The organism is Streptomyces sp. NPDC058086, from assembly GCF_042885015.1.
Lineage (GTDB): Bacteria > Actinomycetota > Actinomycetes > Streptomycetales > Streptomycetaceae > Streptomyces.
This window is the reverse complement of record NZ_JBHVST010000010.1, coordinates 44862-157002: the sequence shown is the minus strand read 5'-3', so window position 1 is coordinate 157002 and position 112141 is coordinate 44862. Positions and strand designations below refer to the sequence as shown.

Annotated in this window: 104 protein-coding genes, 1 tRNA gene and 3 pseudogenes (1 of these 108 running past the window's edge); 44 read left to right on the top strand and 64 right to left on the bottom strand. The window is 69.1% G+C overall.

Annotated elements, in window-relative coordinates; genetic code table 11:
* Positions 1-303, bottom strand: partial view of a GNAT family N-acetyltransferase gene (locus tag ACFVWD_RS10930; protein WP_389595135.1) — the 5' portion only. 183 nt of this gene lie to the left of the window's left edge; only the first 303 of its 486 coding nucleotides appear in the window; it begins with the start codon at positions 301-303; its stop codon lies beyond the left edge, outside the window.
* 58 nt (positions 304-361) lie between these two features.
* Here ACFVWD_RS10930 and ACFVWD_RS10925 point away from each other — a divergent pair, with 58 nt between their 5' ends.
* Positions 362-1165: an exodeoxyribonuclease III gene (locus tag ACFVWD_RS10925; RefSeq protein ID WP_389595133.1), complete on the top strand. Its 804-nt coding sequence runs from the start codon at positions 362-364 to the stop codon at positions 1163-1165.
* On the opposite strand, the gene ACFVWD_RS10920 is transcribed toward ACFVWD_RS10925, so the two are convergent.
* Positions 1153-1779 (bottom strand): MerR family transcriptional regulator, encoded by a 627-nt coding sequence (locus ACFVWD_RS10920; protein WP_389595169.1) that lies wholly within the window; start codon positions 1777-1779, stop codon positions 1153-1155. The two genes, ACFVWD_RS10925 and ACFVWD_RS10920, sit on opposite strands and share 13 nt — an antisense overlap.
* A gap of 161 nt (positions 1780-1940) precedes the next feature.
* Here ACFVWD_RS10920 and ACFVWD_RS10915 point away from each other — a divergent pair, with 161 nt between their 5' ends.
* From ACFVWD_RS10915 to ACFVWD_RS10900, 4 genes are all read left to right on the top strand, one after another.
* Positions 1941-3590 (top strand): NAD(P)-binding domain-containing protein, encoded by a 1650-nt coding sequence (locus ACFVWD_RS10915; protein ID WP_389595167.1) that lies wholly within the window; start codon positions 1941-1943, stop codon positions 3588-3590.
* Positions 3587-4516 carry an alpha/beta fold hydrolase gene (locus tag ACFVWD_RS10910; protein WP_389595131.1) on the top strand — a complete coding sequence of 310 codons (930 nt, stop codon included), beginning with the start codon at positions 3587-3589 and terminating at the stop codon, positions 4514-4516. Before ACFVWD_RS10915 ends, ACFVWD_RS10910 begins: the two co-directional genes overlap by 4 nt.
* Entirely contained in the window at positions 4513-5397 is an 885-nt protein-coding gene (locus tag ACFVWD_RS10905; RefSeq protein WP_168492548.1) for an SDR family oxidoreductase, read from the top strand. Before ACFVWD_RS10910 ends, ACFVWD_RS10905 begins: the two co-directional genes overlap by 4 nt.
* An 86-nt stretch (positions 5398-5483) precedes the next feature.
* Positions 5484-5723 carry a hypothetical protein gene (locus tag ACFVWD_RS10900; protein ID WP_389595129.1) on the top strand — a complete coding sequence of 80 codons (240 nt, stop codon included), beginning with the start codon at positions 5484-5486 and terminating at the stop codon, positions 5721-5723.
* Positions 5724-5896: 173 nt separating this feature from the next.
* On the opposite strand, the gene ACFVWD_RS10895 is transcribed toward ACFVWD_RS10900, so the two are convergent.
* Entirely contained in the window at positions 5897-9487 is a 3591-nt protein-coding gene (locus tag ACFVWD_RS10895) for a S41 family peptidase (RefSeq protein ID WP_389595127.1), read from the bottom strand.
* A gap of 165 nt (positions 9488-9652) precedes the next feature.
* Here ACFVWD_RS10895 and ACFVWD_RS10890 point away from each other — a divergent pair, with 165 nt between their 5' ends.
* The 3 genes from ACFVWD_RS10890 to ACFVWD_RS10880 all read left to right on the top strand — a co-directional run bounded on the left by ACFVWD_RS10890 (position 9653) and on the right by ACFVWD_RS10880 (position 13749).
* A complete protein-coding gene (locus ACFVWD_RS10890; RefSeq protein ID WP_389595125.1) occupies positions 9653-10240 on the top strand; it encodes a TetR/AcrR family transcriptional regulator in 588 nt (195 codons plus the stop codon).
* A 112-nt stretch (positions 10241-10352) separates the two neighbouring features.
* Entirely contained in the window at positions 10353-12584 is a 2232-nt protein-coding gene (locus tag ACFVWD_RS10885; RefSeq protein ID WP_389595123.1) for an MMPL family transporter, read from the top strand.
* A gap of 154 nt (positions 12585-12738) precedes the next feature.
* Positions 12739-13749 carry a helix-turn-helix domain-containing protein gene (locus ACFVWD_RS10880; protein ID WP_389595122.1) on the top strand — a complete coding sequence of 337 codons (1011 nt, stop codon included), beginning with the start codon at positions 12739-12741 and terminating at the stop codon, positions 13747-13749.
* A 161-nt stretch (positions 13750-13910) separates the two neighbouring features.
* On the opposite strand, the gene ACFVWD_RS10875 is transcribed toward ACFVWD_RS10880, so the two are convergent.
* The 6 genes from ACFVWD_RS10875 to ACFVWD_RS10850 form a co-directional block, all read right to left on the bottom strand.
* Positions 13911-15080, bottom strand: coding sequence for a serine hydrolase domain-containing protein (locus ACFVWD_RS10875; protein WP_389595120.1), 1170 nt, complete (start codon positions 15078-15080; stop codon positions 13911-13913).
* Between the two features lie 67 nt (positions 15081-15147).
* Positions 15148-15609 carry an organic hydroperoxide resistance protein gene (locus ACFVWD_RS10870; RefSeq protein WP_101404570.1) on the bottom strand — a complete coding sequence of 154 codons (462 nt, stop codon included), beginning with the start codon at positions 15607-15609 and terminating at the stop codon, positions 15148-15150.
* Positions 15610-15779: 170 nt separating this feature from the next.
* Complete coding sequence (locus ACFVWD_RS10865; protein WP_168492528.1) at positions 15780-16259, bottom strand: MarR family winged helix-turn-helix transcriptional regulator; 480 nt, start codon at positions 16257-16259, stop codon at positions 15780-15782.
* Positions 16260-16269: 10 nt separating this feature from the next.
* A complete protein-coding gene (locus ACFVWD_RS10860) occupies positions 16270-17031 on the bottom strand; it encodes an energy-coupling factor ABC transporter ATP-binding protein (RefSeq protein ID WP_389595118.1) in 762 nt (253 codons plus the stop codon).
* Positions 17019-17780, bottom strand: a complete 762-nt coding sequence (gene cbiQ / locus ACFVWD_RS10855) for a cobalt ECF transporter T component CbiQ (RefSeq protein WP_168492523.1) — start codon at positions 17778-17780, stop codon at positions 17019-17021. Before cbiQ ends, ACFVWD_RS10860 begins: the two co-directional genes overlap by 13 nt.
* A 1-nt stretch (position 17781) precedes the next feature.
* The gene (locus tag ACFVWD_RS10850; RefSeq protein ID WP_389595116.1) at positions 17782-18825 is read right to left on the bottom strand and encodes an energy-coupling factor ABC transporter permease; all 1044 of its coding nucleotides are present in this window, start codon (positions 18823-18825) and stop codon (positions 17782-17784) included.
* 204 nt (positions 18826-19029) lie between these two features.
* Here ACFVWD_RS10850 and ACFVWD_RS10845 point away from each other — a divergent pair, with 204 nt between their 5' ends.
* Positions 19030-19386: an SsgA family sporulation/cell division regulator gene (locus ACFVWD_RS10845; protein WP_168492518.1), complete on the top strand. Its 357-nt coding sequence runs from the start codon at positions 19030-19032 to the stop codon at positions 19384-19386.
* A 76-nt stretch (positions 19387-19462) separates the two neighbouring features.
* Here ACFVWD_RS10845 and ACFVWD_RS10840 read toward each other — a convergent pair.
* Both ACFVWD_RS10840 and ACFVWD_RS10835 read right to left on the bottom strand, forming a co-directional pair.
* Positions 19463-19582: pseudogene (locus ACFVWD_RS10840) on the bottom strand (EamA family transporter); the annotation flags it as partial.
* Entirely contained in the window at positions 19582-19944 is a 363-nt protein-coding gene (locus ACFVWD_RS10835; protein ID WP_389595114.1) for a recombinase family protein, read from the bottom strand. The gene ACFVWD_RS10835 and the pseudogene ACFVWD_RS10840, both read right to left, overlap by 1 nt.
* An 11-nt stretch (positions 19945-19955) precedes the next feature.
* Between ACFVWD_RS10835 and ACFVWD_RS10830 the strand changes: the two genes are divergently transcribed.
* A complete protein-coding gene (locus ACFVWD_RS10830) occupies positions 19956-20294 on the top strand; it encodes a hypothetical protein (protein WP_389595113.1) in 339 nt (112 codons plus the stop codon).
* Positions 20291-20545 (top strand): hypothetical protein, encoded by a 255-nt coding sequence (locus ACFVWD_RS10825; protein WP_389595112.1) that lies wholly within the window; start codon positions 20291-20293, stop codon positions 20543-20545. The genes ACFVWD_RS10830 and ACFVWD_RS10825 overlap by 4 nt, the downstream gene beginning before the upstream one ends.
* A gap of 11 nt (positions 20546-20556) precedes the next feature.
* Here the strand turns inward: ACFVWD_RS10825 and ACFVWD_RS10820 are convergent, their stop codons facing one another.
* From ACFVWD_RS10820 to ACFVWD_RS10775, 10 genes and pseudogenes are all read right to left on the bottom strand, one after another.
* Complete coding sequence (locus ACFVWD_RS10820; protein WP_389595165.1) at positions 20557-21054, bottom strand: replication initiator; 498 nt, start codon at positions 21052-21054, stop codon at positions 20557-20559.
* Positions 21055-21436: 382 nt separating this feature from the next.
* Positions 21437-21898: a hypothetical protein gene (locus ACFVWD_RS10815; protein WP_389595110.1), complete on the bottom strand. Its 462-nt coding sequence runs from the start codon at positions 21896-21898 to the stop codon at positions 21437-21439.
* 41 nt (positions 21899-21939) lie between these two features.
* Positions 21940-22590, bottom strand: a complete 651-nt coding sequence (locus ACFVWD_RS10810) for a hypothetical protein (RefSeq protein WP_382140050.1) — start codon at positions 22588-22590, stop codon at positions 21940-21942.
* 153 nt (positions 22591-22743) lie between these two features.
* On the bottom strand, positions 22744-22878 hold the full coding sequence (locus tag ACFVWD_RS10805) for a hypothetical protein (protein WP_389595108.1): 135 nt from the start codon (positions 22876-22878) through the stop codon (positions 22744-22746).
* Positions 22879-23005: 127 nt separating this feature from the next.
* Entirely contained in the window at positions 23006-23902 is an 897-nt protein-coding gene (locus ACFVWD_RS10800) for a hypothetical protein (protein WP_389595107.1), read from the bottom strand.
* Between the two features lie 369 nt (positions 23903-24271).
* Positions 24272-24434 (bottom strand): annotated as a pseudogene (locus ACFVWD_RS10795) (EamA family transporter); the annotation flags it as partial.
* Complete coding sequence (locus ACFVWD_RS10790; protein ID WP_389595106.1) at positions 24431-24976, bottom strand: YbaK/EbsC family protein; 546 nt, start codon at positions 24974-24976, stop codon at positions 24431-24433. The pseudogene ACFVWD_RS10795 and the gene ACFVWD_RS10790, both read right to left, overlap by 4 nt.
* An 80-nt stretch (positions 24977-25056) precedes the next feature.
* Entirely contained in the window at positions 25057-26727 is a 1671-nt protein-coding gene (locus ACFVWD_RS10785; protein WP_389595104.1) for a penicillin-binding transpeptidase domain-containing protein, read from the bottom strand.
* Between the two features lie 97 nt (positions 26728-26824).
* Entirely contained in the window at positions 26825-28465 is a 1641-nt protein-coding gene (locus ACFVWD_RS10780) for a penicillin-binding transpeptidase domain-containing protein (RefSeq protein WP_389595102.1), read from the bottom strand.
* Between the two features lie 147 nt (positions 28466-28612).
* On the bottom strand, positions 28613-29179 hold the full coding sequence (locus ACFVWD_RS10775) for a nucleoside deaminase (RefSeq protein WP_389595101.1): 567 nt from the start codon (positions 29177-29179) through the stop codon (positions 28613-28615).
* Between the two features lie 147 nt (positions 29180-29326).
* Here ACFVWD_RS10775 and ACFVWD_RS10770 point away from each other — a divergent pair, with 147 nt between their 5' ends.
* The 3 genes from ACFVWD_RS10770 to ACFVWD_RS10760 all read left to right on the top strand — a co-directional run bounded on the left by ACFVWD_RS10770 (position 29327) and on the right by ACFVWD_RS10760 (position 32744).
* Positions 29327-30253, top strand: a complete 927-nt coding sequence (locus ACFVWD_RS10770; protein ID WP_389595099.1) for an antibiotic biosynthesis monooxygenase — start codon at positions 29327-29329, stop codon at positions 30251-30253.
* Positions 30254-30350: 97 nt separating this feature from the next.
* Entirely contained in the window at positions 30351-31649 is a 1299-nt protein-coding gene (locus ACFVWD_RS10765; protein WP_389595097.1) for an FAD-binding oxidoreductase, read from the top strand.
* A gap of 525 nt (positions 31650-32174) precedes the next feature.
* Positions 32175-32744: a hypothetical protein gene (locus tag ACFVWD_RS10760; RefSeq protein ID WP_389595096.1), complete on the top strand. Its 570-nt coding sequence runs from the start codon at positions 32175-32177 to the stop codon at positions 32742-32744.
* A 40-nt stretch (positions 32745-32784) separates the two neighbouring features.
* On the opposite strand, the gene ACFVWD_RS10755 is transcribed toward ACFVWD_RS10760, so the two are convergent.
* The 15 genes from ACFVWD_RS10755 to ACFVWD_RS10685 all read right to left on the bottom strand — a co-directional run bounded on the left by ACFVWD_RS10755 (position 32785) and on the right by ACFVWD_RS10685 (position 44202).
* Positions 32785-34005, bottom strand: a complete 1221-nt coding sequence (locus ACFVWD_RS10755) for a tyrosine-type recombinase/integrase (RefSeq protein ID WP_389595094.1) — start codon at positions 34003-34005, stop codon at positions 32785-32787.
* A gap of 88 nt (positions 34006-34093) precedes the next feature.
* Positions 34094-34339 (bottom strand): helix-turn-helix domain-containing protein, encoded by a 246-nt coding sequence (locus ACFVWD_RS10750; protein WP_389595092.1) that lies wholly within the window; start codon positions 34337-34339, stop codon positions 34094-34096.
* Positions 34340-34392: 53 nt separating this feature from the next.
* On the bottom strand, positions 34393-35850 hold the full coding sequence (locus ACFVWD_RS10745) for a phage/plasmid primase, P4 family (RefSeq protein WP_389595090.1): 1458 nt from the start codon (positions 35848-35850) through the stop codon (positions 34393-34395).
* Entirely contained in the window at positions 35847-36275 is a 429-nt protein-coding gene (locus ACFVWD_RS10740) for a hypothetical protein (RefSeq protein WP_389595088.1), read from the bottom strand. Before ACFVWD_RS10740 ends, ACFVWD_RS10745 begins: the two co-directional genes overlap by 4 nt.
* Complete coding sequence (locus tag ACFVWD_RS10735) at positions 36272-37183, bottom strand: bifunctional DNA primase/polymerase (protein ID WP_389595086.1); 912 nt, start codon at positions 37181-37183, stop codon at positions 36272-36274. Before ACFVWD_RS10735 ends, ACFVWD_RS10740 begins: the two co-directional genes overlap by 4 nt.
* 90 nt (positions 37184-37273) lie before the next feature.
* Complete coding sequence (locus ACFVWD_RS10730; protein WP_389595085.1) at positions 37274-37831, bottom strand: hypothetical protein; 558 nt, start codon at positions 37829-37831, stop codon at positions 37274-37276.
* Between the two features lie 19 nt (positions 37832-37850).
* A complete protein-coding gene (locus tag ACFVWD_RS10725) occupies positions 37851-38327 on the bottom strand; it encodes a hypothetical protein (RefSeq protein WP_389595083.1) in 477 nt (158 codons plus the stop codon).
* 204 nt (positions 38328-38531) lie between these two features.
* A complete protein-coding gene (locus ACFVWD_RS10720) occupies positions 38532-40658 on the bottom strand; it encodes an FtsK/SpoIIIE domain-containing protein (RefSeq protein WP_389595081.1) in 2127 nt (708 codons plus the stop codon).
* 107 nt (positions 40659-40765) lie between these two features.
* A complete protein-coding gene (locus ACFVWD_RS10715; protein WP_389595079.1) occupies positions 40766-41083 on the bottom strand; it encodes a hypothetical protein in 318 nt (105 codons plus the stop codon).
* Between the two features lie 2 nt (positions 41084-41085).
* Entirely contained in the window at positions 41086-41271 is a 186-nt protein-coding gene (locus ACFVWD_RS10710; protein WP_389595077.1) for a hypothetical protein, read from the bottom strand.
* A 73-nt stretch (positions 41272-41344) separates the two neighbouring features.
* The gene (locus ACFVWD_RS10705; protein ID WP_389595075.1) at positions 41345-42169 is read right to left on the bottom strand and encodes a phosphoadenosine phosphosulfate reductase; all 825 of its coding nucleotides are present in this window, start codon (positions 42167-42169) and stop codon (positions 41345-41347) included.
* Entirely contained in the window at positions 42166-43038 is an 873-nt protein-coding gene (locus tag ACFVWD_RS10700; protein WP_389595073.1) for a protein spdB, read from the bottom strand. Before ACFVWD_RS10700 ends, ACFVWD_RS10705 begins: the two co-directional genes overlap by 4 nt.
* On the bottom strand, positions 43035-43304 hold the full coding sequence (locus tag ACFVWD_RS10695; RefSeq protein WP_389595072.1) for a DUF6284 family protein: 270 nt from the start codon (positions 43302-43304) through the stop codon (positions 43035-43037). The genes ACFVWD_RS10700 and ACFVWD_RS10695 overlap by 4 nt, the downstream gene beginning before the upstream one ends.
* Positions 43305-43489: 185 nt before the next feature.
* Positions 43490-43705, bottom strand: a complete 216-nt coding sequence (locus tag ACFVWD_RS10690; protein ID WP_389595071.1) for a hypothetical protein — start codon at positions 43703-43705, stop codon at positions 43490-43492.
* Between the two features lie 116 nt (positions 43706-43821).
* Entirely contained in the window at positions 43822-44202 is a 381-nt protein-coding gene (locus ACFVWD_RS10685) for an ATPase (RefSeq protein WP_389595069.1), read from the bottom strand.
* Between the two features lie 528 nt (positions 44203-44730).
* On the opposite strand from ACFVWD_RS10685, the gene ACFVWD_RS10680 reads away from it, so the two are divergent.
* Positions 44731-45525 (top strand): GntR family transcriptional regulator, encoded by a 795-nt coding sequence (locus ACFVWD_RS10680; protein WP_389595067.1) that lies wholly within the window; start codon positions 44731-44733, stop codon positions 45523-45525.
* The gene (locus ACFVWD_RS10675) at positions 45522-46196 is read left to right on the top strand and encodes a YdcF family protein (protein ID WP_389595066.1); all 675 of its coding nucleotides are present in this window, start codon (positions 45522-45524) and stop codon (positions 46194-46196) included. Before ACFVWD_RS10680 ends, ACFVWD_RS10675 begins: the two co-directional genes overlap by 4 nt.
* A gap of 231 nt (positions 46197-46427) precedes the next feature.
* Here the strand turns inward: ACFVWD_RS10675 and ACFVWD_RS10670 are convergent, their stop codons facing one another.
* The 5 genes from ACFVWD_RS10670 to ACFVWD_RS10650 form a co-directional block, all read right to left on the bottom strand.
* Positions 46428-47381: a helix-turn-helix domain-containing protein gene (locus tag ACFVWD_RS10670; RefSeq protein ID WP_389595064.1), complete on the bottom strand. Its 954-nt coding sequence runs from the start codon at positions 47379-47381 to the stop codon at positions 46428-46430.
* 188 nt (positions 47382-47569) lie between these two features.
* On the bottom strand, positions 47570-48736 hold the full coding sequence (locus tag ACFVWD_RS10665; protein ID WP_389595062.1) for a helix-turn-helix domain-containing protein: 1167 nt from the start codon (positions 48734-48736) through the stop codon (positions 47570-47572).
* The gene (locus ACFVWD_RS10660; protein WP_389595060.1) at positions 48733-49536 is read right to left on the bottom strand and encodes a hypothetical protein; all 804 of its coding nucleotides are present in this window, start codon (positions 49534-49536) and stop codon (positions 48733-48735) included. Before ACFVWD_RS10660 ends, ACFVWD_RS10665 begins: the two co-directional genes overlap by 4 nt.
* Before the next feature lie 928 nt (positions 49537-50464).
* Positions 50465-51541 carry an MrcB family domain-containing protein gene (locus ACFVWD_RS10655; protein ID WP_389595059.1) on the bottom strand — a complete coding sequence of 359 codons (1077 nt, stop codon included), beginning with the start codon at positions 51539-51541 and terminating at the stop codon, positions 50465-50467.
* Between the two features lie 516 nt (positions 51542-52057).
* Positions 52058-53242 carry a hypothetical protein gene (locus ACFVWD_RS10650; RefSeq protein WP_389595057.1) on the bottom strand — a complete coding sequence of 395 codons (1185 nt, stop codon included), beginning with the start codon at positions 53240-53242 and terminating at the stop codon, positions 52058-52060.
* 306 nt (positions 53243-53548) lie between these two features.
* Here ACFVWD_RS10650 and ACFVWD_RS10645 point away from each other — a divergent pair, with 306 nt between their 5' ends.
* Both ACFVWD_RS10645 and ACFVWD_RS10640 read left to right on the top strand, forming a co-directional pair.
* Positions 53549-53899: a hypothetical protein gene (locus ACFVWD_RS10645; protein ID WP_389595055.1), complete on the top strand. Its 351-nt coding sequence runs from the start codon at positions 53549-53551 to the stop codon at positions 53897-53899.
* The gene (locus ACFVWD_RS10640) at positions 53892-54080 is read left to right on the top strand and encodes a hypothetical protein (protein WP_389595053.1); all 189 of its coding nucleotides are present in this window, start codon (positions 53892-53894) and stop codon (positions 54078-54080) included. The genes ACFVWD_RS10645 and ACFVWD_RS10640 overlap by 8 nt, the downstream gene beginning before the upstream one ends.
* Before the next feature lie 433 nt (positions 54081-54513).
* Here the strand turns inward: ACFVWD_RS10640 and ACFVWD_RS10635 are convergent, their stop codons facing one another.
* A complete protein-coding gene (locus ACFVWD_RS10635) occupies positions 54514-55935 on the bottom strand; it encodes a DNA sulfur modification protein DndB (RefSeq protein ID WP_389595051.1) in 1422 nt (473 codons plus the stop codon).
* Between the two features lie 575 nt (positions 55936-56510).
* Between ACFVWD_RS10635 and ACFVWD_RS10630 the strand changes: the two genes are divergently transcribed.
* Positions 56511-56753 (top strand): hypothetical protein, encoded by a 243-nt coding sequence (locus ACFVWD_RS10630; protein ID WP_389595049.1) that lies wholly within the window; start codon positions 56511-56513, stop codon positions 56751-56753.
* Positions 56754-56927: 174 nt separating this feature from the next.
* Here ACFVWD_RS10630 and ACFVWD_RS10625 read toward each other — a convergent pair whose 3' ends face one another.
* Complete coding sequence (locus ACFVWD_RS10625; protein ID WP_389595048.1) at positions 56928-58667, bottom strand: dolichyl-phosphate-mannose--protein mannosyltransferase; 1740 nt, start codon at positions 58665-58667, stop codon at positions 56928-56930.
* Between the two features lie 94 nt (positions 58668-58761).
* Here ACFVWD_RS10625 and rsmI point away from each other — a divergent pair, with 94 nt between their 5' ends.
* The 11 genes from rsmI (at position 58762) to ACFVWD_RS10570 (ending at position 73139) form a co-directional block, all read left to right on the top strand.
* On the top strand, positions 58762-59619 hold the full coding sequence (rsmI, locus tag ACFVWD_RS10620; RefSeq protein ID WP_360266374.1) for a 16S rRNA (cytidine(1402)-2'-O)-methyltransferase: 858 nt from the start codon (positions 58762-58764) through the stop codon (positions 59617-59619).
* Positions 59620-59819: 200 nt separating this feature from the next.
* Positions 59820-60254 (top strand): hypothetical protein, encoded by a 435-nt coding sequence (locus tag ACFVWD_RS10615; protein WP_389595047.1) that lies wholly within the window; start codon positions 59820-59822, stop codon positions 60252-60254.
* A 90-nt stretch (positions 60255-60344) separates the two neighbouring features.
* Positions 60345-61217, top strand: a complete 873-nt coding sequence (locus ACFVWD_RS10610; protein WP_168509115.1) for a TatD family hydrolase — start codon at positions 60345-60347, stop codon at positions 61215-61217.
* A gap of 139 nt (positions 61218-61356) precedes the next feature.
* On the top strand, positions 61357-62763 hold the full coding sequence (locus ACFVWD_RS10605) for a ubiquitin-like domain-containing protein (RefSeq protein ID WP_389595045.1): 1407 nt from the start codon (positions 61357-61359) through the stop codon (positions 62761-62763).
* Between the two features lie 151 nt (positions 62764-62914).
* Entirely contained in the window at positions 62915-63820 is a 906-nt protein-coding gene (gene rsmA, locus ACFVWD_RS10600; RefSeq protein WP_389595043.1) for a 16S rRNA (adenine(1518)-N(6)/adenine(1519)-N(6))-dimethyltransferase RsmA, read from the top strand.
* Entirely contained in the window at positions 63817-64752 is a 936-nt protein-coding gene (locus tag ACFVWD_RS10595; RefSeq protein ID WP_389595042.1) for a 4-(cytidine 5'-diphospho)-2-C-methyl-D-erythritol kinase, read from the top strand. The genes rsmA and ACFVWD_RS10595 overlap by 4 nt, the downstream gene beginning before the upstream one ends.
* A 110-nt stretch (positions 64753-64862) precedes the next feature.
* The gene (locus tag ACFVWD_RS10590; protein WP_389595041.1) at positions 64863-66224 is read left to right on the top strand and encodes an acyltransferase; all 1362 of its coding nucleotides are present in this window, start codon (positions 64863-64865) and stop codon (positions 66222-66224) included.
* Positions 66225-66390: 166 nt separating this feature from the next.
* Entirely contained in the window at positions 66391-68199 is a 1809-nt protein-coding gene (locus ACFVWD_RS10585) for an ABC-F family ATP-binding cassette domain-containing protein (protein ID WP_389595039.1), read from the top strand.
* Between the two features lie 238 nt (positions 68200-68437).
* A complete protein-coding gene (locus ACFVWD_RS10580) occupies positions 68438-70315 on the top strand; it encodes a PQQ-binding-like beta-propeller repeat protein (protein ID WP_389595037.1) in 1878 nt (625 codons plus the stop codon).
* Positions 70316-70406: 91 nt separating this feature from the next.
* On the top strand, positions 70407-72209 hold the full coding sequence (locus tag ACFVWD_RS10575; protein WP_389595035.1) for a PQQ-binding-like beta-propeller repeat protein: 1803 nt from the start codon (positions 70407-70409) through the stop codon (positions 72207-72209).
* Between the two features lie 225 nt (positions 72210-72434).
* Positions 72435-73139 carry a response regulator transcription factor gene (locus ACFVWD_RS10570; RefSeq protein ID WP_099922224.1) on the top strand — a complete coding sequence of 235 codons (705 nt, stop codon included), beginning with the start codon at positions 72435-72437 and terminating at the stop codon, positions 73137-73139.
* A 49-nt stretch (positions 73140-73188) separates the two neighbouring features.
* Here ACFVWD_RS10570 and ACFVWD_RS10565 read toward each other — a convergent pair whose 3' ends face one another.
* Positions 73189-74469 carry an ATP-binding protein gene (locus tag ACFVWD_RS10565; protein ID WP_389595164.1) on the bottom strand — a complete coding sequence of 427 codons (1281 nt, stop codon included), beginning with the start codon at positions 74467-74469 and terminating at the stop codon, positions 73189-73191.
* 68 nt (positions 74470-74537) lie between these two features.
* A complete protein-coding gene (locus ACFVWD_RS10560) occupies positions 74538-74756 on the bottom strand; it encodes a DUF397 domain-containing protein (RefSeq protein WP_389595034.1) in 219 nt (72 codons plus the stop codon).
* 33 nt (positions 74757-74789) lie between these two features.
* On the opposite strand from ACFVWD_RS10560, the pseudogene ACFVWD_RS10555 reads away from it, so the two are divergent.
* Positions 74790-75467: pseudogene (locus tag ACFVWD_RS10555) on the top strand (hypothetical protein); the annotation flags it as partial.
* A gap of 82 nt (positions 75468-75549) precedes the next feature.
* On the opposite strand, the gene ACFVWD_RS10550 reads toward ACFVWD_RS10555, so the two are convergent.
* Complete coding sequence (locus tag ACFVWD_RS10550) at positions 75550-75861, bottom strand: hypothetical protein (RefSeq protein ID WP_389595032.1); 312 nt, start codon at positions 75859-75861, stop codon at positions 75550-75552.
* Between the two features lie 20 nt (positions 75862-75881).
* Positions 75882-77561, bottom strand: a complete 1680-nt coding sequence (locus tag ACFVWD_RS10545) for a sodium:solute symporter family protein (RefSeq protein WP_389595031.1) — start codon at positions 77559-77561, stop codon at positions 75882-75884.
* Between the two features lie 153 nt (positions 77562-77714).
* Here ACFVWD_RS10545 and galT point away from each other — a divergent pair, with 153 nt between their 5' ends.
* The 3 genes from galT to galK are packed head-to-tail and all read left to right on the top strand — an operon-like array spanning position 77715 to position 80889.
* The gene (gene galT / locus ACFVWD_RS10540) at positions 77715-78779 is read left to right on the top strand and encodes a galactose-1-phosphate uridylyltransferase (RefSeq protein ID WP_389595029.1); all 1065 of its coding nucleotides are present in this window, start codon (positions 77715-77717) and stop codon (positions 78777-78779) included.
* Positions 78776-79738: a UDP-glucose 4-epimerase GalE gene (galE, locus tag ACFVWD_RS10535; RefSeq protein ID WP_385380873.1), complete on the top strand. Its 963-nt coding sequence runs from the start codon at positions 78776-78778 to the stop codon at positions 79736-79738. The genes galT and galE overlap by 4 nt, the downstream gene beginning before the upstream one ends.
* Before the next feature lie 8 nt (positions 79739-79746).
* Complete coding sequence (gene galK / locus ACFVWD_RS10530) at positions 79747-80889, top strand: galactokinase (RefSeq protein WP_389595027.1); 1143 nt, start codon at positions 79747-79749, stop codon at positions 80887-80889.
* A 106-nt stretch (positions 80890-80995) separates the two neighbouring features.
* Here the strand turns inward: galK and ACFVWD_RS10525 are convergent, their stop codons facing one another.
* The gene (locus ACFVWD_RS10525) at positions 80996-81451 is read right to left on the bottom strand and encodes a GNAT family N-acetyltransferase (protein WP_389595025.1); all 456 of its coding nucleotides are present in this window, start codon (positions 81449-81451) and stop codon (positions 80996-80998) included.
* Between the two features lie 256 nt (positions 81452-81707).
* On the opposite strand from ACFVWD_RS10525, the gene ACFVWD_RS10520 reads away from it, so the two are divergent.
* Positions 81708-82475, top strand: a complete 768-nt coding sequence (locus ACFVWD_RS10520; protein WP_054233027.1) for a response regulator transcription factor — start codon at positions 81708-81710, stop codon at positions 82473-82475.
* Here ACFVWD_RS10520 and tamR read toward each other — a convergent pair.
* Entirely contained in the window at positions 82434-82931 is a 498-nt protein-coding gene (gene tamR / locus ACFVWD_RS10515) for a MarR family transcriptional regulator TamR (RefSeq protein WP_054233026.1), read from the bottom strand. The genes ACFVWD_RS10520 and tamR overlap by 42 nt on opposite strands.
* Before the next feature lie 89 nt (positions 82932-83020).
* Here tamR and ACFVWD_RS10510 point away from each other — a divergent pair, with 89 nt between their 5' ends.
* Together ACFVWD_RS10510 and ACFVWD_RS10505 are read left to right on the top strand one after the other, a co-directional pair.
* Complete coding sequence (locus tag ACFVWD_RS10510; RefSeq protein WP_389595023.1) at positions 83021-83830, top strand: trans-aconitate 2-methyltransferase; 810 nt, start codon at positions 83021-83023, stop codon at positions 83828-83830.
* A 4-nt stretch (positions 83831-83834) separates the two neighbouring features.
* A complete protein-coding gene (locus tag ACFVWD_RS10505) occupies positions 83835-84242 on the top strand; it encodes a glyoxalase (RefSeq protein WP_389595021.1) in 408 nt (135 codons plus the stop codon).
* On the opposite strand, the gene ACFVWD_RS10500 is transcribed toward ACFVWD_RS10505, so the two are convergent.
* Positions 84239-84919, bottom strand: a complete 681-nt coding sequence (locus ACFVWD_RS10500; protein ID WP_054233024.1) for a TetR/AcrR family transcriptional regulator — start codon at positions 84917-84919, stop codon at positions 84239-84241. The two genes, ACFVWD_RS10505 and ACFVWD_RS10500, sit on opposite strands and share 4 nt — an antisense overlap.
* Positions 84916-85926 (bottom strand): acyl-CoA desaturase, encoded by a 1011-nt coding sequence (locus ACFVWD_RS10495; protein WP_389595020.1) that lies wholly within the window; start codon positions 85924-85926, stop codon positions 84916-84918. The genes ACFVWD_RS10500 and ACFVWD_RS10495 overlap by 4 nt, the downstream gene beginning before the upstream one ends.
* Positions 85927-86266: 340 nt before the next feature.
* On the opposite strand from ACFVWD_RS10495, the gene ppc reads away from it, so the two are divergent.
* Positions 86267-88999, top strand: a complete 2733-nt coding sequence (gene ppc / locus ACFVWD_RS10490) for a phosphoenolpyruvate carboxylase (RefSeq protein ID WP_389595018.1) — start codon at positions 86267-86269, stop codon at positions 88997-88999.
* 153 nt (positions 89000-89152) lie between these two features.
* On the opposite strand, the gene ACFVWD_RS10485 is transcribed toward ppc, so the two are convergent.
* From ACFVWD_RS10485 to ACFVWD_RS10455, 7 genes are all read right to left on the bottom strand, one after another.
* Positions 89153-89650 carry a hypothetical protein gene (locus tag ACFVWD_RS10485; RefSeq protein ID WP_389595016.1) on the bottom strand — a complete coding sequence of 166 codons (498 nt, stop codon included), beginning with the start codon at positions 89648-89650 and terminating at the stop codon, positions 89153-89155.
* A gap of 129 nt (positions 89651-89779) precedes the next feature.
* Positions 89780-90391 (bottom strand): aminoacyl-tRNA hydrolase, encoded by a 612-nt coding sequence (gene pth / locus ACFVWD_RS10480; RefSeq protein ID WP_168492438.1) that lies wholly within the window; start codon positions 90389-90391, stop codon positions 89780-89782.
* 81 nt (positions 90392-90472) lie between these two features.
* Complete coding sequence (locus ACFVWD_RS10475) at positions 90473-91063, bottom strand: 50S ribosomal protein L25/general stress protein Ctc (protein WP_358733416.1); 591 nt, start codon at positions 91061-91063, stop codon at positions 90473-90475.
* 161 nt (positions 91064-91224) lie between these two features.
* Positions 91225-92199 carry a ribose-phosphate diphosphokinase gene (locus tag ACFVWD_RS10470; protein WP_389595014.1) on the bottom strand — a complete coding sequence of 325 codons (975 nt, stop codon included), beginning with the start codon at positions 92197-92199 and terminating at the stop codon, positions 91225-91227.
* Positions 92200-92348: 149 nt separating this feature from the next.
* A complete protein-coding gene (gene glmU, locus ACFVWD_RS10465; protein ID WP_389595013.1) occupies positions 92349-93797 on the bottom strand; it encodes a bifunctional UDP-N-acetylglucosamine diphosphorylase/glucosamine-1-phosphate N-acetyltransferase GlmU in 1449 nt (482 codons plus the stop codon).
* A 117-nt stretch (positions 93798-93914) separates the two neighbouring features.
* Positions 93915-93985, bottom strand: a tRNA-Gln gene (locus tag ACFVWD_RS10460).
* 11 nt (positions 93986-93996) lie between these two features.
* Positions 93997-94869 (bottom strand): hypothetical protein, encoded by an 873-nt coding sequence (locus ACFVWD_RS10455; protein ID WP_389595012.1) that lies wholly within the window; start codon positions 94867-94869, stop codon positions 93997-93999.
* Between the two features lie 167 nt (positions 94870-95036).
* Between ACFVWD_RS10455 and ACFVWD_RS10450 the strand changes: the two genes are divergently transcribed.
* The gene (locus tag ACFVWD_RS10450; protein ID WP_389595010.1) at positions 95037-96344 is read left to right on the top strand and encodes a sensor histidine kinase; all 1308 of its coding nucleotides are present in this window, start codon (positions 95037-95039) and stop codon (positions 96342-96344) included.
* Between the two features lie 237 nt (positions 96345-96581).
* Here ACFVWD_RS10450 and ACFVWD_RS10445 read toward each other — a convergent pair whose 3' ends face one another.
* Together ACFVWD_RS10445 and ACFVWD_RS10440 are read right to left on the bottom strand one after the other, a co-directional pair.
* Positions 96582-97115: an SUKH-3 domain-containing protein gene (locus ACFVWD_RS10445; protein ID WP_389595008.1), complete on the bottom strand. Its 534-nt coding sequence runs from the start codon at positions 97113-97115 to the stop codon at positions 96582-96584.
* An 81-nt stretch (positions 97116-97196) separates the two neighbouring features.
* Positions 97197-97706, bottom strand: coding sequence for a YwqJ-related putative deaminase (locus ACFVWD_RS10440; RefSeq protein ID WP_389595006.1), 510 nt, complete (start codon positions 97704-97706; stop codon positions 97197-97199).
* A gap of 228 nt (positions 97707-97934) precedes the next feature.
* Between ACFVWD_RS10440 and ACFVWD_RS10435 the strand changes: the two genes are divergently transcribed.
* From ACFVWD_RS10435 to ACFVWD_RS10425, 3 genes are all read left to right on the top strand, one after another.
* Positions 97935-98921, top strand: coding sequence for an SMI1/KNR4 family protein (locus ACFVWD_RS10435; protein WP_389595005.1), 987 nt, complete (start codon positions 97935-97937; stop codon positions 98919-98921).
* A 7-nt stretch (positions 98922-98928) separates the two neighbouring features.
* Positions 98929-101865, top strand: a complete 2937-nt coding sequence (locus ACFVWD_RS10430) for an SUKH-4 family immunity protein (protein WP_389595003.1) — start codon at positions 98929-98931, stop codon at positions 101863-101865.
* A 187-nt stretch (positions 101866-102052) separates the two neighbouring features.
* The gene (locus ACFVWD_RS10425) at positions 102053-102940 is read left to right on the top strand and encodes a cellulose-binding protein (RefSeq protein ID WP_389595002.1); all 888 of its coding nucleotides are present in this window, start codon (positions 102053-102055) and stop codon (positions 102938-102940) included.
* 114 nt (positions 102941-103054) lie between these two features.
* Here the strand turns inward: ACFVWD_RS10425 and ACFVWD_RS10420 are convergent, their stop codons facing one another.
* The 3 genes from ACFVWD_RS10420 to ACFVWD_RS10410 all read right to left on the bottom strand — a co-directional run bounded on the left by ACFVWD_RS10420 (position 103055) and on the right by ACFVWD_RS10410 (position 106922).
* A complete protein-coding gene (locus tag ACFVWD_RS10420) occupies positions 103055-104665 on the bottom strand; it encodes a cation acetate symporter (protein ID WP_389595162.1) in 1611 nt (536 codons plus the stop codon).
* 32 nt (positions 104666-104697) lie between these two features.
* Positions 104698-105195, bottom strand: coding sequence for a DUF485 domain-containing protein (locus tag ACFVWD_RS10415; protein ID WP_389595000.1), 498 nt, complete (start codon positions 105193-105195; stop codon positions 104698-104700).
* A 212-nt stretch (positions 105196-105407) separates the two neighbouring features.
* On the bottom strand, positions 105408-106922 hold the full coding sequence (locus ACFVWD_RS10410) for an MFS transporter (protein ID WP_389594998.1): 1515 nt from the start codon (positions 106920-106922) through the stop codon (positions 105408-105410).
* A 388-nt stretch (positions 106923-107310) separates the two neighbouring features.
* On the opposite strand from ACFVWD_RS10410, the gene ACFVWD_RS10405 reads away from it, so the two are divergent.
* Positions 107311-108099, top strand: coding sequence for an ABC transporter ATP-binding protein (locus tag ACFVWD_RS10405; RefSeq protein ID WP_067376193.1), 789 nt, complete (start codon positions 107311-107313; stop codon positions 108097-108099).
* On the top strand, positions 108096-110663 hold the full coding sequence (locus tag ACFVWD_RS10400) for an ABC transporter permease (protein ID WP_389594996.1): 2568 nt from the start codon (positions 108096-108098) through the stop codon (positions 110661-110663). The genes ACFVWD_RS10405 and ACFVWD_RS10400 overlap by 4 nt, the downstream gene beginning before the upstream one ends.
* A 109-nt stretch (positions 110664-110772) precedes the next feature.
* Here ACFVWD_RS10400 and ACFVWD_RS10395 read toward each other — a convergent pair whose 3' ends face one another.
* Positions 110773-112089 carry a DUF2079 domain-containing protein gene (locus ACFVWD_RS10395; RefSeq protein WP_389595160.1) on the bottom strand — a complete coding sequence of 439 codons (1317 nt, stop codon included), beginning with the start codon at positions 112087-112089 and terminating at the stop codon, positions 110773-110775.
* Positions 112090-112141: the final 52 nt, after the last annotated feature.

The window sequence follows — 112141 nt, the reverse complement described above, 5'->3', positions numbered from 1 at the left end:
CAGGATGCGGCGGGCGAGGCCGAGACCGCGGGCCTCCGGGGTCACGTACATGCGCTTGAGCTCGGCGTCGCCGTCCGAGTACCCCTCGTCGTTCCTGTCCTGGCTGCGCCAGCCGCCGGACGCGATCGGGCGGTCCCGCTCGTCGTAGGCGAGGAGGTACAGGCCGAGGGGCGGCTTGAACATCGACGCGTCGAGCGGTGTGACATCACCCTCATCGCCGTAGCGCTCGGCGTATTCGGCCTGCACCTGGTCGTTGAGCTTGACGGCGTCGGGGTGGTCGTACGGGACCGGGCGGATACTCATGCAGGGTATCGTACATGTATGCGCCCTCTGGGTGGAATGGATTAAGTATCGTGCCCGGGTGCTGACTGTTACCTCGGTGAATGTGAACGGGCTCAGAGCCGCCGCGAAGAAGGGGTTCGTGGAGTGGCTCGCGGAGACCTCCGCGGACGTGCTGTGCCTTCAGGAGGTGCGGGCCGAGCCCGGGCAGCTGCCCGAGGAGGTGCGGGCGCCGGAGGGGTGGTACGTCGTGCACGCCCCCGCGGCCGCCAAGGGGCGCGCGGGCGTCTCCCTGTACACCCGGCGCGAGCCCGACCGGGTGCGCATCGGGTTCGGGTCCGAGGAGTTCGACTCCAGCGGACGGTACGTCGAAGCCGACCTCCCCGGTGTCACCGTCGCCAGCCTCTATCTGCCCTCCGGCGAGGTCGGAACCGAACGGCAGGACGAGAAGGTCCGGTTCATGGACGAGTTCCTCGCCCATCTGAAGGAGCTGCGCGAGCGCGCCGCCGCCGACGGGCGCGAGGTCGTCGTCTGCGGCGACTGGAACATCGCCCACCAGGAGGCCGACCTCAAGAACTGGCGTGCCAACAAGAAGAACTCCGGCTTCCTGCCCGAGGAGCGCGAGTGGCTGGGGCGGGTCCTGGACGCGGGCGACGGCGGGTACGTCGACGTCGTGCGGGCGCTGCACCCGGATGTCGAGGGGCCGTACTCGTGGTGGTCGTACCGGGGACGGGCCTTCGACAACGACAGCGGATGGCGCATCGACTACCACGTCTCGACGCCGGGGCTCGCGGGCAAGGCCGTGAAGGGGTTCGTGGAGCGGGCGGCGACGCACGCGGAGCGCTGGTCCGACCATGCGCCGGTGACGGTCGTCTACGAGTTGTAGCCCTGCAGCCGCCGGTCCAGAGCCATCGACACTTCCGCCTCCACCACGCTCTTCGCCAGGGGGCGCAGGCGTTTGAGGTCTTCCGCCGTGCGGTTCTCCGTGAGGATGATGCCGACGAAGAGGTCGGCGAGGGCGTCGGCGTGATCGCGGACGCGGCGGGCGGCGGTGAGGACGTCGGCCAGGGGGATGCCCTCGCGGACCAGGGCCGCCGAGACGTCGAGCAGGCGGCGGCTGACGTGGACGATCTCACCCCCGTCGGTGCCGAGATAGCCGAGGTCGAGGGCCGCGGCGAGGTTCTCCGGGGTGGCCTGGCCGGCGAAGACGTCGGCGAGCTCCTCGGGGGAGAGGCGGACGGGGGTCTCCTCGGTGGGCTCGCCCAGACCGAGGAGTTCACCGACGTCACGGCCGTGGTCGAAGGCCTCGGCCAGCTCCGCGATGCCGCTGAGGGTGTGGCCGCGTTCGAGCAGCGCCGAGATCGTGCGCAGACGGGCCAGGTGCGTGTGGTCGTACCAGGCGATACGGCCCTCGCGGCGGGGCGGCGGAATCAGCTTGCGCTCCCGGTAGAAGCGCAGGGTGCGCACGGTGATGCCGGCCTCCTTGGCCAGCTCCTCCATCCGGTACTCACGCTTCTCCGCCACGTGCGAAACCCTACGTCGTACCGTCGGTAACTTTCGTGGTCGCAACCCTACCCATCAGTACGGAGCTGCTCTACTCTCCCATTGCGCCAGTGTTCACTGGCAGAGTCGGGCGGCTAGGGAGGCGTGGGATGGTCGGGATGACCGAGCACGAGCATGTGCGCGTCGCGGTGATCGGGTCCGGGTTCGGCGGTCTGGGGGCCGCGGTGCGGCTGCGCCGCGAAGGGATCACCGACTTCGTCGTCCTGGAACGGGCCGGCAGCGTCGGGGGTACGTGGCGGGACAACAGCTACCCGGGGTGCGCCTGCGATGTGCCCTCGCACCTGTACTCGTTCTCGTTCGCGCCCCACCCCGACTGGCCGCGCACCTTCTCGGGGCAGGAGCACATCCGGGCCTATCTGGAACACGTCACGGACGTCTTCGGGCTGCGCCCGCATCTGCGCTTCGACTCCGAAGTGAAGATGATGACGTGGGACCAGGAGAAGTTCCGGTGGGGGATCGAGACCAGCCGTGGCTTCCTCACCGCCGATGTCGTCGTGTCGGCGACCGGGCCGCTCTCCGATCCCAGGATCCCCGGCATACCGGGGATCGACTCCTTCCCCGGCAAGGTCTTCCACTCGGCCCGCTGGGACCACGACTACGACCTGCGCGGCAAGCGCGTCGCCATGATCGGCACGGGCGCCTCCGCCATCCAGATCGTGCCCGCCATCCAGCCGGACGTGTCCCGGCTGACCCTCTTCCAGCGCACGCCGCCGTGGGTGATGCCCCGGGTCGACCGGGCCATCAGCGGCGCCGAACGGTGGCTGCACAAGCAACTGCCCTTCACCACACAGGCCCGGCGCGGACTGCTGTGGGGGATCAGGGAGCTGCAGGTCCAGGCGTTCACGAAGCGGCCGGGCGAGCTCGGCCTCGTCGAGCGGCTGGCCAGGCGGAACATGACGCGGGCCGTCCAGGATCCGGCGTTGCGGGCCAAGTTGACCCCCGACTACCGGATCGGGTGCAAGCGGATCCTGCTCTCCAACACCTACTATCCGGCGCTCACCCGGTCCAACGTCGACGTCGTGGCCTCCGGACTCGCCAGGATCGACGGCTCCACGCTCGTCGCCGCCGACGGCAGCACCGCCGAGGTCGACGCGATCATCTTCGGTACGGGCTTCCACGTCACCGACATGCCGATCGCGGACCGGGTCGTCGGAGCGGAGGGCAGGACGCTCGCGGAGGCGTGGCGCGGCGGCATGAAGTCGCTGCGCGGGGCCACCGCGGCCGGGTTCCCCAACTGGATGACGATCATCGGCCCGAACACCGGGCTCGGGAACTCCAGCATGATCCTCATGATCGAGTCCCAGCTGAACTACATGGCCGACTACATGCGGCAGCTGGACGTCCTGGGCGGACGCGCGGCTCTCGACGCCCGCCCCGGCGCCGTGGAGGGCTGGAACGACGGGGTCCAGGAGCGGATGCTGCGCACCGTGTGGAACACCGGCGGCTGCACCAGCTGGTACCTGGACGCGAACGGCCGCAACACCACCATCTGGCCCGGCACGACGACCGAGTTCCGTAGCGCCACCCGGCGGGTGGACCTGGGAGAGTACGAGGTGCTGCGCGCCCCCAAGCCGAGCGCAACCGAGCCGAGTACAGCCGAGCCGAGTACAGCCGAGCCGAGCGCAACCGAGCCGAGCGCAACCGAGCCGAGTACAGCCGAGCCGAGTACAGCCGAGCCGCCCACGCCCGAGTCGCGCACCAAGAACTCCGGCGCAAAGGGCGCCAAGAAGGTGGAGGCGGGAGCGTGAGCCGACTGACGCATGTGGAGCACGGGGCGTACGCGCCGCCCGCGCCCGCGCGCGAACTGACCGCCATCTCCGCCGACGGCGCCCGGTTGCACGTGGAGGTGCACGGACCCGAGGACAACCCGGCCGCGCCCATCGTCGTCCTCGCGCACGGCTGGACCTGTTCGACGGCCTTCTGGGCGGCGCAGATACGGGACCTCGCCGTCGACCACCGGGTGATCGCCTACGACCAGCGTGGGCACGGACGCAGTCCCGTGAGCGAGACGTGCACCGCGGACGCGCTCGCCGACGACCTGGAAGCCGTGCTCGGGGCCACGCTCGCGCCCGGCGAGAAGGCCGTGCTCGTCGGGCACTCCATGGGTGGGATGACGCTGATGGCCGCCTCGGCGCGGCCCCGGTTCCGGGAGCACGCGGTGGCGGCCCTGCTGTGCAGCACGGGCAGTTCGCGGCTGGTGGCCGAGGCGCGGGTGGTGCCGATGCCGGCCGGGTGGCTGCGGACCCGGGTGACCAAGAGGATCCTCGGGTCGGCCGCGCCGCTCGGGCCCGTCACACCGGTCGCCCGGCGGATCCTCAAGTACGCGACCATGGGCGCCGGTTCGTCACCGGGCATGGTGGAGGCGTGCGCGCGGATCGTGCACGCCTGTCCGCGCAAGGTGCGGCATGCCTGGTCGAAGGTGCTCGATCTGCTCGATCTCGACCACGGAGTACGGGCGTTGGCGGTGCCGACGGCCGTGGTGGTGGGTACGGCGGACCGGCTGACGCCCGTGGTGCACGCGCGGGCCCTGGTCGCGACCCTGCCGAACTGTGTCGGCATCACCGAGCTGACCGGGCTCGGGCACATGACACCGGTGGAGGCGCCGGAACTGGTCACCGCCCGCATACGTGAACTCGTCTCCACCTACGCAGAGATCAAGGAGGGCAGCGCATGACCAAGGTGAGCCTGGAAGGGCAGGTCGCGGTCGTCACGGGGGCCGCGCGGGGCGTCGGCGAACTCCTCGCCCGCAAGCTCTCCGCGCGCGGTGCCAAGGTCGCGCTGGTCGGCCTGGAGCCGGACGCGCTCAAGCAGGTCTCGGACCGGCTGCACGGCGAAAGCGGCTTCTGGTACGCCGATGTCACCGACCACGAGGCGATGGCCCAGGTCGCGGCCGAGGTGAAGGAACGGTTCGGGAAGGTCGACATCGTCGTCGCCAACGCCGGTGTGGCGAACGGCGGTCCCTTCGTCGAGTCCGATCCCGTCGCCTGGCGGCGGGTCATCGAGGTCAACCTCATCGGATCGGCGGTCACCGCGCGGGCGTTCCTGCCCGTGCTGATGGAGAGCCGGGGATATCTGCTCCAGATCGCCTCGCTCGCGGCCATCACCCCGGCGCCGATGATGACGGCGTACTGCGCGTCCAAGTCGGGCGTGGAGGCGTACGCGCACAGCCTGCGCGCCGAGGTCGGCCACAAGGGCGTACGGGTCGGGGTCGGTTACCTGTCCTGGACCGACACCGACATGGTGCGCGGAGCCGATCAGGACGAGGTGATGCGGGAGTTGAGGCAGCGGCTGCCGTGGCCGTCCAACAAGACGTATCCGCTGGGGCCGGCCGTCGACCGTATCGTCGCGGGGATCGAGCGGAGGTCCAGTCATGTGTACGCACAGTGGTGGCTGCGCGGGATGCAGGGCGTCCGGGGCTACCTCCCCGGGATCATCGGGGCGGTCGGACAGCGGGAGATGCGGCGGTTCGAGCCGCGGCTCAAGGGCGTGGGTACGGGGCTCGTGGGTGCCGGAGGGGCGGCCGACGAACAGCGTCAGCAGGGGATATCACCGTGAGTAACTGATCGAAATGCGTGCGTAGTCGGTGCGTGTCAGTCTGGTCGAGCCCGATCCCCCTCACCCACAAATGGGAGTGAAACCTCATGGGCAAGAAGGACCAGATGCAGAACAAGGCCGAGCAGATGAAGCAGCAGGGCAAGAAGAAGATGGGCCAGGACACGGGCCAGGAGAAGGCCCGTCCCGGCGAGCACTCCCCGCAGCCGGGTGCGCGTACCCCGCAGACGGGCGAGCGCTCCCCGCAGAGGGGCGACCGGTCGATCCCGGAGGCCGAGCGCCTGCAGCGTGAGGCGAAGGACCGGCTCGACCAGGACTACGACGTCTGACGGTTCGCTGCGCCGGCTTAGGCCGAGTTGTGGGGCGCCCCTGTTGGCTGGGGGCGCCCCACGCTTTTGTCTGGGTCGGACAGGTGCGCTTTCTGGTGCCGGTTCTATGTGGCTGGGCGCGCAGTTCCCCGCGCCCCTGCGGGGCGCCTCCCTGACGGGGCGCCTCCCCGCCCCTATCGAGATCTTGGGGGGAGTTTTGGTCTTGATCTGTCGGGGGGGTTTGTGTAGTCGGGTGGGGAGGCTGCGTGGTGGGTGGTCAGGAGGTCGAGGGCCAGTTGGATGGCGGTGTCCATTTCGGTGTGGTGGCCCTCCGCCCAGTCCAGGGGGGTGCGCAGGACCGCCAGGTCCGGGGGGACGCCCTGGTTCTCGACGGACCAGCCGTACGCGTCGAACCAGGCCGCGTTCATCGGCACCGTGATCACCGTGCCGTCGCCGAGGCGGTGGCGGCCGGTCATGCCGACGACTCCGCCCCAGGTGCGCTGGCCGACGACCGGGCCGAGCTTCAGCAGTTTGAACGCGGCGGTGATCATGTCGCCGTCGGAGGCGGTCGCCTCGTCGGCGAGGGCGACGATCGGACCGCGCGGGGCGTTCGAGGCGTACGACACCGGCTGGGCGTTGCGTGTCAGGTCCCAGCCGAGGATCGTGCGGGTGAGCTTCTCCACGACGAGTTCGCTGATGTGGCCGCCCGCGTTGCCGCGTACGTCGACGATCAGCGCGGGACGCGAGACCTCCAGGCGCAGGTCGCGGTTGAACTGGGCCCAGCCCGAGCCGCCCATGTCGGGGATGTGGAGGTAGCCGCACCGGCCCCCGCTCAACTCCCGGACGACCTCGCGGCGTTTGGCCACCCAGTCCTGGTAGCGCAGAGGGCGCTCGTCGATCAGCGGGACGACGGCCACCCGGCGTGAGGGCCCCTCGCCCGCCGCCGGGATGAACGTGAGCTCCACCGTCGTACCGCCCGCGCCCGCGAGCAGGGGGTAGGGGCCGGTGACCGGGTCGACCGGGCGGCCGTCGACGTGGGTGAGGACCGCGCCCTCGCGGATGCCGGTGCCGGCGAGCGGTGAGCGGGCCTTGGAGTCGGAGGAGTCGCCGGGGAGGATCCGCTTCAGCATCCAGCTGCCGTTGCGGCGGACGAAGTTGGCGCCGAGCAGGCCCTGCCAGCGCTGGTAGTGGGCCGGGCCCTCGTTGCGGCGGGCGGCGGCGACGTACGCGTGGGAGGTGCCGAGTTCGCCGAGGACCTCGCGCAGGAGGTCGGCGAAGTCGTCGGGGGAGGCGATTCGTTCGACCAGCGGGCGGTACTGGGCGAGCACACCGTCCCAGTCGATGCCGCACATGTGGGGTTCCCAGAAGTAGGCGCGGGTGAGGCGGCCCGCCTCCGCGTAGGCCTGGCGCCACTCGGCGGGCGGGTCCACCTCGTGGATGATGCGCCGCAGGTCGATCCAGACCGTCGAGTCGGAGTCACCGGTCTCGGTCGAGGGGACCGCTCGCAGGTCGCCCTCGTCCACGACGACCAGCCGGGAGCCGTCGCCGCTGACCGCGAACCAGTCCAGGTGCTGGACGAGTTCGGACTTCTTCGCCTTGCTGATGTTGAAGAACTCCAGCGTCGGCCGCCCGGAGGTGTCGTCGGGGTTGACGAAGGTCTCGCCGAGGGCGCCCGAGATCGGCCAGCGCAGCCAGACCAGGCCGCCGCCCGCGACCGGGTACAGCGCCGAGTACTTGGAGGCGGTGACCGGGAAGGGGGTCACCCGGCTCTCCAGGCCTTCCAGCTCGACGCTCACCGCGCCGTCCGCGCTCTCGTCCTCGATCGGGTCAAGGCCCCCGGCGACCGGCCGCCCGTCGGGGTTGAGCGCGAAGGGGGAGGGGGTGGCGGAGGACAGGGGGACGAGGTAGGGCCGGCAGCCGAGCGGGAAGGAGAGGTCGCCGGTGTGGACGTCGTAGACCGGGTCGAAGCCGCGCCAGGAGAGGAAGGCGAGGTAGCGGCCGTCGCGGGTGAAGACGGGGTTCTCGTCCTCGAAGCGGCCGTTGGTGACGTCGACGATGAGCCGGTCCTTTATGCGCGCGATCTTGATCTGGCGCAGGGAGCGGCCGATCCCCGGGTGCGACCAGGTCAGCCAGGCCCCGTCCGGGGAGAAGGCGAGGTCCCGGACCGGCCCGTTGATCGAGGTGATCAGCTCGGTGACCTCCCCTCCCTCGGCCTCGGTCGGTGAGGCGTCCTCGGACTCCGTCCGCGAGGTGTCGCCGGGCTCCGTCCGGGAGGCTTCCTCGGCCTCGGTCGGTGAGGTGCCGCCGGGCTCCGTCCGGGAGGCTTCCTCGGACCCCGTCGGCGAGGTGCCCTCGGCCCCCGTCGGTGAGGTGTCCTCGGCCTGCGTCCGTGAGGTGTCCTCGGACTCCGGCTCCGAGATGCTGTCGGGCTCTGTCGCGGAGGCTTCCTCAGGCTCCGTCCGGGACGTGGACGTGGCCCCCGACTCCTCCGTCGCGTCGAGGATCAGCAGTCGTCCGTCGTTCGAGGCGATCGCGAGGCGTTCGCCCTGCGGGTCGGAGACCATCTCCAGCACGCGCCCCAGTTCGCCGGAGGCAAGGCGGCGCGGCTCGCGCTGGCCGGAGGCCCGGGGGAGGAAGGCGATCTCGACGGCGTCCTCGCCGTCCGCGTCGGTGACGTAGGCGATCCGGCCGCCGGAGCCGAGCATCTCGGGGAGCCGGACGCGTACGCCGGGAGTGTCGGCGATGGTGCGCGCGGGGCCGTCGCGATGGGTGAGCCAGTGCAGGCTGCCGCGTACGACGACGGCGCTGGCCCGGCCCGTCTCGTCGACCGAGATGCCGTCCACGTGCTGCGCCGCGGGCACCTGGTACGTACGGCGTCCCGCGCGCGGACCGCCGAGGCGGACGTCCAGGCGGCGCGGGACCGAGTCCGGGGACAGGTCGTCGACGATCCACAGGTCCCCGGCGCACTGGTAGACGACCCGGGTGCCGTCGCTGGAGGCGTGCCGGGCGTAGAAGGCGTCGTGGTCGGTGTGGCGGCGCAGGTCGCCACCGTCGTACGCGCACGAGTACAGGTTTCCGATGCCCTCGTGGTCGGAGAGGAAGGCGATACGGCCGCCGACGAACATGGGGGAGTCGAGGTGGCCGTCGAGGTCGGCGAGCAGTCGCCGTCCGTGCAGCCAGAGCCGGCCGGTGGCGCCGCCCCGGTAGCGCTTCCAGGCGGCGGGTTCGTGCGGTGGGGTGCCGGTGAGCAGGAGCGTCTTGTGTTCGCCGTCGAGGTCGGCGACCTGGATGGCGGAGACCGGGCCCCAGGGGAGTGCGCCGCCGGGGTCGCCGTCGGTGGGGACCTTGTAGGCCCAGGTGAAGTACGAGAAGGGCTGGCCGTGGGAGGCGACGGCGAGGATGTCGCTGTGCCCGTCCTTTTCGGGCGGCGACCAGCCGCAGACCTGGGTGTCCGCGCTGCCCCAGTAGGTGAGCCGGCGGGAGGGACCGCCGTCCACCGGGGCCAGATGGATCTCCGGCACGAGGCTGCGCCAGCTCGTGTACGCGATGAGCCGGCCGTCGGGGGAGAAGCGGGGGTGGCCGACCTTGGTCCGGTCGACGGTGAGCCGCCAGGCGCGGCCCGGCCCGTCGAGGGGGGCCATCCACAGGTCGTCCTCGGCGACGAAGCAGAGGCGGTCGCCGCTGAGATGGGGGAAACGGAGATAGCCGGATGCGTTGCCCCTGGTGGTCGCGTTGTCCCCGGGGGGCGCCTGGTCCGTGGTCGCCTTCTCATACGCGTCGCTCACCTACCCATGCTTTTCCTCCCGGAGGCGCCCGGCAACTTGTGAGTAGGTGTCCTTTCGGATATGCGTGACCCAGCACACGTACGAAACGGTTTCGTTTCTTTGGATCTCAGGGTATCTTCATAGGTGTACGAAACCGTGTCGTCCGGAGCAGAGAAGGTGAGTGGGATGGCTGAAGCCGCAACGGTGCGTCGCAGTCGGATCACCCCCGAGCGTGAGGCCGAGCTGTACGCGGCCGTGCTCGAACTGCTCCGGGAGGTCGGCTACGACGCCCTGACCATGGACGCCGTCGCCGCCCGCACCCGGTCCAGCAAGGCCACCCTCTACCGCCAGTGGGGCGGCAAGGCCGAGCTCGTCGTGAAGGCGCTGCGGCACGAGAAGCCGACCACCGGCGACATCGACACCGGATCCCTGCGGGGCGACTTCCACGCGATGGTGAAGCGTGAGGACGACTGCGACATGGAGCAGAACTCCGCGCTGATGCGGGGTCTGGCCACGGCGCTGCACGGGAACCCCGATCTCCTGCGCGCCTTCCGGGAGTGGATCATCGATCCGGAGATCGAGACCCTCCGCAAGGTCCTGCGGCGCGCCGTCGACCGGGGTGAGATCCGGGCGGACAACCCCGCCCAGGACTACGTGCTGCACATGATGTTCGGCGCCTTCGCGGTGCGCGGCGTCCTCGACCAGCTGCCCCCCACCCAGGCCTTCCTCACCTCGTACATCGACGCCGTGATCCTCCCCGCTCTCGGCGCCTGAGCCTGCCCGACCTTCAGTAACGCCTACGTGCACCTGACGCGACCGCTCACGTCGTCGGGCTGATCTCCCCTGCCCAGCTGCCAGCAAACGACCTGACCGGGAGTACGCCCTCGTGGCCACATTCCTCTATAAACTCGGCCGATTCGCCTTCAGGCGACGCCATTTCGTCGCCCTGATATGGGTGGCCCTGCTGACGCTGGCGGGTGTCGGCGCCGCCTCCGCGCCCACCGCGGGAGCGTCCTCTTTCTCGATCCCCGGCACCGAGGCGCAGAAAGCTTTCGACCTGCTCGAACAGCGCTTCCCCGGGATGAGCGCCGACGGCGCGACCGCCCGCATGGTCTTCAAGGCGCCCGCCGGCGAGAAGATGGGCGACAAGGCCAACAAGGCGACCGTCGAGAGGACCGTCAAGGCGCTCGGCGACGGCTCGGAGGTCACCTCCGTGTCCGACCCCTTCAAGTCCCACGCGGTGAGCAAGAACGGGTCGGTCGCCTACACCTCGGTGAAGTACAAGGTGTCCGGCATGGAGTTGAAGGACTCCTCGAAGACCGCCCTGGAGGAGGCCGCGCAGCAGGCGCGGGACGCCGGGCTGAGCGTCGAGGTCGGCGGTGACGCGCTCCAGGCGACGCCGGAGACCGGGTCGACCGAGGTCATCGGTATCGCGGTCGCCGCGGTCGTGCTCGTCATCACCTTCGGTTCGCTGATCGCGGCCGGGCTGCCGCTGCTGACCGCGCTGATCGGCGTCGGTATCGGCGTCTCGACGATCACGGCGCTGGCGAACGCGCTGGACCTGGGCACCACCACCTCCACCCTGGCGATGATGATCGGCCTCGCGGTCGGCATCGACTACGCCCTCTTCATCGTCTCCCGCTACCGCGCCGAACTGGCCGAGGGCCGGGAGCGCGAGGAGGCGGCCGGACGGGCCGTCGGCACGGCGGGTTCGGCGGTCGTCTTCGCCGGTCTGACGGTCGTGATCGCGCTGGTCGGTCTGTCGGTCGTCAACATCCCGATGCTGACGAAGATGGGTGTCGCGGCGGCGGGCACGGTCGCCATCGCCGTACTGATCGCGCTGTCGCTGATTCCGGCCCTGCTGGGCTACGCGGGCCGCAAGGTCCAGCCCGCGGGCAAGAAGAGCAAGCTGCTCGGCGGCAGGCGTGCCGTGAAGAAGGAGGGCAAGCCCAACATGGGCACCCGCTGGGCGAGTTTCGTCGTGCGCCGGCCGCTCGCCGTGCTGGTGCTCGGCGTGATCGGTCTGGGCGCCGCCGCGCTCCCGGCGGCCTCGCTCGAACTGGGTCTGCCCGACGACGGTTCGCAGCCGACATCGACCACGCAGCGCCGGGCGTACGACGCGCTGTCCGACGGCTTCGGTCCCGGCTTCAACGGTCCCCTGATGCTCGTCGTGGACGGCAAGTCCAGCGACGACCCCAAGGCCGCGGCGACCAAGGTCACCGACACGGTCAAGGACATGAAGGACGTCGTGTCGGTCAGCCCGGCGGCGTTCAACAAGGCCGGGGACACCGCGACGATCACGGTCATCCCCGACTCCAAACCGTCCTCCGTCAAGACCGAGGACCTGGTGCACGCCATCCGTGACGCGGGCGGCACCATCTCGACGGAAACCGACGCGAAGGTGCTGGTCACCGGCACCACCGCGATGAACATCGACTTCTCGCAGAAGCTGAACGACGCGCTGATCCCGTATCTCGCGCTGGTCGTCGGCCTCGCCTTCCTCCTCCTGATCGTGGTCTTCCGCTCGGTCCTGGTCCCGCTGAAGGCGGCGCTCGGCTTCCTGCTGAGCGTGATGGCGGCGCTCGGCGCGGTCGTCGCCGTCTTCCAGTGGGGCTGGCTGTCCGGCCTCCTGGGCGTCGAGGAAACCGGCCCGATCATGTCGATGATGCCGATCTTCATGGTGGGTGTCGTCTTCGGTCTCGCGATGGACTACGAGGTGTTCCTCGTGACCCGGATGCGCGAGGCGTACGTCCACGGGGAGAAGCCCCACCAGGCGATCGTGACCGGCTTCAAGCACGGCGCACGGGTCGTCACGGCGGCGGCGGTCATCATGATCGCCGTCTTCTCCGGCTTCATCGGCTCCAGCGAGTCGATGATCAAGATGATCGGCTTCGGCCTCGCGATCGCGGTCTTCTTCGACGCGTTCGTGGTCCGCATGGCGATCGTCCCGGCGGTGCTGGCCCTGCTCGGGAAGAAGGCCTGGTGGCTGCCGAAGTGGCTGGACCGGGCGCTTCCCAACGTGGACGTCGAGGGCGAGGGCCTGCGCACGGCGGAGGAGAAGGGCCGGGGCCCCGGCGACGGGGGCCGGGACGAGGACCGGGAGCTGGTACGGGTCTGAGGCCTGACTGTCTGTCAGGCTGACTGACTGACTGACTGACTGACTGACTGATGGGCTGAGGGGCACCCCGCGTTGCGGCGGGGTGCCCCTCACTCTTGCTCCTGGCTGTGGAATCATCCGGTCCCAGGCTCTCTCACCAGGAGGTCCGCTGATCGTGTTGCACGAGTCGGTCTTCAAAACCGCGGACCTGCCGGTCGGTGACCGGTTCGAGGCGTGGACGCAGCGCATGGGCCGTACGCACGCGCCCATGCAACTGGCCAGCGACCGCACGGCGGACTACCGCGCACACCAGCGCGTGATCGGGCTGGGGGACGTCACGGTCTGGCCGGCGACCTTCGACCATCTGGTCTTCCGGCGGACACCGAAGCTGATCCGCCAGTCCGATCCCGAGGTGTACCACCTCTCCCTCCTGCTGCGGGGAGAAGGAGCGGCCGCCTGGGACAGACAGCAGGCCGCCTACCGGGTCAACGACATCCACACGAACTGTTCCTCGCGGTCGTACGAGATACACACCGGCGCGGACCCGGTCAGCCTCGTGGGAGTCGAGATCCCGCGGTCGCTGGTGGCGTTGCCCGCGAACCGGGCCGACCAGGTGATCGGCGGCCGGATCTCGGGCCGCGAGGGAGTCGGCGCGCTCCTGGCGCAGTTCCTCGTCCAGTTGGCCTCGGACACCGGCTCCTACCAGCCGTCGGACGGACCCCGGCTGGGAACGGTCCTCGCCGATCTGGTCACGGCCGTCTTCGCGGGCGCACTGGACGCCGAGGCCCTGCTGCCACCGGAGACCCGCGGCCGGACGCTGATCCTGCGTATCAAGGCGTTCATCCGTCGGCATCTGGGCGACCAGGAGCTGACCCCCGCCCGGATCGCCGCCGCGCACCACATCTCGCGCAGCCATCTGTACCGCCTCTTCCAGGCCGAGGGCCTCACCGTGGCCTCCTACATCCGCGATCAGCGGCTGGAGAACGCCCGCCGCGACCTCGCCGACCCGGCACTGCGCGCGATGCCGGTCCATGTCGTCGCCGCCCGCTGGGGCTTCCCCCGCGCCGCCGAGTTCACCCGGGCCTTCCGCACCGCCCATGGCGTCCCGCCGAGCGAACTGCGCAGGAGGACGGTGGCCGAGGACCGCGAGGCACACTCGGAAGGCCGTGGACCCTGCGCCAAGTAGGTGGCGACTGTGCGCCAACGACAGAAGGGTGGTCGGCCGCGCATTCTGGTGATCGCCGCGCGGCGAGGGACGGGCGGACCGGAAGGGGCGGGCCAGGATCGCAGGGGTGTCCTGGCACGGCCCCGGCCCGGTCGGCTACGACGCGGCCCCGGCCCGGTCGGCTACGACAGCGCCGCCCGTACCGCCCGTACCAGCGCCTGCGCCCGTGGATCCGCCGTCACCGTCTTGCGGAAGCCGTTCGTGATGTAGCCGAAGGCGATGCCCGACTCGGGGTCCGCGAAGCCCAGTGGGCCGCCGCGGCCCGGGTGACCGAACGAGGCCGGGCCCAGCAGCGGGGAGGCGGTGCCGTGAAGCATGTAGCCGAGGCCGAAACGGGTGCTGATGACCAGGGTGCGGTCCGGTCCCGCGGACGCCTCGGCGCGGGCCAGCTCGACCGTGTCCGGGGTGAACAGGCGGGTGCCGTCCAGCTCGCCGATCAGGGCGGCGTAGAAACGGGCGAGAGCGTCGGCCGTGGCGATGCCATTGGAGGCGGGGAGGGCCGCCGCACGGTAGGCGGGGTCGTTGTCGTCGGGCGGCGGGGTGATCGCGGCGAAGGCGCGGACGGTCGTCGAGTCCGGGTCCTTGTAGGCCTCGGCCACCGACCGCTTCGGGCGGGTGCGCAGGGCGCTCGACGGCTCGGGCGCATCGACTCGGCCCGCGCGGCCCACCCGGTGGGCCTCGGCCTGCGGCAGCCCGACCCAGAGGTCCAGGCCGAGCGGGGCGGAGATCTCCGTCGCGATGAACTCGTTCACGCCCCGGCCGCCGGTGACGCGGCGGACCAGTTCGGAGAGCATCCAGCCGAAGGTGTGGGGGTGGTAGCCGTGGTCCGTGCCCGGTTCCCAGAGGGGGGTCTGCGCCGCGATCGACGCGGCCGTACGGTCCGGGTCCGCGGCCTCGGCCGGGGTCAGCGGCGCGTCGACCACGGGCACGCCCGCCCGGTGCGACAGCACATGCCGGACCAGAAGCCGTTCCTTGCCCCGAGCCTTGAACTCGGGCCAGTACTCCCCGACCGGTGCGTCCAGGTCCAGCTCGCCGCGCTCGTGCAGCATCAGGAGTACGGCGGCCCCGACGCCCTTCGTCGCCGAGTGCATGACGTGGGCGGTGTCGTGCTCCCAGGGCGCCGAATCCGCCGTACCGTCCACGTCCCGCGCGCCGCCCCACAGGTCGACGACCTTGCGCCCGTGCCGGTACACGGAGACCGCCGCCCCCCGCTCCCCGAGCGTCTCGAAGTTGCGTACGAACGCTTCCCTGACCGGCTCGAAGCCCTCGGCCACTTCGCCGTTCACGTTCACGTCCGTACTCCCTGTCGCCCGGCCACCCTCAACATGGGATGCAACACGCACGCGGAAGGCTCGATTCCTAGCCGAGCAGGATCGTGACCTCGATGTTGTTCCGGGTCGCGTTCGAGTACGGGCAGACCTCGTGCGCCGCGTCCACGAGCTTGGTCGCGACGTCCTGGTCGAGGACGGGCAGCGAGACGCTCAGGGCGACCGCGAGGCCGTAGCCGCGCTGCTTGTTGGGTCCGATGCCGACCTTCGCGGCGACGGTGGAGCCGGTCAGGTCCAGTCCGGCGCGGCGGCCCACCAGTACCAGCGCGTTGTGGAAGCAGGCGCTGTACCCGGCCGCGAAGAGCTGCTCGGGGTTGGTGCCGTTGCCGTCACCGCCGAGCGCGGGCGGCATCGCGACCTTCAGCTCGATCTGGCCGTCCAGGCTGGTGACATAGCCGTCCCGGCCGCCGTGCGCGGTGGCCTCGGCGACGTACATGATCTTCGTCGGACGAGTGTCGACAGCGGTGTCGCCGACAGCGGTGCCATCGATCATGGCGGGACCTCCCCCAGGACGGAAAACACAGGAGTGCGCAAGTACATCGTGCACAAGGTACCGGCCGGTACGGAAGGCATGATTACCAGGGGGTAGAAACCGTCGGTAACTCCCGTCCCGCCAACGCCCCGCCCGCCCCGCCCCGTCTTGCTCCGTTCCGGACGGGCAGGTCAGCGCCCGCGTCCCGCCGCACCGTCCGCGCGCTCGGCCAGCCCCCACAGCTCCTGTCGCATCCTGGCCACCTCGTCCCCGGCGAGGCCGGTCGACGCCAGCAGCGCCCGCGGTACGCCCGCCGCGCGCTCCCGCAGCGCCTCGCCGCGCCCGGTGACCGCCACCAGCACCGACCGCTCGTCGCGCGCCGAGCGTTCACGGCGGACCAGACCGGCCGACTCCAGGCGCTTGAGCAGCGGCGACACCGTGCCGTAGTCCAGCCGCAGCGCGCCCGCCAGCTCCTTGACCGTGGTCTCGCCGCGCTCCCAGAGGAACAGCAGGACGAGGTACTGCGGGTAGGTGAGGCCGAGCTCCTCCAGCAGCGGGCGGTACGCGGCGGTCACCGCGCGCTGGGCCGCGTACAGCGCGAAGCACAACTGGTCGTCGAGGAACAGCGACCCGGCCGATCCGAAGTCCTCTTGGTCCCCTTGTTTCGTCACGCGCCCATTGTCACGGAGTACGCACAGCTGTCGAGCGCGGATCGAAACCGAAGGGAAGCTCCAGGCGGTGGGTGCGCATCAGCTCGTCGTCGGAGAGCAGCTCACCGGTCTTCCCGTCCGCGGCGATCGCGCCGTCGCTCAGGATCAGTGCCCGGGGGCACAGTTCGAGGGCGTACGGCAGGTCGTGCGTGACCATGAGGACGGTGACGTCCAACGACCGCAGGATGTCGGCGAGTTCGCGGCGCGAGGCCGGGTCGAGGTTGGAGGACGGCTCGTCGAGGACGAGGATCTCAGGCTCCATGGCGAGGACGGTCGCGACGGCCACCCGGCGTCGCTGTCCGAACGACAGATGGTGCGGGGGACGGTCGGCGAAGTCCGCCATGCCGACCCGCTCCAGAGCCGCATGGACGCGCTCCTCCAGCTCGGCGCCCTTCAGCCCGGCCGCGGCGGGTCCGAAGGCCACGTCCTCCCGCACGGTCGGCATGAAGAGCTGGTCGTCCGGGTCCTGGAAGACGATGCCGACCTTGCGTCGGATCTCCGCCATGTGCCGCTTGCCGACCGGAAGTCCGGCCACCGTCACGGTTCCCGCGCCGCCGGTCAGGATGCCGTTGAGATGGAGGACGAGGGTGGTCTTGCCTGCGCCGTTCGGGCCGAGCAGCGCGACGCGCTCGCCACGCCCGAGGCGGAAGTCGACGCCGAAGAGGGCCTGGTGGCCGTCGGGGTAGGCGAAGGCCAGTCCGGCCACTTCCAGAGAGGGGGTCACAGGGTCCATCCCAGCAGGCAGACGACAAGGGCGGCGAACGGGAGGGCGAGGGCGTACGACCACTGCGCCCGGGACGCGGTCACCTCGTCGATGACCGGCATCGAACCGGCATACCCCCGGCTCACCATGGCGAGATGGACGCGCTCCCCGCGCTCGTAGGAGCGGATGAACAGCGCGCCCGCAGACTTCGCGAGGACGCCCCAGTGCCGTACACCCCGGGCCTCGAAGCCCCGCGACTCCCGTGCGATCCGCATCCGCCGCATCTCGTCGGTGATGACATCGCCGTAGCGGATCATGAAGGAGGCGATCTGTACGAGGAGTGGGGGCAGCTTCAACCGCTGGAGCCCCAGCAGCAGTTCGCGCAGTTCGGTCGTCGAGGCGAGGAGTACGGAGGCGGCGACGCCCAGGGTGCCCTTGGCGAGGACGTTCCAGGCGCCCCACAGGCCGTTCACGCTGAGCGACAGACCGAGCACGTCCACCCGCTCGCCTTGCGCCACGAACGGCATGAGCACGGCGAAGGCGACGAACGGGATCTCGATCAGCAGCCGCTTGAGCAGGAAGGCGGCCGGTACCCGGGCCTTGTACGCCACCGTCGCCAGGAGCGCGGCGTACAGCGCGAAGGCCCACATCGCCTCGCGCGGGGTGGAGACGACCACGACGACGAAGGCGAAGGTCGCGGCGAGCTTGGTGTGCGGGGGCAGGGCGTGCACGGGGGAGTGCCCGTGCCGGTAGAGCCTGTGCGCGTGGCCCGCGCCCACCTCAGGCCACCTGCGCGGGGGAGACGTCGGCGCTGCGGCGCCTGCGCACCGCCCAGAAGATCCCCGTACCCGCGACGACGGTGACGCCGACGCCGATCACGCCCGCGAGGCCGCCGGAGATCCGGGCGTCGGAGATGTCCTTGACGCCGTACCCGGCGAGCGGGGAGTCCTCGGCGTGGTGCTTCTTGGTGTTCTTGTCGATGCCCTGGTCCTTGGCGACCTTCTCCAGGCCGTCGGGGCTCGCGGAGGCGTAGAAGCTGACGAAACCCGCGAGGAGGAGGGAGGTGACGAGGCCGACCGCCCACACCTTGCGACGGGAGGTCCGGGCGGCCACGGGGACGGCGGCGGGCGCGGGCGCGTCGACCAGTTCGCCGCCGACGCGCAGCTTCAGCCGCTGCTGCAGACCGCGCGCCCCGTGCACGAGGTCCGGTCGTACGGCGATGACCGCGCCGACCGTGAGAGCGGTGATGGTGGCCTCGCCGATGCCGATGAGGACGTGCACGCCGATCATCGCGGTGGCGACCTTGGTGATCGGGACGTCGGTGGTGCCGCCGAGGGCGTAGATGAGAGTGAAGGCGACGGCGGCGCCCGGGACCGAAAGGAGCGCGGAGACGAAGGCCGCCACGGTGATGGAGCGCTTCTTGCGCGGCAGGACCTTCACCAGGCCCCGGAAGACGGCGTACGAGACGACCGTCGTGACGATCGCCATGTCGGTGATGTTCACGCCGAGTGCGGTCAGGCCACCGTCGGCGAAGAGGATGCCCTGCATCAGCAGGACCACGGAGACGCAGAGGACCCCGGTGAAGGGGCCGACGAGTATCGCCGCGAGCGCGCCGCCGAGCAGATGTCCGCTGGTCCCGGCGGCGACCGGGAAGTTCAGCATCTGTACGGCGAAGATGAAGGCGGCGACCAGGCCGGCGAGCGGCGCGGTCTTCTCGTCGAGTTCGCGGCGGGCGCCCCGCAGGCTCACGGCGATGGCGCCGGCGGCGACCACTCCGGTGACCGCGGAGACCGGGGCGTTGATGAATCCGTCAGGCACATGCACCGTTCGATGATAGTGCCTTGTTGCGAATGAGTTGCAAGAGCGAGGCCTCCATGAATAGCGGCGGGGCGGTGATGCATGGCGAGGGCCGATCCGGGAACCCGGTGAGTATGGGAGTCCGTGGGCGAAATCTCCGGAATGTGCGACATTGGAGAGGTGACGGATTCATCTATTCCACACAGGTAACGCAGCGCAAGGAGTCGGTTCATGTCTGCCGTCGAACAGTACGCACGCGCCCACATTGTCACCGACACGGCAGACTCCGCCGAGGACGAACACCAGGTCGTCCCGGTGGCCCTCAGCTACGACCCCGACGCTGATCCCCGTCAGGTTCACATGACGTTGCCCGGCCCCCACGAGTGGGCCTTCCCCCGGGAGCTCCTCGAACGAGGCCTGCGCGCTCCGGTCGAGTCCGGCGACGTACGCGTGTGGCCGTGCGGCCGGGTGCAGGCGGTCGTGGAGTTCCACTCCGCGCAAGGGGTGTCGGTGGTGCAGTTCGACTCGAAGGTTCTGATCCGCTTCCTCCGCCGTACGTACACAGCGGTGACTCCGGTGGCTCACTGACATTCGGTCCACCCCGCGTGCGGCATCACCCCGCGTGCGGCATCAGCCCGCGTGTGGCATCAGCCCGCGTGTGGCATCAGCCCGCGTGCGGCATCAGACCGATCCCCACCACCAGCTCCGCCGCCGCGATCCGGGGCGCCCCGAGCCGCTCCCTGAAGAACACCGCCCCGATCGCCGCGCCGACGATGATCGATGTCATACCGGGCTCATACAGCGTTTGTCGGCCACCTCGATACGGAGGATGAAACGGTCGTCGGGGTCCGAGAGATCGCGCCTGTTCGCCTCGCCGTGCAGGAGTACGCGCTTGTCGTCGGCTATCGAGAGAAGCTCTTCGAGATCCTTGGGCTGCCGCATGAGGCGGTCGGGGTGGTAGACGATGACGCGCCGGATCTCTCCTTCCCCCATCGCCCTGATCCGGCAGTGGATCGCTGCGGGCTCGCCCGGGGTGACGGCGGTCTTGGCTGACTTGGATCGCTGCCGCTCCTCCGACGACTCGTCACGACGGCTGAAGGACGCGCTCAGGGAGAAGGCCCGCGAGGCCAAGCCGCACGTGGGCAACCGGCCGTACGGTGGACGACTTCGACGCCCTGCAACGGCGCATCGATGCGATCATCGCCCAGGCGGCGGAAGCGGACTCGACCTGCTCCTGGGGCCTGTGGCAACTCACCAAGGACAAGCACGAGTTCGGCAGCACGTACTACGGCTCCCTCAAGGACGCGAGCACCGACGCCCGACAGGCGCAGCAGACGAAGACGGATTCGGTGCAGTACACGCCGCCCGCGAAGTGGGGCAGCGGCACCATCATCACGACGGGGATCGACTTCTCCTACACGCCCAACCAGCCCAGGACCCCGGGCGACACCCACGTGAACGCCCCAGCAGAACCGGGAAAGATGAGGTACCAATGACGCACTCCGCAGGCCCGCCCACGCGCGGGCGCCGCCGCCCGGACCTGTGGCACTGGCTGAGACCCCAAAGTTCACAGACGCTCGTCCTCGGCATCTGCTTTGCCGTCGGCGGGCTCGCCGGTGGGGTGCGCTCTGCGTTGGACGGCAAGGGGATCTGGACGATCCTCGGCACCTTCGCCGTGGGAATCTTCGGCTTGCTCATTGTTGTGAGCTTCTTCGTCAACTACGAGGACCGGCGAGGCCGCCGCTGAGCCCCTTGGAATCAATCATCTTCTAGGAATCCTTCCGTGCAGGGCCGAGGAGCCGCGCGAGACGCGTAGCGCTTTTCGGCCCTATCCGTGTGGGGAACTTGGCGGCCTGGCGCTCGACCGCCCGAGCCCACTGTTCGCTGTGGCATCTCGTCACCGCGCCGCCTCACGCTCTTCACGGGCGATCTCACGGTTCGTGGCGGTGTCTTCGGCGATTCCAGCGGCCAGGAGTGCGGCGCCGGGGGTGTGGCCGGAGCCGACGTAGCGCAGTGTCCATCCGTGGCCGTGCCGGGCACCGTGTCGGGACCGACGTGTTCAGCGCGGTCAGCGCGAAGGGCCGCGTAGGTCGTCGAGTAGGCGCGGGATCTGGTGAGGATGTGGCCGCGGTAGCCGAGGTGGACTTTGGCGTGGTCGCGCGACGTCCAGTTCGCGGATGGGACGCTGAGCGGATGAGAGTCCGCCCCTTCGGCGTCGCTCTCGCGCTCAGCCCGGTCACTGTCGCGGCTGTTCAGGCAAGAACGGGAAGGCCGTCGGATCGGCCGGGGGAGTCTTCACGATCGAGCCGTGTGGCGTTGTCGCCGATACCCGGCTCTTCGACCTCTCGGGTCGGTGCGGGGCGAAGGCTCAGCTTGCCTACGTCAACGCCTATGTCTTCGAGGGACATGGGAACGACCAGCCAAGCTTTTGATCAACCAGCACCCGGGCTACGGCGCGGAGACAGGGCATCAGCCGTTTCCCGTAGTGCGCCTGGGAAATGCCGATATCTCCGCGCCTCGAACTGCTCGCTATCGAGCGCGCCGAGACCCGGTGATCGACACCCGGTAGTCCATGCACCGGGCCCCCTGCCGTCGCAGCGGCAAGGGGCCCTCGCATTTGGCCACCGTAGGAATCCGGTTACGGCACTTGCTTCTTTTCGGTGTAGTAGGCGTAGGCGAAACCACCGTTGTTCGAACCGGTCACGTCGGCCTCGAAGGTGATGGGACCGGGGTCGGGGACCTCTATGCTCTGCTGGAAGACCGACCTGTCGCAGGTGCTGGTGTGTGCCGCTGACGAGACGTTCTTACCATTGACGGCGAACTTGAAGGCAACCTTGCCGTTTCCCGTACAGGTGAAGGCGAATGTCACGCTCAACACATTCTTGTCCGGCGCGGGCAAGGTGTTTCCGAGCTGCGACTGCAGGGCGCCGGATCCGCTCCCGAGCTCTTGTCTGCCGACGAAGGCCTGATCCAGGATCGCCTTTGCGGCCTTGCCGTCCGGAATCGCACTGGACGAAGACCGACTCGTACGGGGCGTGGGCGACGATGATCCGGCCGGCTCACTGGGATCGCAGGCCCCGGCGAGCGCCGCCGCGGCCACGAGGCACAGCGCCGCCGCTTTCCGTCGGGCTCCGGTTCGCGTCACGAATTCTGCCGCCCAATCGACATATCACCCTTGCGCGGGGCCTTCACGACAATGGTCTTCGTCTTGACGTTACAGGGAGCCGCGATCCACGTCTTCACGGCGGTGAGCTTCCAGCCCACCTGCCCCAGGACGGCCCGGTACCCCTTGTTGGTGGTGTTCGTGTCGGTGACGGTCTGCGTGCCCGTCCAGGTCCACGAGTTGCTGATCTTGGTGTCGACCTTCACCTTGGCCTTTTCGACGATAATGCTGGCCTCGGCCTCGTATCCAACAGCGAAGTCCCAAGTGAAGGTGTGACTTCCCGTTACCGTCCAGGACACCGTTTGGCGAGGCAGGAGCCACGTCGACTGAGGCTTCTTGTTGTCCGGCAGGAAGTACGGTGCGCCTTTCACCTTGTACGTCGGAGGATCGTTCACCTCAGGGCAAGCCGCGGCGACCTGCGGCCTCTTGGCGGCGGTCTTGTCTCCGGTGAAAGTGAACTCGATTTCGTCGTTGACGTGCGCGACGGTTCCGTCGTTCAGAACAACCTGTGCGTCGTCAGCCGGTACCGGTTCGTCGTCCGACGTGGCAGCGCCGGCGTTGGTTGCTGCCAGCAGCACGCCCGCAGCGGTCATGAAGGAAAGCGCGGTACGCGTTATGGCGCGCTTCATTTGTCCCCGTTTCGATGAGTCTGGTCGAGTGGTTCAAAGGTCGGCAAAACTGAGCCCACGACACCACAGCGCCTCGGCAGCGCTTCCCCAGATGTCGTGTGCGCGACATTCATATCCGGCCACGCGACCTTGGCGCAAGAGATCGAGAAATGCTCAGGAAAGCCTCAAATTCATGTGAACGGAGGGGAGTTGCCCGCCGACGACGATGACGTGCTCGGCGTGGGCGCGCTGGGTGTGCATCGCATCGGCAGTGACGACGACGCCGCGCGCCCTGATACTCGATCGCATCTGGGCGCTCCAGTATTTCTCCCAGCTGGTGCCGCCAGTGAGCTCGAGGGTCGGCGTGGGTGCGCGGGCCGCCTGATCGCGTCAACGCAGCAGCGATCCAAGCCGGCCGACGAGCGGCGAGGCGCGCTCAGGCGGAGTGTGTGCGGCGGGAGTTGGCCCGCAGAAGAAGTGCGGCGCCGACTGCGGCGGCGAGGAGTACGCCGCCCGCGGCCCAGGCCACCGTGCCGGTGCGGGATGTCCCGGCTGAGTGCTTTGCAGCTTGCTGAGCAGCGCAGGCTTTTCCGGGTGCGGCGGGGGCGATACGCAGACGGGCCCATGCTTTGTCGGGGCCGGCCTGGGCGGCGTCATGCCGGTAAACGACATAGAGGCCGGGCGCGGAGTCGCATCTGAGGGTGGTGGTGGCGGTCAGGACGGCTCTGGCTCCGCGCAGGACGGAGCGGTCGGTGAATGCGCGGGAGGTGAGGGTGATGTCACCGTCCGATCCCTCGTCATAGTTGTCGGTGATCGTGATGCGGCTGCCGGCCCGGAAGGTCCGCACGTCCCATTCCGACTGGGGCCACGTGCTGTCGGGAGCCCAGCGTTCCTCCAGGCTGGGCGGGGGAAGATTCCGGACCTTGTTCCGGCAGACGCGGCGTGCCGCCTCGTCGGTGGCTTCAACGCGTACGCGTGCCCAACGGAACGGATGCTCCTCCGGGCCCACGTCTCCGGCGCCGTGCAGCAGGACCGGGTAGGTGCCGGGCCGGGTATCGCAGGCGACGGTCACGGTGGTGGTCAGCAGCGGATCCATCATCCGCAGCTTCCCTGCCCTGATGAACGCGGATGAAGTGAGGGTCTCGGCGTAACTGGCCTCGTCGGACTTGGCATTGACCGTCAGTGTGTCGCCGGGATGCACCGAACGGACGCTTCCCAGCGGGAGGGATGACTCGAGCGGGGAGGCCGAGGCCGACCCGGCTGCCAGAAAGGGCAGCAGGAGAGGGAGTGCCGCCCACGCGGTCTTGCGGAGTCGGTCCATCGCCTCGCCCATGCCTTATTTGACGATATGTCAGCTGTTACTCGATAGTGCAGTGTCATCGAACATGCGTACGATCAAAGGAAGTTCGGGGCTCGCTCACCGTACGGCCCCCTACAAGACGGAAAGGCACCTTGTTGCGTTCCAGACACAGATGGATTCCAGCCCTGGCGCTAGGACTGGGCGTCGGCGTTCTCGGCGTCGGGACAGCATCGGCCGCGACGGGCCATCCGGCACCAGCGCCCTCCGCCCCACCGACGGCCTCCGCATCACCGGCGGCTCCCAGCATTGGGCATCAGGTCCCGCCGAAGTCGCCGGCACCCTCGGCGCCGTCGACGGACGCGGGGGTCGTCGAGCCGACCGACTCCGCCACACCCTCGGCGTCGGCGTCAGCGCCGGCCCGATCAGCATCCCGCCGCCCGCGATCAGCGTGAACCCGACGAGCTTGTCGGTGATGCGGTGATGCGGTGATGCGGTGCGCGATCGCGTTCCAACTGGCGTGGGTGACCGCGACGAGCAGCACCGCCGCGGCGACCAGCGGGGTCACAGGTGCTGCTCGCGCACGTCCACCAGCGTGCCGCCCGCATGCGCGATCAGCGTCTTGGGGTCCATGGGGAACACCGTGTACGGGGTGCCGGCCGCGGCCCACACCACCTCGTGGTCGAGCAGCGAACGGTCCGCGAGCACCCGCGTCCTCGTACGGTGGCCGAAGGGCGGCACACCGCCGATCGCGTACCCGGTCGTCTCCCGTACGAGCTCGACCTTGGCCCGCGTCACCTTTCCGGCCCCGAGCTCCCGCCGCACGAGCTCCAGATCGACCAGCGACGCCCCGTCCATGAGTACGAGCACGGGGACACCTCCCCCAAGCTCTCGACTCCGCTCGAGCAGGGGGGACCCCCATGCAGCGAAGATCAGCGACTTGCAGATCTGGCTCAGCTCGCACCCGATCGCGGCGGCGGCCTCGGCGGCGGTACGGGTCGCGTCCGGGAAGCGGCGGATGCGCGGCAGCAGATCAGCGAGACCCAGCTCCTCCAGGGCCTCGGCGAAACGGGGGTGGGCTCCGGACTCTTCGGCGGCGTCGCTCGTCATGGGCGGCACGCTATCGGCCGGTGTAGGAGGCACGCGAGCGAGTTCCGATGCGCCGGGGTGCCGGGCCGTTCCCCGCCCGGCTAGCTTCCCGCCTTCAGCAGTGCCGCCACGATCGGGCCCGCCGTGTCGCCGCCGTGGCCGCCCTGTTGGACGACGCCCGCCGCGGCGAGATCGCCCTTCCACGCGGTGAACCAGCCGTTGGGCTTCTTCTGGCCGTCGACCTCGGCGGAGCCGGTCTTCGCGCCGTAGTCGGGGCCGAGGCCGGACATCGCCTCGGCGGCGGTGCCGTACGCCGCCGTGTACCGCATGAGTTCGCGGAGCTGGGCGAGGGTGGTGGCGGGGAGGGTGTGGGCGGCAGTCGCCAGCTTGCGGTTGTCGACCGTCGGAGACACCAGGTACGGCTGGTGGAAGACGCCCGTCTTGACCGTGGAGGCGACCGAGGCCATGTTCAGCGGGTTCATCCGGACCCCGCCCTGGCCGATCAGCGAGGCCGCCATCTGGGCCGCGGACTGGACCGGGACCGAGCCGTCGAAGGACGGGACGCCGATGGCCCAGTTGTTCATGGACAGGCCGAAGTACTGCTGCGCCTGGTTCGTCAGGTCGGAGTTCGACAGCTTCTTGGCCTGACTGATGAAGGCGGTGTTGCAGGAGCGCGCGAAGCTCGCCTTGAACGTGCCGCCCTTGATCTCGAACTTGTCGTCGTTCTGGAACTTCCAGCCGCCGTACGTCACGTACTTCGGGCACGGGTGCTGCTTGTCGGCCGAGGCGAGCCCCTTGTCGATGAGCAGCGACGACGTGATGACCTTCATGGTGGAGCCGGGGGCCAGCGAGCCCTGGAAGGCCGTGTTGAAGCCGTGGCTGGTGTTGGCGACCGCGAGGATCTCGCCCGTCGTGGGGCGCATCAGGACCACCGACGCCCGGTCCTTCTTGGCGACCTGCTGCTCGGCGTCCGCCTGGAGGGTCGGGCTGAGCGTGGTCTTCACGGTCCCCGGGGTGCCCTCGCTGAGGGTCACCAGGGTCTTGTCGGGGGACTTCTGGGTGCCCTTGGCGGCGGCCTTGCGGACCACGCGCAGTTCGATGCCCGCCTTGCCGCCGGCGATCTTGCCGTACTTCTCGCGCAGCCCGTCCAGCACCGTGCCGAGCGAGGGGTACTTGGCCGTGGTGATCTCGCCGCCGTCGCGGTCGAGGGCGGTGACCGGGGGAGTGCCCGCCGGACCGGTGACCAGGCGGTCGCCGTCCTGGAGGTCGGGGTGCACGACCGACGCCTGCCAGCCGACCAGCGCCGCACCGTCCTTGGCGCGGCGCACGACGGTCAGCTTCGATTCGTACGCCAGGGGCTTGCTCTTGCCCTTGTACGTGACGGTGGCCTTGACGGAGAAGGGGACGGAGGCCCCGGACGCCGTACCCGGCGTGAGCTTGACGCCGGTGATGTGGGCGTCCTTGCCGTAGCCGGTCAGCGAGGTCGTCGCGGCCGCCGAGTCGTCGGTGGCCGCGGCCGCCTTCGCGACGTCACCGCTCTGCCAGGCGGTCAGGAACCGCGTGGACAGCGCCGTGACCTCGGCCGCCGACGGCGGACCGGTCTTCACGGCCTTGTGGCCGGCGGTCTCCGACGTACGGTCCTCGGCCGAGGCCCCGCCGGCGTACAGGCTGTAGGCGCCGAACGCCCCGCCGCCGACTACCACCGCGATCAGCCCGCCGACCACGGCGGGCTTCGTCTTTCGTCGCTCGGCGACGCGCCTTCTGTTCCCCACAGCTTTCGATCCTCCGCCTGTTCCCCAAGTCCCCCGGCACCCTCATGTTCCTCAACGAGAACCCCCACCCTAGGGTCCCGCCCTGTCAAGGGTGACTTCAGCCGCCCGTTCGTAGCACAGCTGCGACGATCGGACCGGCCGCGTCCACCCCGTGACCGCCTTGCTGGGTCATCGCGGCGGCCGCGATGTCGTTCCGATAGCCGGTGAACCAGCTGTTCGACTTGGACTGGGCGTCGACCTCGGCGGAGCCGGTCTTGGCGCCGATGGTGCCGCCGAGTCCCGCCATCACCTGGGCGGCGGTGCCGCTGGTCGCGGTGAGGTTCATCATCGCGCGCAACTGCGCGGACGTACCGCTGGGCAGGCCCTTGGCCGTCGCCAGTTCCCGGTCGTCGAGCTTGGGCGAGACGATGACCGGCTGCCGGAAGGTGCCCGTCATCGCCGTCGCCGTGACCGACGCCATGTTCAGCGGGCTCATCTGGACCTGGCCCTGGCCGATCGCGTTCGCGGCGCGGTCCGGGCCACCGGAGGCGGGGACGCTGCCGTCGAAGGACGGGATGCCGGTCTTCCAGTTGTTCTGGCCGAGGCCGAACCGCGTCTGTGCCTCGGTCGTGAGGGACCCGTCCGTGAGCGGCTTCTCGTCGATCAGTTTCACGAAGGCCGTGTTGCAGGACCGCATGAAGCTGTTGGCGAGGCTCGCCTTCTCGTTCGGCGCGAGGTTGGTGAGGTTGTGGAAGGTCTGGCTCTGCCAGGTCGCGGTCTCCGGGCAGGGCGCCGGGCCGTTCATGGTGGTCACGCCGTTGTCGATGAGCATCGCCGCAGTGATGATCTTCATCGTGGAGCCGGGGGCCAGGGTGCCCTGGAAGGCCGCGTTGAAGCCGTCCGCACGGTGGTTGGCGACCGCCAGCACCTCACCGCTGCTCGGCTGCACGGCCACCACGGACGACTCGGCGTACCGGGCGACCGCCTTCTCCGCCGCGGCCTGCGCGCTCGCGCTGAGGGTGGTGCGCAGCCTGCCGGCCTTGCCCTTGGCGAGGGTCACCAGGGCGGTGTCCCCCGCGCCCTCGGTCGCGTGATGGATCGCCAGCTCGACCCCGGCCGTACCGCCTGCCGTGTCGCCGTACTTCTCGCGCAGCGCGTCCAGGATCGGCCCCAGCGAGGGGTACTTCTCCTTCGTCAGGACAACGTTGTTCCGGTCCACGGCCTCGATGGGCGGGCTCGCCGACTCGCCCGTGACCAGCGTGTCGCCCTCCTGCAACTCGGGATGCACGACGGACGGCTTCCAGTCGACGAGCGCCTTCCCGGTGGTCTCGCCGCGCACGACGGTCAGCCGGGAGTCGTACGCGAAGGGCTTGGACTTCCCCTCGAACGACACCGTCGCCTTGACGGAGAACGGCACGGTGGCCCCCGCCGTCGTCCCCGGGGTGATCTTCACACCGGTGAGGTGCGCGTCGTCGCGGTAACCGGCCAGCAACTCCTGCGCCTTCTGGGCGAAGTTGGTGTACGCGGCGGCCTTGGCGGCGTCACCCTGCTCCCAGGCGGCGAAGAACTTCGTCGAGGTCTCCTTGACCTCCGTGCTGCTCGGCGGCCCCGTCTTCACGGCCGCGGGTCCGCCGCTTCCCGAGCCCCCGCCCTCGCTCCCGTTGAGCGCCGACATCACATTGAAGGCGCCGTATCCGGCACCCCCCACCATCACGGCGAACACACTGCCGATGACGGCGGCCTTTGCCCCCTTGCGCATCGCGCGAAACCCTCCCCGTGGCCCCCCCTGAACTTCTGAACGCGTTCAGAAAGGTTCATGTCCGCACTGTATGCGGGAGGAGTGACGCGTGGGGGTGACGTTCCCTGATTGTTAGCCCGCCGTAGCGAGTGGTTGTGAGGCGGCGGGTCAGTACGGATGCCGGTCGGGCTTGTCCGTCCACGCCGCGTAGGCCTCGGCACCCAACTCCGGGTAGATCTGCTCGATCTGGATCCGCCGCTGGGCGAGGGGCTTTTGGAAGTCCTCGTACTGGAAGGAGTCGTCGAATCCGATCTTCCGGGTCGCCTCCAGGTCGGAGCCGTAGTAGACGGCCTCGATCCGTGACCAGTAAATGGCGCTCATACACATCGGGCACGGGGCGCCGCTGATGTAGATCGAGCATCCTTTGAGCATTCTGGCCCGCTCCGGCAGGAGGTCGGGGGATCCTTCGGGGCGAGGCACATATTCGAGGGTGCTCTCGTTCTGGTGCTCCTCCGAGATGGAAGGTGCCTCCGGGTTGAGACTCTGAACTGCCTTGCGAATGGTCTCCACTTCGGCGTGTGCGGTCGGATCGCCGGTGAGGAGTACGCGGTTCTGACCACGGGCGATGATTTCGCCGTCGCGGGTGATAACGGCGCCGAACGGACCGCCCCATCCCTTGTTCACGGACTCGGTCGCCAGGCGCACCGCTTCGGTCAGGAATTCCTTGTGACCCATGTGACCCATAGGGGACCTCCACTCAGTGACACCTGAGGAACACTTGAGGAATATTCACCCAAGTATCCGATAATTCCCCTTTGTACTAGACTACTCGGTATGAGTGACCGTGCAAGCGCTGCCCGTGGAGGAGGCGGTGCGACCGTCGTGACCTCCCAGAAGGTGAGGGAGGGCCGGGGCGACGAATACGAGCGCTGGCAGGAGAAGACGAACCGGGTCGTGCGGGATTTCGACGGATTCGAGGGCACCGAGACGTACCCTCCCGGGTCCGTCGGGGAGCGCGAATGGGTGGTGGTGTTCCGATTCTCCCGCATCGACCAACTCACCGCATGGCTGGATTCCGGCGCTCGCCGGGATCTGCTCGCCGAGGGCCGCCCACTGCTGGAGGGGGCGCCCACGCAGCAAGTCCTCGCAGGCGCGGCGTCGGCGCCTCCCCGGGAAGCGGTCACGGCAGTCATATCCCATGACGTGCGACCGGGGCGGGAGCAGGATTTCGAGCGCTGGCAGGACAGGGTCCTGAAAGCGCAGGAGAAGTTTCCGGGCTTCATGGGGAGTGAGTTGTTCAAGCCTGTCGAGGGAATTCAGGAACACTGGGTCGTCGTCTTCCGGTTCGACACCCGCCAACATCTTGAGGACTGGCTCGGATCCGACTCCCGCGCGGAGCTATTGCACGAGGGTGACGACTACTTCTTCTCATATGATGTGCGCAAGGTGGGGACGGCGTTCAGTGGCTGGTTCCGCTTCGGCGAGGGCACGGAGAAAGGGGTCCCGCCCAACTGGAAACAGGCCATGTGCGTGGTGCTGGCTCTCTATCCCACGGTAATGGTCCTGAATCTGACAGTTGGTCATGAATTCGGCGTCCTGGGCATCTCCACAAGTGTGGGCCTGTTCCTCTCGAACGTACTGAGCGTCAGCATCCTCACCTGGGTGCTCATGCCGTTGGTGAACCGAGCCCTGGCCTTCTGGCTGCTGCCCAGCCGGTCACGCTCCCTGCGCACCCATGTGGCGGGAGCCGCGGTCGTGGTCCTGTGCTGGTTGATCTTCATCGCGGTTTTCAGCCTGACCACCAACTAGTGGGGTCATGATGGGCGTACACGCACGGACTCGACGACGTATCGAGGGAGAAATCGTCCGGCGGGGCGATCCCCGATACGACGAGACGTGGGCAGCGATGCTGTTCAACTACCTCAAACCGGACCGGTTTCCGGATGTGATCGTCCGGGCGGCCTCGGAGCGGGATGTTCCGGCCGCCGTCGAACTGGCCAGATCCCAGGGCCTCCGCATCGCCGTACGGTCGGGTGGGCACAGCTGGTGCGGCTCACCGCTACGTGACGGAGGCATGCTCATCGACCTCTCCGGGCTCCGGCGTTCCGACATCGACGTGGCCTCCGCGACGGCGACCGTGCAGCCCAGCGTCACAGGTCGCGACCTCATCGCGGAACTCGCCCCGTACGGCCTCGCGTTCCCCGCCGGGCATTGCGGATCCGTGGCCCTCGGCGGATACCTCCTCAGCGGCGGACTCGGCTGGAATTCCCCCGCACTGGGACCGGCCTGCGTAAGCGTTCGGCAGATCGAATGCGTGACCGCGAACGGCGAGGTCCTCACGTGCAGCACGGAGGAGAATCCCGACCTGTTCTGGGCGGCACGCGGGGCGGGGCCCGGATTCTTCGCGGTCGTCACCAGCTTCCGACTCGGTCTGTACCCGCTCCCCGCGGCGGTCGCCACGACGACATACACCTTCCCGCTGGCGGAGCTCGGACCCGTGACCCAATGGGCCACCGAGGCCGCGACCCGGCTCCCCGCAACCGTCGAGCTCTCCTACGTACTCCAGACGGCCTCCCCGGAGATGCCGGCGGCCTCGCCCGGGCCCAAGGTGGCCGTCGTCGCCGCCACCGCGTTCGCGGACTCGCGGGAGGAGGCGATCCGCGCCCTCGGACCTCTGCGCACGTGCCCCCTCGCCGACCGTGCCCTCTGCCGGCAGCTCGACGAGCCGACCTCGTTCGAGGCCCTCTACGAGACGTCCGGGACGATGTGGCCCGCACACCACCGCTCCGCCGTCGACACCCTGTGGTCGGACGCGGACTACGGAACGCTGCTGGCACCGCTCGCCGACGCGCTCGCCGATGCCCCCTCCGACAAGACCCTCGTACTCGCACCCGTGACACCGGTCTCCCCGGAGAAGGCACGCATGCACGACATCGCCTTCTCGGCGCTGGGCAGCAGCTACGTGGCTCCCTTCGCGATCTGGGGCGACCCCGCGGCCGACGACGTGAACATGCGCTGGCTGCGCGATGCCATGCACGCCGTCGAACCGCTCGGCACGGGCCACTACGTCGCCGAGGCGGACCTCACCGCCGATGTGTCCCGGGCACGCCGATCCTTCGCGCCGGCCGACTGGGAGCGTCTGCGGGCTCTGAAGGCGCGGTACGACCCCGAGAACGTCTTCCACTCCTATCTGCAGCCCGCGTAGCGGCTCTGCCCAGCTAGACCCAGGTGTCCAGCCACATCCGGGAGCGCCACTGGTCTATGGGGATCGCCGTGCCCGTGTACAGGGGCCAGAAGTAGATGAAGTGGCCCTATCGCGGCTGGCGGAGCGTCTGACCAGGTACTTCGTGTGGGATGGGCGCACGGTCTGTGCTCTGGGCCGTGTATGGGCCGTGACAGCACCAGCAGGGCTGTGCGAGCAGAGCTCGGCTTTGCGCCGTAGATCACGGAAACCTGGCTAGCGTGGTCCCGCTTGCCTCTTTTGCCAACTCATGATCACTTCTGCCGTCGGGCCGGGCTAGGCTCCGACGGCGCTCTGGGGTATGGGGGGTGCGGACGCACGTTGCGGAGGGGCAAAGTGGGACGAAGACGGGCTGTGGCGTGGGTCTGGGCGGCTATAGCGGCGTTACTGCTCGTTGGGTGCCGTCCTGCGAAGGGCGGAACGGAGGACCACGGCGCAGCTGTCGAGAATGCGCTGACGTTCACGTATCACCGGCATAGTGGCGACGGCGTGATCGATCAGAACCTGGCCATTAGCAACGCCGACCCGAACTCGGTCGTCCCTGTACTGGCGTTTACCGCGCTTGACCGGCATCGTCACCCGCTGCCAGGGGTGCAGGTCCGAACCGTCTTTGGCAGCGACAGTGGCCGTTTGGTGGTTCCTTACGGGTGGGGTTACGACATCCTGCGCTTCTCCGGGCCCGGCGAGCACCAGGTTTACGACGTTCGCGTCACCGTTACTCACCTGACCACCGCCAAGATCCGGGCCAACCTCCACGCGGTGAGTACCCAGACGCTGGACGCTGCTGGGCGCACCGTCAGCAAATTTTCCCGCTTCGCCGCCGTGCGCGTGACGAACACCGACGACTTCGCGGTTTCGGCGCGCGTCGCCTACCTCGTTTACGACCAGCCGGCTAAGGGGGAGACGCAGCAAGCGATCTCCGTTACCCCCATCGGAGCGCTGGTTCGCGTCCCGGCTCGCGGTACGGCAATCGTCAAGGTCACCGGCGACGCCATCCGCGCGGTAGCCAGATACTCCGACGGTCCCGCGGTGAGCGTCAAGGCGTACAACTCCCAGTGACCAGGGACGGCGGCGGGGCCCCCACCGCCGCTCGCGTCACCTACAGGTACAACCCGTCTATGGCCTTCCGGGTGCGTCCCTCACTGCTCGGCATCAGGTGCGTGTACGTCCGGAGTGTGAACCCCGGATCGCTGTGACCGAGGTACTGACTCAGCGCCCGGATGTTCTCGCCCGCGTCCAGCAGTACCGACGCGTAGAAGTGCCTGAGCGCGTGCATGCCGTCTTCAGGGGCCGACGCGTACCGCTCGCCCGCCTTCCGAGCCGGGATGATCCCTGCGGCAGCGAGAGCGGCCTTCCAGTGGTGGTCATTGAAGTTGCTCACGCGCAAGTGATTGCCTTCGACCCCGCTGAACAGGAGTCGTTTCGTCACGAGCGGGCCGTCTGGCGTACGCCAAGGGAGCGTCACTTCGACCGGAGGGAACTCCTTGGCGTGGTCCCGGAGAGCGGCGCCCACGGCCTTCGGGAGCGGCACGTCACGGACCTTGCCGCCCTTCGGCAACGCGAACACGTACTTACCGCGGATGCGCTTGAGCTGGTGGCCTACGGCCAGCCAACCGCCCTCGTAGTCGAGTTCGTCTTCCGAGAGGCCGAAGATCTCCCCTTGCCTCAATCCGCATCCCGCTCCGGTGTCGACGGCGGCCCGGAAGCGCCGTTCGAGGGCGGCCCGCACGCCGAACGTTTGGTCTGCCGTCCACGGGGTGACGCGCGGCTTGCCTGGCTTCGGAAGCTGCACCGTTCGAGCGCGGCAGGGGTTCTTGCTCAGGAGTCCGTCATCGACCGCGGCGCTTAGCGCTGCCGAGACGGTGCCGACGATGATGCGGCGGTGCGATTCCGCCGGCACGGTGTCTTCCAGGGCGGCGATCCAGTCTCGGATGTGCTCCGGCTTGAACGAACCGAGCGGGCGAGTCCCGATGTGCGGGTACGCGTGCAGCCGGAGCCGACGTTCCGCTGCCTCCCGGCTGTTGATCTCGCCCGTGTGCGTCTTCACCCAGCGTTCCGCGTACTGTCGGAAGGTGGTTCGCGCGGTGCGCGGGTCGACGTACTGGCCGCGCGACATGTCGGCTTCGACGTTGGTGAGCCACTTCTCAGCGAGCCGCTTTTCCCTGTCGCGGAACGATTTGCTCTTCTCGGTGCCGTCGGGTCCGACGTACCGGGCGCGGTACCTCAAGCCAGTGCCGTAGCGGTCGGATTTGACCTTGGCGGTCTTGCCGTCGGACGTGGTCTCGGTCTTGAACCAGCGGTCTTGAATGTGGCCTGCCATGCGGCGGTGGTCCCTTCTGGGTAAGGAGAAGGGAGGGCCACGGTGTGGCCCTCCCCGGGGAAAGCGGTGCGGTGCGTGTCTGGCCGCGTCAGGCGGCGGCCTGGTCGGCGCTCTTGCGTTCGCTGACGTAGGCGCGGACGTCGGAGGGGTCGTATCGGAGGTGTTTGCCGATGCGGAAACCGGGCGGCCCGGTCCGCTTCTTGCGCCACTGGTAGACGGTCTCGATGGGCACCTCGAACATCTCGGCGATGTCGTCGGGTGTGAGGTACCGGTCCGGCAGGCCATCCCGGAGGGTGGCGCGGGGGTCGGCCCGGACGGGGGCGGGTGCGCTCACGGCGTCCTCCACAAGTTGGAATCACATTGCTCTGAGTCGCGACTCATCGGCACTCAGCGGCACTCAGAGGGGTCTTGAGACGCGATGAGTCGCGACTCAGGCAAATGTGGTTCGCGCTGGGCGAGGGTGATCCCGTTGTAGGTGACCACTTGTCGGCCGTACTCGTCGCGGGGGCGCGTCCGGTTGAGCTGGGGGACGACGGAGAGCAGGTTGCGGCCGAAGACCTGCTTCGTGCCGGGGCGGACGCCGTTGTCCTCTGCCCAGTCGCGCCAGACCGTCCACAGTGCATCGACGGGCACGCTGCATGCGGGGCCGGTGGTGCAGCGTTCGCGGATGAATGCGCTGGTGGGTGAGGCGGTGTCCTGCATGGTGGTGATCGCGTCTCGGCTGGACGGCGGTTGCGTGATCCGGCCGTTGCGCTGGAGGCGGGCGAGCCCGTCCAGGGCCCAGTTGAGGATGCCGGGCATTTCCGCGGTGAGGCGGTCGGTGAGGGTGGGATCTTCCTTGCCGAGCCACGACAGCCGGGTGCTGAGCAGGATGAACCGGTTGGCGATGACCCCGGATGAATCGCCGAAGTGCGGCAGTTCGTTGGACAGGATCATCAGTCGCGAGGGCACGCGGCCCGTCCACGGTTCGCGGTACTTGCGGTCGATGTCGATCGTGTCGTCACCGGAGATCGTCAACAGCCGCTCCACGACCTGGCTGTTGTCGTTGCCGGACAGTCGGGCGTCGGAGATGATCGCGAGGGATTTGCCGATCAGGGTGGACAGTCCGAAGTTCGTGCCGAGTCCCGCGAGGGTTGGGCCGGCCAGGTTCTCCTTGCCGACCAGCGCTTTCAGTACGCGGGCGATAGTGCCTTTTCCAGAGCGGGAGGGGCCGACGATGAGCAGGATCTTCTGCTGGTCGGTGCGGCCCGAGAGGACGTAGCCGAACCACTCCTGAAGTGCGGCGATGGAGTCTGGGTCATCGGGCCAGAGCTGTGCGAGGAACCCGTGCCACGTGGGTGCGCTCGCGTCGGGGTCGTAGGCGAACGGTACGGAGACGAGGTTGAAGAACTCCGGTCCGTGCGGCAGGAGCGCACGGTCCCGGATGCGCAACAGGCCGTTTTCACAGGCGACGATGGGTCCTTCGTCCCGTCCGGTGTCGCCCTGGTCGTTGACCCAGGCGGGGGCGTCGGTGTCGGTGGGGAGCAGGGTGATCGATCCGAGGGCATCGAGCAGGTTGCCGATCTTCTGCTTGGTGGGGGCCCAGTCGCGTTCCTCGGTCTGCCCGTCCTTGCCGGGTGCCTGGTAGACGGCGTGTTCGAGGCGGGTGTACATCGCCTTGCGGATCTGGGCTTCCTCTGCCTCGCGCCAGCAGGACCCGTTCCAGCGCATCCACGATGCCCGCCAACGCCGGCACACGAGCCGTCCGTCCTCGGTCTGCCAGTCGGGCAGCAGCCGGCGAGCCACGGCCAGGGGATTGGTGGGCGGGGGCAGTTCCTCGGTCTCGATGGCGGGGCGGTTCATCATGCGGCCGTCCTCCCTTCGGTGAGCGGGGGTGCTCCGGTGCAGGCGTCTTTGTGGGTGTCGTAGTCGGCGACCAGGGCCGTCACACTGCGGGCTCCGGTGGCGGTGCGGGTCTGGCTACAGGCGCAGACGTAGGCGGCGGTGGGGGTGTCGCCGTGGCGTTTGGACCAGCGGGCCCCGTCGTCGTGGGAGCGGTAGACCGGCGGGGCGTAGATACGGATGCCGGGCTGGTCCGGTGTGGGGTTGTCGACGTGATGGCGTGCGTCGCGGACCGGGAATCGCTTCGAACGTGGAAGAGCAGAGAGGACGCCTTCGGCGACGCCCTTCGGGTCGCCCACGGCCGGCGGGGGCGGGCTCGGTTCAGCGGCGCGCGGGCCCGTCGTGGCGGTGGGTTGGCCTTCCAAGGGAGAGCGAGGCGGGGTGCTCATGCCGCGTCCCGGGGACGGGCTTTGCGGATGGAGCCGTCCAGAGCGCTGCGGATCGTGGCGCGGCACTCCGCAGCGCTGAGTCCGTGAGCCTCCCCGACCGCTTGGAAGGCGTCCTCCACCATGTGCCGGGCGATGTCGCCCCATGCGACGAACCGCCCCACCTTGAAGGCGCACCGGTTCAGCGTGATGTTGCGCTTCGATTCCGGGGCTGCGGACACCACGGCGCATTCCCACTCCAGCGCGGCGAGGGCCGCGCGGCTGCCGTTGACCGCTGGGGGCCTGAGAGGCCCTGTGGGGCGTACGGGGGCGGGTTTGAGAATGCTCAGCAGCCACGAGGGCAGAGAAGCCGCCACGGGGCCGCTGATGGCTTCGTAGGGTCCGGCGGGGGTGATGCTGCCCGCGGCGACCACGTAGCCGCCCCATGCCCGGGTGTCGACCAACGGAGCGATCGTTCCTGCCGTGTTGGCCAGCCGCACCCCGGACGGCGCCGCGAAATACAGGTGGTGGCCGCCGCTCGCAGTCCGGGTCCGGTAGGTGTCGGGGACGGCGTTTCCCGTGCGCTCGCAGAGCGCCCCGAAGGTCGCCGCGCCGTCAGGCGCGTCCCCATTGCTGTGGTCCTTGGGCATGTCGAGGTCGACGACCAGCAGCCCGGAAGGACCAGTGGCGATACCGACGTTGAACGCACCCGTGGCCCAAGTGGCGTGGATGCGCTCGGGGTTAGTCGTCGCGCGCTGCTCCCACTTGCGGTGGCCTGCCTCGCAAGCTCCGGTATGCGGGCAGGTGGCTTCTCCGTGGAGGGCGGGGCGCTTGGTGCCGGGGCGGAGCGGGAAGACGTGCCAGCCGCGGCCGGCGGCGTTCAGGGCGGCGGCGAGTAAGGCCTCTCGCCGATTGTCGGTCGGTTGGGTCATGCTGGAGACCTCCAACAGGTCTGTAGTGGGCTGGTTGGCAAGGGCGACCCCGAGTTCTTTGGCGAGAGGTGGGGGTCGCCCTTGGCGTAGCTACTGGTTCTCGGCCCAGACGGCGTATTCCTGGCGGACGTAGCCGCGCGGATGGGCGAGCGTGGCCGGGTGCTCCGGCCAGTACGGGGCACCGCCGTAGTCGCCCTCGCCGTCCTGGTCGATCTCGATGAGCTGGTGAGCGGCGTTGGCCGCGATCTCGTCCGTTCCGTTGCGGACGCCGTCGGCCTCGTGCTCCAGCGCGATGCGGTCCAGCAGGGCGGCTTTGCGGAGCCAGTACTCACGGTCCACGTCGCCGCGGTGCGGGTTCTCGGTGAGCGTCCTGGCCGTGGAAGCGGTCCACGCGACCTCATAGGTGATGCCGGGGGCGGTGGCGTAGGCGTCTTCTGGCGTCGGCCATGCCGTCGGCCCCACCTCGATCGCCTCGGGGGTGGGCTGCGGGCGCGGGTCGGTGCGGTGGTTGGCTCCGACGTAGAGGCGGTGCTGCTTGCCGCTGCGGGTGGGGCAGACCGTCACGGTGCCGGCCGTGAAGGTCTTGTCCAGCGCGGCAACGATGCGGTCGGTGTCGGCCGGGTCGCAGATGATGCGGATGTCGAACACGGTTCTCCTCTGGGGGTGTTCAGCCGTGGAAGTGGCTGCGCTTGATGACGGCTTTGCGAATGTTGACCGTGCTGCCCTTGCCGCTGGTGATGGCGCGGGCGGGTGTGCGCAGGGCGAGGACGACGAGGGCGATCCAGATCAGTGCCCCGCCGCTGAAGCCGGCGGCGGCGTTGATGACTTCGCCGATGCCGTATCCGGCCCCGGCGGACAGGGCGCCGCCACCGATGCCGGCGCCCATGAGGCGCTGCGCGATGGGGTCAAGGAGCGGGAGCGGGGTCAGGTCGCGGGGCGCGGAGGCGATGACGGCGGGCGGGGCGAGGTGCTTGGGCATGGGCACCATGCGGCCGTAGGCGTCCGGCACCCACACCACCGGCTGACGCTCGGCGTACGGGTCCATGGCTACCGGCGTGGCGAGGTCGTAGGGGGCGAGGGGCGCGGGCTGGTGGATGGTCACGGCCCGTTCGACGGGCAGGTGGCCGGTGTGTTCGGGGTACATCCGGAATCCCTTCTCGGAACGGTTCAGGGAGGCTGTGACACCCCCTTGCGGGGTGGCTGTGGAGGGGGTTTTCGGGGGTCTGACCTGCGGGCCTCCCTGACTCCCTGAACGATCATTTGTGCAGGTCAAAGCCAGGGAGGCGGGTCAGGGAGGCGTTCAGGGAGTTCTCCCTGCCTCCCTGGCCCGTCGGGGGTCGGCTCCCTGTCATCCGTCGGCGGAAGCGGAACCTTCCGTGTCGCGGTTGGCGAGGGCGCGGGTGAGGCGGTCGGCGGGGACGACCATGCGGCCGTCGGACTTGTAGGGCTCGGCTCCGGTGCCGTCCAGCACACGCTTGAGGTCCAGGAACGACCAGTCGCCGTAGGCGACCTCGTTCAGCGTGGCGAGCCGCTTGAGGACGTCCTGCGTCTTCAGCCGGGGCTTGTCGCCGATGACGGTGGCGATGTCGGCGAGCGGGTCGCGCTCCTCGCCCCGCTCGATGGCGTGCAGGGTGGTGACTCCGTCGCGCAGCGCCTTGGCGCGCTCGCCGATGGCGTCGGCGCCGTCGTCGTCGATGTAGTGCGTGCGCACGGTGATGGACGACTGGCCCTTGGGCATGTCGATGCCGTCTGAGGCGACGACCAAGGTTCCCTTGTCCAGGCCCTGGCGCAGCAGGTGCGGGGCGGCGCCGTCGTCGACGGCCTTGTCTCCGAGCGCCATGCGGGACTGTGACTCGGTGCCGAGAACGAGGGAGGCGCGGGTGTGGGCGCCCTCACGGACCAGCTTGGGAAGGTTCTGGTCGGTGGGGTCCTGGGTGCCCTGCCACATCAGAACGTCGACCGCACGCCCCTGGTTGTGGATCTTCCGGACGGCCATGAAGTACCGCGAGGTGGCCTTGGAGCCGCCGTAGGGGCGCCTCTGGTCGTCGACCGCCGGGCACATGAACGCCACCTGCGCTTCGTCGACGATGACGATGAGCGGCGGGAACACCGCGGTGGGGTCGGTCCGGCGGACCTCGACACGGCGGTTCATCTCGTCCACGGCGTCTTCGACCATTTCGGTTGCCTGGATGACGTGTTCGTCGGTGGGCCCCTCGATGAGGACGCCGGCGATCCCGTCGAGCCACTTCCAGTCCCCGATGCCCTTGAGATCGGCAAGCCAGAACTGGACCGACTTGTCCAGTGCCAGCCACAGGGCGAGCGCGCGCAGGGCGGCGGTCTTGCCCTGGTTCGAGCGGCCCGTGACCAGGACGTGCCGCTGGTACAGGCTCAGCGTGGCCGCGTCGCCGCGCAGATCCTGGCCCCACGGCGCCTTGCCGGTCTTGTAGTTGGAGGTCGTTGTGTCGTCGGTGACCAGCGGGGATGGGCCGATCGGTTCGTCCAGGGCCCCGGAGTCCGCGATCCACAGCCGCACCGTGCGGGCCGCTTCCGGGATGGTGATGAACACCTCGTGTTCGTGCCGGGTGAGGTTCTCGGCAAGCTTGCGGCGCCGGTTCTGTACCTCGTTCGTGGCCACCCCGGAGGGCAGGGTGACGTCGACTTCCACGCCGCATCCGGCGATGGTGATCGGACCGAGCATGCTCGCGCCGGCGTCGCCCATTTCCTTGATGGCGTTGCGCAGCGCGGGCACCCCCAGGTCCCGCAGCGCCTTGACCACGATGGACGGGGTGATCGGCTCGCCCTCGCTGTTGCGGACGTTGGCGGGCAGCGCCCACTGCGGGGCGGCCTGCTGCTTGCTACCGACGGTCCACAGGGCGAGCAGGGTGAGGAACGGGCCAATCGTGAGAGCCGGACCCCAGACGACCTGCACGATCCGTATGAGCAGGGCGATGAACTCGATCGTCGCTTTCAGCGGGGTGATGACGTCGGTGACGTCGTGGTTGTTGATGGCCATCACGACCCCGAGCGCGACCAGGACCCCGATGCTCACGCCCGTCCCGACCGCAATGCCCTTGGCGGCCTCTACGGGCGAGTGGAGCAGGTCCATGCGGCGGTGGTGGCGGGCGGCGCGGAAGCGCTGCAACCGCTCCTCCCACTCCTCGGCCGCTTCCAGGTTCCCCGCGGCTTCCGCCGTACGGATCATGCGCTCGTAGCGGGCCCCGGTCTTGCCGTCCCAGGCGCGGCGGGCCACGATCCGGCCCCCGTTGAATGTGTAGAGGCCATGCCGGGCGACGGCGCGGGCGGTTGTCTTGGTGGTCTCGTGCGTGACCGCGGTCTTGACCGCCCGCCCGGAGCGCACCCACAGCGGCACCGGGGGCGCCGGCGGGGCGTCGGGTACGACGGTCAGCACCGTGGGCGCCGCGTCGTCGGTCGGGGGGTCGGTGGGCTTGTGGAGGTGAACGACGTTCTCAGACATGCTGAGGGATCTCCTGACTGCCCCTTCGGGGGCGGGAGTTGTGGAGGGCGCCGGGGTGGCCGTGTCCGTGGCAGGGGGCGGTCACCCAGGCGGGTGGTGCGGGCTGGTCAGAACCAGCGGGAAGACTTCTTGGCGGCCTTGACGCGGGCGGCCTCGGTGATGAGGCGCTGGCGCTCGGCGTGCAGGGCGGTCAGTTCCGCGTTCAGCCGCATCTCGGCAGCGGAACCAGTGCTGTCCATCCGCTCCTCGGCACGGCTGGTGCTGCGGCCGCGGGAGGCGCGGTAGGCGCCGCCGGCCAGGGCGCGGGCCATGGCGCGGCGCTCCGAGCCGTTCAGCGGCCACCACTCGCCCCGGCGGACGGCTTCCAGCTTTTTCTGCGTCTGTTGGATCTCGCGGTCCAGACGGCGGATGTCGGAGTTGGCCATGGTCATCCCTTCCTGGGGTAGGTGTGGCCGGCGGGCGGCTGGTCGCACTGGTTGGCGTACAGGGCACGGGCGACGATCAGTTCGAACTCGTCCGGCTCGCGGTCAGGGGGCAGGGAGTCACCGAGGGCGGCCATCAGGCCCACGGTGCGGGCGCAGTCGTCGGCGGCGGTCTCGCGGCAGATGCTCAACAGGCCCCCTTGCGAGCGGGTGGACGGACCCCGCCGGATCGTGCTTGGAAGGTCCGGGCGGTGTGCTGGTTGCTCACGTCATGCACCAGCCGGAGTCACAGCCGGAGTCCCATTCGTCGAACGGCAGCGTGTCCACGCCGTCCGGGATCGCCTTGCGCAGGGGCCGGTTGAACCGGGTCAGCCAGACGTGGTCTTTGCCGAGTTCGTCACGGCGACGGTTGAGGAGTTCTTCGAGCTGGCACGCGCGCTCGAACAGCTCCGGATCGCCGCGGCGCATGTCGTGCCACGTTTCCGGACGGTGGAAGGGGCAGAACCAGCACGATGACTTCGGCGGCACCGGCAGGCCCGCGTTACGGATGATGCGGGCGCAGTCGATACGCCGGATACCGCGCTCTAACAGCGGGTATTCGATCCGCTCGTGCGGTTCGCAGCGCCGCTTGTTGGCGCGGGCGATCTCATCGAGGCTGATTCCGATCCCGACCGTGGCAGGCGCGTCCTTCGTTGCCCCGCGGCGTTTGAGCTCGTCGCCGATGACGGCGATTTTGAAGCTGGCCGTGCAGGAGCGGGTGCCCGGGGCCCCGTTCGACATCCGCACCGGGATCTTCAGCGACCGCGAGCCCTCGCGAGTGAGGTCCTGATAGAGAGTGCGGACCTCACCGGAGCGCTTCATGATCCGGTCGAGAACGACCAGCTCAAGGCCGTGTGCTTCGGCGTAGGGGATTGCGTACTGGTGCAGGTAGCGCAGGGTTCCGGGGTGCTCGGAGTCGTCGCCCACGTTGGCCATCAGGAACGTGCGGAAGTCCAGCTCGCCCGTGGCCGCGAGGACCAGGGCGGCGGTGGACTGCACACCGCCGCCGAAGCTGAATGCCTTCACCTGCGTGGTGCTGACGCTGTTCACGCGACCACCCGCTTCCACGCGGCCCTAAGGCGGACCTCGGATGCGGAGTGGCCGGATGCGCGGAAGCGGCCGGCCATCTCCCGGTAGGAGAGGGCGGGGGTTTCGCTGTGGCGGATCTCGTCGACCAGCGCGTCGAGCGCTTCGTCGGTGAGGGCGGGCGCCGCGTCCAGGCTGAACGCCGATACCGGTTCGGTGGGTCCCCAGACGGGCAGTTGCCAGCGGGGTGTGACGTCGGGTGTGACGCGGTTCGTCACGCTGGTCAGTGCCCTGCCGGTGTCCTCGCCGTCCCGTGCCGTTTCCAGCGTCGACCACGCTCGCGAGAGGGTCTGTGCGGTCTTGGCTTGGACGCGTGCGACGCGGGCGCCGGCCTGCGTCACGGCCGTCAGCCGGGTTTCCTCGGTGGTGGCTTCGGCCCGCAGGCGGGCGCGGGCCACGGCGGCTTCGTCGCGGGCCTCTTGCTGGATTCCCCGGATCGCTCCGAGGGCGTTCGGGGTGAGTGCGGTCCGCTCCCACAGCCCGTGGACCAGCCACAGGGCTTTGGCGGCGATGGGCAGCCAGGCCACGGCCAGCCATGCGCCGGCGGACTCTTCGGCGGTGAGTGCGTGGGCGATGAGGACGCCGGCGGCGATGAGGCCGAAGGACCAGCCGACGCCGGTGACGGCGTGGCTGTGGTCGCCTTGGGCGGCGAGGCGGCGTTCGTAGGCGAGGGTGGCCAGCCATCCGCCGTCGATGCCGAGACCGACGACCAGGGCGACGGGCCACGGCATCGCCGTGCCCAGCCACATCAAGACCACGGCCAGGGTGAGGACCATGGACACGGCCGTCATGGCGACGGCGGGAAGCACGGTCTTGGTGGTCTTGGCGTTCATGCCGCGTCCCCGGTGGTCATCTCGTCGGTGGTGCGGTTGGCGAGGGTGCGCCACTCGGTGAGGACCCGGGCGAGGGCGCGGCGTACGCGGCGGGTGTCGACCTCGTTCGGGGTGTGGTCCATGGCGATGATCTGCGCGTCGATCAGGTCGACGTCCGCCAGGATCAGCGGCATTTCCGACTCGATCGTGTCCAGTTCCGCATCCGTCGGCTCGTTCCAGTCGGCGAATGCGGTAACAGCTTCCTGAACAGTGACGATGTGCTTCATTGGGTCGTGTTCTCCCTAGTCGGTGGTACGGCCCGAAAGCGGTCCCCGGGGGGCATCCCGGGGACCGCGCGCCGTTGAGGTGAGAGCCGCACCCGAGTGGTGCGGCGGGCCGCAGAGTTGCGGCCGGTGCCCCGGGCCGGATTCGATCCGGCGCCCTTCACGGCAGGTGGCCGGGGCTGTCCGCGTCAGAAGCGGCGGGAGATGGTGCCGTGGTTGTCGCCCTCGACGACGGTCATGCCCTTGCCGGAGAACGTGCGCCGGCCGGTGTCCTTGCTGTTCGTGCCGGTGTCGCCGTCGTGGATGTCGCCGTTCATCGCCACCGGGCCCGTATTGCCCGAGATGACCGTGCCGATGTCGCCGGTGTGGTCGCCGTTGACGATGATCGTGTTCTTGCGGGCCATGTCTGCTCCTTGAGTGAGGGCCGGCCGGTGGTGGCCGGAGCGCCCCGGGCCGGATTCGATCCGGCACCGTCGCGGCCCCCGTCGCAGCGCGGCGGGTCCGAGGCGAGAGCGGGCGGTCAGCGCTGGACGACGTCCTTGTCGAGGTCGCGGTGCCGGACGGTGACGTCGTGGCCCGCGTCGCGCAGCAGTTCGGCGAGTGCACGGGCGAAGGTGGGGGCGCGGTGCCGGCCTCCCGCGCACCCGTCGGCGACGGTGACGGTTCCGGCGGACAGGCCGGACGTGAAGGCGTCCACCGTCGCGGCGGTCGCGAGCACGAGGGCCGCGATACCCGGGGTGGACAGCACCGCTGTGCGTACCGGCTCGTCGTCCGCGGTCATGTACCGCAGTTCCGGGCTGACGTGCGGGTCGCGGAAGTGGTGGCGCAGGTCGATGGTCAGGTACGCGGCGGGCGGCTCGTCGTGCAGGTAGCCGAACGAAACGATCTCAACAGCAGCCATCAGGGCTCCTTGGAAGCTCAGGGGTGCTCCGGCGAGCCGCAGCAGACGCTGCGGCGGAAGGGGGTCGGCTTCACCGGTCCGCCGTTGCTGCGGCGGACCGGTCCCGAGCCGGTGAATCGGGCGCGTCATCGTCACTGCTCTGACGCCAGCAGGGCAGCGCGCACCAGGTGGCATCACCAAGGGCTGACCTCCAGGAATGGAGGGATGATCCCGAGGGATTTGTCCAGAGTCGGTGCGCGGGGAAGTGGCCGCCGGCGACCTTGACCCGGGTCGCCACGGGGACGGGGAATCTCACCCCGTCGACTCGTCACACTGTTGAGTTCTGAAGGAACGACCAGCAGGGGGCCCCACCCCACGTAGAGGCGAGCTGTCCCGAACCGGCACGGCCTGGAAGCAGCCCAAAGAAGAGCCCTCCCGACTCGCTGTCCTAGGACTGCGAGCGGCCTGAGATGACAGTGGCACGCAGTCCTAGGACTGTCAACAGTCCTAGGACTGTGCTTCACTAGTTCGCGTCGAGAGGAGTTCTGCGTGGCACCGAAGTGGCGCGACCTGGCGGACAGGCTCGCGGAGCAGATCAGGAACGGTGAGTACGCACCGGGCGCCCAGTTGCCCCAGATCAGAGAGTTGGTCGACGCGGGGGAAGGCTCTAAGGCCACCGTTCATCAGGCCTACAAGGCTTTGGAGGCTGAAGGCCTCGTGACGTCTACACGCGGTCACGGCACCGTGGTGCGTCCGCGCACTCCCCTCAAGCGGCTCGGCATCGCCCGTTACGACAAGGCGAAGTGGCGCGACGGGGACGAGGTCGCGTTCATCGCTGACCGCGTTGCCTCAGGCCGGGCCTACAAGCGCAACGAACAGACGCAGACCGTGGGCCGCGTGCAGGCGAGCAGCCTCGTGGCGGAGGGGCTAGGTGTCCCGGTCGGCTCTGAGGTGTACGCGCGCGCCCGCCTCGTGAAGGAGGGAACGCAGCCGACCCACACCCTGACCAGCTATTACAGACCGGAGCACGTCGAGGGAACACGCATCGTCGACCCCACTCCGGGCCCTGCCGGTCGTGGCGGCGGATTCCGGGTCCTCTACGACGCCGGATACGAGATCGACCACATGAGAGAGGCCTTGTTCGCCCGAGTCCCGACCGCGGACGAGGTGCAGCTCCTGCAACTCCCTGTCGGTGAACCCGTGGTCGAGCTTCATCGGACCACGTACACGGCAGAGGGCACGGTGGTCGAGTTCGCGGTGGGTATCCACTCAGCCTCTCGCTTCGCGTGGGAGTACGACTTCAAGGTTCCGGACTCGGCACAAGACAGGAAGGGCCAGGAATGATCTCGGCACAGGCATGGGCGGATGCCCAGCTTCTGTGGGACTACCACCGCATGCACCACGACGCGCGGCCTTGTTCGGTGGCCGTCGGTCTGGGTAGCCACGACCTGAGGGTGGCTGACGTGACAGCTGAGCTGTATCACCAAGGTATGGCGCCGGTCATCGTGTTCACTGGGGCCACTAGCCCTACGACACGAGCGCGCATGCCGCGTGGAGAGGCTGTCCACTACCGAGAGCGAGCGTTGCAACTGGGGGTACCCGATTCCGCTGTACTCCTGGAACCGCGTGCGACGAACACCGGCGAGAACATCGAGTTCACGAAAGCGGTACTGGTCGCGGCTGGCATCACGGTCTCGTCTGTCCTGCTCGTAAGCAAGCCGTACGAAGAGCGACGTTCGTACGCCATGATGCGCAAGCTCTGGGCTGACGTCGAGGTTGTGTGCGCATCCACGCCGATGGGCCTGGAGGAATACGCCGACTCCATCGGGGATGCTCGCATGGTGATCGACATGATCGTGGGAGCCCTACAACGAGTGCTCGTCTTCCCCGGCTGGGGCCTGGCCATCGAGCAGGATGTCCCGGATGCCGTCGTGGCCGCCTACAAGCGCCTTTGCGCCGAGGGCTTCACCACTCGACTCCTGCCGGCTGACGTTGCGGCCCGTCCTGGCGCGTGATCCCAGGGCAGTTCGAATTCTGTCGGACGTGCAGCGCAAAGAGACCCCGTCGAGAGACGGGGCCTCTCGTGTTTCGGGGCGGGTGTGCGCGCCGACGCGGTCATCATTCGGGAAGACCTATGTGCTGCGGGCGGAGACGGGAAACTCTGCTGTAGCTGGGGCGGTCGGCTCCACGACTTTTGCTAGCGGCTCTGGCGCGAGCCTCGAAGGTTATGACTCCAACGTCGGTATTTACTGGCTTTCCCGCTGAGTGCCCGAAGGATGACCCGACCCTTTAGCCCGCAGTACAGTACGCGCAGCGACAAGCATGGAATGAATTGCCTCAGGACTCATAGCCCACTTGTCGGAGCCGCGGCGGTGAGGGATCGAAAGATACGAACCGCTCACCTTTGATCCGATCATTGCCCCCTTAACAACGAACGGCTTGATCTCCTCTGGTTGCGGCGGAATGTACACCGCCATAATGTCACCGGATCCGACTGGCACAACATCCATAACTAACCCCTCCACCGGAGGGATCACGCGCTCTTGCAGGATTTGCATATATCTCTGAATGTTTAGTGAGCCGCGCCTGCAAGGCGTAATACGGGCGAGTGTATCTTTGCCCGATGGATCCTTCTCAGAGGCCACGCCGATCACAATCAAGCCGCCCTGATCCGAATTAGCGAACGAGGCCACATCGCAGGCAAACTCATACTTCTGTGAATCAGCAGCGATGCCGTAATTCTCCCGCTTCACCTCTAGCCAATCATTTTCGGATTGACCCAAGACCAGAGAAGGGGCCCCGGCGCTAATCAAGGCGTAGACGCCCGACGGTGTCTTTAGGTTCACCCGATCATGCTGCAAGAGCATGGCTAGGGTGTCCGAAAAGGCTGTATATTGCGGGATGCTCCAATCGACAGGAATTGCGAGATTCATTTCCACTGAATCCGCGGGTCCACAGAATCGAACCGATAAGACCTCGACCCCTCGCCGTTCGAAATAATCGCCCAGGCGCTCTTTGAAATCTTCCCTTTCTTTAACCCGTGCGTAATCTGCACATGTGATTACGCACAACCTATCTTCGTCGAGCAGCTCAAAGCTCTCGTATCTGCCGTGTTCGTCGCCCTCGTAAACTCGCACTCCGTCAATAAGGGGCGACTTAAGGAGAATTGAAACAGGGTTGTCAACTTCCTGCTCCAGCACTTCTCGGGCACTCTTTAAGAAGTCGCGAATCTGAGGCAAGATTGCCTGGCTTACCCGGTCGCGAGGCACAGTAAATTCATTGATACTGTTAGGCTCAACAGACCAACCGTCGCTTAGTTCAAGGCGGAACTTTCCTTATTGAAGTTGATTCTCATTTAATCTCCCCCTGCCCTGCGTGTCCCGCAGGTCTACTTGCCAGAAAAAAGTGATACGACACCATCGGGGAGATTCTGCCTCTCGGACTCCTCATCGGCCTCTGGCTTGTGCTGGGGGAACCTGGAGCAGATCTGCCGGAAGAGTTCCAAGGGGACGCGTGCTTCATCGGCAAGAGTGCGCTGATTAATTCCTGAGCCTTCAAGAAGGGCAACGGCCCCTGGCAATATTGACGGTTGCTCCAGGACGGGCATCACGCCGGGTTCTTGACGCCGCCACCCCTTGGAGCTTAGGAACATCATTGCATTCCGATATGTCACCTCACTCATTGCACCCAATGCGCGAGAGCGGTACAGAAGGGCTTGCAGGCTGACGCCCCAAGATTCCTTTAGGCGCTGCAATTGCCCCCAGTCTGCTTTTGCTGGCAGAAGGTCTGAGATCTGATCTTTTGGCATTAGGAACTCTGAAGCGAATCGGTCGGCTTGAGTCTCGGTATTAGATGAACCGGGCTCCGCATCTGTGTGCATGACTAGATGGCCCAGCTCGTGAGCAAGGTCGAATCGCTGCCTGTAATAGTCACGCTTAGTGGGATTTAGCGCGACCACCGGGCGAGACATTCCCTCGAATGAATACGCATCTACGCTCGCGCTCGCAAGCGCACTAAAAACGACAAGGACGCCGCGATTCTCTGCGCTGCGCACTAGGTGCGGTAGTGGTCCTAGTGGCATGTTCCAAGAGGCTCGCAGGATTTTTGCGGCTTCTTCCGGAGAGTCGGTTTCGTCATTGGCTTCGAAGTTCGGGACATCCGCAACAGGGAACTCCACATGCCTCTCAAGGGTGGCAGAAACCTCTACCGTGGCTAGGCCGTATGCCAACGCCTGATCTCTGGCCAACTGAGTGGTGGACCGCAGGGAGCGAAAATGTGCAACGACGTCCGAGAACTCCAGTTCCACGGGCCCTGGCAGGAAGAATGACGGATCCACACCCAGGGCGAGGCTCAGTTGCGCAACGGTGGCCGGGGCTGGCCGCTTTGTGTTCTTTTCGTACGAGGCAATCGCTGTAGGGGTTTTTCCGACTTTGTCGGCCAAACCGTTCTTGCGGAGGCCCGCCAATTGGCGGGCCAACCTCAAGCGTCTTCCGTCGAAGAGCTGCGCAACATCACCGATCTGGACTGAGGATCGGTGACGAGAATTCATGCTCATCCACTCGTTTCGTTACTGTTGCGCTCCTTTGGCGTCTGGCGAAGACGGACCGGAGCGTCAGAGACAACTTCGTTCGGATTGGGAGTGTACGGCTGCGGGTCGTAGCCGACAGGCACACCCCCTCCTTGTTCGGGGGGAAGTGTCATCAGGTCGTACTTCCAGTGCCACGACTGGTGGCTTACGAGGTTAGGACGGCCGAATATCAGTTCTCGCTCTTTGAGTTCCTCGTGGATGCTGTGTCCGACAACGAAGGTGTCGACGGCTTCCCCGTCGTCAGCATCCATGAGCGCGGGAACGGGCTCGAACTCGTCCAGCCAGGCCGAGAAGAGATCCTGTTGTGCGGGGTCAGGGTCAGGGTGCGAGGCAACCCGACGTTTGGTGTCGCTCTTTGTGGCCCAGCGAATCTTGCGGCTTCTTCCGAAGGGGAATGACTGCAGGAGCCACCGCCGCGAACCGAACTGCCACCCTGGCGAGTTGTTGAGGGGGGAGTACGAGACGAGGTGAGGGCCGACGCGGGGCATCTTGTCGACATCGGTCGGATGCAACCCTTCGCGCACTGCATCCATCCCGGCCTCTGCCGGTATGCCGACGGGAAGTTGGAAGTCTCCACATGAGAAGACGCGATCCATGCGGTCGCAGATGAGGCCATGAGCTGTGTAGCCGACGTAGCCGGGTCCGTACCCGCGGCGCGGGTCGTAGTCCCGCATTGTCTCCGCGTACGCGGAAGCTACCGCCCACGAGATGCCGGCGAACACAGCTGCTTTCGAGAGGTCGCTGACGACCTCCTCCTGCTCTGTCATGGCAGCACTGTACCTGTAATCAGTAATCCATGCATCAAACTGAACCACTTGCCCTCTGGGGCGTCCTGAGTCGAACCGAGCTGCGGCGCGTGGCACTGTACTGGGTGGCACTGACAATCCGGTGGACTACGTGGGGCCGCTCGGAACGGGACGGGGCACATGGCCTCTTGGCGCCCGCATGCTTCGGCTTCGGTTGCGTGTCGCTGCGGCCATCCTCTGGCCAAGACAACCCATGTGGGGCACACGTGGCCAGGAAACGGGCTGGTCAAGGACGGTCTCGGCGGCCCAGGCGAAGCGGTCTTGAAAGCCGTTCCATTGGCGCCGTATGCACGGCCCTGGGGAACGGCGCCCCCGACTGGTTTACAGGGCATGAGGTCTGACCTCACGGTGGTCGCTGTCGAACACCGGCCTCAGGAGTCGGCAGCAAACACGCATGCTCGACGGCACATTGCCCACGAGCACACAGCGGGAGGGCTCTCCCGGAAGCATGTCCGACGCCCTGACTCCTGAGGCTGGTCAGAGGCAGGCGGCACTGTATCCGCGGGTCGTTCGGCGATGAACCAGGCTATGAAGAGGAAGAACGCCAGGGGGAGCGCGGAGAGCGCGCAAATGAGCCAGCGTCCGGGACCATCGATGTGGGTCAGCGCCCAGACCAAGGGACCGCCGATGGCGGCCAGTACCCACAGGACGTTGCGCGTGGCCTCCCGACTCGTCAGTTTGTCGAGGAGCAGGAACCAACCCGCTGCCCACGGGAACCACAACAGCTCCAACACTCGCCCTCCCTCTAGCTGAACGTGTCTCCGCAATCTAGGCCGGGGCGGACAGGTGCACCGCCTGTATGCCGCAGAAGGGCAGCAGAGGTTCCAGGTTCCGGTCCGTAGGCCCACGCTGCTTCCGGCCGGTGCAGGCAGCCGCTCGGGTGCCCTCTTTAAGTAAGTCCTGCCGCGATAGCGGATGGTGATCCGGCCCAGCCCTCGCCGGTGCGCCACACTGCCGCGATGCCGTGATGCTCCAAGAGTCGGGTGAACCCGTCACCGACGGGCTCGGAGAACAGCGCCATCCTGCGAGGTTGTGCGTCCTCCGGGTACAGGAAAAAGGCATAGGTGGCCAGTTGCCCCAGAGCCTCGCGTACAGCTCCTGTGGCGTTGCCGCGGCGGATGAACTTGGCTTCAGCGAGCCAGTGAATGCCGTCTTTGATGATGACGAGGTCTCGGGGATGGCGGTTAGTGCCCACCTCGACGCCTTGGGCGAGGAGGAAGTTGCCGTACTGCTGCACGAGGGTTTCGTGACTGCGGCTTTTACGGAGCTTTCGTGCTGTAACTATCTGTACATACTCTTCGTCGCTCTTGGGTGCAAAGTGCAGCAGGTTTTCGCTTGACTGCCCGGGGGGCTGCTCGACCACGGTGACGATGGTGTCTCGGGTGGTCTGTCGTACCTCCTCGCGTACGGCCAGGGCGTCTTGGTACAGAGTGATCATGCGGCTGAGGTCGGTGCGCAGCGTCTGCTCGTCGGGCATAGCGGCGAGTTCGTAGGTGATGGCCAGGAGGTTGCCGGCCTCATAGGAGCGGGGCAGCCCTGACCTACCACCGAGGTTGATCGCGGTATCCAAGCCCGTCCTGGCTTCGGCGGGAAGGGCTTCTCGGATGGCCTCAGCTTGTGCGGCGAGCCGTTGACGTGCCTCCGGGGCCCCCAGAGCCTTGGTGATCTCGGTGACGCCCTGGTTGAGGCTGAGCGCGAAGGTCTTTCTGTCCTCGGCGAGGAGGTAGACGAGATACATGCCGCGGGTCGCGGTGGTGGTCTCATCGGGGTCGAAGAACGACACCCACGGGCAGACCGCCGCGTTGCCTCGTCCAGGGCTGCCCTCGACGAGATAGCCGGCCGGCACCAAGTGCCCGATCTCATTTGGCGCCGCGCGGAGTAGGCGCGCCGCGTCGCTGCTCGTGCTGGCGTCGGCACCCACCCCGAAGGTGGTACCGACCTGGTAAAGGAAGTCGCCAAGCTCCATGGTGTGGATGCTACGTGCGGCCACTGACAACAGCCCATGGTCCGTTCACCGCGGGGGACTTGGCCATGGTCACCCACGGACGAGATGCGGCGATCGCGCTTTACGGTGCCTCAGGGGGTCCCGGCCGAGTTGGCTGGTCCGGGACCGTTCGCCTCTTGTGGGTGTGGCACTTGAACCCGCGGTGACGTCGCGGCCACGAAGACTTCAGACCTTGGTGCGAGTCAGTTGGCCGTGATTCTGCGGTAGGGCTCCCCCATGGATGGTTCGTGGTTCAAAATCTCGACATGCCCAACCGAAGAGGTCACTCCGGGACCCGCACCAGTGCGCCGCGCTGCGGCCGCCGTACGAAGAAGGGGACGCCTTGTCGACTGCCGCAGGAGATTGGCGGTGGGTGCCGTCATCACGCAACTGCGTCGGAGCGCGAAGCTGTCGCCGAAGCTAAGCGGGAGAGAATCGCGAAGGTCGAGCGAACGGCGAGGCGGCAGGGACGGGCAGCAGTCATCGGCCTGTCGACCATCACTCTCGCGATGTTGGCTGGGCTGGCCTCATGCGGATGGTCGGCATGGCAGGACCACCAGCGAGAGGCAGCGTGCGAGCCGTACCGCACAAAAGCTCTGAAACTGGACCAGCAGGCGTTGAAGGCAGAAATTCCTCTGGTCTCATCCTTTGATACAGGAATTCGCGACCTTCAGCTTGGTAGTTCCTTGCCTGCGACATTGGGGGAACTGGATGCGACTGAGGCCACGGAAGGTGACATAGCTGCGGCTTACAAGCGGAAGCGTGAGCTTGCGGGACAGGCTGCGAAAGTCGTTCTAGACCATCGAGACTGTATGCCTTGCCCAATGCCGCGAAGTCCTGACGCGCCTCATCTGCCAAATGTCGCACCTCGTTGCATTGCTCCGCGGTCGGTTCCCCTAGGTCATCAAAAAGCATCATTGCGTCCAAAGTCCAATAGACGCGCGTGAAGTGGTGAGCTTCTATTCGAATGTACCGATTTCGCTTCCCCTCCTTCTCGGAAATATCGAGTGCCGCCTGATATTCCTTCGTCATCGTCGGGAAGTCCAGGTTCTGTGCGGCGACATCGGCGAGCACTCGATACGCTTGTAGCGCCTCCAGTGGGTCCTCCATGCGCAGTCCGCTGGCTCCGTCAGGGGCCCGCCGGGTGGCCAATCTTAATGCTCGCTGGGCCATTCTTTCTGCAAGTTCAAGGTCCGTGGTAGATAGTGTCAGGAATAGGCCTATCAGTCGATACGTGGAAGCGCTCACGTTGAGCTTTTTCTGGCCGTACTGATTGACTAGGCTGTCTACTTGACTCGCTAGCGTGACGATCTCATTGCGGCTGGCAGATCCGCCGGTGCGGTCGAGCTGGCTCATCTGTACTACGTATTGAGATATCTCGGTTCGAGCAGCAGCTACCTGCTGTGTAGCGGCGAGATTCCTCGATGCGCTGACGCCGTAGATGGCCAATATGGTGGCGGCGAAGGCAGAGACGGCCGCGATGACGGCGCTGGCGACCGCAGCCTTGGCCGACACGCGTTCAGTGCCCGACGGGGGCGTACCTGTGCGCGGGGACCCCCTGGTGAGAAGAAGCATGTCCCGCTGCGCATTGGTGAGCTCCTTCGATGCGTTGAAGCGGACTACCGCCGATACGGCGGAGACGGCCGCGATGACGGCGCCGGCGACCGCGGCCCTGGCCGACATGCGTTCAGTGGTCGACGCCGGCGTACCTGTGCGCCGGAACCGCCGGGCAAAACGAAGCATGTCCCTCCCGCGTCGTACGACTCCAGCGGTGTAGTTGTGTCAAGTTCAACGTGCAGCGCCTGGTCTGACCGGGCCAGCTATAGACAGCCAAGAGGGTGTTCGGCGACGTACGAGCGCGGTACTAGTGCCCACGGAATTACCTTCACCGCGCCATATCCAATGCTCTTGATGGTCCGGAATTCATCAATCACTACGCCGAGGCGCGACCACTGCAATCCCGGGGGCCGACATATGAAGCGTCGACGCATGACCGTCGACCAACTGCTGCAAGAACAGCGGGTTGACGTGCTGGCCCTCCCGCCCGCGCCGGCGTCCCCGCCAATGCGGGTGGTCATCGACCGCATCCCGTCGCCAGCCTTCTACCCGTGCGCGGTGTGCGGGTGGCTCGGTGCGACGGCCCGCGCCCTCGACACGGGGGACGGGCCACGCTGGCTCGACCTGTGCTGGCGCCACAGCATGAACGTCCACCAGCCGTCGCCGGGCATACCGACGACAATGGAAGGGATCGTCGCCGACCTGCGAGTCGGCGCCGAAAAGGCCGGGGTGGATCTGACGATCCTCACTGACGAAGACTTCCGGGACGACTGCCGTGGATGAGCAGCGCTACCACCTGATCCTGACCGTCGAGGGCTGGCCGCTCATGCACGGCTGGTGGACAGATCGTGCCGTGGCAAACCGCAAGTTCCGGTCGTGGGTTGGCGAGTACGGCAGCCTGCCCGGCGCGCACATTGTCCTCGTAGACAAGGAGGAGGGGGAGGCACTCGCCAGCTGGCCGTAGCAGCGTTATCGGTGGCGCCTCCTACAGCGGTTCCCATCCATATGCGCAACGCACGCTGGGGACGGCTAGATCTCCTCGCCTTCATGCATGGCTGCACGCCGCTTGAGCGGAAATGTGTGCCCAAGTTCTGGAGATGGCAGACGACTCTCAGCGGGCACTTGAAGCCGCTATCGCGACCATTCCGCCGGGTGATGAAGAGCGTGACCCGGATGTGGCGAGCGTCTTCCTCATTTTAAGATCAGGACGACACATGGACGGGATGGAGTAGGCCCCGCCAGGTGGCGCACGAAACAGCAGGCCATAGAGTGTGCGAATGGTTGATCTTGGGTGGACTGTAAATCTCACCACAGGTCAGCGAAACCTCTGACGCCTGAGCCGAGCACGGTCCAGGCAGTCCTGAAGGCTCGATTTCAGGACTGCCCAGGATCAGTCGCTACCCCTCCGTCGTCTTGCGCGGCCGGCCACGACCCTTGGTTGAACGCAGGCCAAGGTGCACGAGCGTCTTCATGTGGTGCATCTCCCTGAAGGCTGCATCGCGCGCGAGCTCCTTCAAGACCCTCTCTGTTGCGGCCTCGTAGTTAGTTCGAGCTCCGCCGGCGGTGGTCGGAGACCAGATGATGTCACCGTTCTGGGCGGTCCCCTTCTCGAAGCGGACGAGCGTGCCCTCGAAGAGGAGATGCTGCATCTGCTCAACACCATCCACCTTGTGAAGCTTGCCCTCGGATCGTCTCCACGGGAGCTCTGCGAGTGCGTCGACGACGTCGTTCAGGGGAACACCACAGAACCGTGCAGCACCAAGGACGCCACCGATCACGTAAAGCCCAGCGGGGGACCCATGCAGGTACTCCGCGCGGAACTGCTTGGGTGACAGGCCCGCTCCGTCAGCGGAGCGACGAAGGTCCTTCCAGCCGGGAATGCGCTCGTATGCGTAGTCGAGAACGGCTACGGTTTCGTCGATAACCGTCTCCAACTCGTCGTTGATGTTGCCGCTGGCCCCCGCACGCTCCTCAAGGGCCTTGCGCACGTTTGTCTCGCGTGCATCGGGAGTGCGGTCCCTGAAGCCGACCAGAGTGGCGGTAGTGAACCCCCGCATGTGCGCGGTCGAGTACAGCGCCTCCTCGCGTGCGGCTGTGCGTAGGTAGACGAGACGAGCCAGTTCGTCAGTGAGGAGCCTCGCGCGCCGCCCGACTTGCGTGCCGAACCTATTTGCGTACGAACTCTGATCGAGTGCTGTCATGAGGGCAGGCGAGATCGGCTTCGTCATCCCGGCCACCACGAACATCCGCGTGACCTCGTCACGATCGCTCTGTACAAGTACTTGGATAGGAGCTGCACTTGACTTCAGGATGCGCTCCTTCTCCTGGTCCTCGCCGAAGGAGGCGCCTTTAACCCGATCCCAGACCCGAGCGAGCGCCTCCAGGGTGTGCTGCCCGTTCTCGATGTGCATAGGCGTGCCCTGGTAAACCGTGAGCATGCCGAACTCGACGCCAGGGGAGATGGATTTGTTGACGCCATGCCAGTGGTACGTCTCTTGGCCGTCGAGGTCTGTGGGGATGGCGAGCTGGATCTGCTGAATCGGGGTGTCGGGACGGTCGTAGAGCCCGTTAGAAATCTTCTCGACGTGCTTGAAGTCGATGGGGCGGTTGCCGTACTCCTCGTCATCAAGATCGAAGTCCTTACGGACGATCACCCCTGACTCGGTGCGCGCCCTCAGCTCCACGAGTGCGGGGACAGGGTGCACGAAGTTGAACGACGGCATCTTTCCGATCATGGTCCGGAACGCCGGAGTCTTGAACGAGACCGGGCGCATGTCCATGCCCTCGGCCATCGCCTGCATGTCAGCCTCGGATGTCATCGGCCCGCCCCTTCAAATTTTGCCTGGCAATTTATTTTTCGCCCGCCAAGCGCACCCCTCGCGAGGGTAATCTCGCGCCGCGTTGTTCTGCAACCAGCTCTGGGCCCATGGGTGGTCGAAGCGCACCGCGTGGTGGTCGATGTTGGCGAGTGTGTGCAGCTCAGGGGCCCGGGAACGCCGGGCCATTTTCGGGGCGCGATCGCCGGAAAAGATTTTGCCCACGGTGGGGCCCGGACCTCGCGCCCCCCGCGGTCGCGCAATGCCGCGCCAACAAATTGGGGGGGGGGCAGGCCCCCAACAACCTGGATAGTTGCGGCACCTCACTCCGTGTGATTACGCTCCTCTCTGTGAGCTAGGCCGCGGTCGAAAAAATCGCCAGGCAAAAAAGGGGGAGGGTCGGACAACCACCACCGACATCCCGCCGTAGCTCATGCCGACGTGGTCACCGAGGGACGAACCCGTCCCCAGGGGACTGCGAGGAGATCAGATGAAGCTGGTGGAGCCGCACCTCTGTCCGTCAAAACTGAAACGCGGCCCCACCCATAGCCCTCGAAAGGGGCTCAACGTCAGTGAACATGAATCCACCCCCGACCGACAACCAGGGCGAGTACCCCCCGCTTGACGACCACGAGGAGCTGGTGACGGCGATGAAGGTCGCGGCCCGGCTGGTGAGCGCCTCCGCCGTCCTGGCGCTCATCGACGTCTGGATCCCGCTGAATCTCGAAGCGTACTTCGCGAGCATCCTGGGCGCCTATGGCGGGTACCTGCTGGCTCGGTTTGGCGGCCCCCAGCCGCCGACTGGGTTGCTGACGAGTTAGCGGAAGCCGTAGTCGCTGGTCGAGGTCTCTGGGACCAGCCCACTGGATGATCACGGCGACCTCCACCGGGGCCGTCGCTGGGCCGTCCGAGGGCAACCCAGGATGACCAACAACGACCAACAACGACCTGAGGGGCGCGATCGTTGTCGCGCCCCTCAGGGTTCGTTCGCCCAGCTAGACCCAGGTGTCCAGCCACATCCGGGAGCGCCACTGGTCTATGGGGATCGCGGTGCCCGTGTACAGGGGCCAGAAGTAGATGAAGTTCCAGGCGATCAGGAGGACCAGGACGCCCGCGCTCGCCGCGCCGATGACGCGGCGGCGTTCCGTGGAGCCGGGTGGGCCGAGGATCGCGCCGATCATCATGGCGACCGCCAGGCACAGGAACGGGACGAAGATGATGGCGTAGAAGAAGAAGATCGTGCGCTCCTGGTACATGAACCAGGGGAGGTAGCCGGCCGCGATGCCGCAGGCGATCGCGCCCGCCCGCCAGTCACGTCGGAACGCCCAGCGCCACAGGACGTAGGCGATCGCGAAGCAGGCGGCCCACCACAGGAGGGGCGTGCCCAGGGCCAGGACCTCGCGGGCGCACTTGTCGCCCGCGTTCGCCGGGCAGCCGTCCTTGCCGGGTAGCGGGGACTCGTAGAAGTACGAGACCGGGCGGCCCAGGACGATCCAGCTCCACGGGTTCGACTGGTAGGTGTGGGGGGACGAGAGGCCGACGTGGAACTCGTACACCTCGTGCTCGTAGTGCCACAGGCTGCGCAGCCAGTCGGGCAGGAAGGTCCAGCTGCCGCCCTTGCCGTCGGTCGCGGCCCAGTTGCGGAAGTAGCCGCCCTTGCCGTTGGTGGGGGAGAGGATCCAGCCGGTCCAGGAGATGAAGTACGTGGCGATCGCCACCGGGACCGTCGCGAGGAACGTGATGCCCGTGTCGTGCTTGAGGGCCGCCAGGTACGGGTGACGGGCGCCCGCGACCCGGCGCGCGCCGACATCCCACAGGACCGCCATCAGGCAGAACGCGAAGAGGACGTACAGGCCGCTCCACTTGGTGCCGAGGGCCAGGCCCAGCATCAGACCGGCCGTCCAGCGCCAGGGGCGCCAGCCGAGGCGGGTGGTCTCGGCGATGTGCGCGTCGGGGCGTACGAGACCGTCCGCGTCCGCGGGCAGGGCTGCCGCCAGTCGGGCACGCGCGCGGTCGCGGTCCACGATCAGACAGCCGAAGGCCGCCAGCACGAAGAACATCAGTACACCGTCGAGCAGCGAGGTGCGGCTCATCACGAAGTGCAGCCCGTCCACCGCCATCAGCGTGCCCGCCAGACAGCCCAGGAACGTCGAGCGGAACATCCGGCGCCCGATCCGGCACAGCAGCAGCACCGACAGCGTGCCGAGCAGCGCCGTCATGAAACGCCAGCCGAACGGATTGAAGCCGAACATCCATTCGCCGAGCCCGATGACGTACTTGCCGACCGGGGGGTGCACCACATAGGCGGCGTCGGAGGGGATGCCGACGTGCCCGTTGTTCTGCAGGATCAGGTCGTTGGCGTTCTTGTCCCAGTTGACCTCGTACCCGCGGTGGATCAGCGCCCAGGCGTCCTTGGCGTAGTACGTCTCGTCGAATATCACCGCCTTCGGGCTGCCCAGGTTCCAGAACCGCATCAGCCCCGCCATCAGGGTCACGAGCAGCGGGCCGCCCCAGCCCGACCAGCGCGTGATGCGTTCGGCGACCTCGTGGCGCAGCCCGAACGCAGCCCAGATCCGGGGACTGGGCTCGGCGTACGGCGGCACGAGCCGATCACGCACATCGCTTCTGGGTGGCGCGGTATATCCGAAGCGGCGCAGCCGCTGCTGCCACGACGGCCGCCGTTCTTCGGCTGCCTGGCCCTGCCGGGTGTCCGTGGAGGACGCGGTACTGGTCACCGCGCCATCGTAGGGAACAGGTCTGTGGGAGTCCCGTGCACGGGCCTAATGGGTGGATGCGGCTGCCGCCGAATGCCCCTGCGAGGATGGAACCGTGACAGGAACCCTTGTTTTGGCCGGCACCCCCATCGGCGACGTGGCCGACGCCCCGCCCCGGCTCGCCCAGGAGCTGGCGGGCGCGGACGTCGTCGCCGCCGAGGACACCCGCAGGCTGCGCCGGCTGACCCAGGCGCTGGGCGTGCAGCCCACCGGGCGCGTGGTGTCGTACTTCGAGGGGAACGAGGCGGCCCGCACGCCCGAACTCGTCGAGGCGCTGGCCGGCGGGGCGCGCGTGCTGCTGGTGACCGACGCCGGGATGCCGTCCGTCTCCGACCCCGGGTACCGGCTGGTCGCGGCGGCCGTCGAGAAGGACATCAAGGTCACCGCCGTACCCGGCCCGTCCGCCGTACTCACCGCGCTCGCGCTGTCCGGGCTGCCCGTCGACCGGTTCTGTTTCGAGGGGTTCCTGCCGAGGAAGGCGGGCGAGCGGCTGTCCCGGCTGCGGGAGGTCGAGGGCGAGCGCCGCACGATGGTCTACTTCGAGGCCCCGCACCGCCTCGACGACACCCTCGCCGCGATGGCCGAGGTCTTCGGGGACGGGCGGCGGGCCGCCGTCTGCCGCGAGCTGACCAAGACGTACGAGGAGATCAAGCGCGGGCCGCTGGGCGAGCTGGCGGCCTGGGCCGCCGAGGGCGTACGCGGGGAGATCACGGTGGTGGTCGAGGGCGCGCCGGAGAAGGGCGCCGAGGAACTGGACGCGGCCGAACTGGTGCGCAGGGTGCGGGTGCGGGAAGAGGCGGGAGAGCGCCGCAAGGAGGCCATCGCGGCGGTCGCGGCCGAGGCCGGAATTCCCAAGCGCGACGTCTTCGATGCGGTGGTCGCGGCAAAGAACGCGGCGCACAGCGCCCCATAGAAGAGCAAAGGGCCGGCACGGAAAGCAAAGCTCAGGCCGTGTCTCCGAGGCATTCCGACAAGGAAAGGCCAAAACGACTCCAATAGTCGACAGGCCTGATGCGTTCCCGCCCGGAGAAGCGTCCACTGGTTGAAGGGACGTACCCGTCCCTCGCCCCCGCCGACCGGGGGCGCTTGTCCAGCGGAACAGCAGGAGCTGGCATGAGTGAGATCGCAGGGCAGACCGGCAGCCGCAGCGCGGCGACCGCCGTCGTCAACGAGTCGTATTCCTTCGCATGCATGCGCTGCGGGCACGGCTGGGAGCAGTCGTTCGAGATAGAGCACCACCGCGACGCCGAGGGCGGCGAGTTCGTGATGTACGTGGCGGACGGCCATGTCGTGCCGTCCCCGCTGAGCCGGCCCTCCTGCCAGAACTGCGACGGACACGTGCTGCGCATCATGCGCGCCGGACAGGTGTCCTCCGTCCAGAACTCCATGCACCAGCACACGCACCGCCCGGTGTCGGCCCACTCCGAGCAGGCCCACGACGAGCAGGCCCACGACGAGGCCCTCGACCAGCCGGCCGTGCCCAAGGAACCCCACCACTGGCACCTCTCCGACCTGCTGCACCCCTTCCATCACCGCAAGGCGGGCTGATCGCGGGAGCGCGGTGACCTCGCCCGGGTGAGGTCCGGCCCACACCCTTCGCGGGATCGGGGGCATGCCCTCCTTTCGTAGGATCGAGGCATGCCCTCCGACAAGACCGAAGCGCCACCGCTCCCCGAGCCGCTGCGCGTCCCCGTCGCCGACTCGCACACCCACCTCGACATGCAGTCCGGCACCGTCGACGAAGGACTCGCCAAGGCCGCCTCGGTCGGCGTGACCACGGTCGTCCAGGTCGGCTGCGACCTGAAGGGCTCCCGCTGGGCGGCCGAGACCGCCGCCGCGTACGAGGCCGTCCACGCCACCGTCGCCCTGCACCCCAACGAGGCACCCCGTATCGTGCACGGCGACCCCGACGGCTGGTCCCGCCAGGGCGCACGGGGGCCCGGTGGCGACGGCGCGCTGGACGAGGCCCTCGCCGAGATCGACCGCCTCGCCGCCCTTCCCCAGGTCAAGGGCGTCGGCGAGACCGGGCTCGACTACTTCCGTACGGGCCCCGAAGGCAAGGCCGCCCAGGAGCGCTCCTTCCGCGCCCACATAGAGATCGCCAAGCGGCACGGAAAAGCCCTGGTCATCCACGACCGCGACGCGCACGCCGACGTGCTGCGCGTCCTGAAGGAGGAGGGCGCGCCCGAGCGGACCGTCTTCCACTGCTACTCCGGCGACGCGGCGATGGCCGAAATCTGCGCCCAGGCCGGGTACTACATGTCCTTCGCCGGAAACATGACCTTCAAGAACGCCCAGCCACTGCGCGACGCGCTGGCCGTGGCCCCCCTGGAGCTCGTCCTCGTCGAGACCGACGCGCCCTTCCTGACTCCCGCCCCGTACCGCGGACGGCCCAACGCGCCTTATCTCATTCCGGTCACGGTGCGCGCCATGGCGGCCGTGCGGGGCATCGACGAGGACACGCTGGCGACGGCGCTCTCTGCGAACACGGCGCGGGCCTTCGGTTACTGAGGGATAGCGCTTCCGGCCATTTTCCGGGGTCACACCTCAGGGCAGTGTCGCGACACAGCGTAGCCGCGTTGCTTGGGAGAGTGACGACCGCTCCGCTAGGTTCTGGTCGCCCGATCCGGATCTCCTGGAGCGTGTCGTCGTGAGCAACTTGCCCAAGTCGCCCAACTCGCAGTACGAGACGTATGGCCTGACTGGAACGTCGTTCGAGGACCGAGAGGGCTACGCGCAGCCGTCGTACGGTGCCGGAAGCCCGGACCGTGGCGGCTACGTGGACACCTACCGGCCCGCGTACGAGGCACTGGCGGCGTCCCAGGCGCCGACCGAGCCGATACTGCCCCGGCAGACGCCGACGTTGGTGCAGACGCGGGCGTTCGGGGAGCCGGAGGGGGAGCCCCGGTCCGGCGGGCGGGCCGCCGCCCGGCGCGCCGCCCGGCGCCGGCGCGCCGCCGAGCGTCCCGACCCGCTGCGGCGGCTGCTGCCCCAGGCGCTGGTCGTCGCCTTCCTCGCCGGCGGCGCCTCCGCCTTCGTCGCCAACGACAAGGCCATCGAGCTCAGCGTCGACGGGAAGGCGCGCACGCTGCACACCTTCGCCGACGACGTGACCGAACTCCTCGCCGAGGAGGGCGTGCGCGTCGGCGAGCACGACGTCGTCGCGCCCGCCCCCGGCACCGAGCTGACCAGCGGCGACGAGATCGCGGTCCACTACGGGCGGCCCGTGCGGCTCACCCTCGACGGACAGCCGCACGAGGTGTGGACGACGGCGCACTCGGTGGACGGGGCGCTCCAGCAGCTCGGGGTGCGCGCCGAGGGGGCGTACCTGTCGACCTCGCGCTCCCGGCGCATCGGCCGGGAGGGCCTCGCGCTCGACGTCCGCACCGAGCGGACGGTGACGATCATGGCGGACGGGCGGGCGCGGACGATCCGGACGAACGCGGCGACCGTCGGCGAGGCCGTCGAGGAGGCCGGGATCACCCTCCACGGCGAGGACACGACGTCCGTCCCGCCGGAGAGCTTCCCCCGGGACGGACAGACGGTCAGCGTCATGCGGATCACCGGCACCCAGGAGGTCCGCGAGGAGGCGATCCTCTTCCGGACGACACGGACGAGCGACCCCTCGCTGTTCCGTGGCACCGAGGTCGTCGACCGGGCCGGGGAACCCGGGACCCGGCGGGTCACCTACCTGCTGCGGACCGTCAACGGGGTCAGACAGAAGCCGCGGAGGGTCGGGGACGAGGTGGTGCGGGAGCCGCGGGGGCAGGTGGTGCGGGTCGGTACGAAGCCGCGGCCCGATTCCGCGCAGGGTGCGGACCGTCTGAACTGGTCCGGGCTCGCGGCGTGCGAGTCCGGCGGTCGCCCCGACGCCGTGGACCCCTCCGGCACCTACGGCGGCCTGTACCAGTTCGACACCCACACCTGGCACACGCTCGGGGGGTCCGGGCGGCCCCAGGACGCGCCGGCCGCGGAGCAGACCCGCCGGGCGAAGAAGCTGTACGTCCGCCGGGGTGCGAGCCCGTGGCCCCACTGCGGAGCCCATCTGCACGGTTGACGGGTTCTCCGGCTGCGGGCCGGTGGGGCTGGTCGCGCCCACGCGGCGGAGCCGCATATCCAGCAACGCCCCGCGCCCCTGAGGCGGGGCTGCGCCCCGCAGTGCCCCGCGCCCCTGCGGGGCGCGGCCCGCACCCCCGTAGTCTTGGGGCGTGAACAGCCCCACCCCCGACGCCCTCCTGGGCCCCGCCGACGTCCGCGAGCTCGCGGGTGCCCTCGGTGTGCGGCCCACCAAGCAGCGCGGCCAGAACTTCGTGATCGACGCCAACACCGTGCGCCGCATCGTGCGCACCGCCGGCGTACGGGCCGACGACGTGGTCGTCGAGGTCGGCCCCGGCCTCGGCTCGCTGACCCTCGCGCTGCTGGAGGCGGCCGACCGGGTCGTCGCCGTGGAGATCGACGACGTACTCGCGGGGGCGCTCCCGGCGACCATCACCGCCCGTATGCCGGCCCGCGCCGATCGCTTCGCACTCGTGCACTCCGACGCCATGCACGTGAACGAGCTCCCCGGCCCCGCCCCCACCGCCCTCGTCGCGAACCTCCCGTACAACGTCGCCGTACCCGTGCTGCTGCACATGCTCGGCACCTTCCCGACCATCGAGCGCACGCTGGTGATGGTGCAGGCCGAGGTCGCCGACCGGCTCGCCGCCGACCCCGGCTCGAAGGTGTACGGCGTGCCGAGCGTCAAGGCCAACTGGTACGCCGACGTGAAGCGGGCCGGCTCCATCGGACGGAACGTCTTCTGGCCCGCGCCGAACGTCGACAGCGGCCTCGTGTCGCTCGTCAGGCGCGCCGAGCCCATCAGGACCACGGCCTCCAAGCGCGAGGTCTTCGCGGTCGTCGACGCCGCCTTCGCCCAGCGGCGCAAGACGCTGCGCGCCGCCCTCGCCGGGTGGGCCGGTTCCGCGGCCGCCGCCGAGGCCGCGCTCGTCGCCGCCGGGGTCTCACCGCAGGCCCGCGGGGAGTCGCTGACGGTGGAGGAGTTCGCCCGTATCGCCGAGAACAAGGCCGAGAACGCCGAGAGCAAGGCAGAGAACAAGGAGAGCGCTCAGCCGTGACGGAGTCGAAGACCGAGCCCAGGACGGGCACGGGCACGGACGTCGTGACCGTTCGAGTCCCCGCCAAGGTCAACGTCCAGCTCGCCGTCGGCGCCGCCCGCCCCGACGGCTTCCACGACCTGGCCAACGTCTTCCTCGCCGTAGGGCTGTACGACGAGGTCACCGTGGTGCCGGCGGACGAGCTGCGGATCACCTGCGAGGGCCCGGACGCCGACCAGGTCCCCCTCGACGCCACGAACCTGGCGGCCCGCGCGGCCCTCGAACTCGCCCGCCGGTACGGCATCGAACCGGCCGTCCACCTCCACATCGCCAAGGACATCCCCGTCGCGGGCGGCATGGCGGGCGGCAGCGCCGACGGTGCCGGCGCGCTGCTCGCCTGCGACGCCCTGTGGGGGACGAACGCCTCCCGCGAGGAACTCCTCGACATCTGCGCCGAGTTGGGCAGTGACGTGCCGTTCAGCCTGGTGGGCGGGGTGGCGCTGGGCGTCGGACGGGGCGAGCAGCTGCGGACGCTCGAGGTCGGCGGGACCTTCCACTGGGTCTTCGCGATCGCCGAGCGCGGGCTGTCGACCCCGGCGGTCTTCCGGGAGTTCGACCGGATGAACGAGGGGGTGCGGATCCCGGAGCCGGTCGCCTCGCAGGAGCTGCTCGACGCGCTGGCCAAGGGGGACGCCGGGGCCCTCGCCCGCGCCGTCTCCAACGACCTCCAGCCCGCCGCCCTCTCCCTCTTCCCGGCCCTCGCCGACACGCTCGCCGCGGGGCGGAACGCCGGTGCGCTCGCGGCCCTGGTCTCCGGCTCGGGGCCGACCACGGCCTTCCTCGCGGCGGACGCCGAGGCCGCGCGCGCGGTCGCCGACGCGCTGCGCGCCTCCGGCACCTGCCGGACGGTACGGGTCACCGACGGCCCCGCCCCCGGCGCGACGGTCGTCTGACCCGCACGGGCGCCGGTACTCGGAGGCACGTCACGGGGTCGCGGTACTCAGAGGCGAACTGAGTACGGGCGCGCTGACGCCGTAGCGGCGGACGGCGCGACCGTACTCGTATGGCATCAAGCGCTCACGCCCTCGCCGCGGCCACACCCGCCTCGCGCGACAAGTACGTCGACCTGCTGCGGGTCGCCTCGCTCGGCACGGTGGTGCTCGGGCACTGGCTGATGGCCGCCGTGTCGGTGCGCGGCGACGGACGGGCCGAGGTCGGGAACCTGCTCGCCGTGGAGCCCCGCCTCCAGCTGCTCACCTGGGCCCTCCAGGTCATGCCCGTCTTCTTCTTCGTCGGCGGCTTCTCGCACGCGCTGTCGTACCGCTCGCTGCGACGCAAGGCCGGGGAGAACGGGGGAGAGGCCCTCTACTCCGTCTTCCTGCGCGCCCGGTTGCAACGGCTGCTGCGGCCGACCGTGGTGTTCATCGGCGTGTGGGGAGCGCTCGCGCTCGCCCTGCAACTCGCGGGCAGGGAGGGCGGGTTGCTGGACGTGTCGCTACGACTCGTCGCCCAGCCGCTGTGGTTCATAGGGATCTACCTGGCGATGGTGGCCTTCACGCCGCCGCTGCTGCGGCTGCACGAGCGGTACGGGTGGGGTGCGTTCGGCGGGCTCGTCGCCGCGGCCGGTCTCGTGGACGTGCTGCGGTTCGGGTTCGGTGTGCCGTACGTGGAGTTCCTGAACTTCGCGTTCGTCTGGCTCGCCGTCCATCAGCTCGGTTTCCTGCGCGCGGACGGGAAGCTGGGACGTCCCTACCTCCTCGCGGGCGCCGGGCTCGCCGGGGCGGTGCTGCTGGTCGCCTACGGGCCGTATCCGCTGTCCATGGTCGGGATGCCCGGCGAGAAGATCTCCAACATGGCGCCGCCCACCTTCGCGCTGCTGTGCCACGGGCTGTGGCTGGTCGGCGGGGTGGAGCTGCTGCGGGGCGCCGCGCAGCGGTGGCTGCGCCGGCCGCGGGTGTGGCGTGCGGTCGTCGCGGCCAACGGCGTGTCCATGACGGCCTTCCTGTGGCACCTCACCGCGATGCTCGGTGTGTACGGCGCGCTGCTGGCCCTCGGCGTACGGCTGCCGGAGCCCGCGACGGGGGCGTGGTGGGCCCAGGTGCCGGTGCGGGTGGTGGTGGCCGGTGTGGTGACGGCGCTGCTCGTCACCGTGTTCCGGAGGTTCGAACAGCCCTCTGCGGCGGTCGTACGGGAGCCGGGGGCGCCGTCCGCGGGTGCGCGGCCGGCCGCCGCGCTCGGCGTGACGCTGTGCCTCTTCGGGGTGCTGGGGCTCTCCATGGTCGGGTTCGGCGGGTTGCTGGAAGGGCGCACGGCGGTACTGATCGCGGTCCGGGTGACGGCTCCGGTCGCCGTGGCGATGACGCTCGCGGGGTGGCTGCTGGTGGAGCGGGCGGGACGTGGGCGGCCTGCGGCCGTGGCCGCGTGAATATGCGGGGCGGGTGCGTTGTCCGCGGGCCGGTGGGGGCCGGTCGCGCGGTTCCCCGCGCCCCTGGGGGCCGGGGCTGCGCCCCGGGCCCCCACCCGTGTGGCTCGGGAGGTGAGGGAGCCGGACTACCCTTGAGGGTCGATCGTCCCCCTTGTTCAGGAGAGAAATGGCCGTCAACCTGGTCAATGTCGAGTCCGTCAGCAAGGTGTACGGCACCCGTGCCCTGCTCGACGGAGTCTCCCTCGGCGTCAGCGAGGGCGACCGGATCGGTGTGGTCGGGCGGAACGGCGACGGCAAGACCACCCTCATCCGCATGCTCGCCAAGCTGGAGGAGGCCGACACCGGCCGCGTCACGCACTCCGGCGGGCTGCATCTGGGGGTGCTGACCCAGCACGATTCCCTCGACCCCACCGCCACCGTCCGGCACGAGGTCATCCGCGACCTCGCCGACCACGAGTGGGCGGGCAACGCCAAGATCAGGGACGTCCTGACGGGGCTGTTCGGCGGCTTGGACCTGCCGGGGTTCCCGCAGGGGCTCGACACGGTCATCGCCCCGCTCTCCGGCGGCGAGCGCCGCCGTATCGCGCTCGCCAAGCTGCTCATCGAGGAGCAGGACCTCATCATCCTCGACGAGCCCACCAACCATCTGGACGTGGAGGGCATCGCCTGGCTCGCCCAGCACCTGCGGGAGCGGCGGTCGGCGCTGGTGTGCGTGACGCACGACCGGTGGTTCCTCGACCAGGTCTGCACCCGTATGTGGGACGTGCAGAAGGGCGCGGTGTACGAGTACGAGGGCGGGTACTCCGACTACGTCTTCGCGCGTGCGGAGCGTGAGCGCATCGCCGCCACCGAGGAGGTCAAGCGGCAGAACCTGGTGCGCAAGGAGCTGGCCTGGCTGCGGCGCGGCGCCCCCGCCCGTACCTCCAAGCCGCGCTTCCGTGTCGAGGCCGCCAACGAGCTGATCGCGGACGTGCCGCCGCCCCGCGACAAGAGCGAGCTGATGAAGTTCGCCAGCTCGCGGCTGGGCAAGACGGTCTTCGATCTTGAGGATGTGACGGTGCAGGCGGGCCCGAAGGTCCTGCTCAAGCACCTCACCTGGCAGCTCGGTCCCGGCGACCGGGTCGGGCTCGTGGGTGTGAACGGAGCCGGCAAGACCTCTCTTCTGCGAGCCATGGCCGAGGCCGCCCGCAGCGAGGGGGAGACGCAGCCCGTCGCCGGGCGGATCAGCACCGGCAAGACCGTCAAGCTCGCCTATCTGTCGCAGGAGGTCGCCGAGCTCGACCCGACCTGGCGGGTGCTGCAGGCCGTGCAGGCCGTCCGCGACCGGGTCGACCTGGGCACGGGGCGCGAGCTGACCGCGGGGCAGCTCTGCGAGACGTTCGGCTTCAACAAGGAGAAGCAGTGGACGCCCGTCGGAGACCTCAGCGGTGGTGAGCGGCGGCGGCTTCAGCTGCTGCGGCTGCTCATGGACGAGCCCAACGTCCTCTTCCTCGACGAGCCCACCAACGACCTCGACATCGAGACGCTGACCCAGCTGGAGGACCTGCTCGACGGCTGGCCCGGCTCGATGATCGTGATCTCCCACGACCGGTTCTTCATCGAGCGCACGACGGACAACGTGTTCGCGCTCCTCGGCGACAGCACCCTGCGGATGCTGCCGCGCGGGATCGACGAGTACCTGGAGCGGCGCAAGCGCATGGAGGAGGTCGCCGCGGCCGCCGTACTCGCCGCCGCGCCCGCGCAGTCCGCCAGGGCCGCCTCCGCCGCCGACGCCCGCGCCGCGAAGAAGGAGTTGCAGAAGATCGAGCGTCAGCTCGACAAGATCTCCGAGAAGGAGAGCAAGCTCCACACCCAAATCGCCGACAACGCGACGGACTTCGAGAAGGTCGCCAAACTCGACGCCGAACTGCGTCAGTTGACCGGTGAGCGCGAGGAACTGGAGCTGCGCTGGCTGGAGCTCGCGGAAGACGCGTAAGCCTCTGGCAGGCGGCGCGCGCGTCCCGTGAAGGGGGCGTGAAGGCGCGTAACGAGGGCATCACGGGCCGGTCCTCCCTTGGGAACAGGGGGAGTACCGGCCCCTTGTTCGAGGTCTCCAGAGTGATAGAAAGGTCCGTCTGAGAACAGTCTGAGAACCACCGGCGTGGCGCGAATTCGGCGCCGCCGACCGCGTCGCCGGTGGGGCGCCACATCAGTGAATGAGGGGGAACGCGCTGATGAGTCAGCCGCCGAGTGAGCCGCCGCAGGGTGGCTTCGGAGCACCGCAGGACCAGCCACCGACGCCGTCGACGCCACCGGTTCCACCGGCGGCACCGGCGCAGGGCGGGTTCGGCGCACCCCCCAACGCGCCCCAGGGCACGCCCCTTCCGCCCGCCGGTCCGCCGGCGCCCGGTTACGGATATCCGCAGCAGCCCGGGCCCTACGCCCAGCCCGGCCCCTACGCCCAGCCGCCGCAGCAGCCGGCGGGCCCGTACGCACAACCGCCGCAGCAGCCGGGGCCGTACGCCCAGCCCGGCCCGTACGGCCAGCAGCCCGGCTACGGTCAGCAGCCCGCGTACGGTCAGCAGCCCGGATACGGGTCCGGATACGGCTATCCGGGCCAGGCGCAGTACCCGAGCGGCCCCGGCGGCCCGGGCACCCCTCCGCCTCCTCCCGGTGGTTCCAAGAACCCCTTCAAGGGCCGCCCGGCGGTGGTCATCGGCGCCGCCGTGGCCGCGCTGCTCGTCGTCGGCGGGACCGTCTGGGCCGTCAGCGGCGGGAGCGGCGACGACGGCAAGAAGCCGGTCGCCCAGGACAGCAAGGGCAAGAAGGCCTCCTCCTCCGCCGATCCGGTCAACCCCGGTGACGGCGGCGGCAACGGCGGCGGGGACCCCGAGAACCTCAACGCGGGCCGCCAGGCCGGTGAGGCGAAGGTGCTCTGGTACAAGCAGGCGCCCGACGCGCCCGGTTCCGGCGCCGACGCCCCCGGCCTGTGGATCACCGACAAGACGGCGGTGAAGGCCGCGTACAAGCAGGTGTTCGCGTACAACGTCGGGGACGGCAAGCCCGCTTGGGACCCGATCACGTTCCCGCAGCCGATCTGTGCGGTCACCCCGCAGAAGACGTCCGACGACAAGGTCGTCGTGGCGTACAAGAGCGGTGCCGGCGACAACGCCAAGTGCAACCAGCTCCAGCAGATAGACCTCGGGACCGGTGCCAAGGGCTGGAGCGGCAAGGTCGCCGACGGAGCGCTCTTCGACAGCACGCTCACCGTCGATCTGTCGGTCACCGGCAAGACGCTGATGGTCGGCCGCTCGCAGTCCGGCACGGCGTACGACATCACCAGCGGCAAGAAGCTCTGGGACAAGACGAACTACGGCCAGGCCTGCTACCCGGCAGCGTTCGCGGGCGGCGCCAAGCTGCTGTCCGTCGCCTCCTGCGGTGCCGCCACCGACACCGAGCACGACGAGGTGCAGGAGCTGGACCCGGCCACCGGCAAGGCCAAGTGGACCACGAAGATCCCCAAGGGCTGGACGGTCGAGCGCACCTACTCCGTCGATCCCGTCGTCATCTACATGACCAACAAGGATCAGAAGAAGGTCAACGTCACCACGTTCAAGGACAACGGCGCCGTCCGCTCACAGCTCAAGAGCAGCGACGCCTTCAGGCCCGAGTGCGGTTTCGCCATCCTCGACCGCGATCTGACGGGCTGCTTCGGCACCGTCGCCGACGCGAACACGCTCTATCTGCCGACCGAGGCGAAGAGCGGCGCCAACGAGATCGTCGCCTTCGACCTGTCGACCGGCAAGGAGAAGTGGCGCGTCAAGTCCCCGGCCGCCGAGTCGATGCTGCCGCTGAAGATGGACGGGACGCAGCTGATCGCGTACGTCGAGCCGTCGTACGACGCGGGTGGGCAGATCGTGTCGATCCCCACGACCGGAAGCAGCCACAAGCCCACCAAGCTGCTGCAGAACCCGCAGGGCACGGCGTCGGTCGAGAACGGCTTCTTCTCGAAGGCGGTCGACTACGTGGACGGGCGCTTCTACATCTCCACCACCCGGCTGACGGGCAACGACCAGTCGAAGGAGAAGTTGATGCTGGCCTACGGCAAGTGACGCACGCTCACGCCACCTTCGCCCCGTTCGCCACCTTCTTCGTCTCCGGCATCTCCGTCCCCAACGCATCCGCATCCGAGGTAGACACGTCATGAGCCAGCCGCCGCCCCCACCACCGCCGAACCAGCCCCCGCAGGGCGGCTTCGGCGCGCCCCAGGACCCGCCGCCGGGTGGCTTCGGAGCCCCCCAGGACCTTCCGCCGGGTGGGTTCGGCGCGCCGCAGGCTCCGCCGCCCGGTGGGTTCGGCGCCCCGCAGCCTCCGCAGGGTCCCGGCTACGGCTACCCGCAGCAGGCACCCCCGCCGGGGCCCCCGGCCCAGCCGGGCTACGGCTACCCCGGCCAGCAGCCCGCCCAGCCCCCGGGACCCCCGTACGGCTACGGCTATCCGCAGCAGCCGCCGACCTACCCGATGCAGCCCCAGGTTCCCCAGGGCGGGGGCGGCGGGCGGAAGCCGAACAGCCAGGTGGTCATCATCGTGGCGGCCGTCGCGGCCGTCGCGCTGATCATCGGCGGCGGGGTCTGGTACGCGAGCTCCGGCAAGGACGACAGCAAGAACAACTCGTCCGGTACGAGTGGCGGCACCGGAGGCAAGGGCGGCTCGGGCGGCGACAAGACCACCGGTTCCACCGGCAAGGAGAAGGTGCCCGCCAACACCAGCTCCAAGGTCCTCTTCCAGGTCCCCGCGCCCGCCGTGCCCGCCGAGAGCAGCGTGTCCACCGTCGGCTCCTGGCTCACCGACAAGGTGTACGCCAAGAGCGGCAACGCCGAGATCAACGGCTACGACCCCGACTCGGGCGCCAAGGCCTGGACGATCAAGCTCCCCGGCCCGGTGTGCACGGCCAGCCGCCACACCACCGACTCCGGCCGGACCGCGATCGTCTACGAGCCCGCCATGCCGACCAAGGCGAAGCCTTCGCACGGCTGCAGTGAGGTCTCCGCCCTCGACCTCGCCGCCGGCAAGCTGCTGTGGACGAAGTCGGTCAAGTCCGGTGACCAGAAGATCAGCCTCGACAACGTCACCACCAGCGCGAACACCGTCGCCGTGGGCAGCACCAACGGTGGCGCCGCGTTCGACATCTCCACCGGCAAGGCGCTGTGGGTCCCGAAGCCCACGGACAGCTGCTACGACGCCGGGTACGGCGGCGGCGACAAGCTGGTCGCGGTCCGCAAGTGCGGCGAGTACGGCAGTACGCGGCAGTTGCACATCCAGACCATCGACCCGACGTCAGGGAAGGTGATCTCGGAGTACAAGATGTCGCCCGGCATCGAGTACGCGAGCGTCGTGTCGACGAACCCGCTGGTGGTGGCCGCCGACGTCGGCGACTCCGCGGGTGACGGCAGCGGCATCTCGGACTTCTTCTCCATCGACAACAAGACCGGTCAGCTGCGCACCAGGATCTCCGCTCCGGGCAAGACGTACGCGGCCAGGTGCGACGGCATCACCAGGATCGAGAGCTGCGCGAGACTGGTGGTCGGCAACGACAAGCTCTACATCCCGACCGAACAGCACGACGGCGGCCAGTCCGGCCAGATCAACGAGATCGTCGCCTTCGACCTGGGCACCGGCAAGCAGACCGGCCAGCGCGCGGACGCGGGCGACGGCTACGACATCTCCCCGCTGCGCATGGACGGCGGCAACCTCCTCGCGTACAAGCGGCCGCCCTACGACAAGGGCGGTCAGATCGTGAGCATCGACGGCACCTCCTTCAAGGAGACCGAGCTCCTGGAGAACCCGGCGACCGCGTCGGTCCACGACGCGGAGACAAGCATGCTCCCGGACTACGCCGAGATCCTTTACAGCAAGGGTCACCTGTACATGTCCGGGATCTACGCCCACAAGCCGTACAGCGCATCCGAGAAGGAATACCTGGTGATCGCGTTCGGCCCGCAGTAGGTCAACTTCTTTTGACCATGGCCCCGTCCCAGCTCAGGGACGGGGCCGTTCGCTTACCCCTCATCACTCCCGAATGCGAGGAATTTCGATATTCCGGGGCACTTCTCACCAGTAGGGGAAGCGCAACGTCGAACAAGCGTGTAGCTTCCGGGGGATGGAGAGCCGGGGGGCTCCTAATCCACGGGGAACCAGTGGGGATGCTTGGGGGGACTGGGGGGTTGCTCGATGGGAGTGCGGCTCATGGTGGTCGACGACCACCGACTGCTCGCCGAGGCGTTGGCCTCGGCGTTGAAACTGCGGGGGCACCGGGTGCTCGCCGCGGCGGCGCCCGCCGCGGGAGCGGCGGAGCTGGTGATCACCAGGGCGCCGGAGGTGTGCCTGATCGGCACGGCGACACCCGCCGAGCCGGGAATCTTCGACCCGGTGATCAGGATCAAACGGGAGCGTCCGCAGGTTGCGGTCCTGGTCCTGGGCCCGGTCCCGAACCCGCGCGGCATCGCCGCCGCGTTCGCCGCGGGCGCGTCGGGCTACGTACGCCATGACGAGCGGATAGAGGGAGTCGAGCGCGCCATCATGAAGGCCAGGGCGGGCGAGGCGGCGGTCGCCCCCGCCCTGCTCCAGGGCGCTTTCAGTGAGCTGTTGAACCCCGCCGCCCAACCGGACGACGAGGGCCAGCGGCTTCTGCAGATGCTCACCCCACGGGAGGTGGAGGTCCTGGTGAGGGTCGCGGACGGGGAGGACACGAGGCTCATCGCGGCCGGTATGGGGATAGCTCCGTCGACCGCCCGGACCCATGTCCAGCGGGTGCTGATGAAGCTGGGGGTGGGGTCGCGGCTGGAGGCTGCCGCCCTGGCCGCGCGGACGGGGCTGCTGGACCGGGCGGGGCCGGTGCCGACGTCTCCCGGGGGCGCGGCGGAGGACGCCGGCTGAGGTGGACGGCGACGTCACGGGCGCCGACCGTGCTCGGGAGTACCCGGCATCACATGCGCACGTGGTGCTCGATGTCCTCCCTGAACTCGGTGAGCGCCTGTTCGGTGAGTGAGGGACGGGTGTCGGCGATGGCGGCGAGGTAGTCCTCGGTGTCGGCCGGGGTGCCCAGGCGGTCGGTGATCTCGCGTTCGAAGGCGGCCTGGGCGCCCTTGCGGGCGGCGAACTCGATGTCGGCGGGGGTGAACATCTCGCTGGCCTCCACCAGCCGGTGCAGCCCGACCCCGTCGGCGGCCCGGCCCAGGTAGCGCCGCCAGATCGCTTCCCGGGCGGCCGCGTCGGGGGGACCGACCGGGATGACGTAGTCGAACCGGCCGGGGCGCAGGAACGCCGGATCGAGGGAGCGGACGGAGTTGGTGGCGCAGATCAGCAGCCGGTCGTCGTGGTCGCGGAAGCCGGGGATCAGCTTGAGCAGTTCGTTGGTGACGCCGTGGCCGGGGTCGACGGCCACACCGGAGCGGACGCCGGCGATCTCCTCGACCTCGTCGATGAACAGGAGCACCGTCTCCAGCCCCGCCAGCTCGTGGAACGTGTCCCGCAGCGAGGCGGCCAGGCCCCCGGCGGAGCCCGCGGCGAGCCGGGACGGGAAGAGCTCCACGAACGGCCACTCCAGCCGGGAGGCGACGGCTCTCGCGAAGCTGGTCTTGCCGGTGCCCGGCGGCCCGAAGAGGATGACCGCCTTCGGCGGCGCCACCCCGTACCGGTCGGCCAGTGCGGGTTCGGCCAGCGGCAGCACGATCCGCCGCTCGATGGTCTCCTTCTCCCGCTCCATCCCCGCGAGGGCGGCCCAGAGCCCGCCCGGCTGCACCCGCCCGCCCAGCTCCGCGAGCAGACCCGCGTCGCTCGCGCCGAGGTGCTCGACCTTCTCGTAGAAGACCAGTCCGTCCCGGGCCCGGTAGCCGGAGTTCTCCAGCGCCGCGGTTCCGGTGGCCCCGGGGGCGAGCAGCGCGCCGATCCGACGGCTCCCCCGCGTGCGAAGGCGCCGCTCCAGCTCGGCGATCAGGGCGCTGCCGATGCCCCGGCTGCGCCAGTTCCCAGCGAGCGCCACCAGCGTGATCCAGGCCCGCTCGCCCTGGGCCTGCGCCACCGCCATGCCCACCAGGTCGTCGCCGACCACCGCGACCACCGCGGGGCCGCCGGCCCGGGCCACGGCCATGACCTCGGAGACGGGGAACACCGGAGGGGAGTCGTCCGTCTGCCGGTCCTGGTCCCAGATCTGGATGGCACGGTCCAGATCGTCGTCGCGGAAGTCCCGCAGTCGCCATGTGGGCATCATCGCCACCTCGCCGACCACTCATTCTCCGCGCGGATCGAACCCCGGGCGACCGGACGGCCCGACGATCAGACCAGGGGCGTGCCGAGCCTGCCGGTCTTTATGTGGTGGAGGAGGTGGGAGAGGGAGGTGGGGGTGGTGGTGAGGTGGGTGGCGGGGGTGTCGCTTTCGCGGAGGTGGATGGTGGTGGGGGTGGGGGTGCAGGTGGTGGTGGCGAGTTCGAGGCAGTCGTTGCCTTCACCGCCGCCGGAGAAGGACGACTTCTGCCAGTGAGCGGGGGTGGTCATGGCTGTTCCTCACACTTCCTTGGCCAACTGGACTATCTGCTGGTGCTGGAGTCGCAGGGCAAGAAGGACGAGAGGAAGCGCGGGAGTTGGCCGTACTACCTCTCGTACCTCTACGAGGAGTACCGCTGTGAACCGGTGCTGATCGTCATGACCCAGAGCAGCTCCACCGCGCGGTGGGCCGCGCAGCCGATCCGGTTCGGTCTGCCCGGCTGGTCCTCGCTCGTCGTGCGGCCGATGGTTCTCGGCCCGGACAACGTGCCGGTGATCACCGACGAGAAGGAGGCCGCGCAGGACGTGTCGCTCGCGGTGCTCTCGGCGATTACGCATGGTAAGGGGCCGCGTGCCGCTGCGATACTGGGACCACTCGCGGCGGCTCTGGAGACGATTGACCCGGTAAGCGCGGCTCTGCTCGTACAGCTCGTGACGTCTGGCCTGGTGGATTCCCAGGCGAAGGAGATTTGGAGGGACCTGATGGCTCCGGTGAACTATTTCTTCAAGAACCCGGCCGCGGAGAAGGTGAGGCACGAGACGCGGGTCGAAGATCGCATCGAAATGACCCTGACGATCCTGGAGCTGCGCGGCCTCCCAGTACCCGACTCCGTCCGGCTTCGCGTGCGGGCGTGCTCCGACCTGGACCAGCTCAAGGCCTGGTCGGAACGAGCCATCAGCGTGACCGAAGCTACCGAACTGTTCGATGACGACGGGGTGTGAGGAGACCTCCTCATCCCCGAAGGGCCCGCGTCGCCGCATGGGGCCGGAGTCCCCGGCGCACTCCAGCCCCACCACACACCAGCTACTCCGACGGAGGCTCCTCCTCCGGCATCGGGACCGGCGCGGCCAGCGGGCGTAGCCACAGCCACAGCAGGAAGAAGATGCCCAGGGCGAGCATGCCGAGGCCGGTCCAGAGGTTGATGTTGACGCCTTGGGCCTTGGCGAGTTCCGCCTTGGAGGCGGTCAGGCCCGCCAGGGTGACGATGACGCCGTAGACGACGAACAGGCCGCCGATGATGGTGCGGATGTCGAAGAGGCGGGTCGCGGTCGTGGACTGATGCTCCAGCTCCGTGACCTCGCGCTGGACATCGCGGTCCGAATAGTGGTCGGACATGGTTGCTCAGGCCTCCTGCGTCAGAACGAGAACGGGATGTAGCAGGCCGCCGCCAGGATCAGCGCGCCCCAGCCCAGCAGTGCTGGCCTGCGGTACCACGCGTCGTCGCCCACGGCCGGCGGCTCGGCCATGCCGGGGGAGACGGTGCCGTAGACCAGGCCCTGGAGGTCCTCCGCCGGTTTGGGGGCCGTGAAGAGGGAGACCGCGACCATCACCACCGCGCCGGCCACGAAGCCCGCGATCGCCGAGACGAAGTTGGCTCCCTGGTCGGAGGGGATGGCGATGATCCCCTGCTTGTAGATGACGAAGTAGTTGACCATCGCCGCCGTCGTGCCTGCCAGCAGGCCCCAGAATCCCGACTTCGCCGACGCGCGCTTCCAGAACATGCCGACGATGAAGGCCGCGAACATCGGCACGTTGAAGAAGGAGAAGAGGGTCTGCAGGTAGGCCATGATGTTGGAGAAGGACGACGCCAGGAACGCCGTGCCGATCGATGCCAGGACGCCGATCACCGTGATCAGGCGGCCGAAGCGGACGTAGTAGGAGTCCTCCCGGTCGGTCACGATGTACCGCCGCCAGATGTCCGACGTGAACACCGTGTTGAACGATGAGACGTTGGCCGCCATGCCCGCCATGAAGGCCGCCAGGAGCCCCGTCACCGCGATGCCCAGCACGCCGTTCGGCAGCAGTTCCTGCATCAGGTACGGGACCGCGTCGTTGTACTGGAGGTTCGAGCCGCTGGTGCCGATCCTGGGGACCAGGACGGCCGCCACCAGGCCCGGGATCATCACCAGGAAGACGATGAAGATCTTGGGGAACGCCGCGATGAGCGGGGTGCGCTGGGCCGCCGACAGGTTCTTCGCCGAGAGCGCGCGCTGCACCTCCGCGAAGTTCGTCGTCCAGTAGCCGAAGGAGAGGACGAAGCCGAGGCCGAGGACGATGGTCAGCCAGTTCGCGCCCAGCGGGTTCGCATGGCCGATGCCCGTACCGCCCCAGGCCGTGGTGAAGTCACTGCCGTGGGTCTTGTCGAGCGAGTGGGTCAGGCCGTCCCAGCCGCCGACCCGCTTCAGGCCGAGCGCGGCGATCGGGATCAGGGCCGCGAGGATCACGAAGAACTGCAGCACCTCGTTGTAGATCGCCGAGGACAGGCCGCCGAGCGTGATGTACGCCAGTACGAAGAACCCCGCGATCACGATCGCCACCCACTGGGGCCAGCCGAGCAGCGCCTCGACCACGATCGCCAGTGAGTACAGGTTGACGCCCGCGATCAGGATCGCCGCGAAGGCGAACAGGATCGAACTCAGCAGGTGCGCCGCCTTGTCGAAGCGCAGGAGCAGGAACTCGGGGACCGAGCGGACCTTCGAGCCGTAGTAGAACGGCATCATCACCAGGCCCAGGAACACCATGGCGGGAATTGCGCCGATCCAGTACCAGTGCACGGTGTAGACGCCGTACTGCGCGCTGTTCGCGGCCATTCCCAGGATCTCGGTCGCGCCGAGGTTGGCGGAGATGAACGCGAGGCCGGTGATCCAGGCGGGCAGCGAACGCCCGGAGAGGAAGAAGTCGAGGCTGGTCTTGACCGAGGCCTTGGCGGCGAAACCGATGCCGAGCACGACGACGAAGTAGATGCCGAGGATCGTGTAGTCGAGCCCGTTCGTGGGGAGCCGGAGCCCTGCGGCGAGGTATGTGGGGGCATGCATGCCCGTATCCATGCCCCATGAGTCGCATGACGCTGCGCAAGCTTCACAGACACCCCCCAAACCCCCGCAGGCATTGACGTTCCTGTTGCTTTGTGGTTTGTTGTGTTCGGTTATGTTTGATGGTTGGGTGTGGTGTGGATGAGGAGTCCAGCGGTGAAGAAGACCTCGACCCGGCTTGCTGACGGTCGTGAGCTGATCTACTACGACTCGGGCGACAGCGCGGTGCGCGACGCGGTGGACCGCCGCCCGCTGGAGCCCACCGTCACCAGCTCCCAGGTGCGCCGCGACCCGCTGCTCGGCGACTCGGTCGCGATCGCCTCGCACCGCCAGGGACGCACGTATCACCCCCCGGCGAACGAGTGCCCCCTGTGCCCCTCGCAGGGCGACCGGCTGAGCGAGATCCCGGACTCCTCGTACGACGTCGTCGTCTTCGAGAATCGTTTCCCCTCGCTCGCCGGCGACTCCGGGCGCTGCGAGGTCGTCTGCTTCACCTCCGACCACGACTCGTCCTTCGCCGACCTCACCGAGGAGCAGGCGGGGCTCGTCCTGGAGGCGTGGACGGACCGCACGGCGGAGCTGTCCCACCTCCCCTCCGTAGAACAGGTCTTCTGTTTCGAGAACCGCGGTGAGGAGATCGGCGTCACCCTCGGCCACCCGCACGGGCAGATCTACGGCTACCCGTTCACCACCCCGCGTACGGCCCTCATGCTGCGCTCGCTGGCCGCGCACAAGGAGGCCACCGGCGGCGAGAACCTCTTCGACGACGTCGTCGCACGCGAGCTCGCCGAGGGCGACCGGATCGTCCTGGAGACCGAGCGGTGGGTCGCCTTCGTGCCGTACGCCGCGCACTGGCCCTACGAGGTCCACCTCTACCCCAAGCGGCGGGTGCCCGACCTGCTCGGGCTCGACGAGGAGACACGCACAGAGTTCCCCCAGGTCTATCTGGAACTCTTGAGGCGCTTCGACCGGATCTTCGGTGAGGGCGAGCCTCCGACGCCGTACATCGCCGCCTGGCACCAGGCGCCGTTCGGCGCGCTGGAGGAGTTCGAAGGGGTGAGCAGGGACGACTTCGCGCTTCACCTCGAGCTTTTCACCATTCGCCGCACTTCCGGCAAGCTGAAGTTCCTCGCGGGTTCCGAGTCCGGCATGAGTGTGTTCATCAACGACGTGCCGCCGGAAGCCGCGGCCCAGCGACTGCGAGAGGTAGCGAGTTCATGAGTGGGAAGTACCTGGTCACGGGTGGCGCGGGCTATGTCGGCAGCGTGGTCGCGCAGCATCTGATCGAGGCCGGTCACGAGGTGACGGTCCTCGACAACCTGTCGACGGGCTTCCGTGAGGGTGTGCCCGCCGGGGCCGCCTTCATCGAGGGCGACATCCGCGACGCCGGTAAGTGGCTGGACTCCTCGTACGACGCCGTGCTGCACTTCGCCGCGTTCTCGCAGGTCGGCGAGTCCGTCGTGAAGCCCGAGAAGTACTGGGACAACAACGTCGGCGGCACCATGGCGCTGCTCGCGGCGATGCGCGAGGCGGGCGTGCGCAAGCTGGTCTTCTCCTCCACCGCCGCCACGTACGGCGAGCCGGAGCAGACCCCGATCGTCGAGTCCGCGCCGACGAGGCCCACCAACCCCTACGGCGCCTCCAAGCTCGCCGTCGACCACATGATCACCGGCGAGGCGGCGGCCCACGGACTGGGCGCGGTGTCGCTGCGCTACTTCAACGTGGCCGGCGCCTACGGGGCGCAGGGCGAGCGCCACGACCCCGAGTCGCACCTCATCCCGCTCGTCCTCCAGGTCGCGCAGGGGCGGCGGGACGCGATCTCCGTCTTCGGCGACGACTACCCGACGCCGGACGGCACCTGCATCCGCGACTACATCCACGTGGCGGACCTGGCGGACGCCCACCTGCTGGCCGTCGAGGCGGCCACCGCCGGTGAGCACCTCATCTGCAATCTCGGCAACGGCAACGGCTTCTCCGTCCGCGAGGTCATCGAGACCGTCCGCCAGGTCACGGGGCACCCGATCCCCGAGGTCACGGCCCCGCGCCGGGCCGGGGACCCGGCCGTGCTCGTCGCCTCGGCGGCGACCGCGCGCGAGCGGCTCGGCTGGAACCCGTCCCGCGCGGATCTCGCGGGGATCGTCGCGGACGCGTGGGCGTTCGCTCAGAACAAGGAGCGGTAGGTAATTCGGTGGGCGTACGCGAGGGGTTCGAGGAGCTGTACGGGACCGCACCGGAAGGCGTCTGGGCGGCGCCCGGGCGGGTCAACCTGATCGGCGAGTACACGGACTTCAACGAGGGGTTCGTGATGCCGCTCGCGCTGCCGCACACGGCGGTGGCGGCGGTGTCGCGGCGCACGGACGGGGTGCTGCGGCTGCACTCCGCCGACATCGAGGGCCCGGTCGTCGAACTGCACGTCGACGAGCTGGCGCCGCTGACCAACACCAGCTGGGCCGCGTACCCGGCGGGCGTGGTGTGGGCGCTGCGCGAGGCGGGACACGCGGTGACGGGCGCGGACGTGCACCTCGCCTCGACCGTGCCGACGGGGGCGGGCCTGTCCTCCTCCGCCGCTCTGGAGGTCGTGACGGCGCTCGCTCTCAGCGACCTGTACGAACTCGGCCTCACCGGACCCGAACTGGCCCGCCTCGCCCAGCGCGCCGAGAACGACTTCGTCGGCGTGCCCTGCGGGATCATGGACCAGACGGCGTCCGCGTGCTGCACCGAGGGGCACGCACTGCACCTCGACTGCCGCGATCTGTCCATCCGGCAGGTCCCCTTCGATCTGGCCTCCCTGGGGCTGGAGTTGCTGGTCGTCGACACACGGGTGAAGCACGCGTTGGGCGACGGGGCGTACGCCGAGCGGCGCGAGGGGTGCGAGGAGGGCGCGCGGCAGCTCGGGGTGTCGCATCTGCGGGATGTCGCGTACGAGGAGCTCGACGCGGCGCTCGCGCGCCTCTCGGACGAGCGCGTACGCCGGTATGTCCGCCACGTCGTCTCGGACGATCACCGGGTGGAGCGGGTCATCGCGCTGCTGGACGCCGGGGACGTCCGGGCCATCGGGCCGGTCCTCACGGACGGGCACGCCTCGCTCCGGGACGACCTGCGGATCTCCTGCGAGGAGCTGGACCTCGTGGTCGCCACGGCCAACGCCGCGGGGGCGCTGGGTGCGCGGATGACGGGGGGCGGCTTCGGTGGCTCGGCGATCGTGCTGGTGGAGTCGGCGGATGTGGATACGGTGACGAAGGCGGTGACCGAGGCGTTCGGCTCCGCCGGTCATACGGCTCCTCGGGTCTTCCCGGCGGTGCCTTCGGCGGGCGCCCGGCGCTTGAGCTGACGCTCGGGTGCGTTCTTTGTCTGCGGACCGTGGGGGCTGGGCGCGCAGTTCCCCGCGCCCCTAAAGGCCTCGGGGTGACCGGTGCTTGAAGGCGAGGGGGTTCTGGTCAGGGCAAGCGCTTGGTCAGGGTGTATTCCGTGATTCCTGGTGGATAGTCGGGGATCACGCAGACGACCTCGTAGCCGTGTTGCTTGTAGAACTCGGGGGCCTGGAAGTCCCAGGTCTCCAGGCGGGAGTTGCGGCAGCCGCGCTCCTCGTGGGCGAGGCGCTCGGCCTCGGCGAGAAGCCGGCCGCCGAGGCCCGCGCCGCGGTGGGGGGTGTCCACCCAGAGGTACGTCACGTGCAGCCACGTCGTCCAGGTGTGACCGACGAGCCCGCCGGCGAGCGCCCCGTCGGCGTCCAAGGCCCAGACGTGGAGCGGAAGTTCCCGTTCGGCGGGGGTGCCGCGCAGCGCGCGGAGGATCGGGGACGCCGCTGTGTTCGTGTCGCGCAGTCGCCGGCGGAGCAGATCACGCCGGTCTTTGTCGTCTCCTGTCTCCATACGAAACATACGGCTCACCATAAACGCGCTGGCCAATCAGTTCTGCAAATTGCCTTCCGCTGCCCGCCCCCGGTCGTACCCTGTGAACAGCGCCGGTGGGGGCCGGTGCTGATCAGGGGGCGAGACAGTCGGGTACGACGCCCGAAGTGGGGGTAGCAGTTCCAGCACGGCGGCGGCCGTGCGGCTGCGGCACTCCGTTTTCCGAGTTCGAGCGGGCTCGGGATCACTTCAGGTGTCGTACCTGCGCCGGTCCGTCCCCCGACCAGTGGGGGTATCAGTGGTTCGCATCCGTGTCCTGGTCGTCGACGACCACCGCATCTTCGCCGAGTCGCTCGCCGCCGCCCTGGCCGCCGAGCCCGACGTCGACGTGTCCGCCGCAGGCAGCGGCCCTGCCGCGCTGCGCTGCCTGGAGCGGGCGTCCGCGGAGGGCCGCAGATTCGACGTGCTGCTCGTCGACGCCGACCTGGGCGGCAATCTGCCCGGCGCCCGTCCTGCCGTACCGGTCCAGGAGGGCAACGAGGACGGGCTCGTCGACGGCATCTCGCTGGTCGCGGGCGTCCGTTCGGGGCAGCCGAGCGTGCGCATCGTCGTCCTCGCCGAGAAGGACGATCCGCGCCGCGCCGCCCTCGCACTTCAGGCCGGCGCCTCGGGGTGGGTCGCCAAGGATTGTTCCCTGTCGCGGCTCCTGACCGTCATACGGGGTGTGCTGCGCGACGAGACGCATCTTCCGCCCGCCCTGCTCACCGGCGTCCTGCGGGAGTTGACCGCCGCGCGCAAGCACCGCACCGAGAGCGAGCGGCTGGTCGAATCGCTCACGCCGCGGGAGCGGGAAGTGCTGCGGTGCATGGTCGCGGGGCTGGGGCGGAAGGCCGTCGCGGAGAGGCTGTTCCTCTCCCCGCACACCGTCCGTACCCATATGCAGAACGTGCTGGGGAAGTTGGGCGTCCACTCGACGCTCGCCGCGGTCGCCCTCGCCCGCCGGGCCGGGGTCGGGCCCGTCGACCTAGCCGGGGATGTTGTCGAACGGGGCGGTCAGCTGGCGTAGCAGGGAGGCGAGTTCACCGCGCTGCGCCTTGCTGAGTTCGGCCAGGATCGCGCGCTCCTGGTCGAGGAGTCCGGCGAGCGCCTGGTCGGCGCGGTCGCGTCCCTCGTCCGTGAGGCGTACGAGTACGCCCCGGCGGTCGCTCGGGTCCGGGAGGCGCTCCACCAGGCCCTTCTTCGTCAGCCGGTCGATGCGGTTGGTCATCGTGCCGGAGGTGACGAGCGTCTGCGTGAGCAGCTGGCCGGGGGAGAGCTGGTACGGGGAGCCCGCGCGCCGCAGTGCGGTCAGCACGTCGAACTCCCAGGGCTCCAGGCTGTGCTCGGAGAACGCCAGCCGTCGGGCGCGGTCCAGGTGCCGGGCGAGCCTGCTCACCCGGCTGAGTACCTCGAGCGGTTCCACGTCGAGGTCAGGGCGCTCCCGGCGCCATGCTGCGACCAGCCGATCGACCTCGTCCTCCATGACGATCAGTGTAGTGGTTGTGTCGACATGAAGTCTCTTGATATCAAGTCTCTTGACGTCGAGATAAGTGTGAGGGGAAAGTAGCAGACATGACCACTCCCACCTGGGACCCCGCCCAGTACCTGCGCCACGCCGGCCACCGCGCCCGCCCGTTCACCGACCTCCTCGCCCGGGTCCCCGACCTCCCCGGCACCCCGCCCCGCATCGCCGACCTCGGCTGCGGCCCCGGCAACGTGACCGTCCTCCTCGCCGACCGCTGGCCCACCGCGCACATCACCGGGTACGACAACTCACCCGAGATGCTGGCCAGGACCGAGCCGTACGCGGGCCCCACGGCCGGCGGCGGACACCTCGACTTCGCCCACGCTGACGCGACGACCTGGGCGCCGACGGAGACGTACGACCTGATCGTGTCGAACGCGGCGCTGCAGTGGGTGCCGGGACACGTGGAGCGGTTCCGCGACTGGGTTGCCGCGCTGGCACGCGGCGGCACCTTCGCCTTCCAGGTCCCCGACAACATCGACGCGCCCCTGCACGCCCTGATGCGCGAGCTCGCCGCCTCCGCCCGCTGGAAGGACCGCCTCGAAGGCGTCCTGCGGCACGAGGACTCCGTCCACGAACCGCTGGTCTACCTGGACCGGCTGACCCGCCTCGGCTGCGCGGCGGACGTCTGGCAGACGACGTACGAACAGATCCTGACCGGTACGGATCCGGTGCTGGACTGGGTGAAGGGCACGGGGCTGCGCCCGGTGCTGACGGCCCTCGACGACGACCCGGAGGCCCGCGACGCCTTCGTCACCGAATACCGCGACCTGCTCCGCGACGCCTATCCGACGGCCCCGTACGGCACGGTGCTGCCCTTCCGCCGCCTGTTCGCCGTCGCGCACAAGGAAGCGTGAGCGGATGCTCGCCGCCATCGACCACGTCCAGCTCGCGGCCCCGCCCGGCTCGGAGGACTTCCTTCGCGTGTACTACGTCGAGGTTCTCGGCATGACCGAGATCCCCAAACCGCCCGTCCTCGCCGCCCGCGGCGGCTGCTGGTTCCGGGCGGGGGCCGTGCAGCTGCACATGGGGATCGAGAAGGAGTTCCGGCCCGCGAAGAAGGCCCACCCCGGGCTGCGCGTCACCGGCATCGAGGCCTTCGCCGCCCGCCTGCGGGCCCACCAGGCCGAGGTCACCTGGGACGACAACCTCCCCGGCCACCGCCGCTTCTACTCCGAGGACCCCGTCGGCAACCGACTGGAGTTCCTGGAGCCGCTCGGATCCGTGGAGCAGCCCGGGTCCCGTTCCCCGGAGCAGCTCGGGTCCTAGGACTTGCGATGCCCGATCAAACGCGGCTTCGGCTCCAGACCGTCCAGGCCGTGCCAGGCCAGGTTCACCAGATGGGCCGCCACCTCCGCCTTGCGGGGCTTGCGGACGTCCAGCCACCACTGGCCCGTCAGGGCGACCATGCCGACCAGGGCCTGGGCGTAGAGGGGGGCCAGTTTCGGGTCGAAGCCGCGCAGCTTGAACTCGCGCCCCAGGATGTCCTCCACCTGGGTGGCGATGTCCGAGATCAGCGAGGCGAACGAACCCGTCGACTGGGGGATGGGCGAATCGCGGACCAGGATGCGGAAGCCGTCCGTGTACTCCTCGATGTAGTCCAGGAGAGCGAACGCGGCCTGTTCGCACAGCTCGCGGGGGTGACCGGCGGTGAGGGAGCCGGTCACCATGTCCAGCAGACGGCGCATCTCGCGGTCCACCACCACCGCGTACAGCCCCTCCTTGCCGCCGAAGTGCTCGTAGACCACCGGTTTGGAGACGCCGGCCTTCGCCGCGATCTCCTCCACCGACGTCCCCTCGAAGCCCTTCGCCGCGAACAGGGTGCGACCGATCTCCAGCAGCTGCTGACGGCGCTCCGCACCGGTCATGCGGGTGCGGCGCGCACGCCGCGGCTTTTCACTGCTGCTCGGGGTGCTGCTGGAGTCGGTCGCCACACCGTCAATCATGCCGCTTCAGCGGTTTCCGTCTTGCCCCGGGAGGCCGACCCGTCCGTGTTGCGCTTCGAATCGATACGCGAGCGTGACGGCCAGCGCACGTCGTACGCCCAGCCGAGCTGCTCGCACCAGCGGATGATCCGCGCCGAGGAGTCGACCTGGCCGCGCTGTACGCCGTGCCGCGCCGAGGTCGGGTCGGCGTGGTGCAGGTTGTGCCAGGACTCACCGCAGGAGAGCACGGCCAGCCACCACACGTTGCCCGACCGGTCCCGCGACTTGAAGGGGCGCTTGCCCACCGCGTGACAGATCGAGTTGATCGACCAGGTGACGTGATGCAGCAGCGCCACCCGCACGAGCGAGCCCCAGAAGAAGCCGGTGAACGCGCCCCACCAGGACATCGTCGCCAGACCGCCGATCAGCGGGGGGAGAGCGAGGGACAGCATCGTCCAGTAGATGAAATGGCGCGAGATCGCACGGATCGCCGGATCCCTGATCAGGTCCGGCGCGTACTTCTCCTGCGAGGTCCGCTCCTCGTCGAACATCCAGCCGATGTGCGCCCACCACAGGCCCTTCATCAGGGCCGGCACCGTCTCCCCGTAGCGCCACGGCGAGTGGGGGTCACCCTCGGCGTCGGAGAACTTGTGGTGCTTGCGGTGGTCGGCGACCCAGCGGACCACAGGGCCCTCAACCGCCATCGAACCGGCGATCGCCAGCCCGATCCGCAGCGGGCGCTTCGCCTTGAAGGAGCCGTGCGTGAAGTAGCGGTGGTAGCCGATCGTGACGCCGTGGCAACCCAGGTAGTAGAAGAAGACCAGCAGGCCGACGTCCAGCCAGCTCACCCCCCGGCCCCAGGCCAGCGGCACCGCTGCCGCAAGGGCCACGAACGGAACAGCGATGAAGAGAAGCAGCGTGATCTGTTCGAGTGACCCCTTCCGCTCGCCACCCAGCGTGGCGGCGGGGAGCGAGGCGTCGTTGTGCGACCGCGGGGCATCGTCGATCACGTCGGAACTCGAGGGCATGAGCATCCCCTGTGGGGTTCGAGGGCGGGGGAGATGGCCGGGTACGGGATCCCAGAGTCCTCCTGTCGGCTGACGGGAGGCCCTACGCATCCGTAACTTACGGCGTCGTAAGTATGGCAGCGCGCAGCCCGGCGGCAAGAGCCCAACAGCCTGCGCGTCCGCATGGACACCTATCCTTGGATTCGGTCGGACAGCGCGGTCCGTTCTGTTTTCTTCCCGGATGCCACGTCCCTAAGCGGCACCCCGCCGCGCGGCCGCCATCCGGGTTCCCTCCCTGACGAGCTTCAGACGAGCTTCCACACTCTTCAGCCGAGCTTCCACACTGCAAGGAGCCGCACCTGTGAGCAGTGCCGACGACCAGACCACGACGACCAGCAGCGAGCTGCGCGCCGACATCCGCCGCCTGGGCGACCTGCTCGGTGAGACCCTCGTCCGTCAGGAGGGCCCCGAGCTCCTGGAACTGGTCGAGAAGGTCCGCCGACTGACCCGCGAGGACGGCGAGGCAGCCGCCGAGCTGCTGCGCGGCACCGAGCTGGAGACCGCGGCCAAGCTGGTCCGCGCCTTCTCCACGTACTTCCATCTGGCGAATGTCACCGAGCAGGTGCACCGCGGCCGCGAGCTGCGCGCCAAGCGGGCCGCCGAGGGCGGACTCCTCGCCCGAACGGCGGACCGGCTCAAGGACGCCGACCCCGAACACCTGAAGCAGACCGTCAAGAACCTGAACGTTCGCCCGGTCTTCACCGCCCACCCGACGGAAGCCGCCCGCCGTTCGGTCCTCAACAAGCTGCGCCGTATCGCCGCGCTCCTCGAGACCCCCGTCATCGAGGCCGACCGCCGCCGCTACGACACCCGGCTGGCCGAGAACATCGACCTGGTGTGGCAGACGGACGAACTGCGCGTAGTCCGCCCGGAGCCCGCGGACGAGGCCCGCAACGCCATCTACTACCTCGACGAGCTGCACGCGGGCGCGGTCGGCGACGTCCTGGAGGATCTGACCGCGGAGCTGGAGCGCGTCGGCGTGCAGCTCCCGGACGACACCCGGCCGCTCACCTTCGGCACCTGGATCGGCGGCGACCGCGACGGCAACCCGAACGTCACCCCCGCCGTCACCTGGGACGTCCTGATCCTCCAGCACGAACACGGCATCAACGACGCCCTGGACGTCATCGACGAACTCCGCGGCTTCCTCTCCAACTCCATCCGCTACACCGGCGCCACCGAGGAGCTCCTCGAATCCCTCCGGACCGACCTGGAGCGGCTCCCCGAGATCAGCCCCCGCTACAAGCGCCTCAACGCCGAGGAGCCCTACCGGCTCAAGGCCACCTGCATCCGGCAGAAGCTGGAGAACACCAAGCAGCGCCTCGCCAAGGGCACCCCGCACGAGGACGGCCGCGACTACCTCGGCACCGGCGAACTCCTGCGCGACCTCACCCTCATCCAGACCTCGCTGCGTGAGCACCGCGGCGCGCTGTTCGCCGACGGCCGGATGAACCGCACCATCCGCACCCTGGCCGCCTTCGGCCTCCAGCTCGCCACCATGGACGTACGCGAGCACGCCGACGCCCACCACCACGCCCTCGGCCAGCTGTTCGACCGCCTCGGCGAGGAATCCTGGCGCTACGTCGACATGCCCCGCGACTACCGCGCCAAGCTCCTCGCCAAGGAACTCCGCTCCCGTCGCCCGCTCGCCCCCACCCCCGCGCCCCTCGACGCCGCCGGCGAAAAGACCCTCGGCGTCTTCGGAACCGTCAAGAAGGCCCTGGAGATCTTCGGACCCGAGGTCATCGAGTCGTACATCATCTCGATGTGCCAGGGCGCCGACGACGTGTTCGCCGCGGCCGTACTCGCGCGGGAAGCGGGCCTGCTCGACCTGCACGCCGGCTGGGCCAAGATCGGCATCGTCCCGCTCCTGGAGACGACGGACGAGCTGAAGGCCGCCGACACGATCCTGGAGGACATGCTCTCCGACCCCTCCTACCGCCGCCTCGTGGCGCTGCGCGGGGACGTCCAGGAGGTCATGCTCGGCTACTCCGACTCCTCGAAGTTCGGCGGCATCACGACCTCCCAGTGGGAGATCCACCGCGCCCAGCGCCGACTGCGCGACGTCGCCCACCGCTACGGCGTACGCCTGCGTCTCTTCCACGGCCGTGGCGGCACCGTCGGCCGCGGCGGCGGCCCCTCGCACGACGCGATCCTCGCGCAGCCCTGGGGCACGCTGGAGGGCGAGATCAAGGTGACCGAGCAGGGCGAGGTCATCTCCGACAAGTACCTGGTCCCCTCGCTCGCCCGCGAGAACCTCGAACTGACGGTCGCCGCCACCCTCCAGGCGTCCGCCCTGCACACCGCGCCCCGTCAGTCCGACGAGGCGCTGGCCCGCTGGGACGCGGCGATGGACGTCGTCTCCGACGCCGCCCACTCCGCCTACCGGCGGCTCGTCGAGGACCCCGACCTGCCGACGTACTTCCTCGCCTCCACTCCGGTCGACCAGCTCGCCGACCTGCACCTGGGCTCGCGGCCCTCCCGCCGTCCCGGCTCGGGCGTCTCGCTCGACGGACTGCGCGCCATCCCGTGGGTCTTCGGCTGGACCCAGTCACGGCAGATCGTGCCCGGCTGGTTCGGCGTCGGCTCCGGCCTCAAGGCCCTGCGCGAATCGGGCCTGGACACCGTGCTCGACGAGATGCACGAGCAGTGGCACTTCTTCCAGAACTTCCTCTCCAACGTCGAGATGACCCTCGCGAAGACCGACCTGCGCATCGCCCGCCACTACGTCGACACCCTCGTCCCCGACGAACTCAAGCACGTCTTCGCCACCATCGAGGCCGAACACGAGCTGACCGTCCGCGAGGTACTGCGCGTCACCGGCGGCAAGAAGCTCCTGGACACCAACCCGGTCCTCCAGCAGACCTTCTCCATCCGCGACGCCTACCTGGACCCGATCTCCTACCTCCAGGTCGCGCTCCTCAAGCGCCAGCGCGACGAGGCCGCGGCCGGCGCCGAGCCGGACCCGCTGCTCTCGCGCGCACTGCTCCTGACGGTCAACGGAGTGGCGGCCGGACTGCGCAACACCGGCTGACGCCTGCGGGACTCACGCAAAAGGGTGCCCCGCGTTCGTACGAACGCGGGGCACCCCTCATTTCCGGCACCCGGCACTTCAAGAACAGCTCACTTCAAGAACAGCTCACTTCAAGAACAGCTCACTTCAAGAACAGGTCACTTCAAGAACAGGTCACAGAACCAGGAACGTGGCCGTCAGCTGCGCGATCCCCGCCCCCGCCAGCACCCACGCCGCCCGCCGCAGCCGCAGGCCACCCGCCACCACCACCGAGGCGAGCAACAGAGCGCCACCCAGCGGGACCCAGGCGTAGAGAACGCCCGCCGGACCGCTACGGACGACATCACTGCTCCCGGGCTTCACGGTCACCGTGTACGTCCGGCCCTTGCGCACCGCGACCGCCTCGTCGATGGTGACGCGTGCCCGCGCCCTGGACCCCGTCGAGGTCGGGGCGTACGTCCCCGTACAGACATCGCCGGAGCACTCGGCCACGGTCATCGTCCCCTGCTCCCGGCCCTTGCTCAGCATCACGTGCTGGGCCGTGCCCCAGGAACCCCAGACGCCGGCGATCAGGATCAGCGCCGCGACCGTGCCCATCGCCGCGAGCCGCCCGAACCGCAGCGCCGGATGTGCGCTCCGACGGGAGCCTCGATGTGCGGCGACGGCAGGCATGGCGGCGATCCTTGGCCATGGCTGCGCGCCCGGTCAACTCCGGTCGGTTCCGGCGGGCGACAAGTCGGCAGTTGTACGCGTACATCGACCGCCCCGAAGATCAACCGGGGCACCGCCCCGGAGAACCGCTCAGGAGTTGTACGTGCCCTGCGCCCGCTCCAGCCCCTCGATGACGAGGCACTCCACGGCGTCCGAGGCCCGGTCCACGAGGTAGTCGAGTTCCTTGCGCTCCGCCGAGGAGAAGTCCTTCAGGACGAAGTCGGCGACCTGCATCCGCCCCGGAGGACGCCCGATGCCGAACCGCACCCGGTGGTAGTCGGAGCCCATCGCCTTCGTCATCGACTTCAGCCCGTTGTGGCCGTTGTCGCCACCGCCGAGCTTCAGGCGCAGGACGCCGTAGTCGATGTCCAGCTCGTCATGGATCGCGACGATGTTCGCCGTCGGCACCTTGTAGAAGTCCCGCAGCGCGGTCACCGGGCCGCCGGACAGGTTCATGTACGACATCGGCTTGGCCAGGATCACCCGGCGGTTCGCCGGGCCCGGCGGGCCGATGCGCCCCTCGATCACCTGCGCCTGTGCCTTGCCGGCCCGCTTGAACCTGCCGCCGATCCGCTCCGCCAGCAGGTCGGCGACCATGAAGCCCACGTTGTGCCGGTTCATGGCGTACTCGGGGCCGGGGTTGCCGAGGCCCACGATCAGCCAGGGGGCGCCCGCATCGGTCGTCACGTCGGTGTCTCCCATGTGTCCTTGATACGCGGCAGCCGCCGCTCCGGAAGGGAGCGGCGGCCGACACAGATGAAGATTCCGGGGGAATCAGGCCGATCAGGCTTCGGCGGCCTCGGTGCCCGCGGCCTCGCCCTCGGTGGGCTCCTCCGCCTGGGCGGACAGGACCTGCAGGACGACCGCGTCCTCGTCGATCGCCAGCGTGGTGCCCTTGGGCAGCGGGATGTCCTTGGCGTGGATGGAGGCACCGGCCTCCAGGCCCGCGATGGAGACGGTGACCGACTCCGGGATGTGGGTGGCCTCGGCCTCGACCGTGAGGGTGTTCAGCACGTGCTCGAGCAGGAAGCTGCCCGGGGCGAGCTCGCCCTCGGTCTGCACGAAGACCTCGACGGTGACCTTCTCGCCGCGCTTCACGGTGAGCAGGTCGACGTGCTCGAGGAAGCCCTTGATGGCGTCGCGCTGCACGGCCTTCGGGATCGCCAGCTCGATCCGACCCTCGATGTCCAGGGTGAGCAGAACGTTCGGCGTACGCAGGGCGAGCTGCAGCTCGTGGCCCGGCAGCGTGATGTGGACGGGCTCGGCACCGTGGCCGTAGACCACGGCGGGAACCTTGCTGTCACGGCGGATGCGGCGGGCGGCGCCCTTGCCGAACTCGGTACGGGTCTCGGCGGCGAGCTTGATCTCGGACATGTGCACTCCTCGTAGATCTGGGGAAGGGGGTCACCCGGCCAAACAATCGGCCTGCTACGAAGAGCGCGTCGATAACGGACCGCCGCACAAAAAAGTGCGGCCTCCCTCGCCGAGCAACTTGAGCAGTCTACTCGGCAGGGAGGCCACACCCAAAAGGATCTTTACTGCTCCTCGAACAGGCTCGTCACCGAGCCGTCCTCGAAGACCTCACGGACCGCGTTGGCGATCGTCGGCGCGATCGACAGGACCGTGATCTTGTCGAGCTCCAGCTCGCCCGGGGTCGGCAGGGTGTCCGTGAAGACGAACTCGCTGACCTTGGAGTTCTTCAGACGGTCGGCCGCCGGGCCGGAGAGCACACCGTGCGTGGCCGTGACGATGACGTCCTCCGCGCCGTGCGCGAAGAGGGCGTCGGCGGCGGCGCAGATCGTGCCACCGGTGTCGATCATGTCGTCGACGAGGACACAGACCCGGCCCTTCACGTCACCGACGACCTCGTGGACGGTGACCTGGTTGGCGACGTCCTTGTCGCGGCGCTTGTGCACGATCGCCAGCGGGGCGTCCAGGCGGTCGCACCAACGGTCGGCGACGCGCACCCGGCCGGCGTCCGGGGAGACGACGGTGAGCTTCGACTTGTCGACCTTCGCCCCCACGTAGTCCGCCAGGATCGGCAGCGCGAAGAGGTGGTCGACCGGACCGTCGAAGAAGCCCTGGATCTGGTCGGTGTGCAGGTCGACCGTGAGGATCCGGTCGGCGCCCGCCGTCTTCATCAGGTCGGCGATCAGACGCGCCGAGATCGGTTCACGTCCACGGTGCTTCTTGTCCTGCCGCGCGTAACCGTAGAAGGGCACGATCACGGTGATGCTCCGCGCGGAGGCCCGCTTCAGAGCGTCGATCATGATCAACTGCTCCATGATCCACTTGTTGATGGGAGCCGTGTGGCTCTGCATCAGGAAGCAGTCGGCGCCGCGCGCGGACTCCTGGTAGCGGACGTAGATCTCACCGTTGGCGAAGTCGAAGGCCTTCGTCGGGACAACCCCGACACCCAGCTTATGGGCGACCTCCTGGGCAAGCTCGGGGTGGGCGCGGCCGGAGAAGAACATCATCTTCTTCTCGCCGGTCGTCTTGAACCCGGTCACAGCACTGTCTCCTCAGAGGTGTCTCAGCTGGGGCATGAGGACTCTTCTCAACTGGAGCGCGAGAAGCCTTCTCAGCTGGGGGTGCGGGTGTGCATTTATGCGAGTGTGCATTTATCACGGTACGCCGTGTCAGGCGCACCTGTTTCCGGTCAGGCTTCGCCCTCCGGCTCCCGGGAGGCCGTCTCCGCCGCCTTCGCGGCCGCGCTTCCGGGACGCTTGCGGGCCACCCAACCCTCGATATTCCGCTGCTGGCCACGGGCCACGGCCAGCGAACCGGGTGGTACGTCCTTGGTGATCACGGAGCCCGCCGCGGTGTACGCGCCGTCCCCGACCGTGACAGGAGCCACAAACATGTTGTCCGAACCGGTACGGCAGTGGGAGCCCACGGTGGTGTGGTGCTTCTCCTGTCCGTCGTAGTTCACGAAGACGCTCGCCGCACCGATGTTCGAGTACTCGCCGATCGTCGCGTCGCCCACGTAGGACAGGTGCGGGATCTTGGTGCCCTCGCCGATCGTGGCGTTCTTCGTCTCCACGTACGTGCCGATCTTGGCCTTCAGGCCGAGGCGCGTGCCCGGACGGAGATACGCGAACGGGCCCACGGACGCCTGCGGCCCGACCTCGGCGCCGTTGGCGACGGTGTTGTCGACGCGGGCCCCCGCGCCCACCGTGGTGTCCTTGAGGCGGGAGTTGGGGCCGACCTCGGCGCCCTCGGCGAGGTGCGTGGCGCCCTGGAGCTGGGTGCCCGGGTGGACGATCGCGTCCTGCTCGAAGGTGACGGTCACGTCGATCCAGGTCGAGGCGGGGTCGACGACGGTCACTCCGGCGAGCATGGCCTCGGTGAGCAGCCGGTCGTTGAGGATGCGGCGGGCCTCGGCGAGCTGGACGCGGTTGTTGATACCGGCGATCTCGCGGTGGTCGCCGGCGACGGCCGCCCCGACCCGGTGCCCGGCCTCGCGCAGGATCCCGAGGACGTCGGTCAGGTACTCCTCGCCCTGGCTGTTGTCCGTCCGCACCTTCCCGAGCGCGTCCGCGAGGAGCTGCCCGTCGAAGGCGAAGACCCCGGAGTTGATCTCACGGATCGCGCGCTGCGACTCGTTCGCGTCCTTGTGCTCGACGATCGCGGTGACCGCGCCGCTGGCGCCGTCCCGCACGATGCGGCCGTAGCCGGTGGCGTCGGGGACCTCGGCGGTGAGCACGGTGACGGCGTTGCCGTCGGCGGTGTGGGTGGCGGCGAGCTGCCGCAGGGTCTCGCCGCTGAGCAGTGGGGTGTCGCCGCAGACCACGACGACGGTGCCGTCGACGACGCCGCCCAGTTCCTCCAGGCCCATCCGTACGGCGTGGCCGGTGCCGTTCTGTTCGGCCTGTACGGCCGTCCGTACGCCGGTGTCGATCTCGGCGAGGTGCGCGGTGACCTTCTCGCGGGCGTGACCCACCACGACGACCAGGTTCTCGGGCTCCAACGCGCGTGCGGCCGCGAGCACATGGCCGACCAGGGAGCGGCCGCACAGTTCGTGCAGGACCTTGGGTGTGGCCGACTTCATACGGGTGCCCTCACCCGCTGCGAGAACGACGACGGCTGCCGGAGGATTGACGCTCACGGATATGCCCTTCGGCTTCGGATGGCTGGGGTGTGGACATCCGCAGGATACCGGGGCGTATCAGCAGTGACATGAGAGCGGGCCCTGACAGAGCTGTCAGGGCCCGCTCGATGGGGGCTCCCGGGGAAGGAATCGAACCCTCATTCAATGGACCAAAACCATTTGTCCTGCCATTAGACGACCCGGGATAGTTCGCGCGCTATGTCCGATTCGGCTCATCGGCTTCGCGTGCGGACAACACTATGCCGTACCACCAGCCCTCGATGCGACGGTACAAGTCAGCGCTCTGGCGAACTTTGATGGTCAGGCAGCCACGGTAGGAGGCGCCCACGTTTTTGCGGACGGTCTTGGGGTTGTGCTTCTTGATCGTCGTCTTGTTGAAGGCGGAGCGGTCGGCGCCGACGAGGTTGGCCCAATACTGCTCGGCACCCGCTACGTCGGCGGATTCGTGGATCATGACGCAGTAGCGCACGCGATCGCGCTCAACTCCGAGTAGGTCGAGCCATCGGAGGAAAGTCTCGATCATTCCCGGGTCGCTGTTGACGAAGGTGACGTTCTCGCGACGGTCGTACGGCTTGTCCTTGCTGCCCTCGGCCCAGTACATGCCGACGCCCACCAGGAACAGCTCGCGGTCGGACAAGGTGCCGATCTCCGCGGCCGCGGCCGCCTTTGTCTTCTGCCGTTCCTCGTCCCGTACCGCCAGCTCGTGTTCCCACCGCTTCCGCGACGCCAGCTTCGCCTGCTCCGACGGATCCCGTCGCTCCGGCTTCGGGAGATCCCGTACCCACAGCGAGATGGAGCCCTTCGAGCAGCCCAGCTCCACCTGGATCTGGTCGTACGTCCAGCCCTGGAGCCGTAGCTCGCGGGCCTTGTCGCGGAGGTCGTCCTTCGCGTTCGGGCGCTTGGTCCACTCCGGGGGCGGCTCGCCCTCCAGGAGGCGGTTGAGGATGTCGTTGTTGTCGACGTGGAGGCGGTCGCGGATCTGGCGACGGCTGAGTCCCGCCCGGCGCAGCGCGATCGCTCGGTCGCGCAGGCTCTCGAAATCCGCGTACTTGTTCTGTGGATGTGCCATGGGCATACCGTCCGGGCGGAATGTGATCTTCCGGGGGCGAACGGTGAGGGAATCAGCAGTTCGAGGGATACCGGTGGGTTTCGCTTCTGTTCGATTGCGGAGAGTGGTGTAGGCCAGGAGGTGAAAGTCACCGGAAATGGGGCGGGGTGCGAACGTAGGCTGGACGCATGACCACGACGGGGGAAGAGCACACCGCGGCCGGTACCGGGCCGTGGTGGTGGGTCAGATGGCGTAGTGCCGTGTTGGACGCGAGCCTCGCGTCGGCGTCGGCGGTGGAGTGCGCGATCGAGGGGATTCCGTTCGCGCGGGACGCGGGCCTGCCGGTTGCGGTGGGTGTGGGTTTCGGGCTGGTCGCCGGCTCCGTGCTGTTGTTGCGCCGCCGCTGGCCGATCGCGGTCGTGCTGGTGTCGATCGCCATCACGCCCGCCCAGATGGGGTTCCTGATGGGACTCGTCGGGCTGTACACGCTCGCCGCGTCCGAGCTGCCGCGCCGGATCATCGGGGCGCTCGCGGGGATGTCCTTCGCGGGGATGCTGATCGTCACGTTCGTACGGGCGCACCAGGGCATGGTGCGTGGGGACGTGACGATGGGGGACTGGTTCGTTCCGTTCGTCTCCATCACGACCGCGATCGGGATGACCGCGCCGCCCGTCCTGCTCGGGCTTTACGTGGGGGCGCGGCGGCGGCTGATGGAGAGCTTGCGGGAGCGGGCGGACTCGTTGGAGCGGGAGTTGCAGCTGCTCGCCGAGCGGGCGGAGGAGCGGGCGGAGTGGGCGCGCAACGAGGAGCGGACGCGGATCGCGCGTGAGATGCACGACGTGGTGGCGCACCGGGTGTCGTTGATGGTGGTGCACGCGGCGGCGCTGCAGGCCGTGGCGCGGAAGGATCCCGAGAAGGCCGTGAAGAACGCCGCGCTGGTGGGGGACATGGGGCGGCAGGCGTTGACGGAGTTGCGCGAGATGTTGGGTGTGCTGCGTACGGGGGACGGGTTGTCGTCCGTGCGGGTGCGGGCGGTGCCGTTGGCGGCCGTGGGGGTGGCAGCTGCGGCGGCGGCCTCGCGGGCGGTCGATGACGGGACCGAGGGGCCGAGTCTTGCCGAGCTGGACGAGTTGGTCGGGCAGTCGGCGGCTGCGGGGATGGTGGTGGATCTCTCGGTGGAGGGTGACACCCGGGGGTACGCGGCGGAGATCGAGCAGACGGCGTACCGGGTGGTTCAGGAGGCTCTGACCAATGTGCACAAGCATGCGGCGGGGGCGAAGACGCATGTCCGGCTCGCTCATCGGGACGCGGAGATAGCGATGCAGGTCGAGAACGAGTGTCCGCCGGAGCCGGGGTCGGCGTCGGCCATGCATCTGCCCAGTGGTGGTAACGGCCTGGTGGGGATGAAGGAACGGGTTGCCGCGCTGGGGGGAGTGTTCGTGTCCGGGCCGACGGATTCGGGTGGGTTCCGGGTGTCGGCGGTGATCCCGGCGTAGGCCGTCCGGGGTGCGCGGTCGTCGGCTGCGGGTGGGTGGGGGCTGGTCGCGCCCCGCGGCGGAGCCGCATATGTACACAGCCCCGCGCCCCTGAAGGCCTCCAGCTCATCCGGCGTCTGCGGGCGAGGCCGTTCAGCCCGATGCTGGGGGCCGGGGCGCAGCCTCGCCCCCAGGGGCGCGGGGAACTGCGCGCCAAGCCCCCACCGGCCCGCGGCGGAAGAACCCTTCCCGTGGCGGTCAGGCGACTGTCAGGCGGACCGGGGCGATGCCTGACAGGAGGGTGGTGAGGGCGGTGTCGATCTCGGGGCCCAGGTACCAGTCGCCGGTGTGGTCGAGTGCGTAGACGCGGCCCTCGGAGTCGATGGCGAGCAGGGCGCGGGAGTCGGACTCCTCGCCGAGAGGGCAGACCTCGGTGTCCAGGGCGCGGCCGAGGTCGCCGAGGGTGCGGGCCATGTGGAGGCCGTGCAGGGGGTCGAAGTGGAGCGCGGTGGGGGCGAGCTGGCGGCCGGGTCCGGAGGGCTTCACGCGCAGTCCGCCGAATTCCGCCCATGCCTCCACCGCCGCGGGGAACACGGCGTGCCGGTGCCCCGCGGACGACTCGTGTCCCCGCAGTGCGTCGGCCCAGTACTCGGCCTGCTTTATGTCCCAGCGTCCGGGCTGCCAGCCCGCGGAGCGCAGCGCGGCGTCCACGGGTACGGAGAAGCGTGTTGGGGGTCCCCCCTGCTCGAGCGGAGCCGAGAGCTTGGGGGAGGAGGAGCGGTCGGCGTGCATCTGCCCTTCGTTCGTCGAGGGTCGGGACATCGGCGCGCTGGCGGGGGCGCCGTCGTACGTACGGGTGTGGGGATGGGGGGCTCAGGAGCCGCCGGTCGTCGCGGTCGGGTCGACGACGCGGACGCCGAAGTGGTCGCTGAGCGCCGTGCAGGCGCGGCAGGGTGCGGCGAAGCTGCCGTGCAGCGGGTCGCCGTCCTCGCGGATGCTGCGTGCGGTGAGTTTGGCCTGTCTGAGGGCCTTGCGTGCCTCGCCGTTGGTCATCGGCTTGCGGGCGGCGCGTTTGCTGCGGGTGGCGTCGATGGTGGTGATGTGCCGGGAGATGAGGATCGCTTCGGCGCAGCGGCCGGTGAAGCGGTCGCGTTGCGCGCTGGTGAGGGTGTCGAGGAAGTCCTGGACCAGCGGGTGAAGGGCGGGCGGCTGGTCGCCGCGGGCGGCGGTGCCGGTGAGGGTGGCTCCGCGCACGGAGAGGGCGGCGGCGACGGTGGGAAGTATGCCGTCGCGGCGGTGCAGGAGGGTGGGTGCGTGGGCTGCTTCGGCACTGCTCCAGCCGACCCGGGGGTCCCCGGACGTGCCCGTATGTGTCGCGTTCATGATCGTTCTTCCCTCCCGTGCATCCCCCGATGCGGCTACAGACTGCCAAATGGCGTGGCGGGTGCGGAAGCTGGGGCGCGCGACACGCCCGGGCTTCGTCATACCGTCACGGCGGGGTGACGGCAGGTCACGGAACTGGAGGCCCGGTGACCGGTGTCTTCCGACCGCATAGGCTGTCGATATCCGCGATCCATACAGCTATTGAGAACGCCGCAGGGGGCAACCGCCATGACGACAGGTCGGCTCGGGCAGCAAGCCGCGCCGCCGAACGCGGCCTACGCCGGGCAGGTCGTGCATTTCCCGGATCCGGTCCGGGCCACTCGCCACCCCAGAGGTGTACGGGTCGACGCGCACGGCTATCCCGACTTCTCGCCGTACGCGCGTGCCGCCGCGGAGATCGCCGAACCCCCGGAGGGTTTCGGCGTGGACGAACTGCGGTTGACGGACTACGTGTCGGCGAACGCCGCGCTCGCCGCCTCGGGGCACGACCTGTGGGACACGATTGCGCCCGTGGCCACTCCGCATGGCTGGACCTGGCACCACGTGCGGGGCACGCGGCGCCTGGAGCTCGTCCCCGTGGAGGTCAAGGCGCTGTTGCGGCATCACGGCGGTATCGCGACGACGGCCGTCGATCACGGCAAGCGGGGGACGCGGCCGTTGCAGGACACGCGGCCCGCGCACTTCGGGCTGCCGAAGTCGTCGGTCGCGGTGAGCGAGCAGCAGGTGCTCGGGGTCGAGGAGGATCTCGGCTATCGGCTGCCGGGTGCCTATCGGTCCTTCCTGAAGGCCGCGGGCGGGTGCGCGCCGGTCGGTGCCGTGCTCGACGCGGAGCTGGGTCTGCTGGTGGACCAGCCGTTCTTCACGGTGCGCGAGGAAGCCGCCGTGAACGACCTCGTCTACATCAACAAGTGCCTGCGCGACCATCTGACCAAGGATTTTCTGTGCGTCGGATTCGTGCAGGGCGGCCTGCTCGCCGTCAAGGTGAAGGGTGACGCGATCGGGTCGGTCTGGTTCTGCGCGTACGACGATGCCCGCGACCAGGACGCCTGGCCGCCGGCCGAGCGCGTGCAGCGGCTGTTGCTGCCCTGCGGCGCCGACTTCGACCAGTTCCTGTCCCGGCTCGCGGGCAATCCGCCGGAGTTGGCGACGGTGGCGAACCTGATGGTGGACGGTGGCTTCGCGCGCGCCGTTCCCGTCTCTTCCCTGGGGGAGTGAACGTCCGATGGTGACCTTCGCGCAGGCGCAGGAGCGCGCGGAAGAGTGGATCAACGGCGAGGTGCCCGGGTACCAGCACCGTGAGGTGCGGGTGCGGGAGTTCGAACTCGGGTTCGTGGTGTGGGCCGAGGACCGCGTCGACGGTCCGCGTTCCGACGGCGGCGCGCAGCGGCTCGTCATCGCGCGGGACAGCGGGGAGGCGACGCTCTGGCCCGGACTGCCGGTCGGTGAGGTGATCCGCCGGTACGAGGAGGAGTACGGGGTGCCGCAGGCGGCCCCGGAAGCGGCTCCGGCGCCTCCGGCCCGGGTCGATCTGAACCAGACGTCGTTCTTGTTGAGCCCTCCGGAGTGGTTGCAGGAGGCGGCGGACAAGCTGGGCATTGCGGATCGGCGGGCGGGTGCGACGTCCGGCGGTGCGAACGGTGCGGGCCCCGGCGCGGGCTCCCATGCCAACGGGGCTTCCGCGGCCGGTGGTTCGACGACGTCTTCCCCCTCTTCTCCCCCTGCCCCTTCTTCCCCTTCTTCCCCCTCTTCTTCTCCTTCGGACGCGCCGCCGTGGCCCGCCGCCGCGGCCGGTGACGAGCGGGACGCGGGTCCGCGGGACGCCGTGGGGGCGCCGGGCGTGCCGGCTTCGGCGACTCCGTGGGCGGGGACGGACACCGCCGGGGACGGGGGCGAGGACCGTTCCGTGCCGCTGCCGGCGACCGTGTTCGCGCCGCCGCTGGCCGACGTCGACGACAAGGCGGGTCCGGGTACGCCGCCCGGTGTGACCCCGGACGCCAAGACGGCTCTGATGTCCGGCGGCAGCCAACTCCCGCGCACGGCGCAGGCGCCCGCGGTCGACACCCCCGCGGCCCCGCCGTCGTACGGCTACCCGCAGGCCGGCCCGGGTGCACCGGGCATGCCGGGCACGCCGCCTCCGGGTGTGCCGGCTGCTGGTGCTCCGGGTGTGCAGGTTCCTGGTGTTCCGCAGGGCACGCCTCCTTCCGGACCGTCGGCCGCGTACGGCTACCCGCAGGGGCCCGGCGGTGCTCCCGGGACGCCTCCTCCTCCCCCTCCGCCTCCGGGCGGTCCGCAGGGCACGCCCCCGCCCGGTGCGCCCGGGTACGGGTATCCGCAGGGGCAGGCCCCCGTCGCGCCGCCGCGGCCGCTGCCGCCGAACGCCGGTGACATCGCCGACGCCGCGACCAGCAAGGCACAGGCGCCGCCGAGGGGCGCGCGGGGTGGGGGTGTGAGCGCGCCGCCTCCGCCGAGCGCCCCGGGCGTACCGGGTGCGCGGCCGGGGAGCGCCCCTCCGCCCCCGCCGCCGTCGTCCGGGCCCGGTGCTCCGGGCACCCCGGCGGGCGGGTACGTACCGACGCAACTCGTCTCGCAGCTCGGCCCGAACGGGCCCGGAGTTCCTGGTGCGCCTGCCGCGCCCGGCGCTCCGCAGCCTCCGGGTGGTACGCCTCCCGGGGGTGTCCATCACGCCGCGACCATGCTGGCGGGTCCGCCCGCGGGCGCTCCCGGCGCGCCCCAGCCTCCGGGTGCGCCCGGTGCGCCCGGTGTGCCTGCCGCGCCTGGTGCGCCTGGTGCTCCGCAGCCTCCGGGCACCCCGCCCCCGGGCGGTGTCCACCACGCCGCCACCGTGCTGGCCGGTCCTCCGGTCGGCCCCCCGGTCGCCGGTCCCGGTGTACCGCCGCCCCCGCAGGCCCCCGGCATGCTCCCGGGCGCGCCGCAGCCGATGCCGGGACAAGCCATGCCCGGTCAGCCGATGCCCGGTCAGCCGATGCCGGGACAAGCCATGCCCGGTCAGCCGATGCCCGGTCAGCCGATGCCGGGACAAGCCATGCCCGGTCAGCCGATGCCCGGTCAGCCGATGCCGGGACAAGCCGTGCCCGGTCAGCCGATGCCCGGACAGCCCATGCCCGGTCAGCCGATGCCGCCCCCGGGGCAGCAGCCTCCGGCGTACGGCTACCCGCAGGCCGGTCAGCCGACCGTCGGGCCGGGGTATCAGGCCGTACTGCGCTACCGCGCGCAGGACGGTTCCGAGCAGCAGTTGATCCGGCGCTCCGCGCCGGGGACCCCGCACCCCGAGTGGCAGATCCTGCACGAGCTGCGCGCGATGAACGTGCCGCCGCAGCAAGTGCTGGAGCTGCACACGGAGTTGGAGTCGTGCGAGCTGCCGGGCGCGTACTGCGCGCGGATGATCCGGGAGAGCTGGCCGCAGGCGCGGATCACCAGCATCGCGCCGTACGGCACGGATCACGCGAGCCGTCAGCAGGGCATGCACCAGCTCCTCGCGCACCAGGGCGAGTTGCACCAGGTGGCGGACGGTCCCGCGCGTCCGGCGCCGGTGCGTACGCCGATTCCGCCGGTGCAGCCCGCGCCGCCGGTTCCGCCGGAGGCGATCGGGCAGGAGCTGGCGGCGGCGTTCGGGCCGGGTCTGTTCCGGTTCGACCAGGCCGCGGTGTCGCGTCAGGGTGTGCCGAACATCGTGGCGCACACTCTGGTGGTGGCCGGACTGCCGGTCGACATGGGCCCGTTCTTCTGGGCGCAGGCGCAGCCGGGCCGTCCGGTGCCGACGCTCGCCGAGCTGGCGCAGGAGCGTGGGGTGCAGCCGGCCGCGGACGCGGGCTCGTACCTCGTCATGGGCAGTGACTTCGGCAAGGCGATCTGTGTCCAGTACGGCACCGCGAACATCGTGGCCGTGCCGGTGGAGGCGGGTCCGGGCGGTTCCTCGGTGCCGCCGCAGTTCGTGAACACGGGGCTGCCCGAGTTCGCGCGCTGTCTGGCGCTGCTCGGCCGGATGTGGCGGCTGCGGTTCGGGCTCAACCAGGAGCAGGCGGGCCGCTGGACCGTCGACTTCCAGGCGCAGCTCGCCTCGCTCGACCCGGCGGCGCTCGGCTCGCCGGAGAGCTGGTGGTCGGTGCTGTTGGAGCAGATGTGGGACGGCTTGCTGTGATGCGCCGCTGAGTGTCCGTCAGGGAGCTGAAGGGGTTGGACCCGGTCGTATGACCGGGTCCAACCCATTTTTTACGCAGCTGACCGCTACGAATGCGCGGAGTGTCGCGTTATGAACACTTACGCCTGATCCACCAAGATATGCGCCAAATCGTGTTGTACGTCGCACAGTGGAGAGGGGTCCAGAGATGAGCAGCGCATCGGTGTCGCCGCACGGCTTCGTGGCCGTACGGGGGCGCGGTTACCGTCCCGAGCAGGTCGACGCGTACTTCGCTGCGCTCTCGGGGGGCCGCGACACCGCCTGGGAACGGGCCGCCCGGCTGACCGTCCTGGCCAAGGAGATGGACACGGAGGTGGAGCGGCTCCGGGAGGTCGTGGCACGGCTGACCCCGCAGACGTACGAGACGCTCGGCGAGCGTGCCTGCCGGATTCGCGAGCTCGGCGAGGAGGAGGCCGCGGCGGTGCGCGAGAACGCGCGGAGCGCGGCCCGGCTGGCCGTCGAGGACGCCGAGGCGGAGGGGCGCCGGGTGCGTGAGGCGGCGCAGGCGTACGCCGACGAGCTGCACGGCGAGGCCGAGGAGCGTGCCCGGCACGGCCTCCTCGCCGCCCGCGCCGAGGCCGACGAGATGCGGATCGCGGCCCGCCGCGCGGTCAAGGAGGGCCGGGGGGAGGCGCTGGCGGCGCTGCGCGAGGTGCGGCAGCGCACCGAAGGCTTCCTCGACGGGCAGGAGAAGGAGCACGCCGAGCGCTGGGAGGAGGCGGAGCGTGCGGCGGTGGAGCGGGCGGCCGCGCTCGACGCGCACCACGTGAAGCGGGAGGTGCGCGCCGAGGCCGCGCTGGTCGAGGCCGAGCGTGCCTTGGCCGAGGCCCGGGAATTCGCTCGGCACGGGCAGGAGGATGCGACGGCGCGGGCCGCTGAGGTGTTGGCCGAGGCTCGTGTTCGTGAGGAGCGGATCGTTCGGGAGACGGAGCGGGTGCTGCGTGAGCACGGGGAGCGGTGGGACGACGTACGGGCGCAGATGGATCAGGTGCGTACGGCTCTCATGACGCTGACTGGGCGGGCACCGGTGGAGTAGTGGGTGGGCGAGGTGTGGGTTGTTCTTACGCTGCGGGCGGGGTGTGGCTGGTCGCGCCCACGCGGCGGAGCCGCAAAATGTCAACGCCTCGCGCCCCTTGCGGGGCGCTGACCCTTACGGCGTTCTCCGTACCGCCCCCGCCAGGATCCACCCCTCCACCGCCTCGTACTGTCTGCGCTGTTCCTCCGCCTTGCGGCGCCCGGAGATCACCGTCCCCAGCCACCCGTAGGCGAAGCCCAGGGGAATGGACACGAGGCCGGTGGTGGTGAACGGGAACCAGTTGAAGTCGGCCTCGGGGAAGGCCGAAGTGGGGGAGCCGGAGACCAGGTTGGTGCCGGTCATGAGGATCAGGACGGTCAGCGTTCCGCCGATGAGGGTGCACAGGAGGCCCGTGCGGGTGTAGCGGCGCCAGAAGAGGCCGTAGACCAGCGCGGGCGCTATGGCCGAGGCACCCAGGCAGAACGACAGCGTGACCAGGGGTTGCAGGCTGCGGTGCTGGACGAGGGTGGCGAGCAGGATCGCCGGCGCGCCGACCGCGAGCGCGGAGACCCGGGCGAGGGTCATCTCGCGGCGCGGGGACAGCTCCCGGATCCGCCCGGCGAACACGTCGTGGGCGAGGGAGTTGGCGCAGGCGAGGATCATCCCGGCGACCGAGGCGAGGAGCGTGAGGAAGATCGCCGTCGTCACGGTCGTGAAGAGGAGGGTCTCGGCTGTCGACACGTCCGGTCCGAACGCGGCCCTGGATCCCAGCAGGTACGCCGTGTTGCCCTGCGGGTCGGCGGCCGCGATCACGGACCGTCCGATCAGCGCCGTGGCCCCGAACCCGACGACCGTGATGACCAGCACGAAGACGGCCACGCAGGGCACCGCCCAGGACATCGAGCGGCGGACCTGACGGGCGCTGCCCGCGGTGTACATGCGCATGGTGATGTGCGGCAGGCAGGCGCCGCCGAGGACCACGGTCAGCTCCGAACTGATCATGTCGATACGGGGGCTGGGCCCGCCCGCGAACTGCAGGCCGGAGTGGAGGAAGGCGGTCCCGACGCCGCTGTTGCGGGCGGCGGTGTCGAACAGGGCCCCGGGGTCCCAGCCGAAGCGCTGCAGGATGAGGGCGGCGACCACGGTGCCGGAGCCGAGCAGCATCACGATCTTCAGGATCTGGATGAGGGCGGTGCCCTTCATGCCGCCGATCGCCGCGTAGCTGATCATCAGCGTGCCGAGGCCGATGATGCAGCCGGTCTTGAGGGAGTCGCTGGAGAATCCGAGGATGAAGGCCAGCAGATCGCCCGCGCCGGCGAGTTGGACCAGCATCAGCGGCAGCAGGGCGACGAGGGTCGCGGCGCACGCCGTGATGCGTACCGCGCGCCCCGGCATCCGTCGTGCGAGCGCGTCGCCCATGGTGAACCGGCCCGCGTTGCGCAGCGGTTCGGCCAGCAGGAACATCAGCAGCATCAGCGACAGGGCGGTGCTGAGGGCGAGGACGACACCGTCGTACCCGGCGAGGGCGATGACGCCGCCGGTGCCGAGGACGGTCGCGGCGGAGATGTAGTCCCCGGCGATGGCGAGGCCGTTGCGCATCGGCGACAGGGAGCCGTAGCCCGTGTAGAACTCGTCGAGGTCGTCGCGGTCAGGGCCGGTCATCACGCACAGCAGCAGTGTGATCGTGGCGACGGCCGTGAACGCCACGAGTGACATGGCCCGTGCGGAACTGCTGAACCCGACCATGCTCGTCAGGGCGGTCACCTCGGGTACCTGGCTCATCGGGTCGCCTCCCGCTTCGCGTCCAGCTGGGTCTGCCGGCGGATCCGGTCCGCGATCGGGTCGACGCGCCGGCGCGCCGTGTACTCGTACAGCCCGATCGCCAGGCAGGTCACCGGCACCTGGAGCAGGCCGAGCAGCAGTCCGGTCGGCAGTCCGCCGGACACCTCGCTCGACATCAGCCCCGGCGCGAACGCCGACAGGAGGAGGAAGAGGGTGAAGTAGCCGAGCGCGGTGAGCGTCGCGACCCGCCGTTGCCAGCGGTAGGCGCCGCGCAGGACGCGGATGTCGCTGTGCCTGCCGAGTGCGTGGTGACGCGGTTGTCGCGTTCTCTCGGGCTCGGGTGGCTGGGGCTGCGGTTGCCAGGGATAGGTGAGGTGCGAGGGGGGCGTGCGGTGGGGGGACGGGTACGGGGACGGGTGCGGCGGTGGGTAGAGCGGGTCGTACGGCGGCTGGTGCCGCCTGTGGTGCTCGGGGGACGAGAACGCGTCTTGCATCCCGTGATCTCCTTGCGTGGCTCGGGCCCGGTGCGGACCGCAGGGAGTTGGGGGGTGGGCGAAGGACGCACGCTACTCGCAGGTAGCCGGTATGCGTGAGGCTTTCACCAAACTGAGCGGTCGGTATGCGCTTACTTCGGTGACCCGGGGTGTTACCCGTGTTTACACCGGGCGTTCATCAACGGTTCACCCAGCCCTCGGCTTGAGTCTCGTCAGTCCCCGGGATTCTTGATGACCGGAAAACGCCGCGGTGCCACGAACAGCAGGACCAGGAAGGCGAGTGCGGCGGCGCCTGCCGCGCCCAGGTAGACGGCGTGGACCGCGTCGGCGACCGCGTGGCGCACATGTTCGGCGGGCGCGCCCGAGTCCAGCGCCCGCGTCACCGCGTCCAGGTCCCCGGCGCCGCCGAGCCGCGCGGCCAGCACCCCGTTGGCGATCGCGCCGAACAGGGTCGCGCCGACGGTCTGGCCGGTCTGGCGGCAGAAGAGGACCGACGCTGTCGTCGTGCCGCGTTCCTCCCAGCCGACCGTCGACTGGACGCCGATGATCAGGGGGAGTTGGAAGAGGCCCAGGGCGCCGCCCAGCAGGAGCATCAGCAGGGCCGGCTGCCAGGGCTCGCCGGGATAGGGCAGGAAGGGGAAGGCGAGCAGGATCAGGGTCGCGGCGGCGATGCCGAGCATCGCGGTGTTGCGGAAGCCGATCCGCCCGTAGACGTGCTGGCTGAACGCCGCCGACACCGGCCAGCTCAACGTCCACACGGAGAGCACGAATCCGGCGGCGACGGGTGCGAGGCCGAGGACCGCCTGCGCGTACGTGGGCAGGAACACCGTGGGGGCGACCATGAGCAACCCCAGTGCGCCGAGCGCCAGGTTGACAGCCGCGATCGTGCGGCGCCGCCACACCCACCCGGGGATGATCGGCTCGGCCGCCCGGCGTTCGATCACGACCACGGCACCGATCAGCGCGAGTCCCGTACCGAACAGGGCGAGCGACGGGGCCGACAGCCAGTCCCAGGCGACCCCGCCCTGCACCAGCGCGGTGAGCAGCACACCGCCGCAGGCGAAGACGGCCAGCGCGCCCGCCCAGTCGATCCGGGGGCGGCGGCCGGAGGACTCCCTTACCGGCTCGTGCAGATGGCGGACGATCAGCCACAGCGCCAGCGCGCCGATCGGCAGGTTGATGAGGAAGATCCAGCGCCAGTCGGCGTACGCGGCGAGAACCCCGCCGAGGGAGGGGCCCGCGATCGCCGAGGTCGCCCACACCGTGGACAGCTTGGCCTGGATCTTGGGGCGCTCCTTGAGCGGGTAGAGGTCCGCGGCGAGCGTCTGCACCGTGCCCTGCAACGCGCCGCCGCCCAGACCCTGCACGATCCGGAAGGCGATGAGCGCGGCCATGTTCCAGGCGGTGGCGCACAGCAGCGAGCCGAGGAGGAAGACGGCGGCGCCCGCGACGAGGACCGGCTTGCGGCCGAAGGTGTCGGAGAGCTTCCCGTACACCGGCAGGGTGACCGTCACCGCGAGCAGATAGCCCGAGAACAGCCAGGAGAAGACGGAGAAGCCGCCGAGGTCGCCGACGATCTGCGGTACGGCCGTGGAGACGATGGTGGAGTCGAGCGCGGCCAGCGCCATGGAGAGCATCAGGGCGGCGACGACGGCACCCCTGCGGCTGCGCGAGGCCGATGGGCGCTTCGTCGCCGCGGCCCGTATTCCGGTGTCCCCCTGGCCCACTGGAGCGCCTCCCCTGATCGGTTCCCCCTGCAACTATCCGCCGTCCCCCACCATCTCACTTGACCTTCACGTAGCGGGAGGGTGGACGCTGACTGGGACCGAGGGTGGAGGCAACCCCGAGAGCGACTCCACCGAAGGGTGGACTGCCCCTAGGGGTCTCTCCCCACTAGGGCTCGGGGGGCGTTCGTACCGGCGGAGGACGAGACGGGGCGGGGCCGTCCTTAACCTGGCTTTATGCCGCTGAGGGCGGTGGGCCGGACCCACGGGGGTGGGGTTTTCCCCCGTAGAAGACTGCGCTGGGCACCAGCGCGCCGGACCACCCCCCGCCACCAGACTTACCGACGTAGCGAAGAGCACTTCGTCCGCTGACCGACATAGGAGATACACCGTGACATCGGCTGTGACCATTCCCAGGCACGGGGGCACTGGAGGGCGTACGGCCGTTGCCGCGCGGGCGCGGCAGGTCGTCAAGGCGTACGGGTCCGGAGAGACCCGGGTCGTCGCCCTGGACCAGGTCGACGTGGACATCGCGCGGGGGCAGTTCACCGCGATCATGGGCCCCTCGGGGTCCGGCAAGTCCACGCTGATGCACTGCCTCGCCGGACTCGACACCGTGACGAGTGGCCAGATCTACCTCGACGAGACCGAGATCACCGGACTCAAGGACAAGAAGCTCACGCAGCTGCGCCGGGACCGGATCGGGTTCATCTTCCAGGCGTTCAACCTGCTGCCGACGCTGAACGCGATAGAGAACATCACGCTGCCGATGGACATCGCGGGCCGCAAGCCGAACAAGGGCTGGCTCGACCAGGTCGTGGAGACCGTCGGACTCGCCGACCGGCTCAAGCACCGGCCCAGCCAGCTCTCCGGCGGCCAGCAGCAGCGCGTCGCGGTGGCGCGGGCGCTCGCCGCGCGGCCCGAGATCATCTTCGGGGACGAGCCGACCGGAAACCTCGACTCCCGGGCGGGCGCCGAGGTGCTGGGCTTCCTGCGCCGCTCGGTGGACGAGCTCGGCCAGACCATCGTGATCGTGACGCACGACCCGGTGGCGGCCTCGTACTCGGACCGCGTGCTGTACCTCGCCGACGGCCGGATCGTCGACGAGATGTACCAGCCGACGGCCGATCAGGTCCTCGACCGCATGAAGGACTTCGACGCGCGGGGGCGTACGTCATGACCGTCCTGAAGACCTCGATGCGCAACTTCTTCGCGCACAAGGGGCGGATGGCGCTGTCGGCGGTGGCGGTGCTGCTGTCCGTGGCCTTCGTCTGCGGCACGCTGGTGTTCACCGACACCATGAACACGACGTTCGACAAGCTGTTCGCCGCCACCTCCTCCGACGTCACCGTCTCGCCGAAGGCGGCCAAGAGCGACAGCACCCCGCAGAACGGCAGGCCCGACTCGCTGCCCGCCTCGGTCCTGGAGCGGGCCAAGAAGGCGGAGGGCGTCAAGTACGCCGAGGGCGCGGTCAGTTCGATGAACGTGACCGTCGTCAACAGCGCCAACAAGAACATGGGGTCGAGCACCGGGGCCCCGACGATCGCCGGCAACTGGACCCGCAACGACCTGCGTTCGATGGAGATCACCTCCGGTCGCGCCCCGCGCGGGCCGACCGAGACGATGGTCGACGCCGACACCGCCGACAAGCACCACCTGGGGCTCGGCGACGAACTGCGCACCATCGCCGTCACCGGTGACTTCAAGGCCCGGATCGTCGGCATCGCCACCTTCAAGGTGACCAACCCCGGCGCAGCCGTCGTCTACTTCGACACCGCCACCGCCCAGCGCGAACTGCTCGGCACCACCGGCCGGTTCACCCACATCAACCTCTCCGCCACCGCCGGCGTCACCGACGACACGCTCAAGCAGAACGTCATCTCCTCGATCGGCGCCGGCGCGTACAAGGTGCAGACACAGAAGGAGTACTCCGACGAGAACCGCTCCGGAGTCGGCTCCTTCATGGACGTCATCAAGTACGCCATGCTCGGCTTCGCCGGGATCGCCTTCCTGGTCGGCATCTTCCTGATCATCAACACCTTCTCCATGCTGGTCGCCCAGCGCACCCGCGAGATCGGCCTGATGCGGGCGATCGGCTCGTCCCGCAAGCAGGTCAACCGGTCCGTCCTGGTCGAGGCGACCCTGCTCGGCGTCTTCGGCTCGATCCTCGGCGTCGGCGCGGGCGTCGGCCTCGCGATCGGCCTGATGAAGCTCATGTCGGCGGCGGGCATGGACCTGTCCACCCGCGATCTGACGGTCAAGGCGACGACCCCGGTCATCGGACTCGTGCTCGGTGTCGTGGTCACCGTCCTCGCCGCCTATCTGCCCGCCCGCCGGGCCGGCAAGGTCTCCCCGATGGCCGCACTGCGCGACGCCGGTACACCGGCGGACGGCAAGGCCGGTCTCGTCCGCGGAATCATCGGCCTGGTCCTCACCGGCGCCGGAACCTTCGCGCTCTTCACGGCGGCCAATGCCGACAAGGCGAGCGACGGTTCGCTGGTGCTGGGTGCGGGAGTCGTCCTGACCCTGATCGGGTTCGTCATCATCGGCCCGCTGCTCGCGGGCGGTGTCGTCCGGGTGATCAGCGCGGTGCTGCTGCGCTTCTTCGGCCCCGTCGGACGGATGGCGGAGCGCAACGCGCTGCGCAACCCGCGCCGCACCGGAGCCACCGGCGCGGCCCTGATGATCGGCCTCGCCCTGGTCGCCTGCCTGTCGGTCGTCGGCTCGTCCATGGTCGCCTCGGCGACCGACGAACTCGACAAGTCGGTCGGCACCGACTTCATCATCCAGGGCAACCAGCGGATCGTCCCGCAGGCGGCGAAGGCCATCGAGACCACGCCCGGCCTGGAACACGTCACGCACTACCGGGACATCGAGGCCAAGATCGTCACCCCCGGCGGCTTCTCGGACAGCGACGGCGTCACGGCCGCCGACCCCACCTACGCACAGGACCTGCACCGCAAGACGACGGCCGGTGAACTGACCGCCGCCTACGCCAAGGACTCCATGTCCGTCGGCTCGGAGTTCGCCACCAAACACCACGTCAAGCTCGGCGACACCCTGACCGTCGCCTTCAAGGGCGGCAGCACGGCGAAGCTCAAGGTCGCCGCGATCACCGACGACGACGTGGTCATCGACAAGGGCGCGCGGTACGTCAGCACCGAGACCATGCGGAAGTACCTCCCGGCCAACCGGATCCCGCCGGACCAGATCATGTTCGCCAGCGCCAAGAACGGCCAGGAGAAGCAGGCGTACGCGGCCCTGAAGAAGTCCATGGAGCAGTACCCGCAGTACCAGGTCCGCGACCAGAGCGACTACAAGCAGGAACTCAAGGACCAGATCGGCCAGCTCCTGAACATGGTCTACGGCCTGCTCGCCCTCGCGATCGTCGTCGCCGTCCTCGGCGTGATCAACACCCTCGCCCTGTCGGTGGTGGAGCGGACACGCGAGATCGGCCTGATGCGCGCCATCGGGATGTCCCGCCGCCAGCTGCGCCGCATGATCCGCCTGGAGTCGGTCGTCATCGCCCTCTTCGGCGCGCTGCTCGGCCTCGGCCTGGGCATGGGCTGGGGTGCCACCGCCCAGAAGCTCCTCGCCCTGGAGGGCCTGAAGGTCCTGGAGATCCCCTGGCCGACCATCATCGGGGTCTTCATCGGCTCGGCGTTCGTGGGCCTGTTCGCCGCCCTGATCCCGGCGTTCAGGGCGGGCCGGATGAACGTACTGAACGCCATCGCCACCGACTAGCCGGCAGCAGCAGCCGCCGCAAAGCCACCGTATACGGGGGTTACGGGGGACGGGCCCGGCCCAGGAGGACATCACCTCCTGGGCCGGGCCCGCGGCCGTACGCGGTGTCTCAAGCGCGCCGCTCCAGGAGTACGTAGCCGTAGGCGGCGCCCACGACGTCGTACGCGGCACGGGGGTGCAGTCGGCCGGCGTACGCCTGGACGTCCTGGATCGAGTGGTCGGAGTCGTCGAGGGCGATGAAGTCCGGGGTGACGCCACCGGTGCCGCCCGTCCAGAAGACCCGGCAGCGTGCGACGAGCCGACTGCTCGGGCCGACGTTCGCCTCGACGCTCGCCCCGTCCGGGACACGCGCCAGCAGCCGTTCGACGGCACTCACGCGCGCGGGCTTGCGATACGCGGCGGGCTCGCCCAGCGCGGACAGCGGGAGCGAGGTCGTCAGCGCGAGCGCGCCCGCGACGACGGCCGTGGGCAGGTGCAGCGCGTACGAGCGCAGCCATGGGCGCGGGCTCCAGCGGGCCCGGGCGAGCGCGTCGGCGAGGGCGAGGGAGAGGACCGGCATCAGGACGGCGCTGTAGTGCCAGTCCGTACCCCAGTAGTGCGGGTCGGAGGAGAGGAAACGCCAGCCCAGGGTCGGCAGGGCGACCAGGAGGAGCGGGGAGCGCAGGGCCAGCAGACCGGTGGTGGGGATCAGCAGCCAGGCGAGGGTGCGGATTTTGGTGCCCAGGCCGTCGAGGGGATCACCGCCCGCCTTGTTCCAGTAGCTGTAGGTGTCCGCGGTGTTGAAGGCAGGGATCACCACCGTGAAGGTGAGCACCGCGGCCAGCACTCCGAGGACGCCGGCCCCGAGCGCCCACAGGGCCGTCCGCGGGGCGGCCCTACGGGCCCGCACGGCCACGACCAGGGCGATCGCGGCCAGGGTGAGCCCGAGGTCCTCCTTGACGAGGACCAGCGGGAACGCCCACAGGAGGGCCGCGCGCCACCGTCGCTCCAGGACCGCTTCCAGGGCGAAGGCGATCAGCGGGACGGCGAAGCAGATCTCGTGGAAGTCGAAGTCGACGGTGCGCTGGATCCCCCACGACAGCCCGTACGCGAGGCCCAGCGCCAGTCCCCGGGAGCGGCCGAGGAGCCGGGCGGCGGCACGGGTGACCGGGACCGCGGACAGGGCCAGCAGCGCGGCCTGGGCGACGAGGAGGGTGACGGGGGTGGGGAAGAGGCGGTAGGCGGGCGCGAGGAGGGCGGTGACCGGGCTGAAGTGGTCGCCGAGGAGGTTGCTGCCCGGGCCCTTGAGATCGGCGACGGGGGCGCGTAGGTGGGCGTAGGCGCGGACGGCCTGCTCGAAGATGCCGAGGTCCCAGGAACGGGTCGCCAGATGCCGCCAGCGGCAGACCGACAGGGTCGCGTACGCGGTGAAGAACAGGACCGCCAGGAGCTGGGGGTCGCGGGGGCGCCCGGGGCCGGCCCCCGACGGCGGAAGCCCC

Bases quoted from the DNA above. Each gene is read 5' to 3' on its own strand.
- ACFVWD_RS10920 (WP_389595169.1), bottom strand. From the start codon at position 1,779: ATGGAGGAGCTGGCCAAGGAGGCCGGCATCACCGTGCGCACCCTGCGC.
- ACFVWD_RS10915 (WP_389595167.1), top strand. From the start codon at position 1,941: ATGACCGAGCACGAGCATGTGCGCGTCGCGGTGATCGGGTCCGGGTTC.
- ACFVWD_RS10905 (WP_168492548.1), top strand. From the start codon at position 4,513: ATGACCAAGGTGAGCCTGGAAGGGCAGGTCGCGGTCGTCACGGGGGCC.
- ACFVWD_RS10900 (WP_389595129.1), top strand. From the start codon at position 5,484: ATGGGCAAGAAGGACCAGATGCAGAACAAGGCCGAGCAGATGAAGCAG.
- ACFVWD_RS10890 (WP_389595125.1), top strand. From the start codon at position 9,653: ATGGCTGAAGCCGCAACGGTGCGTCGCAGTCGGATCACCCCCGAGCGT.
- ACFVWD_RS10870 (WP_101404570.1), bottom strand. From the start codon at position 15,609: ATGATCGATGGCACCGCTGTCGGCGACACCGCTGTCGACACTCGTCCG.
- ACFVWD_RS10860 (WP_389595118.1), bottom strand. From the start codon at position 17,031: ATGGACCCTGTGACCCCCTCTCTGGAAGTGGCCGGACTGGCCTTCGCC.
- ACFVWD_RS10845 (WP_168492518.1), top strand. From the start codon at position 19,030: ATGTCTGCCGTCGAACAGTACGCACGCGCCCACATTGTCACCGACACG.
- ACFVWD_RS10825 (WP_389595112.1), top strand. From the start codon at position 20,291: ATGACGCACTCCGCAGGCCCGCCCACGCGCGGGCGCCGCCGCCCGGAC.
- ACFVWD_RS10810 (WP_382140050.1), bottom strand. From the start codon at position 22,590: ATGAAGCGCGCCATAACGCGTACCGCGCTTTCCTTCATGACCGCTGCG.
- ACFVWD_RS10805 (WP_389595108.1), bottom strand. From the start codon at position 22,878: ATGCGATCGAGTATCAGGGCGCGCGGCGTCGTCGTCACTGCCGATGCG.
- ACFVWD_RS10800 (WP_389595107.1), bottom strand. From the start codon at position 23,902: ATGGGCGAGGCGATGGACCGACTCCGCAAGACCGCGTGGGCGGCACTC.
- ACFVWD_RS10790 (WP_389595106.1), bottom strand. From the start codon at position 24,976: ATGACGAGCGACGCCGCCGAAGAGTCCGGAGCCCACCCCCGTTTCGCC.
- ACFVWD_RS10780 (WP_389595102.1), bottom strand. From the start codon at position 28,465: ATGCGCAAGGGGGCAAAGGCCGCCGTCATCGGCAGTGTGTTCGCCGTG.
- ACFVWD_RS10775 (WP_389595101.1), bottom strand. From the start codon at position 29,179: ATGGGTCACAAGGAATTCCTGACCGAAGCGGTGCGCCTGGCGACCGAG.
- ACFVWD_RS10765 (WP_389595097.1), top strand. From the start codon at position 30,351: ATGCTGTTCAACTACCTCAAACCGGACCGGTTTCCGGATGTGATCGTC.
- ACFVWD_RS10755 (WP_389595094.1), bottom strand. From the start codon at position 34,005: ATGGCAGGCCACATTCAAGACCGCTGGTTCAAGACCGAGACCACGTCC.
- ACFVWD_RS10745 (WP_389595090.1), bottom strand. From the start codon at position 35,850: ATGATGAACCGCCCCGCCATCGAGACCGAGGAACTGCCCCCGCCCACC.
- ACFVWD_RS10740 (WP_389595088.1), bottom strand. From the start codon at position 36,275: ATGAGCACCCCGCCTCGCTCTCCCTTGGAAGGCCAACCCACCGCCACG.
- ACFVWD_RS10735 (WP_389595086.1), bottom strand. From the start codon at position 37,183: ATGACCCAACCGACCGACAATCGGCGAGAGGCCTTACTCGCCGCCGCC.
- ACFVWD_RS10725 (WP_389595083.1), bottom strand. From the start codon at position 38,327: ATGTACCCCGAACACACCGGCCACCTGCCCGTCGAACGGGCCGTGACC.
- ACFVWD_RS10720 (WP_389595081.1), bottom strand. From the start codon at position 40,658: ATGTCTGAGAACGTCGTTCACCTCCACAAGCCCACCGACCCCCCGACC.
- ACFVWD_RS10715 (WP_389595079.1), bottom strand. From the start codon at position 41,083: ATGGCCAACTCCGACATCCGCCGTCTGGACCGCGAGATCCAACAGACG.
- ACFVWD_RS10700 (WP_389595073.1), bottom strand. From the start codon at position 43,038: ATGAACGCCAAGACCACCAAGACCGTGCTTCCCGCCGTCGCCATGACG.
- ACFVWD_RS10695 (WP_389595072.1), bottom strand. From the start codon at position 43,304: ATGAAGCACATCGTCACTGTTCAGGAAGCTGTTACCGCATTCGCCGAC.
- ACFVWD_RS10690 (WP_389595071.1), bottom strand. From the start codon at position 43,705: ATGGCCCGCAAGAACACGATCATCGTCAACGGCGACCACACCGGCGAC.
- ACFVWD_RS10685 (WP_389595069.1), bottom strand. From the start codon at position 44,202: ATGGCTGCTGTTGAGATCGTTTCGTTCGGCTACCTGCACGACGAGCCG.
- ACFVWD_RS10675 (WP_389595066.1), top strand. From the start codon at position 45,522: ATGATCTCGGCACAGGCATGGGCGGATGCCCAGCTTCTGTGGGACTAC.
- ACFVWD_RS10665 (WP_389595062.1), bottom strand. From the start codon at position 48,736: ATGAGCATGAATTCTCGTCACCGATCCTCAGTCCAGATCGGTGATGTT.
- ACFVWD_RS10660 (WP_389595060.1), bottom strand. From the start codon at position 49,536: ATGACAGAGCAGGAGGAGGTCGTCAGCGACCTCTCGAAAGCAGCTGTG.
- ACFVWD_RS10655 (WP_389595059.1), bottom strand. From the start codon at position 51,541: ATGGAGCTTGGCGACTTCCTTTACCAGGTCGGTACCACCTTCGGGGTG.
- ACFVWD_RS10650 (WP_389595057.1), bottom strand. From the start codon at position 53,242: ATGTCGGCCAGGGCCGCGGTCGCCGGCGCCGTCATCGCGGCCGTCTCC.
- ACFVWD_RS10645 (WP_389595055.1), top strand. From the start codon at position 53,549: ATGACCGTCGACCAACTGCTGCAAGAACAGCGGGTTGACGTGCTGGCC.
- ACFVWD_RS10635 (WP_389595051.1), bottom strand. From the start codon at position 55,935: ATGACATCCGAGGCTGACATGCAGGCGATGGCCGAGGGCATGGACATG.
- ACFVWD_RS10630 (WP_389595049.1), top strand. From the start codon at position 56,511: ATGAATCCACCCCCGACCGACAACCAGGGCGAGTACCCCCCGCTTGAC.
- ACFVWD_RS10615 (WP_389595047.1), top strand. From the start codon at position 59,820: ATGAGTGAGATCGCAGGGCAGACCGGCAGCCGCAGCGCGGCGACCGCC.
- ACFVWD_RS10610 (WP_168509115.1), top strand. From the start codon at position 60,345: ATGCCCTCCGACAAGACCGAAGCGCCACCGCTCCCCGAGCCGCTGCGC.
- ACFVWD_RS10590 (WP_389595041.1), top strand. From the start codon at position 64,863: ATGGCATCAAGCGCTCACGCCCTCGCCGCGGCCACACCCGCCTCGCGC.
- ACFVWD_RS10585 (WP_389595039.1), top strand. From the start codon at position 66,391: ATGGCCGTCAACCTGGTCAATGTCGAGTCCGTCAGCAAGGTGTACGGC.
- ACFVWD_RS10580 (WP_389595037.1), top strand. From the start codon at position 68,438: ATGAGTCAGCCGCCGAGTGAGCCGCCGCAGGGTGGCTTCGGAGCACCG.
- ACFVWD_RS10575 (WP_389595035.1), top strand. From the start codon at position 70,407: ATGAGCCAGCCGCCGCCCCCACCACCGCCGAACCAGCCCCCGCAGGGC.
- ACFVWD_RS10570 (WP_099922224.1), top strand. From the start codon at position 72,435: ATGGGAGTGCGGCTCATGGTGGTCGACGACCACCGACTGCTCGCCGAG.
- ACFVWD_RS10565 (WP_389595164.1), bottom strand. From the start codon at position 74,469: ATGCCCACATGGCGACTGCGGGACTTCCGCGACGACGATCTGGACCGT.
- ACFVWD_RS10560 (WP_389595034.1), bottom strand. From the start codon at position 74,756: ATGACCACCCCCGCTCACTGGCAGAAGTCGTCCTTCTCCGGCGGCGGT.
- ACFVWD_RS10550 (WP_389595032.1), bottom strand. From the start codon at position 75,861: ATGTCCGACCACTATTCGGACCGCGATGTCCAGCGCGAGGTCACGGAG.
- ACFVWD_RS10545 (WP_389595031.1), bottom strand. From the start codon at position 77,561: ATGCATGCCCCCACATACCTCGCCGCAGGGCTCCGGCTCCCCACGAAC.
- galE (WP_385380873.1), top strand. From the start codon at position 78,776: ATGAGTGGGAAGTACCTGGTCACGGGTGGCGCGGGCTATGTCGGCAGC.
- ACFVWD_RS10525 (WP_389595025.1), bottom strand. From the start codon at position 81,451: ATGGTGAGCCGTATGTTTCGTATGGAGACAGGAGACGACAAAGACCGG.
- tamR (WP_054233026.1), bottom strand. From the start codon at position 82,931: ATGGAGGACGAGGTCGATCGGCTGGTCGCAGCATGGCGCCGGGAGCGC.
- ACFVWD_RS10510 (WP_389595023.1), top strand. From the start codon at position 83,021: ATGACCACTCCCACCTGGGACCCCGCCCAGTACCTGCGCCACGCCGGC.
- ACFVWD_RS10505 (WP_389595021.1), top strand. From the start codon at position 83,835: ATGCTCGCCGCCATCGACCACGTCCAGCTCGCGGCCCCGCCCGGCTCG.
- ACFVWD_RS10500 (WP_054233024.1), bottom strand. From the start codon at position 84,919: ATGATTGACGGTGTGGCGACCGACTCCAGCAGCACCCCGAGCAGCAGT.
- ACFVWD_RS10495 (WP_389595020.1), bottom strand. From the start codon at position 85,926: ATGCCCTCGAGTTCCGACGTGATCGACGATGCCCCGCGGTCGCACAAC.
- ACFVWD_RS10485 (WP_389595016.1), bottom strand. From the start codon at position 89,650: ATGCCTGCCGTCGCCGCACATCGAGGCTCCCGTCGGAGCGCACATCCG.
- pth (WP_168492438.1), bottom strand. From the start codon at position 90,391: ATGGGAGACACCGACGTGACGACCGATGCGGGCGCCCCCTGGCTGATC.
- ACFVWD_RS10475 (WP_358733416.1), bottom strand. From the start codon at position 91,063: ATGTCCGAGATCAAGCTCGCCGCCGAGACCCGTACCGAGTTCGGCAAG.
- ACFVWD_RS10455 (WP_389595012.1), bottom strand. From the start codon at position 94,869: ATGGCACATCCACAGAACAAGTACGCGGATTTCGAGAGCCTGCGCGAC.
- ACFVWD_RS10450 (WP_389595010.1), top strand. From the start codon at position 95,037: ATGACCACGACGGGGGAAGAGCACACCGCGGCCGGTACCGGGCCGTGG.
- ACFVWD_RS10445 (WP_389595008.1), bottom strand. From the start codon at position 97,115: ATGCACGCCGACCGCTCCTCCTCCCCCAAGCTCTCGGCTCCGCTCGAG.
- ACFVWD_RS10440 (WP_389595006.1), bottom strand. From the start codon at position 97,706: ATGAACGCGACACATACGGGCACGTCCGGGGACCCCCGGGTCGGCTGG.
- ACFVWD_RS10435 (WP_389595005.1), top strand. From the start codon at position 97,935: ATGACGACAGGTCGGCTCGGGCAGCAAGCCGCGCCGCCGAACGCGGCC.
- ACFVWD_RS10430 (WP_389595003.1), top strand. From the start codon at position 98,929: ATGGTGACCTTCGCGCAGGCGCAGGAGCGCGCGGAAGAGTGGATCAAC.
- ACFVWD_RS10425 (WP_389595002.1), top strand. From the start codon at position 102,053: ATGAGCAGCGCATCGGTGTCGCCGCACGGCTTCGTGGCCGTACGGGGG.
- ACFVWD_RS10420 (WP_389595162.1), bottom strand. From the start codon at position 104,665: ATGGTCGGGTTCAGCAGTTCCGCACGGGCCATGTCACTCGTGGCGTTC.
- ACFVWD_RS10415 (WP_389595000.1), bottom strand. From the start codon at position 105,195: ATGCAAGACGCGTTCTCGTCCCCCGAGCACCACAGGCGGCACCAGCCG.
- ACFVWD_RS10400 (WP_389594996.1), top strand. From the start codon at position 108,096: ATGACCGTCCTGAAGACCTCGATGCGCAACTTCTTCGCGCACAAGGGG.